We start from the raw sequence: 92,682 nt of genomic DNA on the forward strand, positions 1-92,682 counted from the left end.
GGCAGGTTACGCTATGGGAGGCCGGGTGGGGGTGCGGGCCGGTGCCGTTCTTCCCAATCAAAAACACCCGGTGCCGCTATCGCCCAATGAAGCGCGCATACAGCGACGCGCCTGAACCCGGGCTCAGAACGGCAGCTTGAAGCCCGGAGGCAGCGGCAGGCCGCTGGTCATCTTGCTCATTTCCGCGCTCGATGCCTGATCGGCCTTGGCGCGGGCATCGTTGAACGCGGCGGCGACCAGATCCTCGAGCATCTGCTTTTCCGACGGGGCGAGCAGCGACGGGTCGATATCGACCGCGATGATCCGCCCCTTGGCAGTCGCGCGGACCTTGACCAGGCCGCCGCCGGCCGCGCCCTCGACCTCGATATTGTCGAGATTGGCCTGCGCATTGGTCAGTTCGTCCTGCACATTCTTGGCCATGTTCAGGATATCGTCGAGACTTTTCATCATCAGCTCCCTTGCGCGCTGCCGCGCGCCTGCATGGCCGGGCTGTAGTCGATCAGCTCGGCGTCTGGAAAGGCGGCAAAGGCGGCGCTGACCACCGGCATGTCAAGGATCGCCTGACGCGCCGCCGCTTCGGCCGCCCGTTCCTGTTCGAGCAGCGACGGCGCGGCCGCGCCATCGACCAGCTCGACCGTCCAGTTGAGCCCGGTGCGCTGGCGCAGCAGCGCCACCAGATCGCGCAGAAACTCGCCGGGCAACGGCCTGAGCGGGCGCAGCCGCAGCTGTGGCGGCGCATAATCGATCAGCCCGACATCGTCGTGCAGGTGCAGCGCCAGCCGGGGCCGGTCGGCATAGACCAGATCGTGAAAGGCGCGAAAATCAGCCGGCACATCGGGGGAAGCGGCCGGGGCGGCCGCTGGCGGCGGTGCCGATCCCGCATCCGCCGGAATAGACTCCGCCGACGTCACATGGCCGGACGGGGCGGGGCCGGAACCGGAAGGCCCGGAACCGGAAGCGGACGAGCCACCGGAGGGCGGCGGCAGGTCGCCGCGCGCCAGCCGGCGGGCCAGTTCGGCCGGATCGGGCAGTTCGGCGGCATGGATCACGCGCAGCAGCGCCATTTCCGCCGCCTCGATCGGCATCGGCGCGCGCACCACCTCGTCATGGCCCTTGAGCAGCAGCTGCCACAGCCGGTGGGTCTGGACGAAGGACAGCCGCGCCGCCCACCCTGCCAGCGCCTCGCGCTCCTCGGCCGACTGGGCGGGGTCGGCCCCCGCGCCCATCCGCTCCAGCGTCACGCCGTGCACGGTCTCCAGCAGCCCGCGCAGCACGGTCGCCGGATCGACGCCATGATCATATTGCGCGCGCAGCCCGGCCAGCGCGGCGGCGGCATCGCCCGCCAGCACCGCGCCGAACAGCCGCCTGATCGCCCCCCGGTCGGACAGGCCGAGCATGTCGCGCACCTGCGCCGCCGTCACCTGCCCCTCGCCCTCCAGATCGGCATGGGCGATCGCCTGATCGAGGATCGACAGCCCGTCGCGCGCCGACCCCTCGGCCGCGCGCGCGACCAGCGCCAGCGCCTCCGGCTCCGCCGCCACGCCTTCGGCCGCGCAGACATTGGCGAAATGCCCGGCGAGCAGCTCGGCCGGGATGCGCCGCAGGTCGAAACGCTGGCACCGCGACAGGATCGTCACCGGCACCTTGTGGACCTCGGTGGTCGCAAAGATGAACTTCACATGCGGCGGCGGCTCTTCGAGCGTTTTCAGCAGCGCGTTGAACGACGCGTTCGACAGCATGTGAACTTCGTCGATGATATAGACTTTGAACCGCGCCGACACCGGGGCGTAGGGAATGGTGTCGAGCAGGTCGCGCATCTGCTCGACCTTGGTGTTCGACGCCGCATCCTGTTCGAGCACGTCGATGAACCGCCCCTCGGCAATCGCGCGGCACGGATCGCACTGGCCGCACGGATCGATGGTCGGCCCGCCCTGCCCGTCCGGGCCGATGCAGTTGAGCGCCTTGGCGATCAGCCGCGCGGTCGAGGTCTTGCCGACCCCGCGCACCCCGGTCATCAGAAAGGCATGCGCCAGCCGCCCGCGCCGGATCGCATTGCCCAGCGTCGTCACCATCGCATCCTGGCCGATCAGCTCGGAAAAGCGCTGCGGCCGGTATTTGCGCGCCAGAACGCGGTAAGCTTGGGGAGACTCGGACATCGCCCGGTTTCTAGTGCGGTTTCAGGCCAAGGGGAAACACTTCGCCCGCCATCGGGGCGCGTGAGGGAGAACCGACGATAGGGGCAAGGTGGGAGCCGGAACGACCCGGCACGAATATCGTTACGGCTGCTTCCTTCCGGACCTGACCGGGTTGGCGACGGCACCGTCCGCCCGACTCCCGCGCTGCATATGGGCGATGATGCGCGCGGTTGCAAGCATGGGGGCGCGGTGCTCCCGCGCGCGCCCGTCAGCGCCCTATTCAGCGGCCCTGCATGTTGCGCGCCTCGGCGGGGATCCGCACGGTCAGGCCGTCCAGCGCCTCGGTCAGCACGATCTGGCAGGCCAGCCGGCTGGTGCGCGTCGCCCCGGCGGCAAGGTCGAGCATGTCCTCCTCGGCCTCGGCGGCGGGGGGCAGCCGGTCGAAATCCGCCGCCGCCACGATCACATGGCAGGTCGAACAGGCCATCTGCCCCTCGCACGTACCCTCGAGCGGCTGGCCATCGGCCTGGGCGACGGTCAGCAGCCGGTCCCCCGGCTGCGCCTCGACCTCGCGCACCGCCCCGCCATCGGCGCGTTCGAACCGGATCCTGATCATGCCGCCTTCAGCCCCTGCTTGTCCGCCGCGTCGAGGATCATGTCGAGTGCGCGGTCCAGTTCTTCAACCTGTGTGTAGCGGCCAAAGCCCAGCCGGATGCTCGCCCGCGCCTCGGCATCGCTGAGGCCGATGGCGCGCAGCACATGGCTCGGCCGCCCCGATCCGCTCGCACAGGCGCTGCCCGCCGAAAAGGCGACGCCGCGCACATCCGCGATCAGCCGCGCCGCATCCAGCCCCGCGCGCCGGACATTGAGGTTGCCCGGCCAGCGCTGCCCGGTGCCGCCATTGATCTGCCAGCCGGTCAGCCGGGCGCGCGCCCGCGCCGCCAGCGCCTCGGCATGGGCACGGTCCTCGGCCATCCGCCCCGCAGCCAGTTCGGCCGCCACGCCAAAGCCCGCGCACAGCCCCGGAGCCTGGGTGCCGGAGCGCAGGCCGCCTTCCTGCCCGCCGCCATGCAGCAGCGGCTCAAGCGCCACGCCGTCGCGCACCCACAGCGCGCCGATGCCCTTGGGGCCATGGATCTTGTGCGCCGACACCGCGACCAGATCGGCATCGGGGATCGTCACCCGGCCCAGCCCCTGCACGGCATCGCACAGGAACAGCGCCCCCGCCGCCCGCGCCAGTTCGGCGATGCGCAGGGCGGGCTGGATCGTCCCGATCTCGTTGTTGACCAGCATGGCCGCGACCAGCAGCGTGTCCTCGTCAATCGCCGCCGCCAGCCGGTCGGGATCGACCAGCCCGTCAGCCCCCACCGGCACGATCACCGGCGCAAACCCGCGCTGCCCAAGCCAGCCAAGCGTGTCGAGCACACAGCTATGCTCGGTCGCCAGCGCGACGATGCGGCGGCGGCGCGGGCTGGCCCAGGCGGCGCCCTTGATCGCCAGATTGATCGCCTCGGTCGCGCCGGAGGTGAACACGATCTGCCCGCCCGGCCGGCCAATCGCGGTTGCCACCCGCTCACGGGCAACGCCGACCGCAGCCGCCGCCTCGCGCCCCGGCCGGTGCGGCGAATGCGGGTTGGCAAAGCGCGTCTCCAGCCAGGGGCGCATCGCTGCCAGCGCCTCGGGCGCGAGCGGGGTCGTCGCCTGATAATCGAGATAGATGGGCGTCATGCCGCCCGCGCCCGCGCGTCGCGGGCGATGCGCGTCCATACATCGATGAAGCGGTAAATGTCGGCGCGGCTGGTTTCCGGGCCGAAGCTGACGCGCACCACCTCGCGCGCGGCATCATCGTCCCAGCCCATCGCGGCCAGCACATGGCTGGTCTTGAGCGTGCCCGACGAACAGGCGCTGCCCGCCGACACCGCGATGCCGGCCAGATCGAACTGGATCAGCTGTGCAGAGGCCGCGACGCCGGGCATCCGGTAGCTGGCGATGGTCGCCAGCCGGGGGGCACGCCGGGCGATGCTCTCGCCGCCCGCCGCCTCGATCGCGCCATCGAGATGCGCGCGCAGATCGCCCGCCCGCTCCACCCAGCCGCGCTGGCCTTCAAGCGCGGTGGCCATCGCCAGCGCGCCGGGCAGGTTCTCGGTGCCGGGGCGATAGCCTTTTTCCTGTCCGCCGGTGGCGGCGATCAGCCCCAGATCGCGCACCAGCAGCGCGCCAATGCCCGGCGGCCCGCCGAATTTGTGCGCCGAGATCGCGATCAGGTCCGCCTCGGGCAGCGGCAGCTTGCCGGCCGACTGGGCGCAATCGGCAAACAATATGCCGCCCGCCGCGCGCACCAGCGGGGCCAGCGCGTCGAGCGGCTGGATCACCCCGGTTTCGTTGTTGACCTGCTGGATCGCGACCAGCGGCCGCCGCGCGCCGAGCGCGCCCAGCCGCCCTTCAAGCGCATGGGCGGCGACCAGCCCGTCCGCCCCGACGGGCAGCAGATAGGCATCGCCCGCCATGCGGTGGACCGCGTCATGCTCGACCGCCGACACCAGCCGCGCATCGGCGGCGCTGCGGCCAAGCGCGATGGCGATGGCCTCGCTCGCGCCCGAGGTGAAGACCAGCTCGCCCTGCCAGCCGAGCGCGGCGAGGATGCGGCGGCGCGCATCCTCAAGCGCGGCGCGCGCCGCGCGGCCTTCCTGATGCGGCGAGGACGGGTTGGCCCAGCGCGCAAAGCCCGCCTTCATCGCCTCGCGCGCCTCAAGCGTCACTGGCGTCGTCGCCGCATGATCGAGATAGAGCCGCTGCATCACCCTAGTCCGTCCGCCTTCCGCACCATCCCGATCCGGGTCAAATCCCGCCGGTGCCCGTTGTGATCGCGGCATCTGACCGCCGATCCGCCGCGCCTATTTGCGCGCAGGCCCTGCAATCCTATATAGCGTCGCGTCCAAGCGCCACCCGCGCGCCTGTCCCGATGGCCCATTTTTCGATCAAGGTGCTATGCCCGAAGTGATTTTTCCCGGCCCCGAGGGTCGTCTCGAAGGTCGTTTCTCGCCCCCGCCCCGCCCGCGCGCGCCGGTGGCGATGATCCTTCACCCGCACCCCCAGGCCGGCGGCACGATGAACAACCGCATCGTCCAGTCGCTCTACCAGACCTTTGCCCGGCGCGGCTTTGCCGTGCTGCGGTTCAACTTTCGCGGCGTCGGCAAGAGCCAGGGGACGTTCGACAATGGCGTCGGCGAACTGTCGGATGCCGCCTCGGCGCTCGACTGGGTGCAGAGCTTCCACCCCGAAGCGCAGCAGACCTGGGTCGCCGGCGTCAGCTTCGGCGCGTGGATCGGCATGCAGCTGCTGATGCGCCGCCCGGAAGTGCGCGGCTTCATCTCGATCGCGCCGCCCGCCAACATGTATGATTTCAGCTTCCTCGCGCCCTGCCCGGCATCGGGCATCATCATCCAGGGCGATGCCGATGAGGTCGTCACGCCCTCGGCCGTGCAGAAGCTGGTCGACAAGCTGCGCACGCAAAAGCACATCACCATCCACCATGACACGGTGCCGGGTGCCAATCATTTCTTCGAGCATGAAATGCCGCAGCTGATGGGCAGCGTCGACCGCTATCTCGACTTCCGGCTCGATTCCGGCTGTCCGATCCGCTGACCGGACAAAAAGGCATGAGCGGTGTCGTGAACTGGGGCGGACCGAAAGCGGAACGGGGGGAAAATGCCATGGCCGACCGCGAGAAACTGCTGCTGGACCTGTTCGTCGAAATCGCCCGGGTCGAGCATCTGGTGCGCAACTATCTCGACCCGATCGAGCCGCTGGGGCTGACCGCCAACCAGTTCGGCCTGCTCAACTATTTCATCCGCAACAACCGCCAGACCGAGCGGCGCTCGATCCTCGCCTGGGTGTTCCAGACCGACGAGGCCGAGACGGCGGCGCATCTGGACGTGCTGGCCGCGCGCGGGCTGGTCGACCGGCGCCCCGACGGCACGGACGAAATCGTCGCGCTGACCCCGGCGGGGCAGGCCGCGCATGAAGCAGCGATCGAAATGGTCGCCCCCGATGTGCTGCCGCTGATGTCGGAGTTTGCCGATGACGATCTTGGTCAGGCGCTGACCACCCTGCAGGAGATCCGGCGGGTGTTCGACAATCTGCCCGACCGGCCGGCCGCAGGCTGATCCCCGGCCGGCTGGCCGGTCACACGGTCAGGATGGCGACATTGCCCGCCAGCACCAGCGCGGCGACGATCATCAGCCAGCCGCGCCTGCGGTCCTGCCCCAGACCGCGCCGGAGCGTGGCGATGCCGCCGAGCAGCAGCCCGGCGGAGGCGATCATCAGGACGGAAAGGACAAGGGCGGCGGTGGCGTTCATCGCGCGCCCCTAGAGCATTTTCGCGCCGGGTGGAATCACCCGGCGGCTCGGCAAATGCGGCAAATCACAGGCCTAGAGCGGTTTCGCGCCGGGCTGTGACGCTGCTGGGTCCGCCGCATCGAGCCGGGCCATCCGCGCGAACAGCGCCGGATCGACATTGCCGCCCGACAGCATCACCAGCGTCCCCGGCTGCGGCGCGACCCGGCCTGTCAGCATCGCCGCCAGCGCGACCGCGCCCCCCGGCTCCAGCACCAGCCGCAGCCGTTCGAACGCCCAGCGCATCGCCGCGCCGGTTTCAGCCTCGCTGACCGCGACGCCGCGCGCACCGCGCGCATGCAGGATGCCGAAGGTCAGCGGCGCGACGCGAAAGGTCTGGAGCGCGTCGCAGGCGGTGGCCGGCGGGGTCGACCCGACGCCGACAATCTCCCCGGCGGCGAGCGAGCGGGCCATATCATCCCACCCCTCCGGCTCGACGGTCACGATCTCCGCCTCGGGCAAGGCGAGCGCCAGCCCCGCGGCCAGCCCGCCGCCCCCGCAACAGGTGACGACCCGGCGGATCGGCGCGCCGCCCAGCGCGGCGACCTGCGCCGCCGCCTCCAGCCCGGCGCTGCCCTGCCCTTCGACCACAAAGGGATCATCGAAGCTTGGCACCAGCACCGCGCCGCGCGCTGCGGCCAGTTCGGCGGCGATTGCCTCGCGCGACTGGGTCAGCCGGTCATAGAGGATTATCTCCGCCCCCAGCGCGGCGGTGTTGGCGCGCTTGGCCGCGGGCGCGTCGGCGGGCATCACGATGGCCGCCGGCATCCCCAGCCGGGCGGCGGCCCAGGCGACGCCCTGGGCATGGTTGCCCGATGAAAAGGCGACGACGCCCGGCGCGCGCTGCGACTCCGGAATCGCGGTCAGCCGGTGCCACGCCCCGCGCAGCTTGAACGCGCCCATCGGCTGGAGCGATTCGGCCTTCAGCCAGCAATCCGCCCCCCCGATCGACGCGCTGAGCAGCGGCGTCGGCGGCACGATTTTCGCCATCTTTTCCAGTGCGTTGATGACGCCTTCACGATTTGGATGACGCAACGCCCACCCCCTTTGTCTTGCAATTGAAACAGATCAGGATTCGGCTCTTTACAGGGGGGACCCCCGCCCATATATCGCGCCTCCGCTGCCCCATGGGACTTCCACCGCAAGGCAGCTTTTGTCGCCACGTACGCCGCAAGGCAATTGGAGGTCCCTTGAGTTGCACGAGCATCATAGCGCGCTGGGGCTAGCAAGCGTCCCCAACAATGCCGAAACCGGCATTGACGTCGCCCGTTCCTGCCCGGCAGAGCCGGTCACGCTCGTCCGCCCCCATGCGGCACGGCGCGCGGCCCGTTTCTTCGTCGAGAAGTTTCCCGGCCGGACCCTTTACGCAGTCAAGGCGAACCCCTCGCCCGAACTGATCCGCATCCTGTGGGACGCGGGCGTCACCCATTATGACGTCGCCTCGATTGCCGAGGTGCGGATGGTCCGCGCCACGCTGCCCGGGGCGGTGCTGTGCTTCATGCACCCGGTGAAGGCGGAAGAAGCGATTGCCGAGGCCTATTTCGGGCACGGCGTGCGCACCTTCTCGCTCGATTCGATGGAAGAGCTGGACAAGATCGTCCGCGCCACCCGCGCGGCCGATGGCACCCCGGCGGCCGATCTCACCCTGTGCGTGCGGCTGCGCGTGTCGTCCGACTATTCCAAGCTCAGCCTTGCGTCCAAGTTCGGCGTGTCGCCGGTCGAGGCCAAGGAGCTGCTGATCGCCGCGCGGCAGGTCGCCGATGCGCTCGGCATCTGCTTCCATGTCGGCAGCCAGGCGATGACGCCCGACGCCTATGCCCAGGCGATGGAGCGGGTGCGCCAGGCGATTGTCGAGGCCGCGGTCACCGTCGACGTGATCGATGTCGGCGGGGGCTTTCCGTCCTCCTATCCCGGCATGGAGCCGCCGCCGCTCGAGCTTTATTTCGAGACCATCCACCGTGCGTTCGAAAAGCTGCCGGTCAGCTATTCGTCGGAGCTGTGGGCGGAACCGGGTCGGGCGCTGTGCGCGGAATATTCGTCGCTGATCGTGCGCGTCGAAAAGCGCCGGGGCGAGGAACTGTACATCAATGACGGCGCCTATGGCGCGCTGTTCGATGCCGCCCATGTCGGCTGGCGCTTTCCGGTCACGCTGCTGCGCGACACCGAAAGCCGCACCAAGCCGATGGGGTTCAGCTTTTACGGCCCGACCTGCGACGATATGGACCGGATGGCCGGGCCGTTCATGCTGCCCGCCGACATCGCCGCCGGCGACTATATCGAAGTCGGCATGCTCGGTGCCTATGGCTGTGCGATGCGCACCGGCTTTAACGGCTTCGGCACCGCGCAGGTGGTGACAGTGGCCGATGAGCCGATGACGACGCTCTATGCCGGGCGCACCGCCGAACCGGCGAGCAACGTCGTCAAGCTGTAACGCCCGCCGGGCAGTTTTCGGGTTTGGCGTCCGGCCCCTGATGGGGCCGGACGCCCGTTCGGGTTTCCGCGTCCCCTTCCCCAACGACTGCGGCCGATGACCATGTGGAAAGATCAGGCATGACCGATATCGTGAACGACACCCGCAAGGCGGAGCTTCTGTCGAAGACCGTCGAGCATATCGACATTCGCAGCTTCGACGCGCGCCCGATCGTCGATGCGATGGGCAAGATGAGCTTCACCAGCCGCGATCTCGCGCGCGCGACCGGCATCTACAACCAGATGCTGGCCGATCCCGACTGCTCGATCTTCCTGGTCATCGCCGGCTCGACCTCGGCCGGCGGCTGCATGGACCTTTATGCCGAGCTGGTGCGCTCGAACATGGTCGACGGCGTCGTCGCCACCGGCGCGTCGATCGTCGACATGGATTTCTTCGAAGGGCTTGGCCACAAGCATTATCAGGCGCTCGAAGTGCCGGACGACAATACGCTGCGTTCGCTCTATATCGACCGCATCTACGACACCTATATCGATGAAGAAGCGCTGCAGGACTGCGATCACACGATCGGCCGCATCGCCGACAGCCTTGAGCCGCGCGCCTATTCGTCGCGCGCCTTCATTCGCGAGATGGGCAAGTATCTGGCCGAACATGGCAAGAAGGAAAACAGCCTCGTCAAGCTCGCCTATGAGCATGACGTGCCGATCTTCTGCCCGGCCTTTGTCGACAGCTCGGCGGGCTTTGGCCTCGTCAAGCATCAGGTCGACCGGATGAAGCAGGGCCAGCCCTATATGGTGCTCGACGCCATTGCCGATTTCCGCGAGCTGACCGACATCAAGATCAAGGCCGGCACCACCGGCCTGCTGATGATCGGCGGCGGCGTGCCCAAGAACTTCATCCAGGACACCGTCGTCTGCGCCGAAATCCTCGGCCATGACGATGTCGAGATGCACAAATATGCGGTGCAGATCACCGTCGCCGATGTGCGCGACGGCGCCTGCTCGTCCTCGACGCTCAAGGAAGCGGCGAGCTGGGGCAAGGTCGACACCGCGCTGGAACAGATGGTGTTCGCCGAAGCCGGCTCGGTGATGCCGCTGCTCGCCTCCGACGCCTATCATCGCGGCCATTGGCGCACCCGCGCCAAGCGCGCCTGGGGCAAATTGTTCGACTGACCGGCTGTGAAGGGTTCGGGCAATATCGCCCGGACCCATTCGGTCGGATCGACAGACCGCATATGAAAAACCCCGCCGGACGCTGTGTCCGGCGGGGTTTTTCATGTGTCTGTGGCGGCAAGCTCAGGCTGCGAGCGGCACCGCGCGGCGGCGGCGCATCGCCGTGCCGACCAGACCGAAACCGCCGATCATCATCGCCCAGGTCGCCGGTTCGGGAATGGCGTTGATCGTGCCATTGAAGTTGCCGAGATGGATCTCGCCATTCATGGTCAGCGACTTCACGGCCACCGAACCCTGCAGGAAGTTGCGGTTCTCGACATTGCTGCCGAGCGCGACGACCGAGCCGATGAACGAGTTGTTGAAGGTGATGTTGCGGATCGCCGAGTCGAAGTTCCAGATCACCCGCTGCGAATAAAGATCGCCATTGCCGAGGAAGTTCTGGCCGATCACCAGCTGATCGAGCGGCGTCGCGCTGCCGACATTGATGATGATCGCATCAGCCGCGCCCGCATTGAAGCTGAACGCGCGCGACGCTGCCGAGCTGAAGAACGCCGCGGCATCGGCGATGCGGAAGACGACCGTCCCGGTCTGGCTGCCGACGTCGAAGCGGACATTGTTCGCATCGGCCATGTTGATCGACGCGGTCGGCGCGAAGGTGCGCAGCTCGTTCGAAAACGCGGTCAGATCAGCGGCCAGCGCATCGCGCTTGGTGGCGAGCGACGCCTGGAAGCTGCTGCCAAGGGCCGCGTTCTGGCCGGTGGTCGAGCCATTGCCGTTGACATTGCTGTTGCTGCGGCTGCCCCAGCTGATCGACCCGCCGCTCGAACCGTTGACATTGGCGTTGGAGAGCGTGCCGATGCGCACGGTCGCCCCCGTCGCGTTGACGTTCAGCCCGCCGGTGAAGGTGCCGCCAATGTCGATGCCGCGCGGGCCGACAAGGCCGCCGCCGGGAATGGTGCCGCCATTCAGCTGGAGCCCGCTGACACTGGCATTGCCGACGATGGTCGCGGTCGGCAGCGCGCCGGTCGCGGGATTGATGAAGCCCTGTTCGCCGCTGCCGATGCCGAACTGGCCGCCATTGCCCGACAGGTTGCCGCCGATGAAGCTCTTGCCCTCGACCTCCTGGCCCATCACGACATTGCCGGTGGTGAACAGGTTGAGTTCGCGCAGGATGGTCGTCCCGCGGCCGATCACCTCCGACGCCATGGCCGGAGCCGGAATAACGGTCAAAGCGGCAACCGCCGCCAGCAGCGCACCACGCATTTGCGGGTTTCTCCTCACATCCCTTGTAGGTGACGTCATGTCACATCCGGGCCAATCGGGAAAGCGGTGTCTTGGCGCGGACCGGCAGCGATTCGTGCCATTCCGGTCCGATCTGTCCCGATGATGGACTCGCCCCCGCCGATCGGGCAGCCTTGCGGGAACAGGAACGGGGGAGACAGGGTTTGAACAGTCCCATTCTCGGGCCGGTGGTGGCGCTGGCGTCATGGTCGCTCATCATGTGGCTGTGGATGTATGCGACGCGGCTGCCGGCGATCGGGCGGGCGAAAATCACGCTCGATCCGCGCGTGCCGCCCAAGACGCTGATGGAACAGCTGCCGGCGGAGACGCGCTGGAAGGCGGACAATTACAATCATCTGATGGAACAGCCGACGCTGTTCTACGCGCTCGCCCTCACCCTTGCACTGGCCGGTGCCGGATCGGGGACGAACCTGATCTTGGCCTGGGGCTATGTCGCCCTCAGGGTTATCCACAGTGTTTTCCAGGCGACGGTCAACATCATCCCGGTGCGATTCGCGCTGCATGTGCTCGGCACCTTGTGCCTGTTCGGGCTGGCGGCAGGCGCGGGGATGCGGGTGTTCGGGCTGTAACCGGGCGGCTTCAAGGGGCTGGAATGCGCGCGAAAATCCCGCACAGCTCGACATGGGTCGACCAGCTAAACTGGCCGACCGGCACGACGCGGATGAGCCTGAGCCCGCCGCCCGCCAGAATGCGGGCGTCGCGCGCAAAGGTCGCCGGATTGCACGACACATAGGCGATGCGCGGCGTGCGCGCGGCGGCGATCAGCGCCGCCTGCGCCTCCGCCCCGGCACGCGGCGGATCGAGGACCACGGCCTCGAACCGGTTGAGCTCATCGGGCTGAAGCGGGCGGCGATACAGGTCACGGTGATCGGCGAAAATGCCGGGCCGCGCCGCCTTGAGCGCCAGCACCGCATCGCGCGCCGCCTCTGCCGCATAGACGCGCCCGGACAGCGCCAGCGCAAACGTCCCCAGCCCCGAAAACAGGTCGGCGACCACACGCGCCTCGCCCACCCCGGCGCGCACGGCGGCGACCAGCGCCGCTTCCCCGTCCGCCGTCGCCTGCAGAAACGCCGCATGCGGCAGGCCGACCGGCACGCCGCCAAGCGTGACCGTGACCGGCACCGGCTCCCACAAAGTCTGCGAACCGCCGCCATCGTCGAGCGCCAGCCGGGCGAGCGCGTGGCTGCGGGCGAAATCGCCCAGCGCCTCGAGCTCTGCCAGCCCGTCGGCCGCCGCGCCCTCGATCAGCAGATCGACCCCCTGATCGGCCAGCGTCAGGCGCAGCGTCGCCCCGGCGGCGCGGGCGGGCAGCAGCCGGTCCATCAGCCCGCGCAGCGGCGCGACCAGCGCGAACAGCGCCGGGTGCAGCACATGGCATTCGGCCAGATCCTCGATCACATGGCTGCGTTCGCGGTTGAAGCCGATCAGCATCCGCCGCCCGGCGCGCCGCACCGACAGGCTGGCGCGGCGGCGCGTGCGCGGCGGCGACAGATGCACGGGATCGAAATCGGGCGCGGCCACGCCCTGGGCGGCAAGGGCCGAGGCGATACGGTCGCGCACGAACGCGCCCAGGCTGTCCGTGTCCAGATGCTGGAGCTGGCAGCCGCCACAGGCGGGGAAATGGCGGCAGACCGGATCGGCATGGTGCGGGCCGGGCAGCACAATGCCGTCATCGCTGACATGGTCGCCGGGCGCGGCCAGCGGGACATAGCGGCCATCGGCGGTCACGCCTTCGCCGCGCGCGGCCACCCGGACGATCTCGGCCCCGCTCATCGCCCGGCCTCCCCGGCGACGCCGCCGATCGCCGCTGCCAGATCATCGGCGATGAATGCCGGGCCAAGCCGCGCGGCCGCGCTCGCATGCAGCCAGACGCCCGCCCCGGCCGCCTCGAACGGTGCCAGCCCGCGTGCCAGCAGCGCGCCGATCACCCCGGCCAGCACATCGCCGGTGCCGGCGGTCGACAACCAGGCCGAGGCCGGGGGCGCAATCGCCGCCCGGCCATCGGGCGCGGCGATCACCGTGTCCGCGCCCTTGAAGACGATGACCGCCCCGGCGCGCATCGCGGCGGCGCGCGCGCGGTCCAGCTTGCTGCCCGGCAGGTCGCCGAACCGGGCGGCGAACTCGCCCTCATGCGGGGTCAGCACGGTCAGCGGCGGCGCAGGCCGGGTGCGCGGCAGCAGGTGCAGCGCATCGCCGTCGATCACCAGCGGCCGCCCGGCGGCACAGGCCGCGTCCAGCCGCCGCCGCGCGATGCCGTCACGGCCCAGCCCCGGCCCGGCGACGATGGCGGCAATGCGCGGATCGGCAAGCGCGGCCTCGTCCCAGCCCTGCTGGACGATGGCGTTGGGCAGGGACGCGGGCGTGTCGGCGATCAGCCGGACATAGCCCGCGCCGGCGCGGGCGGCGGCAATCGCCGCCAGCCGCGCCGCCCCCGGCATCGCCCCGCCAATGACGGCGACCAGCCCGCGCGAATATTTATGATCCCCCGCCCCCGGCGGCGACAGGCGGGGCGCGGCCAGTTCCTGCGTCCGGTCCCCCGCCGCCAGCCCGATGTCGGCCACCACCAGCCGCCCGCACAGCCCCGCTGCCGGTTGCAGCAGGTGCGCCGGCTTGAGCGCGCCCATCGCCACCGTCATGTCGAACGGCAGCTCTGCCCCCAGCAGCGCGCCGCTGTCCGTCTCGACCCCGCTCGGCAGATCGGCGGCAGCCGTCGCCTGCGCGCCCGCCATCAGCCGGGCGAGTGTCGCCGCCAGGGGCGCGGCAAGCGGCCGCGACAGGCCGGTGCCGAACAGCGCGTCGATCAGCAATGGCCGGGGCGCGGCCTGATCGAGCGGAACGACCGGCCCGTCCCAGCCGGCCCGCGCCGCCGCGGCAGCCCCGGACGATGGCGCGCCCAGCGCGGCGACCATAACATCCAGCCCGGCATCGCGCAGCCACCGCGCGGCGACATAGCCGTCGCCGCCATTATTGCCCGGCCCGCAACAGACAAGCGCCGGCAGCGGCCCGGCAAGCGCCAGCGCCGCCCGCGCCAGCCCGGCCCCGGCCCACGCCATCAGCTGATCGGCCCCGGTGCCGGCAGCGATCAGCCGGTCTTCGGCGGCACGGGTTTCGGCGGCGGTGAGGACGGGGCGCGACATGCCCCGTCCCTAACGGTTTTAAATGTCCGCGAACATATGGGTTTCGGCGCTGCCGCCGGGATGGGTGACGGCCCCGCCCACCGCCGGGCCGACCGTCTGGGCATAGCGCCACAGCGTGCCCGACTGATAATCATGCGCGCGCGGCTGCCAGCGGGCGCGGCGCGCGGCCAGCACATCCTCAGGCACATCGAGGTCGATGGTGCCGGCGACCGCATCGATACGGATCATGTCGCCATCCTCGACCAGCGCAATCGGCCCGCCCACCGCCGCCTCCGGCCCGACATGGCCGATGCAGAAGCCGCGCGTGGCGCCCGAAAACCGCCCGTCGGTGATCAGCGCCACCTTCTCGCCCATGCCCTGACCGTAGAGCGCGGCGGTGGTCGACAGCATCTCGCGCATGCCGGGGCCGCCGCGCGGCCCTTCATAGCGGATGATGATCACCGACCCCTCGGCAATCGCGCGCGCCTCGACGGCGGCAAAGGCGTCTTCCTCGCAATCGAACACCCGCGCCGGGCCGGCAAAGCTCAGCCGCGCCATGCCGGCGACCTTCACGATCGCCCCTTCGGGCGCAAGGCTGCCCTTCAGCCCCACCACCCCGCCGGTCGGGGTGATCGGGTTGGTCACCTCGCGGATCACCTTCTGGTCGGGGTTCCAGGTCACGCGGTCGATATTCTCGGCCAGCGTCCGGCCGCTCACCGTCATGCAGTCGCCGTGCAGCAGCCCGCCCGCCAGCATCGTCTTCATCAGCATATAGACGCCGCCCGCCTCATACATGTCCTTGGCGACATAGCGTCCGCCCGGCTTCAGATCGGCCAGATAGGGGGTCGAACGGAAAATCTCGGCGACGTCGAACAGGTCGAACGCGATCCCCGCCTCATGCGCCATCGCCGGCAGGTGCAGCGCGGCATTGGTTGACCCGCCGGTCGCCGCGACCACGCGGGCGGCGTTTTCAAACGCCTCGCGCGTGCAGATGTCGCGCGGGCGCAGCCCGGCGGCCAGACAGTCCATCACCGCCACCCCCGCCGCATGGGCAAGCGCCGCGCGCCCGGCATAGGGAGCCGGCATCATGTTGGAGTTGGGCAGCGACAGGCCGATGGCTTCGGCGACACAGGCCATGGTGTTGGCGGTGAACTGCCCGCCACAGGCACCGTGGCCGGGACAGGCGACCTTTTCGAGCGCGATCAGCTCTTCAAGCGGGCAGTGCCCGGCGGCATGCTGGCCCACCGCCTCGAACACATCGACCACGGTCACATCCTGACCATGATGGCTGCCCGGCAGGATCGACCCGCCATAGACGAACACGCTCGGCACGTTGAGGCGCAGCATCGCCATCATCATCCCCGGCAGCGACTTGTCGCACCCGGCAAAGCCGACCAGCGCGTCATAGCAATGGCCGCGCACCGACAGCTCGATCGAATCCGCAATCACCTCGCGGCTGACCAGCGAGGATTTCATCCCCTGATGGCCCATGGCGATGCCGTCGGTGACGGTGATGGTGTTGAACCGGCGCGGCAGCCCGCCGCCCGCCTCCACCCCGCCGCGCGCGGCATCGGCCTGCGCGTCGAGCGCGGTGTTGCACGGCGCGCTGTCATTGCCGGCGGAAACGACGCCGACAAAGGGGCGGGCAATCTGTTCCTCGGTCAGCCCCATCGCATAATAATAGCTGCGGTGCGGGGCACGTTCCGGTCCGACCGAGACGTGGCGGGACGGCAGGCGGCTCTTGTCGAAAATGCGGGTCATGGCCCGGGCTATGTCCGATTGCCCGCCACGGACGCAAGAGCCTTTCTAATTCAAGGCCCAGATTGTCATTTTATTGCGCGGCACTGGCGAATGACCGGCAGCAGCCGCTCCGCCCAGTCGCGCGCGCCCTCGGCATCGTCAATCAGATCCTGACGGATTTCGATCGCCAGATAGGGGATGCCGCGCGCCTCGGCATGGCGGTTCATCGTCGCGTTGAGCAGCCGCCCCGAATAAGGCTCATTGTCCCCGGTCACGATCCCGGCCGCGCGCAGCGCGTCGATCGCGATCCGCGCCGCGCGGTCGTCCTGATTGTAAAGGATGCCGACCTGCCAGGGCCGCGCGGCATCCGCCGCGGTTTCGAGCCGGGGGGTAAAGCTGTGCACCGCCACGATCAGGTCGGGCCGCGCCTCGTCGATCATCGCCGCCAGCCGGGCATGATAGGGGCGATGATAATCGGCGATGCGCTTGGCGCGCCCGGCGGCATCGAGCGCGGCATTGCCGGGAATGGCATGGCCGTCGCTTGCAACCGGGATCAGCGCGGGATGATCCTCCTCGCGGTGCAGGTCGATCACCAGCCGCGACACCGTGCCGAACAGCGCCCGGCAGCCCAGCCGGTCGGCAAGCAGTTCGGCCACCGCCGCCGCGCCAATGTCCCAGCCGATATGGCGCTGAACCAGCGCCGGATCGATGCCGAGATCGATGCCCGGCGGCACATGGGCGGCGGCATGATCGACGACAATCAGCGCGCCGGGCCCGCCGACGCGTTCGCGATAGGCGCTGGTCATCAGCCGTGCATCATCAGCTGAAATCGGGCCGGCGGCGTTCGCGCGCGGCGGCATAGCTTTCGGCGAGTTCGGCCCCGCCCAGCGCCGCATCGCAGGCGCGGTCATGCCCCTCGTCGCTGCGGCGGCCGGCAGCGGCAAGCGCGAGCCCCTGTTTCAGCAGCGCAAGCGCCCCCGGCGCATGGCCGGCCATGTCCTGCGCAAGATCGGCGGCGCGCCGCGCGACATCGCTGCCCTGCTGTTCGACAAGGCCGATGCGCGCCGCCTCAGCGGCATCGATCCGCACCGCGCCCAGCAACAGCCGCGCCGCCTGTCCACCGCCGACCAGATCGCGTAATCCGGCAATATCTTCAATTAGATAGCCGACACCCTGGCGGGCGGCGGGAATGGCAAAGCTGGCATCCGGCCCCGCCAGCCTGACATCGCAGGCCGCCGCCAGCGCGACGCCTGCACCGACACAGGCCCCGTCGATTTCGGCAATCACCGGCAGCGGCGATTGCCGGATGCCGTCAAGCGCCTGGCGCATCGCGTTGCGATAGGGCAGCCGCGCCGCCGGATCGGCGTGCAGCGTCGCCAGCTCCCCGGTGTCGATCCCGGCGCAGAACCAGCCCGGCACCAGCGAGCGGACGAGGATCGCCCGCGCCTTCAGCCGGCCCGCCTGTTCGATCAGCGCGGCAAGCGCGCGCCAGTCCTCGGTGCGCAGGCCGTTGCGCGCCTGCGGACGATCCATCGTCAGCCGGGCGACCGGCCCGTCGAGCGAGAGTTCGAACATCGCCGCGCGCGCGCCCCGCGCCCCGCGCAGCGTCATCAGCGTATCCGACAGCGAACGATATTCCATGCCCGACCCAGCGTCCGAAAAAGAAGGGCGGGGCGCACGATCAACAGGATCGCGTCCCCGCCCGGACATGATGCATGCGCTGAAACGCCGCGCATGGACCATGGGCGAATGAGCGTGCCGGCGGGCGCGCCGATTCGTTCCCGGCTCGTTCAGCAAAAGCCATGCCATTCCGGCCACCCCTCGAATCCGGGCGATGCGGGGAAATGTGACTGTCCCGCGACAGGACGAACGGGTCAGCCGGCGTCCCGGATCAGGCCAAGGCCATGTTTGGCCCGGATCAGGCCAAGCTGCTCGCCATCCGCCAGGCATCGGGCCAGTCGCGGGCGATGGCGTCGGCCGCCGCATCGCGGGCATCGTCCTGATCGAACAGCGCAAAACAGGTCGCCCCCGATCCCGACATGCGCGCCAGCAGCACGCCGGGGCGCGCGGCCAGCCAGTCGACCAGCCGGGCAATCACCGGCGCCAGCGCCACGGCCGGCGGGGCCAGATCGTTGCGCCCGGCGCGCGCCGCCGCCAGCGGATCATCGCCGATGATGAGCGGACCGCGATCCTGCCCGTCCCAGCCCCTGAACACCGGGCCGGTCGGCATCGCGACGCCCGGATTGACCAGCAGCAGCGGCATGCCCGCCAGACGTTCGGCCCCGGGCAGCGGCACCAGCGCCTCGCCCCGCTCCACCCCCATCACCGCGCGGCCGTGCAGACAGGCGGGAACATCGGCCCCCAGGGTGCGCGCGATCGCATCGAGATCGGCCTCGACGCCCCATAGCCGGGCGAGCAGGCGCAGCGCCGCCGCCGCATCGCTGGAGCCGCCACCGATGCCGGCGGCAATCGGCAGATTCTTGGTCAGGCGCAGCGCGGCCCCGGCGCGGATGCCGGTCGCCGCGCGCAGCGCCTCGGCCGCGCGCAGCACCAGATTGTCCGCCCCGGCGTCCAGCCCGGCGGCAAACGGCCCGTCAATGACAAGTTGAAGCGCGGGATCTGCCCGCGCGGCCAGCACATCGCCGTCGCGGGCAAAGGCAAAGATCGTTTCGATCCGGTGATAGCCACCCGCTATCCGCGCGCGGACGTGCAGCGCCAGATTGATCTTGGCCGGGGCCGGCTCGACCAGCCAGGCGGGGGCATGGTCAGCGGGGGCAGCGGGGGCAGCGTCGGACGTCATCCCCCGGCCATGCCGGTTTTGCCCCGCGTCGCCAAGAGCAGGCGCGGGACGGTATCGCCGCGTCAGGCGGCGACCGGCATCCGCATCGGCGCGGCTGCCGGCATCGACGGCGTCAACCCGCCCATGCCGCTGCCATGCCCGCCGGCCCCCGCAGAGCCGCCGGCCTGCGCCGCCAGCCGGTCGACCTCGGTCGTCAGGTTGCGGGCCGCGGCCGATGTCTCCTCGACCATCGCCGCATTCTGCTGGGTCGTGCGGTCCATCACGCCGATCGCGGCCGACACCTCGGTAATCGCCGTTGCCTGCGCCTGATTGTCATTGGCCATCACCGCCAGCAGTTCGTGCACGCGGCCGACATCTTCCGAAATCGCCGCCAGCGCGCCATCGACCTTCTGGACGGCCGCGACTGCCGTGCTGACATCGCCCTGGGTCGCGGTCAGCTGTTCGCGCGCCCGCTTGGCCTCTTCCTCCGACCGCATGGCAAGCGCGCCGACCAGATCGGCGACGACGGCAAAGCCACGCCCCGCCTCGCCCGCGCGCCCCGCCTCGACCGCGGCGTTCATCGCCAGAACCCGGGTCTGGAACGCGATCTTGTCGAGGCCCTCGATCACGCTGTCGATGCCCTTGGCGCTTTCCGACACCCGCTCCATCGCCGCCACCGCTTCTTCGGCGACCGAGCGGCCGGTGTCGACGGTGGCGATGGCGCCGTCGGCGCGCTCGACGGTGCGGCCGGCGGCCTCCGCCGTCGCCTTCAGCCGCTGGTCCATCTGCGCGATGGCGGCCGATGTTTCCTCAAGGCTGGCGGCATTGCTTTCGGTCCGCCGCGCCAGATCCTCGGATGCCTGGGCGATTTCGTCGGCCCCGGTCTTGATCGCGCCGACGCTGCCGTTGATCGCCGCCAGCAGTTCGGACAGCGCATGTTCACGCTCGGTCAGCGCCGTCATCGCCTCGGCGCGGCTCGCCTGTTCCTGCTCGAAATAGATCGACACCGACATTTCAAGGTCGATCAGCGCCGCCATCACGATGGCGCGAATCTGGTCGAAGCGCGGATCGGCGCGCCCCCGGCCGAACAGGCCGCCCGCGCCCTTTTCCGACGCGCCGATCGTCTCGATCAGCGAATCGAGGATCACGCTGTAAGACCCGATATACCATTGCGGCGTCAGCCCGATCTGCGCGTGGCGCGCGCCGATGCGCTTCACGCGCGCAACATAATCGGCATCGAATGCCCCGCCCGACAAATGCCCCCAATGATCGGACTGAAGCCGCTTGGCGGCCTCCATATGCGACGCCCCGTTGAACATCCGCGCGGTTTCGGGATGGGCGGCGATCTTCTGGTACAACCGGTCGAGCGCAGGGCCCATCGCGCGGGCGATCATCTCGCGCGATTTTGCCAGCAGATCACGCCTTGCGTCTGAAAAACCGACAAAATCCAGCCGGGTCGCCGTTTCGGGATGGGCCATGTCTTCCGTCCTCGTCCAGCCGGCAGGCCCGCACCTGTTCACGGGCCAACCGCGCTAATCTTGGTCATTGATTTGCATTATAGAGCGGGCTGGGACGATCAGGCGCGCACGCGAAACGTAAAAAGCGGTTAACGGCATTTCGGGGCGTGCGGTTTTCTTAACCCGTCATCGCCTATCGTCCCGCCGGTGAAGGATCCGGTGCTTCTTGCGCTCTGGGCGAGCCTGCCGCTGCTGCTGCTGGCGCTGTGCGCCGTGCGGCGACGGCGGCTGCGCACCGCGCCGCTGCGCCCCGATTGCGGCCATGACGACAGCGGCGTCGGCAGCATGCGCGAAACGCTCGCCCGCCGCATCCAGCGCGGCGACGATTTCGGGCTGTAACGCTTAACCGGCCGCACCGGGTGCGGCGCCCCGGCCTGAACAGGCGTCAGCGCGCGGCGAGCGCGTCCGAAAATCCCCGGTCGACCTTGGCGGTGGCGCGTTCGGCGACGGCCGGACTGTCGGCGAACAGCGCCGCCGCGCGCCACGCATGGCGCGCCTCGAAACGGCGGCCGGCCGCCCAATAGGCATCGCCCAGATGCTCGTTGATCGTCGGATCGGCCGGCTCCCCCTCGACCGCGCGTTCGAGCGCCGGGATCGCCTGTGCCAGATCGCCGATCAGGAAATAGGCCCAGCCGAGCGAATCGGTGATCGCCGGATCGTCGGGGCGCAGGCTCGCCGCCCGTTCGATCAGCGTCATGGCCGCCTTGACGTTTTCGCGCCGCTCAAGCTGCGCATAGCCGAGATAATTGAGCGCCGCCGGTTCGAGCGGGGCAAGCTGCACCGCCTTTTCGAGCGCCGCCCGCCCCTCGCCCCATTGGCCCGACCGCTCGAGCGCGCTGCCCAGCACCAGCCACAGGCTCCAGCGCCGCTCGCCCGCCGCCGCCTCGGCCAGCGTGACCGCGCGGCGATAGGCGGGCACCGCCTCCGCCTCGCGGCCCAGTTCGATCAGCAGATCGCCCAGCCGGGCATGATCGCCGATCCCCGCGCGCGGATCGCGGCTGCGCTCGGCTGCCAGCGCCAGCGCCTCCTCGCGGCGGCCCGACTGGGCGAGGATCGCGATCTTGAGATCGATGCCCGGCGCAAACAGCGGCGCGGCCGCGCCGGCGGCCACCACCGGCGCGAGCATCGCCAGCGCCGCATCGCGCTGGCCGTTGACCGCCAGCAGCCGGGCAAGCGTCAGCGCCGCAGCCGGGCTGGCCGGATCGAGGAAATGGGCGAGCCGCGCGAGCGTGAGCGCCAGCGGCGAGCGCGGATCGGCCTGCACCGTTTCCCCGACACGCAGCAGCAGCTGGGCAATGCCCCCCGCCGGGCCGGGCGATCCGATGGCGAGCGGGCCGATGGCGAGCGAGCGACCGGCGGCAATCGCTGCGCGCGCCGCGACCATCACCGGATCCTCGCCGGGCAGCAGCGCCAGCGCCGCCTGCGCGCGCCCCGCCGCCTGCAACCGTGCTGCCGCGACCAGCCGGAACGCGCCCGAACCGTCGCCGCTCAGCGCCTGGGTGCGGGCAATCCCCTCCCCCTCGTCAACGCGTCCGGCGTCGATCAGCAGCAGCGCCCGGTGTTCGGCGGCCAGCGCCGCGGTGAGCGCACTGCCGGTCGGCGCGTCGAGAATGGGGAACGGATCGCGCCCGGCCCCGCGCGCGATCCATGCGCTCAGCACCGGAGCAAGGAAATCGAAGCTGCCGTCATCGGCGGCGGCCTCGACCGCCGCCTGCGCCGCCGCCCAGTCGCGCGCCCTGATCGCCTGCGCCATCATCAGCAGCCGCCCATCGGCGGGCAGCGCCCCGCCCTTGTCGAGCAGCGCGGCGGATTTGAGCGCGAGCGTCATGTCGCCGGCAACCAGCGCCTGACGATAGGCGCGCGCCGCCACCGCCGCATCGTCGGGCCGCGCCGCGAGCACGGCGGCAAGGCTGCGCGATGCCGCCGCGACATCGCCGTCGACGCCCGCCAGCCGCGCCCGCGCATAGGCCTTGAGCGGCGAGGCCGCGACCGGCGCAGGCCGGGCATCGGCAGCGCCGGCCCCGAACGCCGCCAGCGCCACCACAAGCAAAGCCGCCAGCGACGGGGCACGCCCCGCCGCCGGCTGCGCGTTCGGCTTACATATTGGGGTAATTGGGACCACCACCGCCCTCCGGCACCACCCAGTTGATGTTCTGGGTCGGGTCCTTGATGTCACAGGTTTTGCAGTGGACGCAATTCTGCGCGTTGATGACAAAGCGCGGATTGCCCTCTTCCTGCCCGACGACCTCATAGACGCCGGCCGGGCAATAACGCTGTGCCGGTTCGTCATACAGCGGCAGATTGTGCCGGATCGGCACGTCCGCATCCTTGAGCGTCAGGTGGATCGGCTGATCTTCCTCATGGTTGGTGTTCGACAGGAACACCGATGACAGCCGGTCGAAGCTGACGATCCCGTCGGGCTTGGGATAATCGATCTTGGGCATCACATTGGCCGGCCACAGCTGCTCATGGTCGGGCTTGTGCTTGAAGGTGAAGGGCAGGCCGATGCCCAGCTGGCGCATCCACATGTCGACCCCGGCCACCAAAGTGCCGACCGTGCCGCCGAACTTAGCCACCGCCGGCTCGACATTGCGGACCATCTTCAGCTCGCGGTCGATCCAGCTGGCGCGCAGCGCAGTCTCATAGTCGTTGAGCGCGTCATGCTGGCGATCGGCGACAATGGCGGCAAACGCGGCTTCGGCGGCGAGCATGCCGGACTTCATCGCCGTGTGGCTGCCCTTGATGCGCGGCACGTTCACGAACCCGGCCGAGCAGCCGATCAGCGCGCCGCCCGGAAATGCCAGCTTCGGGATCGACTGCCAGCCGCCCTCGTTGATCGCGCGCGCGCCATAGGACACGCGCTTGCCGCCTTCCAGCATCTCGCGGATCGCCGGATGCGTCTTCCAGCGCTGAAACTCCTGGAAGGGCGACAGATGCGGGTTGCGATAGTTGAGCGCGACGACGAAGCCGAGCGCGACCTGGCCATTGGCCTGATGATAGATGAACCCGCCGCCCCAGGCATCGTCGAGCGGCCAGCCCTGGGTGTGGATGACCTTGCCCGGCACATGCTTGGCCGGATCAATGTCCCACAGTTCCTTGAGGCCGATGCCATAGACCTGCGGCTCGCAATCGCGCTCCAGGTCGAACAGCCGCTTGAGTTCCTTGGACAGATGGCCGCGCACCCCTTCGGCAAAGAAGGTGTAGCGGGCATGGAGTTCCAGCCCCGGCTGGTAATCGGGCTTGTGGGTGCCATCGCGCGCCACGCCCATGTCGCCGGTGGCGACGCCGCGCACCGACCCGTCCTCGTTGAACAGCACCTCGGCAGCGGCGAAGCCGGGGAAGATTTCCACCCCCAGCCCCTCGGCCTGTTCGGCCAGCCAGCGGCAGACATTGCCCAGCGAGCCGGTATAGCAGCCCTTGTTGTGCATGAACGGCGGCAGCAGCCCATGCGGAAACTCGGTCTTCTTGCCCGCCGTCAGCACCCAGTGATGGTTTTCAACGACCGGCGTCTGCGCCAGCGGGCAGGTGTCGCGCCAGTCGGGCAGCAACTCGTCGAGCGCGATCGGATCGACCACCGCCCCCGACAGGATGTGCGCGCCGACTTCCGACCCCTTTTCGATCACGCAGACCGACAGATCGCGGCCGGCTTCGGCCGCCAGCTGTTTGAGCCGGATCGCCGCCCCCAGCCCCGCCGGCCCGGCGCCGACGATTACAACGTCATAGGGCATCGATTCCCGCTGGCTCATTCCCGCTCTTCCTCTCTCCACGCCATTTCGCCGCAGCGGTGCCACGGCCTGTCAGGCGAAGCGATGCTGTGTGTTGACGATATGGTCAACCTGTCCGTCTAAACAAAACATGCTTTCTTTGGATCAGCTGGACGGCCGCGACTGGGCGGCGAGCCTGATCGGCTGGTGGCAGGACGCCGGGCTGGACTGTCTGGTCGACGACGCGCCGCGCAACTGGCTGGCGGCGGGCGATGCCCCCGGCCGGCGCGCGGACGACGCCTCGGCCGATGCGCGCGCGCCCTCCCCGCCAGCCCCCTCTCAGCCCGTTTTGCCCCCCGCGGCGCGCCCTGCACCGGCGGTGCTGCCGGCGACGCTCGACGCCTTTGCCGCCTGGCGGGTGGCGGGCGACGATATCCCTGAGGCGACATGGGCCGAGGCCGCCGGCATGGCGAGCGCGGGCGGCGGGCCGCGGCGCGTGGGCAGCGGCGGCGATGCCGGGGCGGCGCTTGCGATCGTCACCGACATGCCCGACCCGGAGGATCTCGATCAGGCGATGCTGCTGTCCGGCCCGGCCGGGCTGCTGTTCGACCGGATGCTGGCCGCCATCGGGCTTGCGCGCCCGGCAATCTGGCTCGCGCCGCTGGCGGTGGCGCGCCCGGTGGCCGGGCAGGTGCCCGCCGCCGACCAGCCGGCGCTGGGCGCGATCCTGCGCCATCAGCTCGGCCTGACCGGCGCGACGCAGCTGCTGGTGATGGGCGATGCGGCCAGCCGTGCGCTGACCGGGACGGAAACGGCGCGCGCGCGCGGACGCTTCCACAGCGTTAACCTTGGCGACCGCACGGTCGCGGTGGCCGCGACCTTCCATCCCCGGCTGCTGCTGCGCCGCCCGGCGCTGAAGGCGGAAGCATGGACGGATTTGCAGATGGTCGCGGCGCGGATGACCGGCGGAGGGTCGCAATGCGGATGATCCGGGGGCTGATGCTGGCGGCGGCGTGCGCCGTGCCTGTGGCGGCGGGGGCGGAGACCGGCCCTGCCCCAACGCGGCCCGGCGCGACGGGCGACGCCCCGCCCGCCCCGTCCGCCCCGTCCGCCCCGCCTGCGGCGCTGACGCCGGCCGCGCGCGAGGCATGGACGGCGATCTTCCTCGCGCTGCGTGCCGGGGCATGGGCAGATGCCGCCGCGCGGATCGACGCGCAGCCCGACGGGCCGCTCAAATCCTATGCACGGGCCGAGCTGTTCACGGCCAAGGGGTCGCCGCGCGTCGAGGCCGAGGCGCTGGCCGCGCTGCTCGCCGCCGCGCCCGATCTGCCGCAGGGTCCGCAACTGGCCGCGATGGCGCAGAAGCGCGGGGTGGCCGATCTGCCGCCCTTGCCGGCTTTCCAGAAATTCACCTGGCTCGGCAGTGCGCCGGTGCGCGGGCGCGCCCAGCCGACGCGCACCGACCCGGTGGCGGCAGAGCTTGCCCCGCGCATCCAGCCGCTGATCAAGAGCGATGATCCCGCCGGGTGCGAAGCATTGCTCACCGCCGAGGAAGCGCGGCTGTCGGGCGCGGCGCTGACCGAATGGCGGCAGCGTGTCGCCTGGGTCTATTATCTGAACGGCGACGATGCCAATGCCCGCCGGCTCGCCACGCTCGCCGCCACGGGCGAAGGCGAATGGCGCGTGCAGGCCGACTGGACGCTGGGCCTGGCCGCCTGGCGGCAGCGCGATCTGGGGGCGGCGGCAGAGGCGTTTGCGCGGGTGGCAGCGGCAGGCGGCGATGCCGAAACCCGCGCCGCCGGCCATTACTGGACCTCGCGGGCCGATATGGCGCGCGGGCGGCCCGATCTGGTGCAGGCGCGGCTGCGCGCGGCGGCGCAGGATCAGGAAACATTTTACGGCCTGCTCGCCGCGCAGGCGCTGGGCATCGCCACCCAGCCCATCCATGATTTCGCCCGCCTCGACCGTGACTGGCCCCGGCTGGCGCGGATCGGCAATGTCGCGCTGGCGCAGGCGCTGGTGGCGCTGGGCGAGGCCGAACATGCCGACCGGGTGCTGCGTTATCAGGCGCGGATCGGCGCGCCCGCCGATCATCAGGCGCTGGCGGCGCTGGCGGCGCGGCTGAACCTGCCCGACACCCAGCTGTATCTGGCCCATAATGGCCCGGCCGGCGCGCGGGCGAGCATCGTCGCCCGCTATCCGACGCCCGAATGGACGCCCGATGGCGGCTGGCGCGTCGAGCGCGAGCTGGTCTTTGCCCATGCGCTGCAGGAATCGCGGTTCGAGGCGCGCGCCGTCAGCCCGGCCGGGGCATATGGCATCATGCAGGTCATGCCCGGCACCGCCGATCTGATCGCCCGCCGGCGCGGTCAAGGCCCGGTTGACCGGGCGCTGCTGATGCGGCCCTCGACCAATCTGGAGTTCGGCCAGGCGCGGCTGGAGCAGGTGCGCGACTATCGCCCGACCGGCGGGCTGCTGCCCAAGGTGATTGCCGGCTATAATGCCGGGCCGGGCGTGCTCGACCAGTGGAACGTCAAGGTGCGCGATCAGGGCGATCCGCTGCTGTTCATCGAAAGCATCCCTTATTGGGAAACGCGCGGCTATGTCGCGACGGTGATGCGCAATTACTGGATGTATCAGCGCAATGGCGGCAAGCCTTCGGCCAGCCTGAAGGCGATGGCGCAGGGCATGTGGCCGCGCTTTCCCGGCCTGCCCGGTGCCTATGCGGTGCGGCTGGCGCCCGAGGCCGTCGGCCCGGTGCGCACGGCGGCGCTCGATGCCCCAATGGCGGGCGATGGCGAGGCGGCGCGTGCCGATTGACGCCACGCGGCCGTTCGTGCCGGTTGCCATTGCCGTCCTCACCATTTCCGACACGCGCGGGCCGGCGGACGACCGCTCGGGCGATCTGCTGGTCGAACGGCTGACCGGGGCCGGCCACAGTCTCGCCGCGCGCGCGATCGCGCGCGACGATGTCGATGCGATCGCCGCCCGGCTGCGCGGCTGGGTGGCCGATCCGGCGATCGACTGCATCATCACCACCGGCGGCACCGGCCTGACCGGCCGCGACGTCACGCCCGAAGCGCTCGCGATGCTTGGCGGCAAGGAGATTCCGGGCTTTGGCGAGCTGTTCCGCTGGCTGAGCTTTGCCAGCATCGGCACCTCGACCATGCAGTCGCGGGCGATGGCGGTGCTGGCGGGCGGCACCTATGTGTTCGCCCTGCCCGGATCGACCGGGGCGGTGCGCGACGGCTGGGACCAGATCCTCGTCCACCAGCTCGACAGCCGCCACCGCCCCTGCAACCTCGTCGATCTGATGCCGCGCCTCAACGAACGCTGATCGCGGGGGCGGCTGGGTGCATCCACCCGGCTCGAACATGCTCCGGCCGGCGGTTCGGCCGCCCGATCAACGCGCATCGCGGCTGCGGGCGTGGAGTGGTGCTCGTATATTGCCAACCCACATGTCGACTTTCAGGCGTAGCGTGACGAAGCCCGAATGACTGGAAGTGGGTGGGAAGCTGTCTCTTGGTCTATTTGCCGATGATCCTAAAAGCAGCCGCTCCGGTTCATTGAACCTTAGGCGTGAGCAACAATTCAGTGAATTTGAATTGGCCGGTCGAGCAGAAAATCATGGCTTTGCTTTGTGATATCGGCACGAAATCCGAAGAGAAATGCTGGCCTCCGATTTGAAGCGACACGCTTCCGGTCGGCGTCAATGACAAGCTGAAGGGTATTTGAATTGAAGCGTCAATTTGACCCACGATAGCGCGTTGTGGACTGTTGCCGCGATTTAGGGTCAAAACGATGTCGAGTTTGGATGATTTCTGAGACTGCGCTATTAATTGAAACCCCAGGCTGGCATTTCCATCGACACTGACAAGTCGACCGCCTGCAACCGGAAGGTACTTTCCCGATCGCATCTCGACCGCCCGGACTGTACCCGATATCATCGGCGCACCATCTATATTCGCAGAAATCGAGGAAAAGCGATTTGCCGGAACGTCGCAGTCAAAATCTATATTTTGTGCAAATGCTGGATAGCAAAAAGACGTTGCAATAAGGGTCGCGCCCAGAATTTTCTCATTGATGAACCGCATTATACCCTCGACTACATCACGGAAATGGCCGCTTTCGTTTATGGTACGGCGGTGTAGATTTTTCCACAATGGGGTCGACAGCCGAACGGCAGGTTTTTTCCGGGCAGATCAAAAAGCGGATACTCGCTTTTCAGGCTCTCCCCTTCCCGCAACCCGCCGAAAAATCCCGCTCCTAACGCTTGGGGCCTGGGAACATGGCTGCATCTCCTGCTTTTGCACTCCCCAGCCATGGCTGGCACGATCTGTCGCCGAGGCTGGATTTCGAGACGCGGCTGTTCGCCAAGTCCGATGCCCCAGCGCGGCTGCGGGAGTGGAGTGGCGCTCGTATATTGCCAACTCACATGTCCACTTTCAGGCGTAGCGTCACGAAGCGCGAACGACTGGAAGTGGGTGGATTTCGGAATGGCTGCTCCTTTTGTCGCGTGCAGGTCTTGCCGCGACGCGGTTAGAGCAAAAAGTGAACAAACCGCTCTTATTCCGCCACGATTGGTGATGCGATAAGCCGTGGTCCAAAACGGAACGAGCGAACTCATGGCAAAGAAAAAGACTGCGCTGGAACACCTGAACAGCGGGCGCGAGCCGCACATCGTTCACATGATCCCGCCCGGCGCGCCCGGTTACCTTGAGGCTGATGGCGGCGCGATGGTTGTCTCCTCCCCATCGGAGGTGAACGCCATCGTGCGCACGCTGAGGCCGGGGGAGCTGGTCACGCTCGATGACCTTCGCTCAGCGATCGCCCGCCGCCATCAGGTCGCTGTGGCCTGTCCCGTTTCGACCGCGATCTTCCTCAACATGTGCGCCCGCGCAGCCGAGGAGCAGCGCGCGATGGGTTTGCCTGAAGGTGAGCTTACCCCCTGGTGGCGCGTGCTGAAGAAGGGCGGCTTTCTCAATCCAAAATACCCCGGCGGCACCGAGGCGCAGCAGGCGCTGCTGGAAGCCGAGGGCGTGCGCGTTTCGCCGCTCCGCAAGAAGCCTGCCGTCTTCGACTTCGCCGAGCGGGCGCCGGCCGACCCGCTGGAGAAGCGCACATGATTCGCAAGGTCTTGCTGTCGCTTGTTGCGGTTGTATTGCTTGTCCTCGGCGGACTTTATGCTTGGGGGCTTTCGATCCCCGCAACCACGAGAGCCGAGCGTGAAGCGCAATTCGCAGCATCGCCCGAGCAGGTCTACGCTCGCATCAGCGACATTCGCGGTCAGCAAACGTGGCGCAGCGATATCGGCAAGGTTGAGGCCAGTAGCGACGGCAAGCAATGGACCGAATACCCGGACGACGGGAGCGCCCTTGCCTTTCGGTTGGTTGAGAGCCGTCCCGCAAGCACCTTCGTCATTGCTTACAAGTCATCGCTTGGTTTCGAGGGCCTTTGGCGTGCCGGGCTTGAACCCGATGGCAATGGCACACGCGGCGCGTTTGCCGAAGAGGTCACAGTTCCCAATCCCTTCTTTCGGGCGATCGGTCGCCTTGCCCGTCCGCCGGGCCAGCACCTTGACCTTTACCTGAAGGACCTCCGACGCGTGACTGGATCGCAAACATGAAGCACGGTTGATCGCGGCAGGAACGGGGTCGACAGCCGAACGGCAGGTTTTTTCCGGGCAGATCAAAAAGCGGATACTCGCTTTTCAGGCGCCCCCCTTCCCACAACACGCTGAAAAATCCCGCTCCCAACGCTTGGGGCCTGGAAGCATGGCTGCATCTCCTGCTTTTGCACTCCCCAGCCATGGCTGGCACGATCTGTCGGCGGAGCTGGATTTCGGGACGCGGCTGTCCTTCAAGCCGGGATACCCCGGCGGGGCCACCGCCCGACCCGCTTGCTGACGGATGGGCGAAAACATGCCGCCCGTCAGGACACAGTTGACGGCAATGCGCCCGCCCGAAGCGGCCGGTCCGGTTGCTGCGGATCGGCCGCCTCAAAACTTCAGAATCCCCTCAGGCCGCGACCGTTGCCAGCCGGTAATCGCGATACTGGTCGCGCAGCGCGGTTTTCAGCAGCTTGCCGGTCGCGGTGTGCGGCAGGCTGTCCACGAACAGGATTTCATCGGGCAGCCACCATTTGGCGACATGGCCGGCCAGATGGGCGAGGATCTGGTCCGCCGTCACCTCCGCCCCCGGCTTGCGCACGACGAGCAGCAGCGGGCGTTCGTCCCATTTGGGATGGTGGACGCCCACCGCCGCCGCCTCGGCCACGCCGGGGCAGCCGACCGCGGCATTTTCCAGCTCGACCGAGCTGATCCATTCGCCGCCGGATTTGATGACGTCCTTGGCCCGGTCGGTGATCTGCATCGTGCCATCGGGGTGCAGCACCGACACATCGCCGGTGTCGAACCACTGATCGCCATCGACGCTGTCGGCATCGGCCTTGAAATAGCGCTTGATCACCCAGGGGCCGCGCACCTGCAGCCGCCCGCTCGACTTGCCGTCGCGCGGCTGCACCCGGCCCTCGTCGTCGACGATGCGCAGCTCGACCCCGAACGGCACCCGCCCCTGACGGACGACCAGATCGACCTGCTGGTCAAAGCTGAGCGCGTTCCAGTCGGCCGGGGGCGCGCCCATGGTGCCGATGGGCGACGTTTCCGTCATCCCCCAGGCATGGCCGACGCGGATGCCCATCTTCATCAGCCGTTCGATCATCGCGCGCGGCGCGGCCGATCCGCCGATCGTCACCAGTTCCAGATGGCGCGGCGCTTCGCCCGTGGCGTCCATATGCTGGAACAGCGCCAGCCACACGGTCGGCACGCCGGCCGAATGCGTGACCTTTTCCGCGTTCATCAGATCGGTCAGCACCTTGGGATCGTTGATCGCGGAAAACACGAACTTGATCCCCGCCAGCGCCCCGGCAAAGGGCAGGCCCCAGGCGGCGGCATGGAACATCGGCACCACCGGCAGCGCGACGGCCAGCGGCGACAGGTTGAACACCGCCGGGGCCACCTCGGTCATCGCGTGCAGCATCGTTGAGCGATGTTCATACAGCACGCCCTTGGGATTGCCGGTCGTGCCGCTGGTGTAGCAGAGCATGCAGGGATCGCGCTCATCCCCCTCCACCCAGGCATAATCGCCGTCATGCGGGGCAAGCAGCGCGTCGAACCCGCCATCGTCGAACACCACATAATGTTCGATGCTGGTCAGCTGCGGTTTCAGCCGCTCGACAATCGGGGCGAAGGCGCGGTCGTAGAACAGCACCCGGTCTTCGGCATGGTTGGCGATATAGACGATCTGTTCGTCGAACAGGCGCGGATTGATCGTGTGGATCACCCCGCCCATGCCGATCGCGCCATACCAGGCGATCAGGTGATTGACATGGTTCATGGCAAGCGTGGCGATCCGGTCCCCCGGCTTCGTCCCCAGCGCCTCCAGCGCCTGCGCCAGCCGCCGCGCATCACGCGCCACCCCGGCCCAATCGGTGCGCGTCTGCCGCCCATCGGCCCAGTGGGTGACCAGCTCCTGCCCGCCATGCTCGCGCGCGGCGTGATCGATCAGCCGCGGCACCCGCAACACGTAATCCTGCATCCCGCCCAGCATATGACCCTCTCTCTCATGGATGGTTATGCAGCGATGATGCGCGAACAGGGCATCGGGTGACAAGGTGCAGCGGACAGGCGGCGGCCGGGGCCGGGTGAGCGGGGAAGCGGGGAAGCGGGCCGCCCCACCCCCAGATGATGCGAAAAAGCGCAAATTCCCCGCTTGACGCGGCGGCGCGAATCCGACACATGCGCCGCCTGCCAAGCGTGGACGCATAGCTCAGTTGGTAGAGCAGCTGACTCTTAATCAGCGGGTCCTAGGTTCGAGCCCTAGTGCGTCCACCACTTTCTGCCATAAAAGCATCGACTTACGCCGCAAGGCGGCACTGCAGTTTGCTGCTATGATTTCCGTGCTAGCGTTATGGTAGCCCCCTGCGAACCTTCGCTTACAACTTAAACTTTACCGTGACGGTGGGCGGCTTCGATAGCTCGGCCACCATCGGCGCGATGAATGCGTGAACCCTGTGATCTTCCGGGCTGTCCATTTGGATAAGCCAGAGGTCTTGCGTGCCCACGAAACGGACGAGATGATGGTCCAACAACGCTCCAATGCGGACCACCCATTCAGCGATAGGGCGCTGGAAGTTTATAACGCGCTCTGCCTCCTTGAACGGGTTCCATGTGTGAATACCGTCGCTCGCTGTATCGTATAGAAAGACGAACTCGTCTTTCGTGAGGAAGCCGTCCGTCACCGGCTCGAAGTGATGCTGCACGCCGAGGTGTTGGCTCACGCCGCGTTGCACCGGCGCAGGATAAAAGTCAGGGTGCAGCTTTTCCAATCGCTCAAGCAGTCGTTTCGCTCGCCATATGCTGCCAACGTCATTATGGGCGGCTTCATAGGTCTCTCGGTGTGCAACGAGCGAACTGAAGGCGATTTGCTCAAGCACCTTCCGTAACAGCAGACAAACGACCTCGCCGTCCAAAACCTCGGCACCAAGCGGCGAATGCCCCTCCGTAATTTCGCGTATCAGCTTCAATCGAGACTTAACGTCTTCCATACAGTTGCAGTAGGTGACAGCGGCGTCCGTCATCTGACGATAGTACGCAATTCCTCAATAAGCCTCAACCGTGATGACGGTTTTTCCATCCGCCCGACTCACCTTGCGCGTAGCGGTACTCATCCTCATGATACCCCGCGCCGCCCCCCGAATATCGGTGTTCAGTGCTCAATAGACGAAGTGACAAACTATAAACAGCGCACCCGGGACACCCGGATGGCAACGCCGCGAAGCCAGCCTTCGCCCTTGGCAAAGCGCTGACTTTTGTTACCGGCGACGGTCGACGCCCCGGCCCCTTCCCGATTCTCCACCACCCCAACAGGAACCCCACCGCATGACCGACACCCCCGATCACGACGCGCAGGCGCACAAGGCGCGGATGCAGGCGGTGCAGCAGGCGCAGCGGGCGAAGACGCGGGAGGCGCGTGATCCGGAGCGGGGGCTGGTGCTCGTCCATACCGGCGACGGCAAGGGCAAGTCGTCCTCTGCCTTCGGGGTGATTGCGCGCGCGCTAGGCTGGGGGCAGCGGGTGGGCGTTGTCCAGTTCATCAAAGGGAGCTGGAAAACCGGCGAGCGGGAATTCTTTGCCCGCTTTCCCGACGAACTGGTGTGGCACACCATGGGCGAGGGCTTTACCTGGGACACGCAGGACCGGGACCGCGATGTCGCGGCGGCGACGCAGGCGCTGGGCCGGGCCGAGGCGATGATCACCGGCGGCGAATTCGACCTGGTCGTGCTCGACGAGATCAACATCGCGCTGCGTTACGACTATCTGGATATCGCGCAGGTGCTGGCGGTGCTCGACCGGCGCGCGGCGCGCACCGGCGTGATCCTGACCGGGCGGGACGCGAAGCCCGAACTGATCGACTATGCCGATCTGGTGAGCGAAATGCGCGAGGTGAAGCATCCCTTCGCCGCCGGCATCCGGGCGCAGCGCGGCATCGATTTCTAATCGGCGCGCGATCCGGTTGACAGCAAGCCGACAGATGCGCGATTGAACCGCGCAGATGGTTCCCCGTGAGAGCGGGGCGAAGAGGGAACCCGGTGCAAATCCGGGACTGTGCCCGCAACTGTTAGCCGGGAGCTGACGGCCACCAAAGTCACTGGGACATCACGTCCTGGGAAGACGGCCCGAAGCGATGATCGGCGAGTCAGGAGACCTGCCATCGCGTCGTTCGCGGCTCTGGCCGGGTCCAGCCCGGGGCGCGGGAGGATATGTCTTCCCCAGAAACGACATCCGTAAGGGGCTGTCCAGGCCGGCGTGCATGCGCCGGTCGGCCCTTGTCGTCGTTTCAGGACCGCCGGGTGCAGGACACCCCGGGGCAGGAAGACTTATGACCAGAGCTCAATCCTCGCGCGCCGCCCTTGCCGTCGCGCTTGCCAGCCTTGCCCTCGCCGCCCCGGCCGGCGCGTTTGCCGCCGCCATCGATGCGGCGGCCGAAGCCGATCCCGACAAATCGCCCGATCTTGCCGTCAGCACTGCCGACCGCGACATCATCGTCACCGCCAATCGCGCCCCGCGCGCGGCGGGCGAAGTGGCGGAATCGGTGACGGTGATCGCCACCGAGGAAATCGAGACGCGGCAGAGCAATGCCGTTGTCGATCTGCTGCGCACCGTGCCGGGCGTCACCTTTGTGCGCAATGGCGGCATCGGCACCGCCACCGGGGTCAGCATCCGCGGCGCAGAGGCCGACCAGACGGTCGCGCTGATCGACGGCATCCGGCTGAACGATCCGTCCGCGCCGGGCGGCGGCTTCAACTTCGGCAATCTGCTCACCGGCAACATCGCCCGCATCGAAGTGGTGCGCGGGTCGCAATCGGTGATCTGGGGCAGCCAGGCGATTGGCGGCGTCGTCAACCTCATCACCCGCGCGCCGACCGACGACTGGGAAGTCAATGCCCGCGCCGAGGGCGGCTGGCGCGACACCTATCAGGCGGTGGCCAATGTCTCGGGCCGCGCCGGCCCGGTCGCGGCCAGCATCGGCGGCGGCTATTTCACCACCGACGGCCTGTCGGCGTTCAGCGAGGCGCGCGGCGGCACCGAGCGTGACGGCTATGAAAATGTCGGCGCCAACGCCAAGCTGCTGATCGACCTGACGCAGAACGTCGCCATCGATCTGCGCGGCTTTTATTCGCGCGGCGAGACCGGGATTGACGGTTTTCCGGCACCGCTGTTCGCCTTTGCCGACACGCGCGAAGTGGCGAAGACCGAGGAGCTGGTCGGCTATGCCGGCATCAACGCCACCTTCCTTGACGGCCGCTTCCGCAACCGGCTGGCCTTCACCTATACCGACACCGACCGCGACAATATCGACCGCACGGCCGCAACGCCGGTCAACACCTTTGCCGGCCAGGGCCGCAACGAGCGCATCGAATATCAGGGCATCTTCACCGCCAGCGACCGGCTGGAGGCGGTGTTCGGGGCGGAGCGCGAACGCTCGCGCTTTTCCACCTCCAGCTTCGGGGCTGTGCCATCGACCGCGCGGGTCGGCATCGACAGCCTTTATGCCCAGCTGAGCGGCGCGCCCATCAGGGGGCTGAGGCTGACCGGCGGGGTGCGCCATGACGATCACCAGACGTTCGGCGGCGCGACGACCTTTGCCGGCAGCGGGGTGTTCACCCCCAATGGCGGCGCGACCACGATCCGCGCCAGCTATGGCGAAGGCTTCAAGGCGCCGACGCTGTTCCAGCTGCGCAGCGATTTCGGCAATGCCGCGCTGCGCCCCGAACGGTCGAAAAGCTATGATGTGGGCGTCGTCCAGCGGCTGATCGACGGGCGGATGGAACTGGGCGCGACCTATTTCCGCCGCGACACCCGCGACCAGATCGATTTCGTGTCCTGTTTCCAGAACCCGTCACCGATCTGCACCGGCCGGCCGTCGGGCACCTATGACAATATCCGCCGCACCCGCGCGACCGGCATCGAGGCGGTGGTCAGGATGACCCCGGTCGATGCGCTGACGCTGAGCGCGCAATACAGCCTGATCGACACCGAAAACCGCGACACCGGGCTGCGCCTTGCCCGCCGCCCCGAACAGACGGTGAGCGCGCTCATCGACTATCGCTGGTCGTTCGGGCTGGAGACCGGGGCGACCATCGCCCATGTCGGCGACAGTTTCGACAATGCGGCGAACACCCGGCGGATCGACGGCCATGTGCTCGTTGATCTGCGCGCCAGCTATCCGGTGACGGAAACGGTCGAGCTGTACGGGCGGGTCGAAAATCTGTTCGGCGAGGTCTATGAAACGATCTTCCGATACGGGACGGCCGGGCGTGCGGCCTATGCCGGGGTGAGGCTCAGGCTTTGATCAGACGCTTCCTGCTTGCCTGTCTCCTGGCACCCGGCCTGGCTGGCTGCGGGGCCGGGCAGCAGGGCGCGGACAGCGGGGCGCAGCGGCCGGTCCGGCCGCTGCGTGTCGTCAGCCTCGATTATTGCGCCGATCAATATGTGCTGGCGCTGGTGCCGCGCCAGCACATCGCCGCCCTGTCGCCCGATGCCGGCAAATCCTTTTCCTATCACCGCGCCCGCGCCGCCGGGATTGCGAAAGTGCCGTCGCGGGCCGAGGATGTGCTGGTGCTGCGGCCCGATCTGGTCGTGCGCTCCTATGGCGGCGGGCCGGATGCGGCGCGTTTCTTCGCCCGGTCGGGCGTGCCGGTGGTCCAGATCGGCTATGCCGAGGATCTGGCCGGCGTCCGCCGCACGCTCATCGAGGTGGCGGACGGGCTGGGTGCGGCGGCGCGCGGGGCCGCGCTGGCACGGGCGATGGATGCCCGGCTCGCCCGGCTGCGCGGCGACCGGCCGGCGGCACAGGCGCTCTACATGACCCCGGCCGGGGTGACGACCGGGTCGGGCACGCTCATTCACGCGATGATGACGGCGGCGGGGCTGACCAACTTCATGGACAAGCCGGGCTGGCGGCCGCTGCCGCTCGAACGGCTTGCCTATCAGCGTCCCGATCTGGTGGCGGCGGCGTTTTTCGGCACCGAGACCGATCACCGCGATGGCTGGAGCGCGGCGCGCCACCCGGTCGCGCGCGCGCAGCTGAAACAGCGCCCGGTGGTCAGCCTTGACGGCGCATCGACCGCCTGTGGCGGCTGGTTCGTGCTCGACGCGGTCGAGGCGCTGGCACGCGGGGCGGATGGAGCAAAAGACGCACAATGACCGATTTGCGGCTCAACCTTGGCTTGCTGGCCGCCGTCATCGCGGCGCTGGTCGCGGCCTGTTTCCTCGGCTCGACCCCCCTGCCCGCCGCGCGGCTGGCGACGGCGCTGGCCGGCCTTGGCAGCCCCGGCGACATGACGGTGGTGTGGGCGATCCGCCTGCCCCGTGCGCTTGCCGCACTCGCGGTGGGCGGCGCGCTCGGCATCAGCGGGGCGGCGTTGCAGGGGCTGCTGCGCAATCCGCTCGCCGAACCCGGCGTGCTCGGCGTGTCGGCAAGCGCTGCGCTCGCGGCGACCGTGATGCTCTATTACGGGCTGGCGGGTATTGCCGGATTCCTGCTGCCGGTGGCGGCGATCGGCGGCGCGCTGGCGGCGACCGCGCTGCTCGCGCTGGTGGCCGCGCGCACCGGATCGGTGGTGACGCTGATTCTGGTCGGGGTCGGCCTGTCGAGCTTTGCCGGCGCGGCGATGGCGCTGCTGCTCAACCTTGCGCCCAACCCGTTTTCGCTGGCCGATATGGTGACATGGATGATGGGATCGGTCGCCAATCGCAGCTTTGCCGATCTGGCGCTGAGCGCGCCGTTCCTGATCGCGGGCATGGCCGTGCTGCTGGCGACCGGCCGGGGGCTGTCTGCTCTGACGCTGGGCGAGGAAGCGGCGGCGGGCATCGGGCTGAATGTCGCGCGCCAGCGGGTGCTGGTGGTCGCCGGGTCCGGGCTGGCGACCGGGGCGGCGGTCGCCATTGCCGGGTCGGTCGGCTTTGTCGGCATCGTCGCGCCGCATCTGATCCGCCCGCTCACCGGCCATGATCCGGCGCGGTCGCTGCTGCCCTCGGCGCTGCTCGGCGGCATCCTGCTGGTGCTGGCCGACATATTGATCCGGCTGCTGCCGACCGATGCCGAGCTGAAGTTGGGCGTGGTCGCGGCACTGATCGGCGCGCCGGTCTTTATCTGGATCGCCGCCCGGCGGGGGCGCGGCCGATGACGGGGTTCGCAGAGATCGGGCTTCAGGCGACCGGCCTGTGCCATGCCGCCGGGGGCCGCCAGCTGGTCGACAATGCCGATCTGCGGCTGGGTCCGGGCGAGTTGGTGGTGCTGCTGGGGCCGAATGGCGCGGGCAAGACGACGCTGCTGCGCCTCGCCCTCGGGCTGATCGCGGCCGATGCCGGCAGCGCGCGGATCGATGGCGACGATGCCCGGCAGCTGCCCGCCGCCACGCGCGCGCGGCGCATCGCCTATCTGCCGCAGGCGCGCGCGCTCGCCTGGCCGGCGCGGGTGCGCGACGTCGCCGCGCTTGGCCGCTTCGCCTTTGGCGGCCCGCTCGGCCGGCTCGGCCCGGCGGATGCAGAGGCGGTGGCGCGCGCGCTCGCCGCCTGCGATCTGGCCGATCTGGCCGACCGGCGGGCCGACACGCTGTCGGGCGGGGAGCAGGCGCGCGTCCATATCGCCCGCGCGCTGGCGGCGGAGTCGCCGCTGATCGTCGCCGACGAACCCGCCGCCGCGCTCGATCCGCTGCACCAGCATCAGGTGATGGCGGTGCTGCGCCAGCAGGCCGACCGGGGTGGCGGTGTGCTGGTGGTGCTGCACGATCTGGCGCTTGCCGCCCGCTATGCCGACCGGCTGGTGTGGATGAAGGAAGGCCGGATCCTGGCCGACGGCCCGGTGGCGGAAACGCTGACCGAAGCGCGGGTGGCCGCGATCTACGGCGTGCGCGCACGCATCGGCTCCGGCCCGCGCCCCGATATCAGCATCGACGGCCCGTTGTGACGGCGCGCGCGCTGATGATTCAGGGCACCGGCTCCGATGTCGGCAAGTCGCTGCTGGTCGCCGGGCTGTGCCGGATCGCGCGGCGGCGGGGGCTGCGCGTCGCGCCGTTCAAGCCGCAGAACATGTCCAACAACGCCGCCGCCTGTGCCGATGGCGGCGAGATCGGCCGTGCACAGGCGGTGCAGGCGCGGGCGGCGGGCCTTGCCCCGCACACCGATTTCAACCCGGTGCTGCTCAAACCCGCGAGCGACCGGCGCGCGCAGATCATCGTCCATGGCCGGGTGCAGGACGCGCAGGATGCCGCCCGCTACATGGCCGGGCGCGGCGCGCTGATGCCGGCGGTGGCGGAAAGCTTCACCCGGCTGGCCGCCGCGTTCGATCTGGTGATCGTCGAGGGCGCGGGCAGCCCGGCCGAGATCAATCTGCGCGCTGGCGACATCGCCAATATGGGCTTTGCGCGCCATTTCGACGTGCCGGTGATCCTGGCCGGGGATATCGACCGGGGCGGCGTGATCGCGGCGCTGGTCGGCACGCAGGCGGTGCTCGATCCCGCCGATGCGGCGATGATCCGGGGGTTCCTGGTCAACAAATTCCGCGGCGATCCGGCGCTGTTCGACGACGGGCTGGCCGAAATCGTCCGCCGCACCGGCTGGCCTTCGCTGGGCGTCATTCCGTGGATCGGCGCGGCATCGCGCCTGCCGGCCGAGGATGCGGTGGTGCTCGACCGGCCCCGGCGGGGGCGTGCCGCGCCGCTGGTGATCGCCGCGCCGATGCTGTCGCGGATCGCCAATTTCGACGATGTCGATCCGCTCAGGCTCGAACCGGGGGTCGATGTCCGCTTCGTGCCGCCGGGCCAGCCGCTGCCGCGCGACGCCGATGTCGTGCTGCTGCTCGGCACCAAATCGACGATTGCCGATCTCGCCTTTGTGCGCGCACAGGGCTGGGACATTGATCTGGCCGCGCATGTCCGCGCCGGGGGCCATGTGCTCGGCCTGTGCGGGGGGTTCCAGATGCTCGGCCGCCAGATCCGCGACCCTGACGGCATTGATGGCCCGGCCGGCGCGGCGACGGGGCTGAACCTGCTTGCCATCGACACGGTGATGACGCCCGAAAAACAGGTTCGCCCCGTGACCGGCCAGTGCGCGCTGACCGGCGCGGCCGTCCAGGGCTATGAAATCCATGCCGGGCGGACCGACGGGCCGGGGCTGTCGCGGCCGATGCTGCGGCTCGGCCATGGCCCGGACGGCGCGATCAGCGCCGATGGCCGGATCGCGGGCTGCTATCTGCACGGCCTGTTCGGCAGCGACGCCTTCCGCCGCGCCTGGCTCGACCGGCTGCGCCCCGGCACTGCCAGCACGCTCGCCTATGACGCGGAGGTCGAGGCCGCGCTCGACGATCTGGCCGATGCGCTGACCGCCGCGATCGATCTCGACGCGCTGTTCGCGACCGCGCGCCCGCCCCGGATCGCGGCCTGACCGGCATGCCGCAGGAACCGGCGACCGGGCTGATGCTGGCGGCACTCGCGCTCGAGGCGGTGTTCGGCTGGCCCGACTGGCTCTACCGCCGCATCGGCCATCCGGTCGGCTGGCTGGGCGCGCTGATCGCATTCTGCGACGCCCGGCTGAACCGGCCCTGGCAAAGCCAGCGCAGCCGCTTTCTGTGCGGCGCGACGGCCAGCATCGCCGTCATCGCCAGTGCAGCGGGCACAGCCGCGCTGATCGTGGCGGCGGTGCCGCCCGGCTGGCCGGGGCTGATCGTCACGGCGCTGTGCGCGGCCAGCCTGATCGCCGGGCGCAGCCTTTACGATCATGTCGCGGCGGTGGCGGCCCCGCTTGCCACCGGCGAGCTTGCCGGCGCGCGCACTGCCGTCGCGCGGATCGTCGGCCGCGATCCGGCGCAGCTCGATGACGCCGGCGTGGCGCGCGCGGCGATCGAAAGCCTGGCTGAAAACATGTCCGACGGGGTGATCGCGCCGCTGTTCTGGGGGCTGGTGTTCGGGCTGCCGGGGCTTGCCGCTTACAAGGCGGTCAACACGCTCGATTCGATGATCGGCCACCGCACCGCGCGGCATCTGGCCTTTGGCGGGTTCGCCGCGCGGCTGGACGATGTCGCCAATCTCGTCCCGGCGCGGCTGACCGGGCTGTTGCTCGCTTTGGCCGCGCTCAGCCCGGCGGCGCTGGGCACGATGCTGCGCGATGCGCGCCGGCACCGGTCGCCCAATGCCGGCTGGCCCGAAGCGGCGATGGCCGGGGCAATCGGCGTGCGCCTGTCCGGCCCGCGCGCCTATCAGGGGCGGATCGCGGCCGAACCCTGGCTGAATGGCGGCGCGCCCGACCCCGATGCCGGGGCGATCCGCCGCGCACTTGCCCTGTATGTCCGCGCGCTGCTGATCGTCGCGGCGGCGCTGCTTGCGCTGCTGCTTGGGCAAGGCTGGCGATGATCGACGCGCTCACCCGCCATGGCGGTGCGCTCGACCGGATGCGCGCGGCCTTCCCCGCCGCGCCCGCGCCATGGATCGACCTATCCACGGGCATCAATCCCTGGCCATATCCGGCGGACGGCGTGCCGGCGGAGACCTTCGCCCATCTGCCGACCGAGGCTGCGCGCATGGCCTGTCACACGGCGATGGCGGACGCATTCGGCGCGCCCGCCGAGGCGCTGGTGGTGACGCCGGGGACCGAGCTGGTCATCCGCCTGCTGCCGCAGCTGCTGCCCCGGATCGGGCGCATCGCCGTGCTCGCCCCCGGCTATGGCGATCATGCCGCCGCCTGGCGCGCGGCCGGCCGCGAGGTCGTCGAAACCGCCGATCCGCTGAGCGCCGCCAAGGGGTGCGATGCGGTCATGCTGTCATGCCCCAACAATCCGGACGGACGGTGCTTTGCCGCAGCGGATCTGGCGGCATGCGCCGATGATCTGGCGCGGCGCGGCGGCATGCTGATCGTCGATGAAGCCTATGCCGATTGCGCGCCCGGCCAGTCGCTGGCGGGCCTGGCCGGGCGCGACGGGCTGGTGGTGCTGCGCTCGTTCGGGAAATTCTACGGGCTGGCCGGGGTGCGGCTGGGTGCGCTGCTCGGCCCGCCCGATCTGATCGCGCGCTGCGGCGACCTGTTCGGCTGCTGGCCGGTCAGCGGCCCGGCGCTGTGGCTGGGGGCGAAGGCCTATGCCGACCGCGACTGGGCGGCGGCAACGCGCACAAGGCTGGCAGAGGCCGCCGCCGATCTCGATCACCTGCTGGCAGCCGCCGGGCTGGCGGTTGCGGGCGGGACGTCGCTGTTCCGCCATGTCGGGGTCGCGGATGCCGAGCGCTGCTGGCAGCGGCTGGCCGGGGCCGGCATTTATGTGCGCCGCTTCGGCTGGAGCGACAGCCATTTGCGGTTCGGGCTGCCCGCGACTGCCGCCGCACGCGCGCGGCTGGCCGAGGCGCTGCTGCGCTGATCGCGGGCGGAGGCCGGCTCCGGACGGCCCTCGATCAGCCATACGGGCGACGCGGCCCGCCCGCATCCATCATTTTGCTTTGTCATGGCAGAAAGCCGTTTCGCATATGTTATGTTCGCGGGGCAGCGGTTCGGTACGAACGGCAAGGGCCGGTTGACGATAGCGCTGCACCGGGGCGGGAGGCCCTTTTGCCATGTCCAACAAGGTGAAGCGGATTGCGATGATGCTGGTCGGCACGGTCGGCCTGGCCGGGCCGGCGTATGCCCATGAGGCGGCGCATGCCGTGGTTGCGGGCAAGCATGACCATGTTCACGCCGCTGCCTGCGGTCACGCCGCCATCCAGCATGACGGCCACACCGATTACGTCCATGACGGGCATCTGCATCACATGCATGGCGACCATGCCGACGAGCATGGCAGCGCCCCGGCCAAGTGACGCGCGCGCACGCCGCACGCCGGCGCACGCCAGATACATGACGATGGGAGCGACCGATCCGGTTCAGCCGGATCGGCGACCCCCTGCACCAGCGTGGCTCAGCCGAACAGCAGCACGATCAGCGTCGCCCCGCCAATGGGTGCGACCAGCAACAGGACGAGATTGAGCGCAACCAGCGCCATCAGCCGCCGCTCACGCCCGCGGGTAAGGCGCGGGCCGGGCAGCGCGGGGCGTGGCGGCGGCCATGAGGCGGGCGGCGGATCGCCCCGGAAATCGACGAACATCGCCGCTCACACCTCCTGCTGCTGGCCAAGTTCGCGGTTCAGCCACAGCGCGGCGAGCGTGGCGACCGCCCCCGACAGCAGATAGGCCCCCGACGCCATCAGCCCGTAATTGGCCGAAATCCACAGCGCGGCGAGCGGGGCAAACCCCGCCCCGAACAGCCAGGCGAGATCGGAGGTCAGCGCCGATCCGGTGTAGCGCCGCGCCAGGGTGAAACGTGCGGACAGCGCCCCCGACGACTGGCCGAAAGCAAGGCCGAGCAGCACGAAGCCGACCAGCATGAACGCCGCCTCACCCGCCTCCCCGGCACCGAGCAGCTGGGGCGCGAAGCCGCTGAACGCGGCAATCGCCACCGCCGTCCCGGCAAGCACGTTGCGGCGGCCATAAAGATCGGCGAGCCGCCCCGACAGCATGATTGCGCCGACGCCGAGCGCGGCGGCTGCCGCCTCGATCAGCAGGAAGCGCACCGGCGACTCGCTGGTGAACAGAAACACCCAGCTGAGCGGATAGACGGTCACCATATGGAACATCGCAAAGCTGGCGAGCGGCGCGAAGGCACCGAGCACGATGACGCGCCATTCGTGCCGCACCGTTTCGGCCACCGGCGCGGGATGGAGCGTGCGGCGTTCGAACAGCCGCGCATAATCGGGCGTCACCACGATCCGCAGCCGCGCGAACAGCGCGACGACATTGATCGCAAAGGCGACGAAGAACGGATAGCGCCAGCCCCAGCCGAGAAAATCCTCCGCGGGCAGCGCCCAGATCAGGAACGCGAACAACAGGCTGGCGACGATCAGGCCAAGCGGCGCGCCCAGCTGCGGGATCATCGCATACCAGCCGCGCCGGTCGCGCGGGGCGTTGAGCGCCAGCAGCGAGGCCAGCCCGTCCCATGACCCGCCAAGCGCCACCCCCTGCCCCATGCGGAACAGCGCCAGCAGCAGCGCCGAGCCTGCGCCGATCGCCGCATGGCCGGGCAGAAAGGCGATGGCGGCGGTCGATCCGCCGAGCAGGAACAGGGCGACGGTCAGCTTGGCCCCGCGCCCATAAGCGCGGTCGATGGCGGTGAAGATCGCCGTGCCGACCGGCCGGGCGAGAAAGGCGAGCGCGAACACCGCGAACGAAGCGAGCGTGCCGGCAAGCGGGTCGAGAAAGGGAAAAACCAGCTTTGGAAACACCAGCACCGAGGCGATGGCATAGACGAAAAAGTCGAAAAACTCCGACGTGCGGCCAATAATCACCCCGATGGCGATTTCGCCGGGGGCGACGCCATGACCGTCGCTGTTGACCAGCCGCGCATCGCGCTCTGCATCGGTGGTGGAAATGGTGCTGCCGGTCATGATGTTGCTGGCCCTGTTGTCGCGGATAATGCTTATGCCCGTTTGACCCCCGTCAATGCATTGGACAAAATGTCCTATGTTCGCCGCGCCCCGACAGGCGTAGCTGGATGGCCATGAGCCTGCTTCACCGCCGCCGCTGGCCTCTGGCCTTCACGCCGGTTCTGCTGCCATTGCTTGGCGGCTGCAACATGGTCGTCCTCGATCCGGCGGGCGATGTCGCGCGCCAGCAGGGCAATCTGGTGCTGATCTCGACCGCGCTGATGCTGGTCATCATCGTGCCGGTGATGGCGGCGACGATCTGGTTCGCCTGGCGCTACCGTGCCTCGAACAGCACCGCGACCTACCGTCCCGACTGGGACCATTCGACCCAGCTTGAGCTGCTGATCTGGGCCGCGCCGCTGCTGATCATCATCTGCCTTGGCGCGCTGACCTGGGTCGGCACGCATCTGCTCGACCCCTATCGCCCGCTTGCCCGCACCGCGCCGGGCCGCCCGGTCACGGCCTCCGCCCGCCCGCTGGAGGTGCAGGTCGTCGCGCTCAACTGGAAATGGCTGTTCATCTATCCCGAACAGGGGATTGCCACCGTCAACGAACTGGCGGTGCCGACGGACCGGCCGATCCGCTTCCGCATCTCGTCGTCCTCGGTGATGAACAGCTTCTACATCCCAGCGCTCGCCGGGCAGATCTATGCGATGCCGGGCATGGAAACCAAGCTCAACGGCGTGTTCAACCAGACCGGGCGGTTCACCGGCTTTTCGGCCAATTATTCGGGCGCGGGATTTTCGAACATGCGCTTTGCCGTGCACAGCCTTGATCCGCGCGGGTTTGACCGCTGGGTCGCGCGCACCCGCGCCGGCGGGGCGTCGCTCGACCGCGCCGCCTATCTGAAGCTTGAGCGGCCGAGCGAGAAGGAGCCGGTGCGCCGCTATGCCGCGGTCGAGGCCGAGCTGTTCGACCGCATCGTCAATCTGTGCGCCGAGCCGGGCAAGATGTGCATGCACGACATGATGGCGCTAGACGCGCGCGGCGGCATGGGGCTGGCCGGGCTCTACAATGTCCGCGCGCTTGCCTACGACAAATTCGCCGCGCGCGGCACCGGCGACAGCGCGAGCGACCGCTATGTCGCCGAAGCCTGCGCCAACCCCGCGATGCTGGGCGCGAGCCTGGCGCGCGCCGAAGCTGCGCCGGTCAGCATGGCGCCGCTCACCGGTGCGGGACTGAGCCGGCCCGGCGCCGCGCCGATGACGCCGATCACCCTTTCCCGCCTCGCTTCCCCGGCTGACCGCGCCGTTCCGGCTGCGGACCGCCCGCTGTGACAGGATCTGCCGCCATGAGCGCCCTCTCCGTCCCCGAAACCTCGCCGCTGCTCGGCAAGCTGTCGCTGGCCGCGCTGCCGCACGATCCCATCGTGCTCGCCACCATGGTGGTCGTGGTGCTGGGCGGGCTGGGGCTGGTCGCCGGGATCACCCGCTACCGGCTCTGGGGCTATTTGTGGTCCGAATGGTTCACCACCGTCGATCACAAGAAGATCGGGATCATGTACATGATCCTCGGGCTGGTGATGTTCCTGCGCGGCTTTGCCGATGCGGTGATGATGCGGTTGCAGCAGGTGATGGCGTTCGGCGGCTCCGAAGGCTATCTGAACGCCCATCATTACGATCAGATCTTCACCGCGCACGGCGTGATCATGATCTTCTTCGTCGCGATGCCGTTCATCACCGGGCTGATGAACTATATCGTGCCGCTGCAGATCGGCGCGCGCGACGTGTCATTCCCGTTCCTCAACAATTTCAGCTTCTGGATGACGACGGCGGGGGCGGTGCTGGTGATGGCGTCGCTGTTCATCGGCGAGTTCGCGGCGACCGGCTGGCTCGCCTATCCGCCGCTGTCGGGCATCGCCTACAGCCCCAGCGTCGGCGTCGATTACTATATCTGGGCATTGCAGATCGCCGGGGTGGGCACGACGCTGTCGGGCATCAACCTGATCGTCACCATCCTGAAGCTGCGCGCGCCGGGCATGGGCCTGATGAAGATGCCGGTGTTCACCTGGACGTCACTGTGCGCCAACATCCTGATCGTCGCCAGCTTCCCGGTGCTGACCGCGGTGCTGACCCTGCTCGGCCTCGACCGTTATGCCGGCACCAACTTCTTCACCAACGACTTTGGCGGGTCGTCGATGATGTATGTGAACCTGATCTGGATCTGGGGCCATCCGGAGGTTTACATTCTGATCCTGCCGCTGTTCGGCGTGTTCAGCGAAGTCACCTCGACCTTTTCGGGCAAGAAGCTGTTCGGCTATACCTCGATGGTCTATGCCACGGTCGTCATCACGATCCTGAGCTATATCGTCTGGCTGCACCATTTCTTCACCATGGGATCGGGCGCGAGCGTCAACAGCTTTTTCGGCATCACCACGATGGTGATCTCGATCCCGACCGGGGCCAAGCTGTTCAACTGGCTGTTCACAATGTATCGCGGCCGCATCCGCTTCGAACTGCCGATGATGTGGACGGTCGCGTTCATGCTCACCTTTACCGTGGGCGGCATGACCGGGGTGCTGCTTGCCGTGCCGCCGGCCGATTTCGTGCTGCACAACTCGCTGTTCCTGATCGCGCATTTCCACAATGTCATCATCGGCGGGGTGCTGTTCGGCATCTTTGCGGCGATCAATTACTGGTGGCCCAAGGCGTTCGGCTTCCGGCTGGAAAAGCGCTGGGGCATTGTCAGCTTCTGGTGCTGGGTCACCGGCTTCTGGCTGGCCTTTGCGCCGCTCTATGTCCTCGGGCTGATGGGCGTCACGCGGCGGATGCGGGTGTTCGACGATCCCGATCTGCAGATCTGGTTCGCAATCGCCGCCATCGGCGCGGCGCTGATCGCGGTCGGCATCGCCGCGATGCTCGTCCAGTTCGCGGTCAGCATCTGGAAGCGCGACGAGCTGCGCGAGGCAAGCGGCGACAGCTGGGACGGGCGCACGCTCGAATGGGCGACGACCTCGCCGCCGCCCGCCTATAACTTCGCCTTCACCCCGCGCATCCATGCGCTCGATGCCTGGTACGACATGAAGGCGGCGGGCGCGCAGCATCCGGTCACCGGGTTCAAGGACATCCATATGCCGGCCAATACCGGCGCGGGCGTCATTCTGGCGGCGATCAGCACCGTCTGCGGTTTTGCGCTGGTCTGGCACATCTGGTGGCTTGCCGGTTTGAGCTTCGTGGCGCTGATCGGCACCGCGATCGCGCACAGCTTCAACTACAAGCGCGATTATCATATCCCGGCGGCCGAGGTCGCGGCGACCGAGGCATGGCGCACCGGCCAGCCGCATGTGGCAGGAGCCTGATCCGATGCACGCCGCCCCCATGACCGCCCCCGGCCAGCCGCGCGTCCATTACGAGCTGGACGAGCATCCCCATGCCGAGGGGCACAGCACGATGCTCGGCTTCTGGATCTATCTGATGAGCGACTGTCTCATCTTCGCGATCCTGTTCGCCTGCTATGCGGTGCTGGGCGGCAATCTGGCCGCCGGGCCGGGGCCGAAGGACCTGTTCGACCTGAAGCTGGTCGCGCTCAACACCGCGATGCTGCTGATGTCGTCGCTCACCTACGGCATGGCGATGATCGCGATGCAGCAGCGGCGGCTGGGCCAGACCCGGCTGTGGCTGGCGGTCACCGGCCTGTTCGGGGCGGCGTTCCTTGCCATCGAACTCTATGAGTTTGCGCATCTGATCCATCTGGGCGCGACGCCGCAGCGCAGCGCCTTTCTGTCGGCGTTTTTCACGCTGGTCGGCACGCACGGGCTGCACGTCACCTTCGGGCTGGTGTGGCTGGTGACGCTGTTCGTCCAGCTGGGCCGGCACGGGCTGATCGCCGCCAATCAGCGGCGCGTCGCCTGTCTCAGCCTGTTCTGGCATTTCCTTGACGTCATCTGGATCGGCGTCTTCACGTTTGTCTATCTGCTGGGGATGGTGCGATGAGCGCTGAACTGCACGGCGATCCGCATGGCGGCCATGGCGGGGCCGAAATTCCCCATGCCTCGATGCGCGATTACACGATCGGCTTTGCCCTGTCGGTGGCGCTGACCGCGATCCCGTTCGCACTGGTGATGACGGGGGCGCTGTCGGCCACCCTCACCGCCGTGCTGGTGATGGCGCTGGCGGTTGCCCAGATCATCGTCCACATGGTGTTCTTCCTGCACATGACCCCCAGGGCCGAAGGCGGCTGGACGATGACCTCGCTCATCTTCACGATCATCGTCGTGATGATCATGCTGGCGGGATCGCTGTGGGTGATGAGCCATCTGAACAGCAACATGATGCCGATGGCGCACGACACGGCCGCGATGCCGTGAGCGCGCGCCCGTCGGCCGCGCGCATCGTGCTGACCGGCGGGCTGCTGATCCTGATGCTCGCCGGCATTGCGCTTGGCGTCTGGCAGTTCAGACGCATGGCGTGGAAACAGGCGTTGATCGCGCAGGTCGAGGCACGGCTGCGCGCCCCGCCCGTCCCCGCCCCCGGCCCGGCGGACTGGGCCGCGATCAGCGCCGCGCGCGACGCCTATCGCCGTATCACCGTCACCGGCACGTTCCGGCATGACCGCGAGACGCTGGTGCAGGCGGTGACGCAGCGCGGCAGCGGCTATTGGGTGCTGACCCCGCTGGTCGGGCACGGCTTTACCGTGCTCGTCAATCGCGGCTTCGTGCCCGCCGCCGCGCGCGATCCGGCACAACGGCGCGCGGGCAATGGCGCGGGGCCGGTCAGCATCACCGGGCTGTTGCGGCTGAGCGAGCCGGGCGGCGGTTTTCTGCGCGCCAATGATCCGGCGCGCGACCGCTGGCATTCGCGCGACGTGGCCGCCATCGCCGCCGCACGGCGGCTGGGCCGGGCCGCGCCCTATTTCATCGATGCCGATGCGACGCCCAATCGCGGCGGGCTCCCGGTTGGCGGGCTGACGGTCGTGCGCTTTGCCGACAATCATCTCGTCTATGCGCTCACCTGGCTGGCGCTGGCGGCGGGGTGCGGGCTGGGCGCGGCTCTGCTATGGCGGCGCGGGTGAGCATCGCCGCCCCGGACCCCGCCGCTCCTCCAGAAGCCGCACCCCCGGATGCCGCGCCTGACGCGGGCCTCCGCAACATGGCGCTGCTCGTCCAGCTGCGCTGGCTGGCGGTGGGCGGGCAGCTGGCGACGATCCTGGTCGTGCACGGGCCGATGGGGATCAGGCTGCCGCTCGCGCCGCTGATCGGCACATTGCTGCTGCTGGTCGCGATCAATCTGATCAGCCTGCCGGCGCTGCGCCGCCGCCAGTCGGTGTCCGAGCCTGCGCTGCTTGCCGCTTTGCTGTTCGATGTCGGCGCGCTGACCTGGCAGCTGCATTTCACCGGCGGGCTCGCCAATCCGTTCGTCTGGCTGTTTCTGCTTCAGGTGGTGATCGGCGCGGTGCTGCTGCCCTCTGGCGCGTCCTGGGCGGTGGTGGGGGCAAGCCTGTTCGCGCTGTTCGTGCTGGCGGTCGATCCGGTGCCGCTCGAGCTGCCGCCGCCCTATGACGCGCAGCCGCTTGGCCTTTATCTTCAGGGCAGCATCGTCAGCTTCATCCTGATCGTGATCCTGCTGGTCGCGTTCGTCACCCGCATCGCCCGCAACCTCAAGGAACGCGACGCCGCGCTGGCCGCGATCCGCCAGCGCGCGGCGGAGGAGGATCACATCATCCGCATGGGGCTGCTCGCCTCGGGCGCGGCGCATGAGCTGGGGACGCCGCTCGCGACGCTGTCGGTGCTGGTCAATGACTGGCGGACATTGCCCGAGGTGCAGGACCAGCCGGCGCTTGCCGATGATATCGAGGACATGGAGGCCGCGATCCGGCGCTGCAAGACCATCGTCAGCGGCATCCTGATGTCGGCCGGCGAGGCGCGCGGCGAGGCGACCGAACGCACGACGCTGCGCGCCTTTCTGGCCGGCATCGTCGCTGAATGGCAGGGGGTGCGCGGGCTGCGCCGGCTGGAGCTGACCGACGATCTTGCCACCGACCTGCCGATCCTGTCGGACCCCGCGTTGCGCCAGGTGATCGGCACCGCGATCGACAATGCCGCCGAGGTGTCGCCCGACTGGGTCGGCCTGCACGCGACGCTCGCCGGCAGGGCGCTGGTGCTGAGCGTGACCGACCGGGGACCGGGCTTTCCCGCCGATCTGCTCGACGGGTTCGGCCGCCCCTATCGCTCGACCAAGGACCGGCCGGGGGCGGGGCTGGGGCTGTTCCTGCTGGTCAATGTGGTCAGGAAGCTGGGCGGCACCGCCGCGGGCACCAACCTGCCCGAAGGCGGCGCGCGGGTGACGATCCGGCTGCCGCTGGCGGCGCTGACCGTGCCCGACCGGGCGGGCGCATGAGCGCGCCGCCCCTTCTGCTGATCGTCGAGGACGATCCCGCCTTTGCCCGCACCCTTGCCCGCTCGTTCGAACGGCGCGGCTATCAGGTGGCGACCGCGACCGGGCATGACCAGCTGGCGGCCCTGCTCGCGACCGGGGCGCGCCCCAGCCATGCGGTCGTCGATCTGAAACTGGCCGGCGGCGCATCGGGGCTCGCCTGTGTCCAGACGCTGCGCCAGGCGCTGCCCGACGCGCGGATCGTCGTGCTCACCGGTTTCGCGAGCATCGCCACGGCGGTCGAGGCGATCAAGCTCGGCGCCGATCACTATCTCGCCAAGCCGTCCAACACCGACGATATCGAGGCGGCGTTCGCGCGCATCGGCGGCGATGTCGACGCCCCGGTCGATGGCCGCCAATCCTCGATCAAGACGGTCGAATGGGAACATATCCATCAGGTGCTGGTGGAAACCGAGTTCAACATCTCCGAGGCCGCCCGGCGGCTGGGGATGCACCGCCGCACGCTTGCCCGGAAGCTGGAGAAGCGCCAGCTGCGCTGAGCGCCCTCGCCGGCTCAGCGGCCCGGCGCGACCGCCCCGTCGGTCAGCGGCACCTCCGGCCGTTCACAAGCGGGCGCAAGCAGGCGCAGCAGCGGGCCGGTCAGCACCGTGCAGGCCAGCGCCATCAGGATCAGCGGCGCGAACAGCGCCTCGCCGATCACGCCGCGTTCGACCAGGATGGTCGCGACCAGCACCTCCATCAGCCCCTTGGTCTGGAGCGCGACGCCCAGCGCCAGCCCCTCGCGCCGGGGCAGGCCGGCGATCCGCGCGGCCAGCGCGACCCCGGCCACCTTGGCAATCACCGCCGCAAGCGTGAGCGTCAGCACCAGCGCGATCAGCGCGGGCGACAGCAGATCGGCGGTGATGCGCAGCCCCGTCGCCATGAAGAAAAACGGCATCAGCAGATACAGCGACGGCCATTCGATCCGCGCGCGCATGTCCGCGCGCAGCCGGGCGGGCATCATCATGCCGGCGGCAAACGCGCCGATCACCGCGCCCAGCCCGATCATGTCGGCAAGCGCCGCCGACAGCGCGGCAAAACCGGCCCCGACGATCAGCGGCGCGCTGCCATCGCCCCGCCCCGCCAGCCAGCCAAGGCCGCGCCCCGCCGCCCATAGCAGCAGGGCGTAAGCGGGCAGCCACAGCAATGCCGCCGCCTGCCCCCCGCCGCCCGTCCCGCCAACGCCCGCACCGCCGGCCAGCATCAGGATCGCGGCGACGCAGAGCCACATGCCGGCATCGGTGACCGCCGCAAGGCCGAGCGCACGCTGGCCAAAGCCGGTGCCGATCAGCCCCAGCTCATCAAGCAGCGCCGCCAGCACCGGCAGCGCGGTGACCGCCAGCAACAGCGCGATGGCCGCCGCATAAAGGCCGAATGGCGTTCCCGCCGGCAATGTATCGGGCCAGACCCGCGCCAGCGGCACGGCCAGCGCGAACCCGGCGGCCAGCGGCACAAGGAAGGATCCGGCCGCCATCAGCGCCAGACCCCGGCTGCGTCGCAGCATCAGGCTGTCGAGATGCATCGCGGTCGCAAAGGCATAGAATACCACGCCAAGCTGCGCGACCGTGCCGATCGCCGCCGTCGCGCCGGGCGGGAAGATCGCCCCCTGCACCGCGGGCGCGATCCGGCCGAGGATCGCCGGGCCGAGCAGCACGCCGGTCACGATCTGCAGCACCGCGAGCGGCACGATCCGCGCCAGACCGAACAGCCGCCACAACAGCCATGGCCCGGCGATCAGCAACGCCGCCTGGACAAGCAGCTGGGCAGCGGCGCTCATTGGGCGGCGGTCCGCCGCGCGAACAGGCCGAACCCCGCAATCGCGCCATAGCACAGCGCCGGCACCAGCAGCGCCGCCCTGAGCCCGGCCAGATCGGCGACATGGCCGGTGAGCGGCGGGATCAGCGCCCCGCCGACGATCATCACGCAGATCAGGCCCGATCCGTCCGCCGCCCGCGGCCCCAGCCCGGCGCAGGCAAGGCTGAAAATGGTCGGGAACATGATCGCGTTGCACAGGCCGATGGCAAGCAGCGCATAGCCGGACAGCGCACCCTGCGCCGCTGCCGCGACGGCCAGCAAGGCGATCGCCCCCGCCGCGACCCCCGCCAGCATCGCTCCCGGAGCAATGCGGCGCATCAGCGCGGCTCCGGCGAACCGGCCGATCAGCGCGCCGCCCCAGTAAAGCGGCACATGCTGCCCCGCCGCGCGCTCGCCAAGGCCCAGCACATCGGCCTGCATCAGGTAGTTGACGATCACCGATCCGATCGCGACCTCCGCCCCCACATAGAGAAAGATCGCCATCGCCCCGAGGCCGAAGCGCGGCCGGGCGAGCAGATCGATCCCCGCCGGCAGCCGGTTCTTCCGTGCGGCAGCCCCGGCATCGGCGATGGCCGCGCCGTCCGCGCCATTGCCCGCCAGCCGGTCGCGCCGCCGCCAGACGAGGAGCGCGACGAGCAGGATCACCGCCGCCAGCCCCAGATAGGTGCGCACGATCATCTGCGTTTCCGCCGCGCGATAGGCGATCAGCGCATGGCCGGCGAGCCGCGCCGGATCGACCGTCGCCAGCGATCCCAGGATCAGCGATGCGCCGAGCAGCGGGAAGACGGTGGTGCCAAGCGCGTTGAACGCCTGCGCAAAGGTCAGCCGGCTGGGCGTCGAACGCGCCGGGCCGAGCAGCGAGATCAGCGGATTGGCGACCACCTGCACGGTCGTGATGCCGCTTGCGAGCACGAACAGCGCTGCGAGGAACAGCGCGAACCGGCCCGACAGCGATGCGGGGATGAACAACAGGCACCCGGCCATCATCGTCACCAGCCCAAGCGCTGCGGCACGCAGATAGCCGATGCGCCGGACGAGCGCGGCAGCAGGCAGCGAGACGACGAAATAGGCGGCGAAAAACGCCGACTGGACGAGCATCGCCTCGGCATAGCTGAGCGTGAACAGCTCTTTGAGCTTGGGGATCAGTACGTCGTTGAGGCTGGTGATCCCGCCAAAGATGAAGAACAGCGCGAACACGAACAGCCTCAGGTCCGGCGCATCGACGCCGCGCGCGCCGGCCCCGGTGTCGGGCACCTCCATCCGTGCCGTCATCGCTGCGCCCGCCATTCCCCGTCCTTCCCGGCCGCCCCGGCCATCTGCGCCAGACATGCATTCTGGTCGCCAAAGTTGCGCGCCGCGCGGCGCAGAAAATCATCCACCGCATCCAACCGCGCGGCAAGGGCGGGCGGCGGCGCGGCCCGCGCCGGCCCGGCAAAGGCGCCATAGCCGGCAAGCAGGCAATACCAGGACATGGGCGCATAGATGCCGCCAATGCCCAGCCGCTCGATCACCGCGCCCAGATCGGCCCCTGCCGACCAGGCCGCCAGCAGCGCATCGAGTTCGGCCGACAGGCCGGTCAGCGCCGCCGCCTCGCGCCAATAGGGCGTGTCGCGGCGGCCGTTCATCCGGTAATGGCAGACGATGTAATCGCGGATGCCATCGATGCGCGCGGCGATGCGGCGGTTGAACGCGGCCCGGTGCTGCGCGGTGAAGCCGCCGGCCTCGAACGCCTGGATAAACCCTTCGACCGTCGCCTGCACGATATGCAGCGCCGTCGCCTCCAGCGGCTCGACAAAGCCCTGCGCAAGGCCGATGACAAGGCAGTTTGCCGTCCAGCTGTCGGCCAGCCGCCCGACCCGCATCGTCAGCTGGCGCGCGGGCGGCGCATCGGCCCCGTCCAGCCCGAGATGGGCGCGCAGCTCCGCCTCGGCGGCATCGGCGTCGAGATGGCGCGACGAATAGACATAACCATGGCCGGTGCGGTGCTGGAGCGGGATCGCCCAGGCCCAGCCGGCGGACAGGGCGGTGGCGCGGGTCTGCGTCTCCGGGCCATCGGGCGCGACCGGGCCGGGCAGCACCACCGCGCGGTCGTTAAACAGCAGATCGGCAAAGGATCGGAACGGCACCTTGAGCGCATCGCCGGCGAGCAGCGCGCGAAAGCCGCTGGCGTCGATGAACAGATCGGCGGCAAGCGGCGCATCATCGGCCAGCACCAGCCGGGCGATCCGCCCGTCCTCCACCTCCGCGCCGCGGACATTGCGCGCAACATGGCGCACGCCGAGCCTGTCGACCGCATGTTCGGCCAGCACCCGGCCGATCAGCGCGGAGTCGAAATGATAGCCATAGCCCGGCTGAAACGGGAAATTCTCGTGCGGATGCGGTGCCTTGCGCTCGGCGGCGAGCCGGGCCGACAGGAAGAACCGGTCCGGATGGGCGGGCACGTCAAGCCCCTGTTGACGGGCCTGGCACAGGTCGAAGAACAGGGGCGCGCTGTGCAGGTCGAGCGGCCCGGCAAAGGGGTGGAAATAGCTGGCATGCCCCGGCCGGTCGGACCAGCCGTCGAACCGGATGCCATGCTTGAACGTGGCCCGGCAGCGCGGCATCCAGTCCGCCTCGGCAATGCCGAGCGTGTCGAACAGCGCCTTGAGCTGCGGGGTCGATCCCTCCCCCACCCCGATGATGCCGATCGCCGGATCCTCGATCACCGTCACCGCCGCGCCGGGCCAGCGCCGGGCGATCAGGCAGGCCGCCATCCACCCGGCCGTGCCGCCGCCCAGCACGGCGATGTGCAGCCCGGGCGGCACTTCGCCGATCTGGGCAGCGGGGCCGGTCATCGCCGGGCCGCGACCGGGCGGATCAGCACCGCATAGCCGCCGCCCGGGGCCATCGGGATCGACAGCGTGTCGCCGCGCCTGACGGTGCGGGTTTCGACGATCATCCGGTGGCGGCTGTCCATATCGGCAGCGGGGCCGGCGGCTGCGTCGCGGTGGATCACCGCCTGATAGCCGCGCCCGGCATCGAGGAAGTCGAGCGTCACCGGCACCGTCCGCGCGCTGCCGTCGGTCACCGCGCCCAGCGCCCAGTCATCGCCGCCGCGCGCCTTGCGGGCGATGGTCACATGCTCGCCGATCGCGCCCGACAGCACGCGCGTCTCCTCCCAGTCGGTCGGCACGGCGCGGATGAACGCCAGCGCCGCGGGCGCGCGGGCATAGGCCTCGGGCGTGTCGGCGGCCATCTGCAGCGGCGAATAGAGCACGACATACAGCGCCAGCTGCTTGGCAAGGGTCGACAGGATCGCGCTGCCATCCTGCCCGGTCAGGCTGACGATGCCCGGCGTAAAGTCCATCGGCCCTTCGAGCATGCGGGTGAACACCAGCGCCGCTTCATGCCCCGGCGGGTTCTTGCCGCCCCAGGCGTTATATTCCATCCCGCGCGATCCCTCGCGCGCCAGCCAGTTGGGATAGGTGCGGTGCAGGCCCGTGCCCTTTACCGGTTCATGCGCGTCGATCGCCACAAGGTGGCGGGCCGCCGCCTCCAGAACGCGCAGATGATGGCCGACCATCCACTGGCCCTCATGCCATTCGCGCAGCACCCGGCCATCGGCCAGCCGGCGTTCGATCTGCCCGGCATCGGTGACATAGCCGGTCTTGACCACCGCCTCGCCATGACGGGCGGCAAAGGCGAAGGCGCGGTCGAGCTGGTCCTCATAATGGCTGACCGCGCCACCGGTCTCGTGATGGCCGATCAGCCGCACCCCGCGCCGCCGCGCATGGGCGGCCATCGCCGCCAGATCGAAATCCTCGGTCGGGCGGGTGAAATCCATCGCATTGCCATTGCCGAACCAGTCGCCGTCCCAGCCGATGTTCCAGCCTTCGACAAGGACGCCGTCAAAGCCGTTCGCGGCGGCGAAATCGATATAGCGGCGGACATTGGCGGTGGTGGCACCGTGGCGCGGGCCGCGCGCCCAGCTCCATTCGCCCTTGATCATGTTCCACCACACGCCGACGAACTTGCCCGGCCGGATCCAGCCGGTGTCGGCGATGCGCGACGGCGCGTTCAGGTTGAGCATCAAATGGCTCATATACAGGCCGGGCGCATCGTCGGCGATGATCAGCGTCCGCCACGGCGTCGCCCAGGGGCCGGTGCGGACGACCTTCGCCCCTTCGGCCGCCGGGGTCAGCACCGCGCGAAAGCCGGTGCCGCCGGTGCGCATCACCGCCATGCCGGCATAATCGACCAGCGCCGCCTCGTGCAGCGCGACATGGGTGCCATCGGCCAGCCGCACCGACAGCGGCGTCGCCGCGGTGCCGACCGCATCGAGCGGCGTGCGCTCGTACAGATATTCCTCGCGGTTCCACAGAAAGGCGGGCTTCCACCAGGCGGTGCCGGGCTGGGCGAAGTTGAACTCGGTCAGTTCCTCGGCGATCCGTGTGTCGCCAAGGCCCCGCTGGGCAGGCATTTCATAACGCAGGCCCAGCCCGTCATCCTGCACGCGGATCACCAGATCAATCACCCGGCCCGGCGCGCCCGCCTCGCGCATCCGCACGCGCAACTCGTTGTGATGGCTGCGGATCCGCCGCCATTCGCCCCAGGGCTGTTCCCAGCTTTCGTCGCGGGTGGTGCGCCCGGCATCGGTCAGCACCAGCCCGCGCTCGAACTTGCGCTGATCGGAAAACAGGAACCCCAGCCGCGACGGGGCGATGATCGCCGCCCCGCCCCGGCGGACGGCATAGCTTGCCCGCCCCTCATTGTCGGTATCGACCACGACCTCGATCCGCCCGTCGGGCGAGGTGACGCTGAGCGGCGCGGCCAGCAGCGCGGACGGCGCGGCGGCCAGCAGCATCGCCGCCAGCAGCCGGCGCAGCATTGGGCGCGCGCTCATCCGCCGATCACCATCGCCGCATGCGGGCCAAGCCGCCCCGGCGCGGCATCACCGACGCCGATCAGCACCGGGCCGGGCGGCGTGTCGACCAGCACCGGATCGTCGCTCAGGTTGAACAGGCAGGTCAGCCGCGCCGTTTCGTGCCGCCGCGCGATGACCAGCACCCGCTCATCGGCGCGCAGCACCTCCAGATCGCCCCAGCGCAGCGCCGGCTGCGCGGCACGGAAGCGGATCAGCCGCCGGGCGAGGTTGAGCAATGATCCGGGATCGGCATCCTGCCGGTCGACCGCCAGCGGGGCGTGATCCGGCCCCAGCGGCAGCCAGGGCCGCGCGGTCGAAAAGCCCAGCCCCGGCGCCTCCGCCGCCCAGGGCATCGGCGTGCGCGCCCCGTCGCGCGACAGGGTCAGCGGCCAGTTGGCGATCGCTTCGGGGTCGCGCAGATCGGCAAAGCCGATCTCGACCTGGGTCAGGCCCAGTTCCTCGCCCTGATACAGGATCGGGTTGCCGCGCAGGCACATCAGCAGCAGCAGCGCCAGCCGCGCAAACCCCTCCCGCCCCTCGGGCGCGACCCAGCGCGAGATGCAGCGCGGCGCATCATGGTTGGAAAACGCCCAGCTCGGCCAGCCCAGCCCCGGCCTATCGGGCCAGCGGGAAACGGCGTCGGCCACCAGCGTCGGGGTCAGCCGGTCGGCATAGAGGAAATCGAAGCTGTAGGCGGAGTTCAGCCGCCGGTCGCCGGCGGTGAACGCCTTCATCTCGGGATCGGGATCGGGGCCGCCGACCTCGGCGACGGTGAACCGGTCCGGATAATCGTCGATCACCGCGCGCAGCCGCTCGATAAAGGCGGGGATGTCGGCATGGCTCTGATTGTGCAGATGCTGCTGGAAATCGAACGGCCGGGTGCGCGGCCGGCCGTGATCGGGCGCGGGCGGATTGTCGGTCAGCGCCGGGTCATGCATCGTGAAGTTGAGCGCATCGAGCCGGAAGCCGTCGACACCCCGGTCGAGCCAGAAGCGCGCGACCCCCAGCAGCGCCGCCTGCACTTCGGGATTGTGGCAGTTGAGATCGGGCTGCGACGACAGGAAATTGTGCAGATAATATTGGCCGCGCCGCGCATCCCAGGTCCATGCCGGGCCGCCGAACACCGACTGCCAGTTCGACGGCGGCGTGCCATCGGGCCGGGGATCGGCCCAGACATACCAGTCCGCCTTGTCGGCATCGCGGCCGGAACGGCTGTCGGCGAACCAGCGATGCTGGTCGGAAGTGTGCGAATAGACCTGGTCGATAATGACCTTCAGCCCCAGCCGGTGGGCGCGGGCGACCAGCGCGTCGAAATCGGCCAGCGTGCCGAAGATCGGATCGACATCGCAGTAATCGGCAACGTCATAGCCGAAATCGCGCATCGGCGAGCGGAAGAAGGGCGACAGCCAGATCGCATCCACCCCCAGCCGCGCGACATGATCGAGCCGCGCGGTGATGCCGGGCAGATCGCCGATCCCGTCGCCGTTCGAATCCGCAAAGCTGCGCGGATAGATCTGGTAGATGGTCGCGCCGCGCCACCAGGGCTGGCCGGTCGCAGGCAGGATGATGGGGGATGTCGACATCAGGGGCCCTCAGCCGCGCAGATCACGGATCCGAGCGGCGCGATGGTGAGCAGGATGCTGCCCGGCCGCGCGGCGGCCGCCGGACAGTCGCCGAGCAGCGGGGTGAAACGGGCGGACCGGGTCTCGACCGCGACCGCTGCGGTCAGCGGGCGGGTGGCGGTGTTGAACGCGATCACATATTCGCGCCCGGTGTCGGGATCGAAGCGGGAGACGGCGAACAGACCGGGGCCATTGTCTTCGGCATGGCGCAGCTGCTGCGCGCCGCGGCGAAGCGCCGGATGCGCCGCGCGCAGCCGGGCGAGCGCGGCAATGTCGCGGTAGAGCGGATGGCCGGGGTCGAAGCCGCCATCGCCGACCAGCCGGTCGGTGCCCAGCCGCGCCTCGCGCGCCTGGGCGGCCACCCGGGTCGGGAACATGGCGGCGCGCGCATCCTGATCGCCGCCGGTGCCGACATAGCCCTGTTCGTCGCCGGCATAGATGGTCGGCACGCCGCGCAGGGTGAGCAGCATCCGGTGGCCGAGCAGCGTGCGCCGGTACAGCTCGTCCGCCGCAGCACCCGGATTGGCGCGGGCGACGAACCAGCCGAACCGGCCGATATCGTGATTGCCCAGAAAGGTCGGCAGCGCGCGCGCCGCCGCCGCCCCGCCTTCATAGAGCGGATCGCCGAAGAACAGCCGCGCCAGCCGCGCGGTCGGCCGGCCTTCGGCCACGGTTTCGGCAATCGCGGTCTGGAACGCGAAATCGAGCACCGACGGCAGGCCATCGACGCGGGTGTGGCGCGCGCTGCGCCCCGGATCGACCTCGCCAAACGCGATCTCGCCGAAAATGTGGAAGTTCGGAATGCCGCGCGCTGCCGCGCGTGCGCGCATCGCCGGCACGAACGCGGCCCAGAATTCGGGGTTCACATGCTGGGCGGTGTCGATGCGGAAGCCGTCGATGCCGAACCGGTCGATCCAGCTGCCGTAAATCTCGATCATCCCGGCGACGACGCGCGGATGCTCGGTCATCAGATCGTCGAGACCGGCAAAATCGCCCATGGTCGAGCTTTCGCCCTGAAAGGTCGAGTTGCCGCGATTGTGATAGAGGCGCGGATCGTTGAGCCAGCCGGGCTGCTTCACCCGCTCCTCGCCCGCCGGCACATAGGGGGTATAGGCGTAGCCGGGATCGGTCAGCCGGGCGAAGTTTTCGGCGGTGCGGACATGATCGCCGGCAAAGCCCGGATTGATCGCCGGGCCGGCCAGCCCGCCTTTTGCCTGATAGGGATAATCGGCGCGCGACCGATAGGCGCAGGGCGCGCATTCGCGGTACAGGATCACATCGGCCGTGTGATTGGCGATGATGTCCATATAGACCTTCATGCCGCGCCGGTGCGCGGCGTCGATCAGCGCGCGAAACTCCGCCTCGGTGCCGAAATGCGGATCGACGGTGGTGAAATCGGTCACCCAATAGCCGTGATAGCCGGCGCTCTCGGCTCCCTTCGGCCCTTGCACCGGCTTGTTGCGGAACACCGGTCCCAGCCAGATCGCCGTCGCGCCCAGCCCCTGAATATAATCGAGCCGCGCCGTCAGCCCGCGCAGATCGCCGCCCTGGAAAAAGCCCTTGTGCGCGGGATCGAAGCCCGTGACCTCGCGCGGGCCGGACAGGCCACCCCTGTCATTGGCGGGATCGCCATTTTCGAACCGGTCGGGGAGCAGGAAATAGATCAGCTCGTCCTCGGGCGGGCGGGCGCGCAGCCGGGCGAGCGGATCGGCGTCCGCCGCCCCCGCGCCGGAACCGAGCAGCGCCAGCGCCGCGCGCACCGGCAGCCGCTCGCCGGGCGCATCGATCAGCCGGGCAAGCCCCGGCGACAGGATCACGCCGTCCGCGCCGCCGCTCCATGCCAGCGGCTGGATCTGGCGCGGCTGCACGCGCACGCCCAGCCGCTCGGCATGGCGGGCGGCAAACAGCAGCGCCTGCGCCAGCTCCGCCTCGCCGAACGGGCTGGCCAGATAATGGGTCGCCCCGGCGGCATGGATTTCGCCCAGCCGCTCGACATCGGTGCGCGACACCAGCACGAGCAGGGCGGCGGCATTGGCCTGCACCGGATCGGCGAGCGCGCGCACCGAAGCCAGCCCGTCGTCGAACGCGCCGCGCGCATCGACAATGGCGATCTGCGCGCCCGACTGGAGAAAACGGCGTTCGGCGTCGAGCGCGCGGCGCGCCGCAATCGCCCGCCATCCCGCGCGATCGGCGGCGGCGGCCAGTTCGTCGCGGTGGCGAAAGGACAGCAGGAACAGCGCCGTTCCCGAGGCGGACGGCAGCTCCGCTTCGCCCAAGCCTGTCATCGCGCCCCCTTTCGTGAGCGCGGATAGTAACAGGTTGTGCGCGTTCGCCAATGGGTTGCCGCAGCGCAATGCGCTGCTCGGGCGCCAATGGGTTGCCGCAGCGCAATGCGCTGCTCGGGCGCCAATGGGTTGCCGCAGCGCAATGCGCTGCCCAGCCCCCAACGGCTTGCCGCAACGCGATGCGCTGCCTAGGTTGCGCGCGCGATGGCGACGTCCCCGTTATGAACGCCCCGGCGGCTCCGGGGGCGCTGAGCGACCGGCATGATCCGGCGCTGGTCGACGGCTTTGGCCGGCGGATCGACTATGTCCGCCTGTCGGTCACCGACCGCTGCGATTTCCGCTGCCGTTACTGCATGGGCGAGGATATGCGCTTCATGCCGCGCAGCCGGCTGATGCCGCCCGAGATGATCGAGGCGATGGCCGCGCACATGGTCCGGCGCGGCATCCGGCGCATCCGCCTGACCGGGGGCGAGCCGCTGGTGCGCGGCGACCTGCCCGATCTGGCGGCACGGCTCGGCCGGCTGCTGGGTGCGGGGCTGGAGGAGCTGACGCTCACCACCAATGGCGCGCGGCTGGCGGGCCTTGCGGCACGGCTGGCCGATGCCGGCATCCGCCGGGTCAATGTCAGCCTCGACACGCTCGATCCCGGCCGGTTCGCGGCGATTGCCCGCCGCGATGCCTTTACCGACGTGCTGGCCGGCATCGCCGCCGCGCGCGAGGCTGGCATGCAGGTCAAGATCAACATGGTCGCGCTTGCCGGCATCAATGACGACGAATTTCCGGCCATGGCGCGCTGGTGCGGCGCGCACGGTCATGACCTGTCGATCATCGAGACGATGCCGCTGGGCGATGTCGCAGAGGATCGCAGCGGGCGCTTCCTTGCCGCCGGCGACGCGCGGGCGCAGATTGCGCGCACGGTCGATCTGGTGCCCAGCCGCCACCGCACCGCCGGGCCGTCGCGCTATTTCGACGCGCCGCAGCTGGGCATCCGCATCGGCTTCATCTCGCCGCTCACCGACAATTTCTGCGCGACCTGCAACCGGGTGCGGGTGACGGCGGAAGGCCGGCTCTATCTCTGCCTCGGGCGCGACGACAGCGTCGATCTGCGTGCCGCCTGGGAAGCGGGCGGCGCGGCGGGCATCGATGCCGCGCTCGACACCGCCATGCGGATCAAGCCGCGCGCGCATGATTTCGACATCGAACGCCCGGCCGTCGCCCGGCACATGAGTGTCACGGGGGGATGATGACGAAACGCGCCCTGCTCGCTGCCCCGGTCGACGTGGCGCAGGAGGCCGAGCGCGAGCTGCGCGCCCATTATGACTGGGTGCCGCTCGACGAGGCCGAAATGGTCGTCGCGCTGGGCGGCGACGGCTTCATGCTGCAAACGCTGCACGCGATGCTCGAGCGGCGGCGCATCCTGCCCGTCTATGGGATGAATCGCGGCACGGTCGGCTTTCTGATGAACAATTGGAGCGTGGAACGCCTCGACGAGCGGCTGGCCCGCGCCAAAAGGTTCGATGTCTCGCCGCTCAAGATGGAGGCGGAGACGATCGACGGGCTGCGGGTCGAGCTGCCGGCGATCAACGAGGTGTCGCTGCTGCGCGAAACGCGCCAGACTGCGAAGCTGGAAGTCAGGGTCAAGGGGCGGGTCGTGCTCGACGAGCTGGTGTGCGACGGCGTGCTGGTCGCCACCCCGGCCGGCTCCACCGCCTATAACCTGTCCGCCAACGGCCCGATCCTGCCGCTTGGCTGCGGGCTCAATGCGCTGACCCCGATCAGCCCGTTCCGCCCGCGGCGCTGGCGCGGGGCGATCCTGCCCGAATCGATGCCGGTCAGGTTCCGCGTGCTCGATGCGGTGAAGCGCCCTGTCTCCGCCGTGGCCGACCAGCGCGAGGTGCGCGACGTTGCCGTGGTCAATGTCACCATCGACCGCGCCTTCACGCTCAGCCTGATGTTCGACCCCGAACATGCGCTCGACGAGCGGATCGCGATGGAACAGTTCGTCGTCTGAGCGCCCGCGTGCAAATCATTGCAGCGCGGGGGTTGCAAAGCCCGAAAGCCTTGGTATAGGCGCGGCCTCGCTACGGCATTCCCCGGTAGCTCAGCGGTAGAGCATCCGACTGTTAATCGGACGGCCGCCTGTTCGAATCAGGCCCGGGGAGCCAGCGAGCCTTTGATCTGCCGGCATTTTTCTCCCCCGCTGGGGAGAGATGTCGGCGATCCCTCCCCGCTTCGCCAGTCCCGTTACCCCCCGGCATTGCATGTCGGCTGCGCCCGCGCGCGCGTCCACTCATCCGCGCGCGCATGAAAAAGGGCGGCGACACCTGCGTGCCGCCGCCCTTCATCGATTGCGCGCTGTCCGCCCGTCTCAGCGGGTGAGCTTCTTGTAGCTCATCCGGTGCGGCCGGTCGGCCTCGTCGCCGAGGCGGCGGCGCTTGTCTTCCTCATAGGCTTCGAAATTGCCCTCGAACCATTCGACATGGCTGTCGCCCTCGAACGCGAGGATGTGCGTCGCCAGCCGGTCGAGGAAGAAGCGGTCGTGGCTGATCACCACCGCGCAGCCGGCAAAGCTTTCGATCGCCTCTTCGAGCGCGCGCAGCGTCTCGACGTCGAGATCGTTGGTCGGTTCGTCGAGCAGCAGCACATTGCCGCCCTTTTTCAGCATCTTGGCCATGTGCACGCGGTTGCGCTCACCGCCCGACAGCTGGCCGACCTTTTTCTGCTGGTCCGGCCCTTTGAAGTTGAACGCCCCGACATAGGCGCGGGTCGACATTTCATGCTTCCCGATGGTCATCAGGTCATGGCCGCCCGACACCTCTTCCCAGACATTCTTGTTGGGATCGAGCGCATCGCGGCTCTGGTCGACATAGCCGAGCTGGACGGTCGGGCCGATGTCGATCTCGCCGGCATCGGGCTTTTCCTGCCCGGTGATCAGGCGGAACAGCGTCGATTTGCCGGCCCCGTTCGGGCCGATCACGCCCACGATGCCGCCCGGCGGCAGGGTGAAGCTCAGATCCTCGAACAGCAGCTTGTCGCCATAGGATTTAGTCAGGCCGCGCGCCTCGATCACCTTGCCGCCAAGGCGTTCGGGCGTCTGGATGACGATCTGCGCCTTGCCGGGCGCGCGCGCTTCCTGACGCTCGACCAGCTCGTCGAACGCGCGGATACGCGCCTTGGACTTGGCCTGACGCGCCTTGGGCGTCTGCCGGATCCAGTCCAGCTCTTCCTTGATCGCCTTTTGCCGCCCGGCCTCGTCGCGCTCTTCCTGTTCCATGCGCTTGGCCTTGGCTTCGAGCCAGCGGCTGTAATTGCCTTCGAACGGAATGCCCCGGCCACGGTCGATTTCGAGCACCCAGCCCACGACATTGTCGAGGAAATAACGGTCATGGGTGACGAGGATGACATTGCCCGGATAGTCGATCAGATGCCGTTCCAGCCAGGCGACGCTTTCGGCGTCGAGATGGTTGGTCGGTTCGTCGAGCAGCAGGATTTCGGGCTTTTCGAGCAGCAGCCGGCACAAGGCGACGCGACGGCGCTCACCGCCCGACAGGTTTTCGACCGACCAGTCGCCCGGCGGGCAGCGCAGCGCGTCCATCGCGATTTCAAGCTGGTTGTCGAGCGTCCAGCCATCGACCGCGTCGATCTTTTCCTGCAGCTCGCCCATTTCGGCCATCAGCGCGTCGAAATCCGCATCTTCGGGCGGATCGGCCATCAGGTTCGAAATCTCGTTGAACCGGTCGACCAGATCGGCGACCGGGCGGACGCCGTCCATGACGTTTTCCTTGACCGTCTTGTTCGGATCAAGCTGCGGTTCCTGCTGCAGATAACCGACGCGGATGCCCTCTGCGGCCCAGGCCTCGCCCTGATATTCGGTGTCCATGCCGGCCATGATCTTCATGAGCGTGGACTTGCCGGCGCCGTTGACACCGATGATCGCGATCTTGGTGCCCGGCAGGAACTGCAGGTGGATGTTGTTGAGCACGGGCTTGGGCTGGCCGGGGAAGGTTTTGGTCAGCCCCTTCATGACAAAGCTGTATTGGACGGCCATCGGCCATGTCTCCGGAGTTGAGGGTCTTCAGGTCTGGGGGTTTGCCACGCGCCCTAGCCGAGGCGGCATGGCTTGGCAAACCGCAGCCCGGCCGATACCCACAGGTGCATGAAAAACCGACATTCCAGCCCGGCCCGCCGGCTCGCCCCGATGCTGCTCCTGCTCGGCGCGGCGCTTCCCCTCCCCGCGCTTGCGGCCCCGCCCGCCGCCGACCTGCGCGAGGCGGCGCTGACGGACGAGCTGGCATGGTCGATCCTTGAAGGGCTGACGACCGAAATCGGGCCGCGCCCGGCGGGCAGCATGCGCGAGGCGGCGGCGCGGACCTGGATGGTCGCGCGACTGAAGGCGCTCGGTTTCCAGAATGTGCGCATCGAAACGTTCGAAATCCCCGGCTGGGAACGCGGCGAGGAACGCGGCGAAATCACCGGCCCCGCCCCCCAGAAACTGGCGCTGACCGCGCTGGGCAACAGCGGCGCGACGCCGGCCACGGGGCTTGAGGCGGAGGTGGTGATGTTGCCATCGCTCGCCGCGCTCGAAGCCGCGCCGCCGGCCTCGGTTGCCGGGCGGATCGTCTATATCGGCCATGCGATGCGCGCGACGCAGGACGGCTCGAGCTATGGCTATGTCGGCGGCGTCCGCCGGGCGGGGCCGAACATCGCCGCCAAAAAAGGCGCGGCGGCAATCCTGATCCGTTCGATCGGCACCGACAGCCACCGCATGCCCCATACCGGCAGCACGGTGTTCGAGCCCGGCGTCGCGCCGATCCCGGCGGCGGCCTTGTCCAACCCCGATGCCGACCAGATTGAACGGCTGATGCGGCGCGCCGGCTCGGGCAGCAACAGCCCGGTGCGGATCAGGCTGGTGCTGACCCCGCGCCATACCGGGCCGCAGCAATCGGGCAATGTCATCGCCGAAGTGCCCGGCACCGATCCCGACGCGGGCATCATCGCGATTGGCGGGCACCTCGACAGCTGGGATCTGGGCACCGGCGCGATCGACAATGCCGCCGGGGTTGCGATCACGACGGCGGCGGCCAAGCGGGTGATGGATGCCGGCCGCCCGCGCCGCACGATCCGCGTGATCCTGTTCGGGGCCGAGGAAATCGGCGGGCTGGGCGGCCAGGCCTATGCCCGCGCCCACCGCGCCGAACCGCATGCGCTGGTTGCCGAATCGGATTTCGGGGCCGACCGGGTGTGGCGCGTGCAGACCAAGCTGCCCGAAGCGGCAGCACCTTTTGCCGATCGGCTGGCGGCGCTGCTGGCACCGCTGGGCGTGACACGCGGGCGCGGCCCGGCCGGGGCCGGCGCCGATCTTGGCCCGCTGTCGCGCGCTGGCGTCAGCACGGTCGACCTCAATCAGGACGGCAGCCGCTATTTCGACCTGCACCACACGCCCGACGACACGCTCGACAAGATCGACCGCGTGCAGCTGCGCCAGAATGTCGCAGCATGGACGGCGATGCTGGCCGAAGCCGCCTCCGCGCCCGAGCCGCTTCTCAACCAAAACAGTTTGACTGGAACGCGCTAGGCGCTAAGAGGGCCGCTCGCGACGGCGCAGGCCGAGCGCGGATTTTCCTTTTGGGGAGCATATTGGAATGAAGAAGCTGACCTTTGTTCTCGCCGCTGCCGGCCTGATGACCCTGGCCGCCTGCGGTCAGCAGCAGTCGGAGAACGTCGAAAACGCTGCCGAGAACGTCGAAGCGGCCGTTGAGAACCTCACCGAGAACGTCGAAGTCGCCACCGACAACGCCGTCGACGCCGCCGCCAACACGCTGGACAACGCCGCTGCGGCCGTTGACAACGCGGCGGACGCGGCCGGCAACGCTGTCGAAGCCAAGTAAGCTTCGTCAGCCTCGGCTGAAAAACGAAAGGGCGGTGATCCTCGGATCGCCGCCTTTTTTGTGTGTCGCGGCATCGCGCCAATCCGGCCCGCTGCGGGACTCGACGCCGCTGATCGTCCGCGCCATGCTGCCGCCAAAAGGGAGGCGATGACGATGGGCGGACAGCGACACCCGGCAGGAGGCCGGACGGTCAGGGCATGGCTGGCGACCACGGCCGGCATGGCGCTGATCGCAGCCATCGCAGTGCCGGCATCGGCCCAGCCGGTGCAAAATGGGGCCGCCCGCCCCGCCAACGCCTCTGCCTCTGCCTCTGCCGAGGCCAATGTCCGCGCCGCGCTCGATCGGATCGCCCGCCGCAACGATGCGGTGCGTGCGGTGATCGCCACCGTCCCCGATGCCGTCGCCCGCGCGCGCAGCGCCGACCGGCAGCGCATGGCGCGCGGGCAGCTGTTCGGCGAACCGGTGCTGATCAAGGACAATATCGACCTTGCCGGCCTACCCAACACGGCAGGCAGCCTGGCGCTGGCCTCCAACCTGCCCGCGCGCGACGCGGCGCTCGTCACGCGGCTGAAGGCGGCGGGCGCGCAGGTGATCGGCAAGACCAATCTCAGCGAATGGGCGAACTTCCGCTCCTCCCATTCGATTTCGGGGTGGAGCGCGGTCGGCGGGCAGACGCGCAATCCGCATGCGCTTGACCGCAATTCCTGCGGCTCCAGCTCGGGCAGCGGTGCGGCGGTGGCGGCGGGCATGGTGCGCATGGCAATCGGCACCGAAACCGACGGGTCGATCACCTGCCCGGCGGCACTCAACGGCATTGTCGGGCTGAAGCCGACGGTCGGGCTGGTGTCGCGCACCGGCATCATCCCGATCAGCGCATCGCAGGACACTGCCGGCCCGATGGCGGCGAGCGTGGCCGATGCCGCACGGCTGCTGACCGCGATTGCGGGCAGCGACCCCGCCGACCCGGCAACCGCCGAGGCCGATGCCCGGCGCGCCGATTATGTCGCCGCACTCGATCCGCGCGCGCTGGCGGGCAAGCGGATCGGGGTGCTGCGCTTTGCCGCCGGCTATTCGCCCGCAACCGACATCGTGTTCGAACAGGCGCTGGCATCGCTGCGCGCCGCCGGTGCGGTGCTGGTCGACATTGCCGAGTTCAAGGGCCGTGGCGAAATCGGCGCGGCCGAATATCAGGTGCTGCTGACCGAGTTCAAAGCCGGGCTGAACGCCTATCTCGCCGCCACGCCCGACACCGTCAAAACCCGCAGCCTTGCCGATCTGATCGCGTTCAACACCGCCGAGGCCGACCGGGAGATGCCGCTGTTCGGGCAGGACATCTTCATCCAGGCCGAAGCGACCAAGGGGCTGGACGACCCCGAATATCAGAAAGCCCGTGCCAAGGCGCGGCGGATGGCGGGCGCGGAGGGCATCGACCGGATGCTCGCTGACAACAAGGTCGTGGCCCTGATCGCGCCGACCATGGGCCCGGCGTTCATGATCGACACCGTCAATGGCGACCAGATTGGCGGTGGCGGGCCGGGCGGGCTGGCCGCGGTTGCAGGCTATCCGCATCTGACCGTGCCGATGGGCATGGTGCGCGGGCTGCCCGTCGGCCTGTCGTTCATCGGCCCCGCCTGGTCGGAGGCGCTGCTGATCGGCCTTGGCCATGCGTTCGAAGTCGCCGCCGGGCCGCGCGCGCCGGCGCGGCTGCTGCCCTCGGTCGATCCCCGGCCGGCTGCGGTGCAATGATCGCACGCCTCGGCTGACCCCGCCCGGCCATGCGCGGCTTGACCGGGCGGGCCGGATCGCCTTTGCGTGGCCCGGCTGATTCTGGAGTGACCTGTGGCGAAACGCCTGACCTATTACATCCTCGCCGGGCTGCTGCTCGGCATCCTTGTCGGCTGGGTGCTCAACGCCTCGGTGGGTGATCAGGCGCGGCTGACCGAGATTGCCGGCTATTTCTCCATCGTCACCGGGCTGTTCCTGCGCCTGATCAAGATGATCATCGCGCCGCTCGTCTTCTCGACCCTCGTCGTCGGCATCGCGCATATGGGCGACACCGCCGCGCTTGGCCGCGTCGGCGTGCGCGCGGTCGGCTGGTTCCTGACCGCAAGTCTGGTCTCGCTCAGCCTCGGGCTGGTGCTGGTCAACCTGTTCCAGCCGGGGGTCGGGCTGGATTTCCCGCTGCCGCCGGTGTCGGCCGATGCCGGGGTCGCCAAGGCGGGCTTCAACCTCAAGGATTTCGTCACCCATCTCGTCCCCGCCTCGATGGTCGAGGCGATGGCCGCCAACGAGATCCTGCAGATCGTGGTGTTCTCGCTGTTCCTGGGCGTCGCCATCACGGCGGTGGGCGAGAAGGCCGCACCGCTGGTGCGCGGGCTGGAAGCGCTTGTGCAGGTGATGCTGCAGGTGACCAATTATGTGATGCGGGTCGCCCCCGTCGCGGTGTTCGCAGCGGTGGCCGGCACGCTTGCCGAACGCGGGCCGCAGGTGCTGGGCGATCTCGCCTATTTCATGGGCAGCTTTTATCTGGGGCTGCTGGTGCTGTGGCTGGTGCTGGGCGCGGCGGCGTTCCTCGTCATCGGGCGGCGCGCGGGCCTGCTCATCCGCTACATCCGCGAACCGATCCTGCTCGCCTTCTCGACCGCCTCGTCCGAGGCCGCCTATCCGCGCACGCTCGAGGCGCTTGACCGGTTCGGCGTGCCGCCGCGCATCGCCAGCTTCGTGCTGCCGCTCGGCTATTCGTTCAATCTCGACGGCTCGATGATGTACATGACCTTTGCGACCATGTTCATCGCCCAAGCCTATGGCATCGACCTGTCGCTCAGCCAGCAGATCACGATGCTGCTGGTGCTGATGGTGACGTCAAAGGGGGTGGCGGGCGTGCCGCGCGCCAGCCTGGTCGTCATCGCGGCCACCCTGTCCTTTTTCGACATTCCGGAAGCCGGGCTGCTGCTGATCCTCGCCGTCGATCATTTCCTCGACATGGGCCGGTCGGCGACCAACGTGGTCGGCAATGCCGTGGCAAGCGCGGTCGTCGCCCGCTGGGAAGGCACGCTCGACCCGGTCGATCCGGCCGAGATCGAAGCCCCGCGCGCGCCGAGCAATCGCGCCGGGCCGCTGCCGCCCGAAAGCTGGGATCCCAAGGCCGGGGATTGACCCCCGGCCGCCGGGGCCATCCGCCGCGCGGGCGGACTGGCCCGGTCAGCGGACCCGATCAGGCAAAGGCATAGGGGCCGCCCCGCTCCAGCGCCCGCCGATAGGCTGGCCGGGCATGGATGCGGGCCAGCCAGCCCATCAGATTGGGCCGCCGCGCATCGAGGCCACCGCGCATCCGCGCCGCCTCGACCGGGAAGCTCATCATGATGTCGGCGGCGGTCAGCCCGTCGCCGACCAGCCAATCTTGCCCGGCCAGCTCGCCTTCCAGATAATCGAGATGGGTGTCGATCATCGCCTGAATGCGCGGCCGTGCCGGCCGGCCGAGCAGGCCCATCTTGCCGATCACCAGCATGACCAGCAGCGGCGGCATCAGCGAGCCTTCGGCATAATGGAGGAAGAAACGGTGGCGCAGCACCGCTTCGCGGTGCGCGGGCGGCGCGAGCTGGCCATCGCCCTTTTCCAGCAGATATTCGATGATCCCGCCGGTTTCGGCGATCACATGGCCGCCATCCTCGATCACCGGCGACTTGCCGAGCGGATGCACGCGCTTGAGTTCGGGCGGGGCCAGCATCGTGCGCGGATTGCGCGCATAGCGCCTGACCTCATAAGTCAGATCAAGCTCTTCGAGCATCCACAGCACACGCTGCGAGCGGCTGTTTTCCAAATGATGGACGATGATTGTCATGCGCCGCGTCTCCCATGCCGGGGCGCGTCGCCCCCGATGGCGAGCATAGAGGATTTCCAGGCCGGGTCGACTGGCGCACGTCCCGGAAGACGCCCGAGATCAACGGCCTGGCGCAGTTCCCGCACGGCGTGGGCTTCAGCCACCGCGCCGGACACGGCACCGCGCGCCCCGCCATCGCCGCGTGCCGGCACCGACATACCGGCGGCGGGAGCCATCGCCCCCGCCGCCAAACGAATTACATGTCGTCCAGATCATCCTCGGCGGACGGACCGACCATCAGCGCCTCGGCCACATCCTCGGTCTTGCCGCGAATGGCCTTTTCCAGCCGGCCCATCACATCGGCATGGTCGCGCAGATATTGTTTGGCGTTTTCGCGCCCCTGCCCGATGCGGATCGAATCATAGCTGAACCATGCGCCCGATTTCTCGACCAGCCCGGCCTTGACGCCCAAATCGAGAATCTCGCCGACCTTCGAAATGCCTTCGCCATACATGATGTCGAACTCGACCTGCTTGAATGGCGGCGCGACCTTGTTCTTGACCACCTTCACCCGCGTGGTGTTGCCGACAATCTCGTCGCGGTCCTTGATCTGGCCGGTGCGGCGGATGTCGAGACGCACCGAGGCGTAGAATTTGAGCGCATTGCCGCCGGTCGTCGTCTCCGGATTGCCGTACATCACGCCGATCTTCATGCGCACCTGATTGATGAAGATCACCAGACAGCGCGAACGGCTGATCGAACCGGTCAGCTTGCGCAGTGCCTGGCTCATCAGCCGGGCCTGCAGGCCGACATGGCTGTCGCCCATCTCGCCCTCGATTTCCGCGCGCGGCACCAGGGCCGCGACCGAATCGACCACCAGCACGTCGATGGCGTTCGACCGCACCAGCGTGTCGGCAATCTCGAGCGCCTGTTCGCCGGTATCGGGCTGCGAGACGATCAGCTCGTCAATGTCGACGCCCAGCTTCTTGGCGTAAACGGGGTCGAGCGCATGTTCGGCGTCGACAAAGGCGGCGGTGCCGCCATTTTTCTGCGCCTCGGCGATCGCGTGCAGCGCAAGCGTCGTCTTGCCCGAGGATTCGGGACCGTAAATCTCGACGATCCGGCCGCGCGGCAGGCCGCCAATGCCGAGCGCGATGTCGAGCCCGAGAGATCCGGTCGAGATCGCCTCGATCTGCATCGCCTCGCGGCTGCCCAGCTTCATCGCCGAGCCCTTGCCGAACGCGCGGTCGATCTGCGCGAGTGCCGCTTCGAGTGCTTTCTGCCTGTCCATCGTTCCTGCCTGCTTATCCGACCCGACCACCTTGAGCTGTGCCGTCATGGTGAAAAGCCTCCGTAAAGCGAACGCGACCGGCGTTCAACGCGGCTTATGTATGCCATTTGTTCTTTAGGAACAAGTAGGGAACGATGGTGCTGGCTCCAGCATGGCCAGAATATCGGCCAGCGCTGCCAGCGTGAACGGCTTGGCAAGCAGCGGGCGACCCTGATGCGCGGCAGGCAGCGCGAGGTCCAGCCCGCCCGACATGAACGCAAACGGGATGCCGCGCGCCGCCAGCAGGTCGGCCACTGGCCAGCTGGGCACCCCGCCTTCAAGATTGACGTCGAGCAGCACGGCATCGAACCCGCCCTGCCCGACCGCCGCCAGCGCCTCGTCCAGCCCGGCCGCGACCCCGGCGGGCCGACAGCCAAGCTCATCGAGAAAATCCTCGACCATCAGGCTGATCAGCGCCTCATCCTCGACGATCAGGATCGCCGGGCATGGCAGGGGGGCGGTCATGGTCATCGGCCCGAGTCTAGCCGATTGTCCGGGCCGGCCAAAGTGCTGCGATCACGCGGCGGGCGGCGGCCCGCCGTCCGCCCCCTGTTTGGGAGCGAGCGCGGCGCGCGCCGCCTCGGCCAGCTGCTGCACCGAAAACGGCTTGGGCAGAAAGGCGACACGGGCAATGTCAATCGATTTGCGCAGCTGTTCCTCGGCATAGCCCGACATGAACAGGATCGGCAGATCGGGATATTGCTCGCGCGCATGGCGGACCAGCGTCGGGCCATCCATCGTCGGCATGACGACGTCGGAAATCAGCAGGTCGAACGCCTCATGCGCTTCGAGCTGTTCCAGCGCCTCCTCGCCATTGGTTGCGGTGACGACCTTATAACCATGGCGGGTCAGCGCCCGTTCGGCGACCGCGCGGACCATCGCCTCGTCCTCGACCAGCAGGATCGTGCCGCTGCCCCACAGTTCGGACGGGCGCTCCTTGGGCATGGCCGGGGCGGCGCTTGCCTGCGCATCGGCCTTGTGGACGGGCAGATAGAGCACGAAGCTCGTGCCCTGATCCAGTTCGGATTCGGCAAAGATGAACCCGCCCGACTGCTTGACGATCCCGTAAACGGTCGACAGCCCCAGCCCCGTCCCCTTGCCGACTTCCTTGGTGGTGAAGAACGGCTCGAAAATCTTGGGCAGCACATCGGCGGGAATGCCGGTGCCGGTGTCGGTGACGCGCAGCGCCGTGTAATCGCCGACCGGCAGGATGTCGCTGTTCATCCGCCGCACCTCGGCGTTCGACACCGCATAGGTTTGCAGCGTCAGCGTGCCGCCGCCGGGCATGGCATCGCGCGCATTGACGGCGAGGTTGACGATCACCTGTTCGAGCTGGCCGGGGTCGGCGCGCACCGATCCCAGATTGCGGCCATGCTTGACGGTCAGGGTGATCGTCTCGCCCAGCAGCCGCTTGAGCAGGTTGAACACTTCCGACACGACATCGGGCAGCTGCAACACCTGCGGGCGCAGCGTCTGCTGGCGCGAAAAGGCGAGCAGCTGGCGCGTCAGGCTGGCGGCGCGGTTGGAGTTGGCGCGGATCTGCTGGATATCGTCATAATCGCTGTCGCCGGGCGTGTGGCGCATCAGCATCAGATCGCAATGCCCGATGATCGCGGTCAGGATGTTGTTGAAATCATGCGCGACGCCGCCCGCCAGCTGGCCCACCGCCTGCATCTTGGTCGCCTGCGCGACCTGGCGCTTCAGCCGCGATTCCTCGGCATTGTCCTTGAGCGACAGCAGCACCGTCGCATCGCCAAGGCCGCGCGCCCCGGCAATCGACAGCGCAACCGGATCATCGGGCCGCGCGCGCAGCCGCACCGCAATGTCGCCCGACATAGGCGGGCCGGAGGCGAAGCGGCGGACGGTGTCGGCCACCACGCCCTTGTCCTCGCGCACCACAAGGTCGCTCGGGAACACCGGCGGGGCCTGTCCGTCCACCCCGGCGGCGCGGGCAAAGGCCTCGTTCATGAACAGGAAATGCCCGTCCCGGTCGGCCAGCGCGAAGCCGAGCGGCAACATGCCGAGCAGGGTTTCGAGATGGCTGGACGCACTGCCCTCGCCCAGCCTTGGCGTCGCATCGTCGTCGAGCAGGAAAACCAGCGTCGCCCCGGCCGGATCATTGGGATCAAACGGCACCTGCAACAGCCGCAGCGGCCCGCCGGTCGCACCCTCGCGCTCGAACCGGATCAGGCCGTTCTTGTCGGCCGACAGCAAGGTGACGAAATCGCGCCCCTCGATCGCCGCATCGGGCCGGCCGGCGGCGCGCAGCGCAAAGGCGCGGTTGCCGCCGCCGATCCGCCCGTCGCCGCCAACCAGCGCGGCCATGATCCCGGCCTCGCCCAGCCGTTCGCCGGCATCGCCGGCCAGCAGGCGGCGCGCCTCCTTGACCAGATCGAAGCTGGCGACCGGCCGGAAGCGCCAGACCAGATGGTCCTCGCCAATCCCGGCGCGCACGACATCGACGGTCAGCTGCATCGCCTCGCGGTTCAGCCGCTCGACCCGGCCGCGCCCGTCGCGCCAGGCATCGCGCCCCGCCGCCGTCAGCCGCGCCACGCCGATATCGCCGACGCCCAGCCCCGGCGGCGCGCGATAGCCGTCGAACCAGCTGCCGAACAGGTCGTTGGCACAGACGAGCGCGCCATGCCGGTCGGTCACCGCGACGGCGATGGTGTCGCTCTCGATCACCGCGTTCATCAGCGCCGGATCGCCGCCGCGCCCGGTGGCCACCGCGACCGGCTCGGGCACCGCCGGGCGCAGCGCCAGCGCGATGCCGGCCAGCGCCAGCGTCCCGGCGCCAAAGCCCGCCGCCAGCGCCACGCTGCCCACGGCCCACAGAATCACCCCGGCCGATGCCAGCGCGCCAAGCAGGATCAGCGCCAGCGCCCGGCCGCCCGCCGCCCGCACCGGGCGCGGCGCCGCGCCGGGCAGCGTGTCGGCGATCAGCGGGGTCGGGGAAATGGCGTTCATGTCAGGTCAAAGCCTTGCTGCGGGCCGGTTGCGGGCCGGTCCGCACGGGGGTGAGCCGCACGGCACCGGACTTAGGCGACGAAGCGCTCGGGGCGCGGCGCATCGCCAACGGCCGCGATCATTGCGGCTGCGGCTTGGCATCCTCGACCGCGCCGGGCAGCTTCGGGCTGGCCTCGGCCGACTGGATGGCGGGCGGCGGCCCCTTGTCGATCACCGCTGCCAGCGTCACCGCCTGCGGGCAGGGATCGGCGCACAGCCGCTTGATCCGCGCCAGATTCTCGCGCGCCTTGGTCACCGCGCCCTTCTGCACCAGCGCATCGCCCTGGCCGGCAAGCGCGGCGACATCATCCGGCTCCAGCTCCAGCGCCTCGCGGTAGAAGCGCACCGCCTTGCCCGGCAGGCCCTGCGCCCGCGCCGCATCGCCCAGCGCGACGAACGCGCCGCGATTGCGCGGATCGACCGCCAGCGCCGTCTCCAGCGCGTCGATCGCCGGCGACAGCTCGCCCTTGTCCAGCTTTGCGCGCGCTTCAGTGAGCAATTGCTGCGACCGGGGATCGATCTCGGTATCCGGTTTCTGCCCCTGCACCATGGTCGAAACCGCGGCGAGGCCGAGAGCGGCGACAATGGCAAAGGGCGCGTAACGCATGATCTTCTCCCAAATCGGTCGGGCCGATTTCTCTAGCACGCCCGTTCCAGCCTCGCGACGAAAAACCCGTCGGTGCGGTCCCGCCCCGGTGAGAGCAGCACGCCACCGCCACGATCTTCCCCCGCCAGCGTGAAGGGGCGCTTAACGGCAAAGTCCGGCCGGCGCGCGCCAAACGCCGCCAGCTGGTCCGCGCCCTCGGCATCAAGCACCGAACACACCGCATAGACGATGGCCCCGCCCGGCCGCACCAACGTCGCGCCCAGATCGAGCAGCCGGCCCTGAATCGCGGTCAGCCGCGCCAGCCGCTCGGGCGTCAGCCGCCAGCGCGCCTCGGGGTTGCGCCGCCAGGTGCCGACGCCCGAACAGGGCGCATCGATCAGCACCAGATCGGCCTGCCCCGCCAGATCGCCAAGCGCCTCGGCCTCGCGCCCGCCACCGAGCAGCCGGGTTTCGATCCCGCCGGCCCCGGCGCGCGCGGCACGCGGCGCAAGCCGGCCAAGCCGTGCCCGGTCGGTGTCGCAGGCGATCAGCCGCCCCGCCGCCGGCCCGCCCATATCGGCGGCCAAAGCGAGCGTCTTACCCCCCGCCCCGGCGCACAGATCGATCACCGTCTGGCCCGGCTGCGCGGAACAGGCGCGGGCGATCAGCTGGCTGCCCTCGTCCTGCACCTCGATCCAGCCGTCGCGGAATGCCGGCTGCGCCTCGACCGCGATCGGCGGATCGAGCCGCAGCCCGTCGGGCGAAAACGGCGTCGGCTCGCCCGCGCCCAGCGCCTGCATCGCCGCCGCCCGGTCGGTCTTGAGCCGGTTGACGCGGAGGTCGAGCGGCGCGCGGCCGAGCAAGGCGGCGATATCGACATGGGCCAGCAGCGGCGTCAGCCAGTCCGGGGCAAGGCCGGGCGCGGCCACCGCCTCCCCGGCCGCAACCGGCGCGGGGCCGTGCTGCGAACCGTCGAACAGATCGGCAAGGCCCGGCCGCACCGCCGCGAGGGCAAGCATCGCCGCGCGGCCGCTGGCGGGCCGTTCGCCGCACAGCCGCACCGCGTCATAGACCAGATCGCGGATCGCCCGCCGATCCTGCGACCCGGCATAGCGCCGCGCCTTCAGCCAGCCGGCGATGATCGTGTCCGCCGCCGGACCCTGATCGCGCGCGGCGGCGATGATCAGATCGAGCAGCTGGATCGCCGCCTCGACACGCGCGGCCGGGGTCATTGGCGGTTACCGGGTCGGGTAATTGGGGGCCTCACGCGTGATCGTCACGTCATGGACATGGCTTTCGCGCAGCCCCGCATTGGTGATGCGCACGAAGCGCGCGCGCTGCTGCAACTCGGCCATGGTGCGCGCGCCGGTATAGCCCATCGCTGCCTTCACCCCGCCGACCAGTTGGTGGATCACGTCCTTGGCCGGGCCCTTATAGGGCACCTGGCCCTCAATGCCTTCGGGCACCAGCTTCAGCTGATCCTTGATATCCTGCTGGAAATAGCGGTCGGCCGAGCCGCGCGCCATCGCGCCGACCGAGCCCATGCCGCGATAGCTCTTATAGGCGCGGCCCTGATAGAGGAACGTCTCTCCCGGCGCTTCCTCGGTCCCGGCGAGCAGCGATCCGACCATTACGGACGATGCCCCCGCCGCCAGCGCCTTGGCGATATCGCCAGAGGTGCGCAGCCCGCCATCGGCGATCACCGGCACGCCCGATTTCGCCGCCTCGCGCGCGGCATCCATGATCGCGGTCAGCTGCGGCACGCCGACGCCGGCGACAACGCGGGTCGTGCAGATCGACCCCGGACCGATGCCGACCTTCACCCCGTCCGCCCCGGCATCGATCAGCGCGCGCGTCGCCTCGGCGGTGGCGACATTGCCGGCCACGATCTGCACCCGGTTGGAAATCTTGCGCACCCGCTCGACCGCGGCGGCGACCATGCGCGAATGGCCATGGGCGGTGTCGATCACGATCAGGTCGCATTCGGCATCGAGCAGCGCCTCGGTGCGCTCATAGCCCTTGTCGCCAACGGTCGTCGCCGCCGCCACGCGCAGCCGCCCGGCCGCATCCTTGGTGGCGTTGGGGTGGAGCACCGCCTTTTCAATGTCCTTGACGGTGATCAGCCCGACGCAGCGATAGGCGTCGTCAACGACCAGCAGCTTTTCGATCCGCCGCTGGTGCAGGATGCGCCGCGCCTCGTCCTGGCTGACATCGGCCTTGACCGTCGCCAGATTGTCGCGGGTCATCAGTTCGGACACCGGCTGGCGCGGATTTTCGGCGAAGCGCACGTCGCGGTTCGTCAGGATGCCGACCAGCCGGCCCGACGGCTCGACCACGGGAATGCCCGAAATGCGCCGTTCGGTCATCATCGCCTGCGCATCGGCAAGCGTTGCATCGGGGGCGATGGTAATCGGATTGACGACCATGCCCGATTCAAACCGTTTCACCTGACGGACGGCGGCGGCCTGTTCCTCGACCGACAGGTTGCGGTGCAGCACGCCGATGCCGCCCAGCTGCGCCATGACGATCGCCATATCGGCCTCGGTCACCGTATCCATCGCCGATGACAGGATCGGGATGTTGAGCGCGATGTCGCGCGTCAGCTGTGTGCGGGTGTCGGCCTGGCTCGGCAGCACATCGGATTCGCCCGGCCGCAGCAGAACGTCGTCGAAAGTGAGACCGAGTTCGATGTCCATGGCCAGCGCGTATCCTTCCTGCGGGTGAATCTGGGGGCTGCGATCAGCGTGGCGCGCCATGTAACCACTCAAAGGGACAAGCGCCAGAGGAACGGCGCGACGGCGGCCAAAGCCATCTTTCGCGGCGGATTGTTGTCGCCCGCCGCATTCGCTAGTCAGGGGGCGGAGGAACCATGGCCGCCACCATCGCGCTCGTTGACGACGACCGCAACATCCTGACCTCGCTGTCGATCGCGCTCCAGTCCGAAGGGTTTGTGACCCGGCTCTATCCGGACGGCGAGACCGCGCTCAAGGCGCTGCTCGACAGCCCGCCCGACCTTGCGGTGTGCGACATCAAGATGCCGCGCATGGACGGGCTGGAGATGCTCAGGCGGCTGCGCGAGAAATCGGCGCTGCCGGTGATCTTCCTGACGTCGAAGACCGATGAGCTGGACGAGGCGCTGGGCCTTGCCATGGGTGCGGACGATTATATCGCCAAGCCGTTCTCGCAGCGGCTGCTGATCGCCCGCATCCGTGCGATCCTGCGCCGGGTGGAGCTGAGCCGGCCGCAGGCGGACAGCGACGAGCCGGCGGCAGAGCCTTTGGTGCGCGGCGCGCTGGAGATGGACCCGGCGCGCCACCGCGTGACCTGGAAGGGCCGCGACGTCACGCTGACCGTGACCGAGTTCCTGATCCTCGAATCGCTCGCCCAGCGCCCCGGCGTGGTCAAGTCGCGCAACCAGCTGATGGACGCCGCCTATCAGGACGACGTCTATGTCGACGACCGGACGATCGACAGCCATATCAAGCGCCTGCGCCGCAAATTCCGCCAGGTCGACGACCAGTTTGACGGGATCGAGACGCTCTATGGCGCGGGCTATCGCTTTGCCGAGGGCTGAGCCGCGCGGCGGGCGCGAGGCGGGCGATCTGGCGCTGCGCTGGTCGGGCCGGGTGTCGCTGACGACGCGGATCCTGGCCGTCAATGTGTTCGCGCTGGCGATGCTGGCGGGCGCGTTCTTCTATCTCGACAGCTATCGCACACGGCTGATCGACCAGCGGCTCGATCAGGCGGCGCGCGATGCGCAGGCGATTGCAATCGCGCTTGCCGCCAGCCCCGAGGCCGGCGACCGCGCGATCCTGGCCGATCATGCGTCGCTGACCGGCGCGCGCATCCGCATCTATGCCGGCGACGGCCGGCTGGTGCAGGACAGCTGGCAGCTCAGCCCGCCGACCTATCGGCTGCGCGACCCGCGCGAGGAGCCATGGCGTCGCCATGTCGCGCGCTTCCTCGACCGCGCGGCCGAACGCATCGTCGGCGCGCCAATGATCGAACGCTTTGCCGAGCCGGCCATCGACCGCGCCCGGGCCTGGCCGGAAATCGCCGCCCTTGCCGCCGGCGGCGGCGCGCGGGTCGACCGCGCCGATCATGAACTTTGCGCGCGCTGCGACCCGGCGACCACCCGCGTCCGCTACGCGCCCGACCGGACGCCGATGATCTCGGCGGCAACGCGGGTCGGCACCGGCTGGCTGCTGCTGACCAGCAATGCCCGCGACATCACCCGCATCGTGCGTGCCGAACGGCTGCGGCTGGGCTTCGTGCTGCTGGGCGCGGGGCTGATGTCGGTGCTGCTGTCGCTGTTCCTCGCGCGCACCATCGTGCGCCCGCTGCGGCGGCTGGCGGGGGCGGCGATCCGGGTGCGGCTGGGGCGCGCGCGCGAAGTGGTGGTGCCGCGGCTGCCCGACCGGGGCGACGAGATCGGCGCGCTCGCCCGCGCGATTTCCGACATGAGCCAGGCGCTCCGCCAGCGCATCGACGCGACCGACGCCTTTGCCGCCGATGTGACGCATGAGCTGAAAAACCCCCTCGCCTCGCTGCGCTCGGCCGTCGACGCGCTCGAACGGGTGCAGGATGAAGGGCAGCGCCAGCAGCTGCTCGCCATCATTGAGGACGATGTCCGCCGGCTCGACCGGCTGATCACCGACATTGCCGAGGCCTCGCGGCTCGATGCCGAACTGTCGCGGGCGCGGTTCGAGCCGATCGATCTGGGGCCGGTGATCGAGGCGATGCTCGCCACGCGCGAACGCCGGGGGGCCAATCCGCGCGGGGTGCAGCTGGCCTTTGCCCGGCCGCGCAAGGGCGTGGCGTGCGTGATGGGCGAGGAAAACCGGCTGGTCCGCGTGCTCGACAATCTGATCGACAATGCAGTGTCCTTTTCCCCCGATCACGGGCTGGTCGAGGTGGTCGCGACCCGCATCGGCGAAGAGGTGATCGTGCGCGTCGAGGATCAGGGCCCGGGCGTGCCGGCCGAGCTGCGCGACGACATCTTCCGCCGCTTTCACAGCGTGCGCCCGGCGGGCGAGCGATTCGGGGAGCATTCCGGGCTGGGCCTTGCCATCGCCAAGGCGATCGTCGACGGCCATCTTGGCCGCATCGAGGTCGAAACGCGCGACGAGCGGCCGGCCGGGGCGGCGTTCGTCATCCGCCTCCCCGCAGCCGCCGCCAAGGGCGACCCCGCAGGCACGCCGGCATGACCGCGGCCGCGCCCGCCCTGCCCCATATCCACGCCAGCTGCGTCGCGCTGGGCGGCCGCGCGGTGCTGCTCACCGGCCCGTCGGGCAGCGGCAAATCCGATCTGGCACTGCGGCTGATCGACCGGGGGGCGGTGCTGGTCAGCGACGATCAGGTGCTCGTTGACCGGCGCGGGGACCGGCTGTTCGCCGCCCCGCCGCCGCAGATTGCCGGAATGATCGAGGTGCGCGGCCTCGGCATCCGCCGGATCGCCTATATCACTGATATGCCTGTTGTCCTGCTGATCGACCTTGCCACCCCGCCCGTGCGGATGCCCCTTGCCCCGGTCTGGCGGACTGTGGCCGGGATCGACCTGCCGGTCGTCAACCTCGCCCCGTTCGAGGCGAGCGCACCGATCAAGGTCGAGCTGGCGCTGGCCGACATGCCGGCCGGAGACGGCGCATGAGCGGCCGGATCAATCCGGCGCGGCTGCTGCTCGTCACCGGCCTGTCGGGCGCGGGCCGGTCGACCGCGCTCGACACGCTCGAAGATGCGGGCTGGGAGGTGGTCGACAATATGCCGCTGCCGCTCATTGACCGGCTGCTGACCATGGCCCCGTCCGATGCGGTGATGGACGAGCACCGGCCGCTCGCCATCGGCATCGACACCCGCACCCGCGGGTTCGACGCCGCGCGCATGGCGACACGCGCGGCGCGGCTGCGCGCCGAGGCCCCGTTCGAGGTCGAGACGCTGTTCCTCGATTGCGGCACCGATGAACTGGCGCGACGCTATGACGAGACGCGGCGGCGGCATCCGCTCGCCCCCGACCGGCCGGCGCGCGACGGCATCGCGCGCGAGACCGAACTGCTCCAGCCGCTGCGCGCCGCCGCCGATCAGCTGATCGACACCACCGCGCTCAGCCGTGCCGATCTGCAGGACCAGATTCGCCGCCGCTTCGCCCCGGCGGGCGGTGCGCGCACGGTGATTTCGGTGATGTCGTTCGGCTTTGCGCGCGGGCTGCCGCGCGACGCCGATCTGGTGTTCGACATGCGCTTTCTGCGCAACCCGCACTGGGACCGGGCGCTGAAACCGCTGACCGGGCTGGACCGGCCGGTGGCCGATTATGTCGCCGCCGATCCGGCGCATGACGTGGCGCTCGCCCAGATCGAATCGCTGCTGCTGACGATGGTTCCGCGCCATATCGCCAGCGGCAAGGCATATCTGGCGATCGCCTTTGGCTGCACCGGCGGGCGGCACCGCTCGGTCCATGTCGCCGAAGACATGGCGCGGCGGTTGCGCGATCAGGGATTTTGTCTCACGGTATCGCACCGGGATCTTGCGACACCCCCCCAGGATGCGCTTGAAGGACCGCCGGCACCGGCCTGATCGGCAGCCGGCCTGTAGGACGTGAAAGACTGAGATGATCGGACTGGTGCTGGTGACCCATGGACGGCTGGCGGCGGAATTCGTCGTGGCGATGGAGCATGTCGTCGGCCCGCAGGGCGCGGTGGAGGCGATTTGCATCGGCCCCGATGACGATATGGAGCTGCGCCGCGCCGACATTGCCAAGGCGATCAAGGCGGTCGATGCCGGGCGCGGCGTGATCGTTCTCACCGATCTGTTCGGCGGCACGCCGTCCAACCTCGCGATTTCGCTGATGGTGCCCGGCCGGGTCGAGGTGATTGCCGGCATCAACCTGCCGATGCTGATCCGGCTGGAAGGCGCGCGCCGCACCATGGGCGTGAAGGATGCCGTCGCCGCCGCGCGCGAGGCGGGGCGCAAATATATCTCGGTTGCCTCCGAAGTGCTGGGCGAGGCGGCGTGACGAGCGTTTCGCGCACCGTCACCATCACCAACCGGCGCGGCCTGCACGCCCGCGCCAGCGCCAAATTCGTGACCATGGCGAGCGCGCTCACCGCCCGGATCGAAGTTGCCAAGGATGGCGCGGCCGTCACCGGCACGTCGATCATGGGGCTAATGATGCTCGGGGCCGCGATGGGCGATCAGGTGACGATCAGCGCCGCCGGCGACGAGGCCGAGGCCGCCCTTGCCCAGCTGGTCGCGCTGGTCGAGGGCAAATTCGGCGAGGACTGAGCGGTCGACGTGCGCCAGATCACCGGCTTTTCCAATCCGCTGGTCAAGCGGGTCAAATCGCTGCGCGACAAGAAGCATCGCCGCCGCGAAGGGCTGTTCCTCGCCGAAGGGCTGCGCATCCTGACCGAGGCGCGCGACATGGGCGTGCTGCCCGAAATGCTGTTCTTCGCCCCCGAGGGCGCATCCCATCCGCTCGCCCGCGCGCTCATGGCCGCGACCGAGGCGGCGGGCGGCGACGTGATCGAGACCAGCGCGGACATCCTGTCCAAGCTGTCGGGCAAGGACAATCCGCAGACGCTGATCGGCGTCTATCGCGACCGGCTGACCCCGCTTGCGGCGCTCGACCGGACGGCGGCACCGATCTGGATCGTCGCGCAGGCGCTGCGCGATCCCGGCAATCTGGGCACCATCCTGCGCACCGGCGATGCGGTGGGCGCGGGCGGGCTGATCCTGATCGATGACTGTGTCGATCCGTTTTCGGTGGAGGCGGTGCGCGCGTCGATGGGGGCGTTGTTCACCCAGACGATCAGCATGGCGCGGTGGGAGCAGTTCATCGCCTGGCTGCGCGCCGGGCCGGGGACGCTCGCCGCGCTCAGCCTGCGCACCGACACCGATTATCAGGCGGCGCACTATCCGGCGCCGACCTTCATCCTCGTCGGCAACGAGGCGCAGGGCCTGCCCGCCGCTTATGAGGACGCCTGCGATCTGCGCGTCAAAATGCCGATGCGCGGCAAGGCCGACAGCCTGAACGCCGCCGTGGCGACCGCGGTGATGGCCTATGAGGTGCTGAACCAGCAGCGCCGGGCCTGATCACCGCGCGCGGCGATGGCGTCTGACAGCGCACGCCACAAGCTGGGCTTGGTAGATATGAAGAATATGGCTGTTTAGTCTATCTTTTGAGTTGAGAATAATCCCTGCACCAATCGGGGATATTTCTCATGCCTTATCAAGCCTTTCCGGCAGCGCTGCTGCTTGCCTCCGCCGCTCCCCTGCCCGCGCCCGCCGAGACCGATGAACAGAGCCAGGGCGATGTCGTCGTCGTCACCGCCCGCCGCCGCGCCGAGGGGGTGCAGGATGTGCCGCTTGCCCTGTCGGTGCTCGATTCAGCGACGCTCGACCAGACCGGCAACACCAATATCGGCCGGCTGCAACAGCTGCTGCCCAGCTTCCAGTTCTTCTCGACCAACCCGCGCAACTCGGCCGCCAATATCCGCGGGCTGGGCGCGCCGTTCGGCCTCACCAATGACGGCATCGAACAGGGCGTCGGCATCTATGTCGATCAGGTCTATTTCAGCCGCATCGCGGCGGCGACGTTCGATTTCGTCGATGTCGAGCGGATCGAGGTGCTGCGCGGGCCGCAGGGAACGCTCTATGGCAAGAACACGACCGCCGGGGCGATCGCCATCACCACCCGCGCGCCGTCCTTCACCCTGGAAGGGCGCGGCGACATCACGGTCGGCAATCTCGGCTTCGTCCAGGCCCGCGCCGCAATCTCCGGGCCGCTGATCGCCGACCGGCTGGCCGCCAGCCTGGCCGTGTCGTCGACCAGCCGGCGCGGCACCATCTTCAACGTCCGCACCCGGCAATATGTGAACGAGCTCGACAATCTCGGCCTGCGCGCCCAGTTCCGGCTGAAGGCGAGCGAGACGCTGGAGATCAATCTGACCGGCGACTACAGCCGCCAGGATCCCGATTGCTGCGCCCAGATCTATGCGCGGGTCGGCCGCACCCAGCGGCCGCTCAACCGCCAATATGACGCGCTGGCCGCCGCCTTTGGCTATCGCCCGCCCAGCACCGATCCGTTCGACCGGCTGACCGATCTCGATACGCCGCTGCGCGCCTTTCAGGAACTGGGCGGGCTGTCGCTGCGCGCGACCTGGGATGTCGGGCCGGGCGAGCTGACCTCGGTGACGGCATGGCGTTACTGGAACTGGGGACCGTCGAACGACCGCGACTTTACCGGCCTGCCGATCACCACCGTCTCGGCCAATCCGTCGCGCCAGCGGCAATGGACGCAGGAAATCCGCTATGCATCGACCGGCGACAACCGCATCGATTATGTGATCGGGCTGTTCGGCTTTCACCAGACCATCCATACCGACGGCCTGCAGGTGCAGGGCAGCGCCGCCTCGCGCTGGCTGCTCAACCCGGCCAGCGCCAATGCCGCCAACCCGGCGGTGCTCGCCGGGCTGACGTCGCGCAACGACATTGATTTTTCCAACACCAGCGCCGCCGCCTTCGGCCAGCTGACCTGGCGGGTGGCGGACGGCCTGCGCATCCAGCCGGGCCTCAGGCTCAACCATGACCGCAAGACCGGATCCTATTTCGCCGCGGTGACGACGGGCAGCGGATCGACGGTGCTGAATGCCGATCAGCGCTCGGTCCTCGCCCCGCAAAGCTACCGGGCGCGGTTTTCCGACTGGAACCTGTCGGGCGATCTGACCGTCAGCCTCGATCTGGCGCGCGACATTCTGGGCTACGCCACCTATGCGCGCAGCTTCAAATCGGGCGGCATCAACCTGTCGGGCCTCCCGCTCGATGCCGCGAATGCCCCGATCCAGTCGGCGGCGACGGTCAAGCCCGAACAGGTCGACCATGTCGAGATCGGCCTGAAAAGCCAGTTTTTCGGCCAGAGGCTGACGCTCAACCTCGCCGCGTTCCAGACCGGGATCCGCGATTATCAGGCAACCGTCACCAACGGCCATCTGGGTGTGCTGCGCGGCTATCTGGCCAATGCGGCCAAGGTGCGGGTGCGCGGGGTCGAGGCCGATCTGTCCGCCCGCCCGACGGCGCGGCTCAGCCTTTATGCCAATCTCGCGTTCACCGATGCGCGCTATGTCCGCTTCACCGACGCCCCCTGCCCGCCCGAACTGGCCGGCGGCAGTGCCGCCACCGCCGCCAATCCCGCCGCGCCTGCCGGCACGCCGGGCGGGCCGAGCCCGGCCAATTGCGACGTTTCGGGCCAGTGGCTGCCCGGCGTGTCGCGCTGGGCCGCATCCTATGGCGGCGAATACCAGCTGCCGGCCCGGCTGTTCGGCCGCGGCGGCGAGGCCTATCTGGGCCTGGACGGCAATGCCCGGTCGCGGTTTTCGTCCAACCCCTCGCGCTCGGTGCTCACCGATGTCGCCGGCTATGCGCTCACCAATCTGCGCGCCGGCTTCCGCACCGACGACGCGCAGTGGAATCTGTTCATCTGGGTCAGGAACGCGTTCGACACCGACTATTTCGAATTGCTGGCGACCCAGCCGGGCAATACCGGGCTGGTGGTCGGCCAGCCGGGCGATCCGCGCACCTATGGCCTGACCCTGTCGAGCCGCTTCTGAACCGGCGGCCGGGCTGGACAGCGGCCGGGGAAAGCCCGACAGTCGCGGCATGAACCGCCTGTCGCTGCCGCCCACCCGCATCGCCCTGTTCGCCGCAGCCGGGCTTGCGCTTGTCGCCGTGGCGGTGGGCGCACGGCGGGGGACCGGCGATCAGCCACCGGCCGCCCCGGCTGCTGTCGCCGCTCCCTCCGCACCCCCGGCGACCGCCGCGCCGGATCAGCCCTCTGCCCCCGATCTCCCCAGCCTGATCACCAAGCTGGAAGCGCGGCTGCGCGAAGACCCGGAACGGGTCGAAGGCTGGACGATGCTCGGCTGGGCGTTTTTCGAAACCGGCCGTCCGGCGGAGGCCGCGACCGCCTATCGCCGCGCCGTGCGGCTGGCGCCGGAGCGTGCCGATCTCTGGTCGGCGCTGGGCGAGGCGCTGGTGATCGCCGGCGGCGCGAATGCGCGGGTGCCGGCCGATGCCGCCGCCGCGTTCCGCGCCGCGCTCGCCCGCGATCCGGGCGATGCCCGCGCGCGCTATTTCGCCGCCGTGGTCAAGGATCAGGCGGGAGACACCCGCGCGGCCGTCAATGACTGGCTGGCGCTGCTCGCCGAAGCGCCTGCCGATGCGCCCTGGGCCGGTGAGCTGGAGGCAACGATCCGGCGGCGCGCGGCCGCAGCCGGCATCGATGTCGCCGCACAGCTCGCCGCCCTGCCGCGCCGCGCCGCCCCGCTCCGGCGGCAACCGCGCCATCCCCACCCCCGCCAGCCACTGCGGCGGCCGCGATCGCCGCCGATCCGGCGCAGCAGACGATGATCCGCGGGATGGTCGACGGTTTGGCCGCAAAGCTCGCCGCCGATCCGCGCCAGCCCGACCGCTGGGTGATGCTGATGCGCAGCCGGATGCAGCTGGGCGAGGCGAAAGAGGCTTCAGCGGCGCTCACCCGCGCGGTCGCCGCCAATCCGGGCGCGGCTGATGATCTGCGCCGCGCCGCCCGCGAGATCGGCGTGCCGGGCGCGTAACCGCCAATCGTCGCGGCGGCGTTCATCCCGGCCGGCACAGCCGCGCTTTAGCCGGGCCAAGCCCGCTTTCGGTTGCAATCGGGCGACGCATCCCGCATCTCCCAAGGCGTTATGGCACAGACATGGAGTCCCGACAGCTGGCGCGCATATGAGGCCCGCCAGCTCCCCGCTTATCCCGATCCGGCGGCGCTGAGCGCGGCCGAGGCAGAGTTGCGCAACTTTCCGCCGCTGGTGTTTGCCGGCGAGGCGCGCGACCTGAAGCGCGATCTGGCCGATGTCGGCGCGGGCAAGGCGTTTCTGCTGCAGGGCGGCGACTGTGCCGAAAGCTTTGCCGAGTTTCACCCCAACAACATCCGCGACACCTTCCGGGTGATCCTGCAGATGGCGGTGGTGCTGACCTTCGCGTCCAAGCTGCCGGTGGTGAAGCTGGGGCGCATGGCCGGGCAGTTCGCCAAGCCGCGCTCGACCGACATGGAAGAACAGAACGGCGTCGTCCTGCCCTCCTATCGCGGCGACAATGTCAACGACATCGCCTTCACCCCCGAAGCGCGCATGCCCGATCCGCAGCGCATGGTGCGCGCCTACAGCCAGTCGGCGGCGACGCTCAACCTGCTGCGCGCCTTTGCGCAGGGCGGCTATGCCAATCTGCACCAGGTCAATCGCTGGACCCATGATTTCATGGGCCGCAGCCCCTGGACCAAGAAATATACCGATCTGGCCGACCGCATCGGCGAGGCGCTGGACTTCATGGCCGCGTGCGGGATCAACCCGGAAACGGTGCCGCAGCTCAAGGGCACGTCGTTCTTCACCAGCCATGAGGCGCTGCTGCTGCCTTATGAGCAGGCGATGACGCGGCAGGATTCGCTGACCGGCGACTGGTACAACACCTCGGCCCATTTCCTGTGGATCGGCGACCGGACGCGCTTTGAAGGCTCGGCGCATGTCGAGTTCCTGCGCGGGATCGGCAACCCGATCGGCATGAAATGCGGACCGAGCCTTGAGCCGGATGCGCTGCTGCGCCTGCTCGACACGCTCAACCCGGCGCGCGAGCCGGGGCGGATCACGCTCATCACCCGCTATGGCTATGACAAGATCGAGGCCGGGCTGCCGCGCCTGATCCGCGCGGTAATGCGCGAAGGCCATCCGGTGGTCTGGAGCTGCGATCCGATGCACGGCAATGTCGTCAAGGCCGCCAATGGCTATAAGACGCGGCCGTTCGACCGCATTCTGGCCGAAGTGCGCGGCTTTTTCGCCGTCCACCGTGCCGAAGGCAGCTTTGGCGGCGGCATCCACTGCGAAATGACCGGGCAGAACGTCACCGAATGCACGGGCGGCGCAGTCGACGTCACCGAACAGTCGCTGGCCGACCGCTATCACACGCATTGCGACCCGCGGCTCAATGCCGCGCAGAGCCTGGAACTGGCATTCCTGCTTGCCGAAATGCTCAACCAGGAACTGTCGGAGCGGCGCAAGGCCGCGGCCTGAGCCGCGCGGCGACAGTCACTGATTTCAGGCGCATGTGCCGCCGCCCGGGCAGTCGGGCGGCGGCTTTTTCTTGTTGGCGCATTCCCCTCCGGCGACGCTCGGCCGGCCAGTCCATCTGAGCGCAAACGGAGCCGCTAATCGATTGATATCGTTTGCAATCGCCCTGCCCTACATCCTCGCAGTCGTTGCATGACATGCGTCATTTCGGGGCAATACTTTGGTCGCCAAATAATATTTATAACTCATCTTTAGATTACCCCCGTTGACGCGCCAGAAATGCTCTTTAAATGCAGCATATCCGAAACGGAGGTAATAATGGCCGATATCGACCTGTCGCCAAACATGATCGAACTGGCGACCGAGCTGACGATCGCCTGGCTGAACAACCCCAACAACCGCGCCGGTGCCGAAGACGTGCCCGCATTCCTGAACAAGATGCACGCGACGCTGAACAGCCTGTCGGCGCGTGACGAACAGCCGGGCGACACCGCAGTCGAAGGCGGCGTGGAACCGGCGGTGTCGGTGCGCAAGTCGCTGGCGTCGAAGGATGTCATCATCTCGCTGATCGACGGCAAGCCGTACAAGTCGCTGAAGCGTCATCTGGCGCGCCACGGCCTGACGCCGGAACAGTATCGCGAACGCTACAAGCTGAAGCCCGATTATCCGATGGTCGCGGAAAACTATGCCAAGCAGCGCCGCGACCTCGCGCTCAAGATCGGCCTGGGTTCCAAAGGCCGCGCGGCGCGCACCGGCCAGAAGGCCCCGGGCCGGCCGGGACGCAAGCCGGCGGCGAAGAGCGAATAACCCCGCCAGTTGAATGGTGCCGGGCCAGCCAGCCCGGCACCGTCATGTTCGGCCCGGTCAGCTGGCAGCGGTTCGGCTTGGCACAGCCCGGGCCAGCGCACCACCGGCCCCCACCGCGATCAGCGCCTGCCCGGCAAAGTAAAGCGGCCAGATCAGCCAGCTGGCGAACGCGGAACCGGCAAGCGGCCCCAGTCCGGCAAAGATCAGCAGGTCGGAAATCACGAACAGCAGCGCCCCCAGCGCCGCCAGCGGGAACCGGCTGAGCGCGGCAGCCCCCGCCATCGCCGCCAGCCCGCTGCTGTAAAGCGCGATGCCCGGCGCCGCCGCGCGGTCGGCGGGCAAGGATGCCGCCAGCGCGACAATCCCAGCCGCCAGCATGCCCACCGCCAGAGCGCCGACCGCCACGATCCGCCCGCGCCCCGCACCTGCGGCGCGGTGGCGCAGATAGAAAGGCACGGCGAGCAGATGCCCGGCCAGAAACGCGATCGCCCCCACGGTCAGCGACACGGCATCGAGGAGCACATCGCCCAGCGCCCCCAGCGCGAGCACCGCCGCCAGCCAGCGCCCGTCGCGCCCCGGCACCGCCGCCAGCGCCCAGAGCGCGAGCAGCGCCACGCCCAGCCCTTTCCACGCGACGATCACCGACAGCGGCACCGCCGCCAGCAGCTGCCCGGCCGGCCAATAGCTCGCCCCGCCAAGCAGCGCCGCGACCAGCAGCCAGTCCGCCCGTCCGCGCCCGATCCCCGCCATCCCGTTCTGCCCCATATTGCACCCCCTTCAGGTCATGCTATCCGCCCGGGGCATGACGGCCAATCACGACATTCACATCATCGGCGGCGGGCTCGCCGGATCGGAAGCCGCATGGCAGCTGGCCGAGGCGGGCTGGCATGTGCGTCTGTCGGAAATGCGCGGCGTGGAGGCGACCCCCGCCCACCACACCGATGCGCTGGCCGAGCTGGTCTGTTCCAACAGCTTCCGGTCCGACGATGCCGACAGCAATGCGGTCGGCCTGCTGCACGAGGAAATGCGGCGGCTCGGTTCGCTGATCATGGCGCAGGCGGATCGCCACCGCGTTCCCGCCGGATCGGCGCTGGCGGTCGACCGCGACGGTTTTGCAAATGGCGTCACCGCCGCGCTTGCCGCCCATCCCCGCGTCACGCTGGTGCGCGAGCGGGTCGATGCGCTGCCCGGCGACGGCCCGGCGATCATCGCCACCGGCCCGCTGACCGCGGCCGCGCTGGCGGGATCGATCGGCGCGGCGACCGGCATGGACCAGCTGGCGTTTTTCGATGCCATCGCCCCCATCGTCCACCGCGACAGCATCGATTTCGACATTGCCTGGTTCCAGTCGCGCTGGGACAAGGGCGATGGCCGCGATTACATCAACTGCCCGCTCGACCGCGACCAGTATCAGGCCTTTGTCCAGGGACTGCTCGACGGCGAGAAGACCGAGTTCCGCGAATGGGAAAAGGACACGCCCTATTTCGACGGCTGCATGCCGATCGAGGTGATGGCGTCGCGCGGGCCGGAAACGCTGCGCCACGGGCCGATGAAGCCCTTTGGCCTGCGCGATCCGCGCACCGGCCAGCGCCCCTATGCCGTCGTCCAGCTGCGGCAGGACAATGCGCTGGGCACGCTGTGGAACATTGTCGGGTTCCAGACCAAGCTCAAATATGCCGAGCAGGTCAGGCTGTTCCGCACCATTCCGGGGCTTGAGCAGGCCGAGTTTGCGCGGCTGGGCGGGCTGCACCGCAATACCTTCATCAACGCCCCGCGCCTTCTGGACGGGCAGCTGCGGCTGAAATCCGACCCCAATATCCGCTTTGCCGGGCAGATCACCGGCTGCGAAGGCTATGTCGAATCCGCCGCCATCGGCCTGCTCGCCGGGCGGTTTGCGGCGGCGGAGCTGGGCGGCGGCACGCTTGCCGCGCCGCCGCGCACGACCGCGCTGGGTGCGCTGCTCGGCCATATCACCGGCGATGCCGAGGCTGCGACCTATCAGCCGATGAACGTCAATTTCGGGTTGTTCCCGCCGGTCGACGGCGATGTCCGCAAGGCCGAGCGCAAGGCGCGGCTGACCGGCCGGGCGCGCGCCGATCTGGGCGGCTGGATGGACGCGGCCTGAGCGCGCGGACCGCGCGCCTCAGCTGCCCTCTCCGTCAGGCGGCGGCGGACAGGGCGTCCGCGCCGGGGCGCGGCGCGGCGGCCGGGTGGTCGCGAACTCCGGCCGGGTGAGTTTCCGGTCGCCGTCCGCATCGGCAGTCGCAAACCGGTCGATCGTCTTCGCCGCCCATTCGTCGAACGACAGCCGGCCATCGCCATCGGTATCGAGCCGCTGGAACGCCTTGACCCGGCTGGCGAGATATTCGGCGCGCACGACCACCCCGTCGCGGTCGCGGTCATAGCGATCGAACCGCCGCTGCTCGCGCGTCCGCTCGCTCGCCTCGGGCGGCGGCGGTTCGGCCAGCCCGGCCTCGGCCGCGGTCGGCGGCGCAGGCGTTGCGGCGAGCGCAGCGGCGGCTCGCTCCCCGCGTCCCGACCACCAGACAAAGCCCGCGCCCAGCGCCAGCGCCAAAGCGGCCACCCCGGCCAATATCCGCATCATGCCGCCCCCCTGCGTTCAGGGGCAAAGGCTAGGCCGGCAGCCCCGATTGCTGCCAGCCAATGATCCGGAACCGATGTTTTTGGCTGGGAGCCGCCAGTTGATTCAGCGTCGCAGCAGGCGGAACAGCAGCGCGCGGGCAATGCGGCCGGGCGCGCCCTGCCGCCCCGGCCCGGTGGGCGCGCGCGCATCGGCGCGGGCGAGCACGGCC

Annotated in this window: 84 protein-coding genes, 2 tRNA genes, 1 other RNA gene, 1 pseudogene and 1 riboswitch; of the genes and pseudogenes, 49 read left to right on the forward strand and 39 right to left on the reverse strand. The window is 69.1% G+C overall.

Annotated features, from left to right (window positions below):
* Positions 1-123: 123 nt before the first annotated feature.
* The 6 genes from OPU66_RS04190 to OPU66_RS04215 form a co-directional block, all read right to left on the reverse strand.
* Entirely contained in the window at positions 124-447 is a 324-nt protein-coding gene (locus OPU66_RS04190) for a YbaB/EbfC family nucleoid-associated protein (RefSeq protein WP_498552429.1), read from the reverse strand.
* Positions 448-449: 2 nt separating this feature from the next.
* Complete coding sequence (locus OPU66_RS04195; RefSeq protein ID WP_498552353.1) at positions 450-2,156, reverse strand: DNA polymerase III subunit gamma/tau; 1,707 nt, start codon at positions 2,154-2,156, stop codon at positions 450-452.
* An 84-nt stretch (positions 2,157-2,240) separates the two neighbouring features.
* Positions 2,241-2,339, reverse strand: an RNA gene (ffs, locus tag OPU66_RS04200) — signal recognition particle sRNA small type.
* Positions 2,340-2,415: 76 nt separating this feature from the next.
* Complete coding sequence (locus tag OPU66_RS04205) at positions 2,416-2,751, reverse strand: 2Fe-2S iron-sulfur cluster-binding protein (protein ID WP_498552354.1); 336 nt, start codon at positions 2,749-2,751, stop codon at positions 2,416-2,418.
* Positions 2,748-3,863, reverse strand: coding sequence for a cysteine desulfurase family protein (locus tag OPU66_RS04210; RefSeq protein WP_498552355.1), 1,116 nt, complete (start codon positions 3,861-3,863; stop codon positions 2,748-2,750). The genes OPU66_RS04205 and OPU66_RS04210 overlap by 4 nt, the downstream gene beginning before the upstream one ends.
* A complete protein-coding gene (locus tag OPU66_RS04215; protein WP_498552356.1) occupies positions 3,860-4,933 on the reverse strand; it encodes a cysteine desulfurase family protein in 1,074 nt (357 codons plus the stop codon). Before OPU66_RS04215 ends, OPU66_RS04210 begins: the two co-directional genes overlap by 4 nt.
* Positions 4,934-5,123: 190 nt before the next feature.
* Here OPU66_RS04215 and OPU66_RS04220 point away from each other — a divergent pair, with 190 nt between their 5' ends.
* Positions 5,124-5,780, forward strand: a complete 657-nt coding sequence (locus tag OPU66_RS04220; protein WP_498552357.1) for an alpha/beta hydrolase — start codon at positions 5,124-5,126, stop codon at positions 5,778-5,780.
* A 14-nt stretch (positions 5,781-5,794) separates the two neighbouring features.
* Positions 5,795-6,301: a MarR family winged helix-turn-helix transcriptional regulator gene (locus tag OPU66_RS04225; RefSeq protein ID WP_498552358.1), complete on the forward strand. Its 507-nt coding sequence runs from the start codon at positions 5,795-5,797 to the stop codon at positions 6,299-6,301.
* Between the two features lie 19 nt (positions 6,302-6,320).
* Here the strand turns inward: OPU66_RS04225 and OPU66_RS04230 are convergent, their stop codons facing one another.
* Together OPU66_RS04230 and OPU66_RS04235 are read right to left on the reverse strand one after the other, a co-directional pair.
* Positions 6,321-6,494 (reverse strand): hypothetical protein, encoded by a 174-nt coding sequence (locus OPU66_RS04230; RefSeq protein ID WP_201752607.1) that lies wholly within the window; start codon positions 6,492-6,494, stop codon positions 6,321-6,323.
* A 72-nt stretch (positions 6,495-6,566) separates the two neighbouring features.
* Positions 6,567-7,520, reverse strand: a complete 954-nt coding sequence (locus tag OPU66_RS04235; protein WP_498552430.1) for a threonine ammonia-lyase — start codon at positions 7,518-7,520, stop codon at positions 6,567-6,569.
* 205 nt (positions 7,521-7,725) lie between these two features.
* On the opposite strand from OPU66_RS04235, the gene OPU66_RS04240 reads away from it, so the two are divergent.
* Entirely contained in the window at positions 7,726-8,961 is a 1,236-nt protein-coding gene (locus OPU66_RS04240) for a type III PLP-dependent enzyme (protein WP_498552359.1), read from the forward strand.
* A gap of 119 nt (positions 8,962-9,080) precedes the next feature.
* Positions 9,081-10,130 (forward strand): 1,9-bis(guanidino)-5-aza-nonane synthase, encoded by a 1,050-nt coding sequence (locus OPU66_RS04245; RefSeq protein WP_160592741.1) that lies wholly within the window; start codon positions 9,081-9,083, stop codon positions 10,128-10,130.
* Between the two features lie 123 nt (positions 10,131-10,253).
* On the opposite strand, the gene OPU66_RS04250 is transcribed toward OPU66_RS04245, so the two are convergent.
* A complete protein-coding gene (locus OPU66_RS04250) occupies positions 10,254-11,393 on the reverse strand; it encodes a collagen-binding domain-containing protein (protein ID WP_498552360.1) in 1,140 nt (379 codons plus the stop codon).
* 182 nt (positions 11,394-11,575) lie between these two features.
* Here OPU66_RS04250 and OPU66_RS04255 point away from each other — a divergent pair, with 182 nt between their 5' ends.
* Positions 11,576-12,001, forward strand: a complete 426-nt coding sequence (locus OPU66_RS04255; protein WP_498552361.1) for an MAPEG family protein — start codon at positions 11,576-11,578, stop codon at positions 11,999-12,001.
* 10 nt (positions 12,002-12,011) lie between these two features.
* Here OPU66_RS04255 and OPU66_RS04260 read toward each other — a convergent pair whose 3' ends face one another.
* From OPU66_RS04260 to OPU66_RS04290, 7 genes are all read right to left on the reverse strand, one after another.
* Positions 12,012-13,205, reverse strand: a complete 1,194-nt coding sequence (locus OPU66_RS04260; protein WP_498552362.1) for a class I SAM-dependent RNA methyltransferase — start codon at positions 13,203-13,205, stop codon at positions 12,012-12,014.
* Entirely contained in the window at positions 13,202-14,569 is a 1,368-nt protein-coding gene (locus OPU66_RS04265) for an NAD(P)H-hydrate dehydratase (RefSeq protein WP_498552363.1), read from the reverse strand. Before OPU66_RS04265 ends, OPU66_RS04260 begins: the two co-directional genes overlap by 4 nt.
* Positions 14,570-14,587: 18 nt before the next feature.
* Positions 14,588-16,309, reverse strand: a complete 1,722-nt coding sequence (gene ilvD, locus OPU66_RS04270) for a dihydroxy-acid dehydratase (protein ID WP_498552364.1) — start codon at positions 16,307-16,309, stop codon at positions 14,588-14,590.
* Between the two features lie 65 nt (positions 16,310-16,374).
* On the reverse strand, positions 16,375-17,094 hold the full coding sequence (locus OPU66_RS04275; RefSeq protein WP_498552365.1) for an N-formylglutamate amidohydrolase: 720 nt from the start codon (positions 17,092-17,094) through the stop codon (positions 16,375-16,377).
* Positions 17,095-17,107: 13 nt separating this feature from the next.
* Entirely contained in the window at positions 17,108-17,929 is an 822-nt protein-coding gene (locus OPU66_RS04280) for an enoyl-CoA hydratase/isomerase family protein (protein WP_498552366.1), read from the reverse strand.
* A gap of 277 nt (positions 17,930-18,206) precedes the next feature.
* Entirely contained in the window at positions 18,207-19,088 is an 882-nt protein-coding gene (locus OPU66_RS04285; RefSeq protein ID WP_498552367.1) for a 4-(cytidine 5'-diphospho)-2-C-methyl-D-erythritol kinase, read from the reverse strand.
* 62 nt (positions 19,089-19,150) lie between these two features.
* Positions 19,151-20,545 (reverse strand): protoglobin domain-containing protein, encoded by a 1,395-nt coding sequence (locus OPU66_RS04290; protein ID WP_498552368.1) that lies wholly within the window; start codon positions 20,543-20,545, stop codon positions 19,151-19,153.
* Positions 20,546-20,731: 186 nt separating this feature from the next.
* Here OPU66_RS04290 and OPU66_RS04295 point away from each other — a divergent pair, with 186 nt between their 5' ends.
* A complete protein-coding gene (locus OPU66_RS04295) occupies positions 20,732-20,923 on the forward strand; it encodes a hypothetical protein (protein WP_498552369.1) in 192 nt (63 codons plus the stop codon).
* Positions 20,924-20,969: 46 nt separating this feature from the next.
* On the opposite strand, the gene OPU66_RS04300 is transcribed toward OPU66_RS04295, so the two are convergent.
* Both OPU66_RS04300 and OPU66_RS04305 read right to left on the reverse strand, forming a co-directional pair.
* Positions 20,970-22,628 carry a tetratricopeptide repeat protein gene (locus tag OPU66_RS04300; RefSeq protein WP_498552370.1) on the reverse strand — a complete coding sequence of 553 codons (1,659 nt, stop codon included), beginning with the start codon at positions 22,626-22,628 and terminating at the stop codon, positions 20,970-20,972.
* 52 nt (positions 22,629-22,680) lie between these two features.
* Complete coding sequence (locus OPU66_RS04305) at positions 22,681-24,330, reverse strand: electron transfer flavoprotein-ubiquinone oxidoreductase (RefSeq protein ID WP_498552371.1); 1,650 nt, start codon at positions 24,328-24,330, stop codon at positions 22,681-22,683.
* Positions 24,331-24,439: 109 nt separating this feature from the next.
* Here OPU66_RS04305 and OPU66_RS04310 point away from each other — a divergent pair, with 109 nt between their 5' ends.
* The 3 genes from OPU66_RS04310 to moaB are packed head-to-tail and all read left to right on the forward strand — an operon-like array spanning position 24,440 to position 27,625.
* Positions 24,440-25,276, forward strand: a complete 837-nt coding sequence (locus tag OPU66_RS04310) for a uracil-DNA glycosylase family protein (RefSeq protein ID WP_498552372.1) — start codon at positions 24,440-24,442, stop codon at positions 25,274-25,276.
* Complete coding sequence (locus OPU66_RS04315) at positions 25,267-27,108, forward strand: lytic transglycosylase domain-containing protein (protein WP_498552373.1); 1,842 nt, start codon at positions 25,267-25,269, stop codon at positions 27,106-27,108. Before OPU66_RS04310 ends, OPU66_RS04315 begins: the two co-directional genes overlap by 10 nt.
* Complete coding sequence (gene moaB, locus OPU66_RS04320) at positions 27,098-27,625, forward strand: molybdenum cofactor biosynthesis protein B (RefSeq protein ID WP_498552374.1); 528 nt, start codon at positions 27,098-27,100, stop codon at positions 27,623-27,625. Before OPU66_RS04315 ends, moaB begins: the two co-directional genes overlap by 11 nt.
* Positions 27,626-27,851: 226 nt before the next feature.
* On the opposite strand, the gene OPU66_RS04325 is transcribed toward moaB, so the two are convergent.
* The gene (locus tag OPU66_RS04325; protein WP_498552375.1) at positions 27,852-28,382 is read right to left on the reverse strand and encodes a hypothetical protein; all 531 of its coding nucleotides are present in this window, start codon (positions 28,380-28,382) and stop codon (positions 27,852-27,854) included.
* Positions 28,383-28,572: 190 nt separating this feature from the next.
* Between OPU66_RS04325 and OPU66_RS04330 the strand changes: the two are divergent.
* The 3 genes and pseudogenes from OPU66_RS04330 to OPU66_RS04340 form a co-directional block, all read left to right on the forward strand.
* A pseudogene (locus OPU66_RS04330) lies at positions 28,573-28,693 on the forward strand (PA0069 family radical SAM protein); the annotation flags it as partial.
* Positions 28,694-28,913: 220 nt separating this feature from the next.
* Positions 28,914-29,414, forward strand: coding sequence for an MGMT family protein (locus OPU66_RS04335; protein ID WP_498552376.1), 501 nt, complete (start codon positions 28,914-28,916; stop codon positions 29,412-29,414).
* On the forward strand, positions 29,411-29,914 hold the full coding sequence (locus tag OPU66_RS04340) for an SRPBCC family protein (protein WP_498552377.1): 504 nt from the start codon (positions 29,411-29,413) through the stop codon (positions 29,912-29,914). Before OPU66_RS04335 ends, OPU66_RS04340 begins: the two co-directional genes overlap by 4 nt.
* Before the next feature lie 391 nt (positions 29,915-30,305).
* Here OPU66_RS04340 and OPU66_RS04345 read toward each other — a convergent pair whose 3' ends face one another.
* Positions 30,306-31,895 carry a long-chain fatty acid--CoA ligase gene (locus OPU66_RS04345; protein ID WP_498552378.1) on the reverse strand — a complete coding sequence of 530 codons (1,590 nt, stop codon included), beginning with the start codon at positions 31,893-31,895 and terminating at the stop codon, positions 30,306-30,308.
* 208 nt (positions 31,896-32,103) lie between these two features.
* Between OPU66_RS04345 and OPU66_RS04350 the strand changes: the two genes are divergently transcribed.
* Positions 32,104-32,179 (forward strand) — tRNA-Lys (locus tag OPU66_RS04350).
* A 101-nt stretch (positions 32,180-32,280) separates the two neighbouring features.
* Here OPU66_RS04350 and OPU66_RS04355 read toward each other — a convergent pair.
* On the reverse strand, positions 32,281-32,925 hold the full coding sequence (locus tag OPU66_RS04355; RefSeq protein ID WP_498552379.1) for a hypothetical protein: 645 nt from the start codon (positions 32,923-32,925) through the stop codon (positions 32,281-32,283).
* Between the two features lie 301 nt (positions 32,926-33,226).
* Between OPU66_RS04355 and cobO the strand changes: the two genes are divergently transcribed.
* From cobO to OPU66_RS04400, 9 genes are all read left to right on the forward strand, one after another.
* Positions 33,227-33,844 carry a cob(I)yrinic acid a,c-diamide adenosyltransferase gene (cobO, locus tag OPU66_RS04360; RefSeq protein ID WP_498552380.1) on the forward strand — a complete coding sequence of 206 codons (618 nt, stop codon included), beginning with the start codon at positions 33,227-33,229 and terminating at the stop codon, positions 33,842-33,844.
* A gap of 39 nt (positions 33,845-33,883) precedes the next feature.
* Positions 33,884-34,074, forward strand: a riboswitch (cobalamin riboswitch).
* 152 nt (positions 34,075-34,226) lie between these two features.
* On the forward strand, positions 34,227-36,200 hold the full coding sequence (locus OPU66_RS04365) for a TonB-dependent receptor plug domain-containing protein (protein ID WP_498552381.1): 1,974 nt from the start codon (positions 34,227-34,229) through the stop codon (positions 36,198-36,200).
* Positions 36,197-37,054, forward strand: coding sequence for an ABC transporter substrate-binding protein (locus OPU66_RS04370; protein WP_498552382.1), 858 nt, complete (start codon positions 36,197-36,199; stop codon positions 37,052-37,054). The genes OPU66_RS04365 and OPU66_RS04370 overlap by 4 nt, the downstream gene beginning before the upstream one ends.
* Positions 37,051-38,037 (forward strand): FecCD family ABC transporter permease, encoded by a 987-nt coding sequence (locus tag OPU66_RS04375; RefSeq protein WP_498552383.1) that lies wholly within the window; start codon positions 37,051-37,053, stop codon positions 38,035-38,037. The genes OPU66_RS04370 and OPU66_RS04375 overlap by 4 nt, the downstream gene beginning before the upstream one ends.
* The gene (locus tag OPU66_RS04380; protein WP_498552384.1) at positions 38,034-38,819 is read left to right on the forward strand and encodes an ABC transporter ATP-binding protein; all 786 of its coding nucleotides are present in this window, start codon (positions 38,034-38,036) and stop codon (positions 38,817-38,819) included. Before OPU66_RS04375 ends, OPU66_RS04380 begins: the two co-directional genes overlap by 4 nt.
* 14 nt (positions 38,820-38,833) lie before the next feature.
* Entirely contained in the window at positions 38,834-40,294 is a 1,461-nt protein-coding gene (locus OPU66_RS04385; RefSeq protein ID WP_498552385.1) for a cobyric acid synthase, read from the forward strand.
* Between the two features lie 5 nt (positions 40,295-40,299).
* Positions 40,300-41,259: an adenosylcobinamide-phosphate synthase CbiB gene (gene cbiB, locus OPU66_RS04390; RefSeq protein ID WP_498552386.1), complete on the forward strand. Its 960-nt coding sequence runs from the start codon at positions 40,300-40,302 to the stop codon at positions 41,257-41,259.
* Positions 41,256-42,254 (forward strand): threonine-phosphate decarboxylase CobD, encoded by a 999-nt coding sequence (gene cobD, locus OPU66_RS04395; protein ID WP_498552387.1) that lies wholly within the window; start codon positions 41,256-41,258, stop codon positions 42,252-42,254. Before cbiB ends, cobD begins: the two co-directional genes overlap by 4 nt.
* A gap of 193 nt (positions 42,255-42,447) precedes the next feature.
* On the forward strand, positions 42,448-42,690 hold the full coding sequence (locus OPU66_RS04400; protein ID WP_498552388.1) for a hypothetical protein: 243 nt from the start codon (positions 42,448-42,450) through the stop codon (positions 42,688-42,690).
* 98 nt (positions 42,691-42,788) lie between these two features.
* Here the strand turns inward: OPU66_RS04400 and OPU66_RS04405 are convergent, their stop codons facing one another.
* Together OPU66_RS04405 and OPU66_RS04410 are read right to left on the reverse strand one after the other, a co-directional pair.
* The gene (locus OPU66_RS04405; protein ID WP_498552389.1) at positions 42,789-42,974 is read right to left on the reverse strand and encodes a hypothetical protein; all 186 of its coding nucleotides are present in this window, start codon (positions 42,972-42,974) and stop codon (positions 42,789-42,791) included.
* Between the two features lie 6 nt (positions 42,975-42,980).
* The gene (locus tag OPU66_RS04410) at positions 42,981-44,309 is read right to left on the reverse strand and encodes an MFS transporter (protein WP_498552390.1); all 1,329 of its coding nucleotides are present in this window, start codon (positions 44,307-44,309) and stop codon (positions 42,981-42,983) included.
* Between the two features lie 113 nt (positions 44,310-44,422).
* Between OPU66_RS04410 and cyoA the strand changes: the two genes are divergently transcribed.
* The 7 genes from cyoA to OPU66_RS04445 are packed head-to-tail and all read left to right on the forward strand — an operon-like array spanning position 44,423 to position 51,219.
* The gene (cyoA, locus tag OPU66_RS04415) at positions 44,423-45,625 is read left to right on the forward strand and encodes a ubiquinol oxidase subunit II (RefSeq protein WP_498552391.1); all 1,203 of its coding nucleotides are present in this window, start codon (positions 44,423-44,425) and stop codon (positions 45,623-45,625) included.
* Between the two features lie 14 nt (positions 45,626-45,639).
* Positions 45,640-47,646, forward strand: coding sequence for a cytochrome o ubiquinol oxidase subunit I (gene cyoB, locus OPU66_RS04420; RefSeq protein WP_498552392.1), 2,007 nt, complete (start codon positions 45,640-45,642; stop codon positions 47,644-47,646).
* A 19-nt stretch (positions 47,647-47,665) separates the two neighbouring features.
* Positions 47,666-48,280, forward strand: coding sequence for a cytochrome o ubiquinol oxidase subunit III (cyoC, locus tag OPU66_RS04425; RefSeq protein ID WP_498552431.1), 615 nt, complete (start codon positions 47,666-47,668; stop codon positions 48,278-48,280).
* Positions 48,277-48,654 (forward strand): cytochrome o ubiquinol oxidase subunit IV, encoded by a 378-nt coding sequence (gene cyoD, locus OPU66_RS04430; RefSeq protein WP_498552393.1) that lies wholly within the window; start codon positions 48,277-48,279, stop codon positions 48,652-48,654. Before cyoC ends, cyoD begins: the two co-directional genes overlap by 4 nt.
* 53 nt (positions 48,655-48,707) lie before the next feature.
* A complete protein-coding gene (locus tag OPU66_RS04435; RefSeq protein WP_498552432.1) occupies positions 48,708-49,358 on the forward strand; it encodes an SURF1 family protein in 651 nt (216 codons plus the stop codon).
* Positions 49,355-50,683 (forward strand): ATP-binding protein, encoded by a 1,329-nt coding sequence (locus OPU66_RS04440; RefSeq protein WP_498552394.1) that lies wholly within the window; start codon positions 49,355-49,357, stop codon positions 50,681-50,683. Before OPU66_RS04435 ends, OPU66_RS04440 begins: the two co-directional genes overlap by 4 nt.
* Positions 50,680-51,219: a response regulator transcription factor gene (locus OPU66_RS04445; RefSeq protein ID WP_498552395.1), complete on the forward strand. Its 540-nt coding sequence runs from the start codon at positions 50,680-50,682 to the stop codon at positions 51,217-51,219. Before OPU66_RS04440 ends, OPU66_RS04445 begins: the two co-directional genes overlap by 4 nt.
* Before the next feature lie 14 nt (positions 51,220-51,233).
* Here the strand turns inward: OPU66_RS04445 and OPU66_RS04450 are convergent, their stop codons facing one another.
* From OPU66_RS04450 to OPU66_RS04475, 6 genes are read right to left on the reverse strand one after another with little or no spacing between them, the layout of a single operon-like run.
* Positions 51,234-52,496, reverse strand: coding sequence for a cation:proton antiporter (locus OPU66_RS04450; protein WP_498552396.1), 1,263 nt, complete (start codon positions 52,494-52,496; stop codon positions 51,234-51,236).
* Positions 52,493-53,821, reverse strand: a complete 1,329-nt coding sequence (locus tag OPU66_RS04455; protein ID WP_498552397.1) for a sugar MFS transporter — start codon at positions 53,819-53,821, stop codon at positions 52,493-52,495. The genes OPU66_RS04450 and OPU66_RS04455 overlap by 4 nt, the downstream gene beginning before the upstream one ends.
* A complete protein-coding gene (locus OPU66_RS04460; protein WP_498552398.1) occupies positions 53,803-55,368 on the reverse strand; it encodes a tryptophan halogenase family protein in 1,566 nt (521 codons plus the stop codon). The genes OPU66_RS04455 and OPU66_RS04460 overlap by 19 nt, the downstream gene beginning before the upstream one ends.
* Entirely contained in the window at positions 55,365-57,416 is a 2,052-nt protein-coding gene (locus OPU66_RS04465; RefSeq protein WP_498552399.1) for a glycoside hydrolase family 97 protein, read from the reverse strand. The genes OPU66_RS04460 and OPU66_RS04465 overlap by 4 nt, the downstream gene beginning before the upstream one ends.
* Positions 57,413-59,020, reverse strand: a complete 1,608-nt coding sequence (locus OPU66_RS04470; protein WP_498552400.1) for an alpha-amylase family glycosyl hydrolase — start codon at positions 59,018-59,020, stop codon at positions 57,413-57,415. Before OPU66_RS04470 ends, OPU66_RS04465 begins: the two co-directional genes overlap by 4 nt.
* Complete coding sequence (locus OPU66_RS04475; protein WP_498552433.1) at positions 59,020-60,819, reverse strand: alpha-amylase family glycosyl hydrolase; 1,800 nt, start codon at positions 60,817-60,819, stop codon at positions 59,020-59,022. Before OPU66_RS04475 ends, OPU66_RS04470 begins: the two co-directional genes overlap by 1 nt.
* A 746-nt stretch (positions 60,820-61,565) precedes the next feature.
* Here OPU66_RS04475 and moaA point away from each other — a divergent pair.
* The 3 genes from moaA to OPU66_RS04490 all read left to right on the forward strand — a co-directional run bounded on the left by moaA (position 61,566) and on the right by OPU66_RS04490 (position 63,509).
* The gene (gene moaA, locus OPU66_RS04480) at positions 61,566-62,588 is read left to right on the forward strand and encodes a GTP 3',8-cyclase MoaA (protein ID WP_498552401.1); all 1,023 of its coding nucleotides are present in this window, start codon (positions 61,566-61,568) and stop codon (positions 62,586-62,588) included.
* Positions 62,585-63,355: an NAD kinase gene (locus OPU66_RS04485; protein WP_498552402.1), complete on the forward strand. Its 771-nt coding sequence runs from the start codon at positions 62,585-62,587 to the stop codon at positions 63,353-63,355. Before moaA ends, OPU66_RS04485 begins: the two co-directional genes overlap by 4 nt.
* A gap of 79 nt (positions 63,356-63,434) precedes the next feature.
* Positions 63,435-63,509: transfer RNA gene (locus tag OPU66_RS04490), tRNA-Asn, on the forward strand.
* Between the two features lie 203 nt (positions 63,510-63,712).
* Here the strand turns inward: OPU66_RS04490 and ettA are convergent.
* Positions 63,713-65,392, reverse strand: a complete 1,680-nt coding sequence (ettA, locus tag OPU66_RS04495) for an energy-dependent translational throttle protein EttA (protein ID WP_498552403.1) — start codon at positions 65,390-65,392, stop codon at positions 63,713-63,715.
* A gap of 150 nt (positions 65,393-65,542) precedes the next feature.
* Between ettA and OPU66_RS04500 the strand changes: the two genes are divergently transcribed.
* The 4 genes from OPU66_RS04500 to OPU66_RS04515 all read left to right on the forward strand — a co-directional run bounded on the left by OPU66_RS04500 (position 65,543) and on the right by OPU66_RS04515 (position 70,388).
* Entirely contained in the window at positions 65,543-66,919 is a 1,377-nt protein-coding gene (locus OPU66_RS04500; protein WP_498552404.1) for a M20/M25/M40 family metallo-hydrolase, read from the forward strand.
* A 67-nt stretch (positions 66,920-66,986) separates the two neighbouring features.
* On the forward strand, positions 66,987-67,232 hold the full coding sequence (locus tag OPU66_RS04505) for a hypothetical protein (protein ID WP_498552405.1): 246 nt from the start codon (positions 66,987-66,989) through the stop codon (positions 67,230-67,232).
* A 153-nt stretch (positions 67,233-67,385) separates the two neighbouring features.
* Positions 67,386-68,978 (forward strand): amidase, encoded by a 1,593-nt coding sequence (locus OPU66_RS04510; protein WP_498552406.1) that lies wholly within the window; start codon positions 67,386-67,388, stop codon positions 68,976-68,978.
* A 93-nt stretch (positions 68,979-69,071) separates the two neighbouring features.
* A complete protein-coding gene (locus OPU66_RS04515; RefSeq protein ID WP_498552407.1) occupies positions 69,072-70,388 on the forward strand; it encodes a dicarboxylate/amino acid:cation symporter in 1,317 nt (438 codons plus the stop codon).
* Positions 70,389-70,446: 58 nt separating this feature from the next.
* On the opposite strand, the gene OPU66_RS04520 is transcribed toward OPU66_RS04515, so the two are convergent.
* The 7 genes from OPU66_RS04520 to guaB all read right to left on the reverse strand — a co-directional run bounded on the left by OPU66_RS04520 (position 70,447) and on the right by guaB (position 78,670).
* On the reverse strand, positions 70,447-71,073 hold the full coding sequence (locus OPU66_RS04520; RefSeq protein WP_498552408.1) for a glutathione S-transferase family protein: 627 nt from the start codon (positions 71,071-71,073) through the stop codon (positions 70,447-70,449).
* Positions 71,074-71,308: 235 nt separating this feature from the next.
* On the reverse strand, positions 71,309-72,391 hold the full coding sequence (gene recA / locus OPU66_RS04525) for a recombinase RecA (protein ID WP_498552409.1): 1,083 nt from the start codon (positions 72,389-72,391) through the stop codon (positions 71,309-71,311).
* Between the two features lie 66 nt (positions 72,392-72,457).
* The gene (locus tag OPU66_RS04530) at positions 72,458-72,853 is read right to left on the reverse strand and encodes a response regulator (RefSeq protein WP_498552410.1); all 396 of its coding nucleotides are present in this window, start codon (positions 72,851-72,853) and stop codon (positions 72,458-72,460) included.
* Positions 72,854-72,898: 45 nt separating this feature from the next.
* Complete coding sequence (locus OPU66_RS04535; protein WP_498552411.1) at positions 72,899-75,349, reverse strand: hybrid sensor histidine kinase/response regulator; 2,451 nt, start codon at positions 75,347-75,349, stop codon at positions 72,899-72,901.
* Between the two features lie 118 nt (positions 75,350-75,467).
* The gene (locus OPU66_RS04540; RefSeq protein ID WP_498552412.1) at positions 75,468-75,995 is read right to left on the reverse strand and encodes a tetratricopeptide repeat protein; all 528 of its coding nucleotides are present in this window, start codon (positions 75,993-75,995) and stop codon (positions 75,468-75,470) included.
* A 32-nt stretch (positions 75,996-76,027) separates the two neighbouring features.
* Positions 76,028-77,206: an RsmB/NOP family class I SAM-dependent RNA methyltransferase gene (locus OPU66_RS04545; RefSeq protein ID WP_498552413.1), complete on the reverse strand. Its 1,179-nt coding sequence runs from the start codon at positions 77,204-77,206 to the stop codon at positions 76,028-76,030.
* Between the two features lie 6 nt (positions 77,207-77,212).
* On the reverse strand, positions 77,213-78,670 hold the full coding sequence (gene guaB / locus OPU66_RS04550; protein WP_498552414.1) for an IMP dehydrogenase: 1,458 nt from the start codon (positions 78,668-78,670) through the stop codon (positions 77,213-77,215).
* A gap of 173 nt (positions 78,671-78,843) precedes the next feature.
* On the opposite strand from guaB, the gene OPU66_RS04555 reads away from it, so the two are divergent.
* The 12 genes from OPU66_RS04555 (at position 78,844) to OPU66_RS04610 (ending at position 89,869) form a co-directional block, all read left to right on the forward strand.
* A complete protein-coding gene (locus OPU66_RS04555; protein WP_498552415.1) occupies positions 78,844-79,548 on the forward strand; it encodes a response regulator in 705 nt (234 codons plus the stop codon).
* Positions 79,517-81,181: a sensor histidine kinase gene (locus OPU66_RS04560; protein WP_498552416.1), complete on the forward strand. Its 1,665-nt coding sequence runs from the start codon at positions 79,517-79,519 to the stop codon at positions 81,179-81,181. The genes OPU66_RS04555 and OPU66_RS04560 overlap by 32 nt, the downstream gene beginning before the upstream one ends.
* Positions 81,178-81,624 carry an HPr kinase/phosphorylase gene (locus tag OPU66_RS04565; protein ID WP_498552417.1) on the forward strand — a complete coding sequence of 149 codons (447 nt, stop codon included), beginning with the start codon at positions 81,178-81,180 and terminating at the stop codon, positions 81,622-81,624. Before OPU66_RS04560 ends, OPU66_RS04565 begins: the two co-directional genes overlap by 4 nt.
* Positions 81,621-82,544, forward strand: a complete 924-nt coding sequence (gene rapZ, locus OPU66_RS04570; RefSeq protein WP_498552418.1) for an RNase adapter RapZ — start codon at positions 81,621-81,623, stop codon at positions 82,542-82,544. The genes OPU66_RS04565 and rapZ overlap by 4 nt, the downstream gene beginning before the upstream one ends.
* A gap of 34 nt (positions 82,545-82,578) precedes the next feature.
* Positions 82,579-82,983, forward strand: coding sequence for a PTS sugar transporter subunit IIA (locus OPU66_RS04575; RefSeq protein WP_160592975.1), 405 nt, complete (start codon positions 82,579-82,581; stop codon positions 82,981-82,983).
* Positions 82,980-83,252 carry an HPr family phosphocarrier protein gene (locus OPU66_RS04580; RefSeq protein ID WP_498552419.1) on the forward strand — a complete coding sequence of 91 codons (273 nt, stop codon included), beginning with the start codon at positions 82,980-82,982 and terminating at the stop codon, positions 83,250-83,252. Before OPU66_RS04575 ends, OPU66_RS04580 begins: the two co-directional genes overlap by 4 nt.
* Positions 83,253-83,261: 9 nt before the next feature.
* The gene (locus OPU66_RS04585) at positions 83,262-84,062 is read left to right on the forward strand and encodes a TrmH family RNA methyltransferase (protein ID WP_498552420.1); all 801 of its coding nucleotides are present in this window, start codon (positions 83,262-83,264) and stop codon (positions 84,060-84,062) included.
* A gap of 128 nt (positions 84,063-84,190) precedes the next feature.
* On the forward strand, positions 84,191-86,575 hold the full coding sequence (locus tag OPU66_RS04590) for a TonB-dependent receptor (protein WP_498552421.1): 2,385 nt from the start codon (positions 84,191-84,193) through the stop codon (positions 86,573-86,575).
* Positions 86,576-86,624: 49 nt separating this feature from the next.
* A complete protein-coding gene (locus OPU66_RS04595) occupies positions 86,625-87,374 on the forward strand; it encodes a tetratricopeptide repeat protein (protein ID WP_498552422.1) in 750 nt (249 codons plus the stop codon).
* Between the two features lie 8 nt (positions 87,375-87,382).
* The gene (locus tag OPU66_RS04600; protein ID WP_498552423.1) at positions 87,383-87,580 is read left to right on the forward strand and encodes a tetratricopeptide repeat protein; all 198 of its coding nucleotides are present in this window, start codon (positions 87,383-87,385) and stop codon (positions 87,578-87,580) included.
* 111 nt (positions 87,581-87,691) lie between these two features.
* Positions 87,692-89,065, forward strand: coding sequence for a class II 3-deoxy-7-phosphoheptulonate synthase (locus OPU66_RS04605; RefSeq protein WP_498552424.1), 1,374 nt, complete (start codon positions 87,692-87,694; stop codon positions 89,063-89,065).
* A 315-nt stretch (positions 89,066-89,380) separates the two neighbouring features.
* Positions 89,381-89,869 carry a Ros/MucR family transcriptional regulator gene (locus OPU66_RS04610; RefSeq protein ID WP_498552425.1) on the forward strand — a complete coding sequence of 163 codons (489 nt, stop codon included), beginning with the start codon at positions 89,381-89,383 and terminating at the stop codon, positions 89,867-89,869.
* 57 nt (positions 89,870-89,926) lie between these two features.
* Here OPU66_RS04610 and OPU66_RS04615 read toward each other — a convergent pair whose 3' ends face one another.
* The gene (locus OPU66_RS04615; protein WP_498552426.1) at positions 89,927-90,619 is read right to left on the reverse strand and encodes a lysoplasmalogenase family protein; all 693 of its coding nucleotides are present in this window, start codon (positions 90,617-90,619) and stop codon (positions 89,927-89,929) included.
* A gap of 52 nt (positions 90,620-90,671) precedes the next feature.
* Between OPU66_RS04615 and trmFO the strand changes: the two genes are divergently transcribed.
* The gene (trmFO, locus tag OPU66_RS04620) at positions 90,672-91,994 is read left to right on the forward strand and encodes a methylenetetrahydrofolate--tRNA-(uracil(54)-C(5))-methyltransferase (FADH(2)-oxidizing) TrmFO (RefSeq protein WP_498552427.1); all 1,323 of its coding nucleotides are present in this window, start codon (positions 90,672-90,674) and stop codon (positions 91,992-91,994) included.
* Positions 91,995-92,012: 18 nt separating this feature from the next.
* Here the strand turns inward: trmFO and OPU66_RS04625 are convergent, their stop codons facing one another.
* On the reverse strand, positions 92,013-92,474 hold the full coding sequence (locus tag OPU66_RS04625) for an EF-hand domain-containing protein (RefSeq protein ID WP_498552428.1): 462 nt from the start codon (positions 92,472-92,474) through the stop codon (positions 92,013-92,015).
* Positions 92,475-92,682 lie beyond the last annotated feature (208 nt).

This window comes from Sphingomonas sp. URJC2, assembly GCF_059803575.1.

Coding starts and splice junctions, on each gene's coding strand:
- OPU66_RS04190 (WP_498552429.1), bottom strand. CDS start 447: ATGAAAAGTCTCGACGATATCCTGAACATGGCCAAGAATGTGCAGGAC.
- OPU66_RS04195 (WP_498552353.1), bottom strand. CDS start 2,156: ATGTCCGAGTCTCCCCAAGCTTACCGCGTTCTGGCGCGCAAATACCGG.
- OPU66_RS04205 (WP_498552354.1), bottom strand. CDS start 2,751: ATGATCAGGATCCGGTTCGAACGCGCCGATGGCGGGGCGGTGCGCGAG.
- OPU66_RS04210 (WP_498552355.1), bottom strand. CDS start 3,863: ATGACGCCCATCTATCTCGATTATCAGGCGACGACCCCGCTCGCGCCC.
- OPU66_RS04215 (WP_498552356.1), bottom strand. CDS start 4,933: ATGCAGCGGCTCTATCTCGATCATGCGGCGACGACGCCAGTGACGCTT.
- OPU66_RS04220 (WP_498552357.1), top strand. CDS start 5,124: ATGCCCGAAGTGATTTTTCCCGGCCCCGAGGGTCGTCTCGAAGGTCGT.
- OPU66_RS04225 (WP_498552358.1), top strand. CDS start 5,795: ATGAGCGGTGTCGTGAACTGGGGCGGACCGAAAGCGGAACGGGGGGAA.
- OPU66_RS04230 (WP_201752607.1), bottom strand. CDS start 6,494: ATGAACGCCACCGCCGCCCTTGTCCTTTCCGTCCTGATGATCGCCTCC.
- OPU66_RS04235 (WP_498552430.1), bottom strand. CDS start 7,520: ATGGCGAAAATCGTGCCGCCGACGCCGCTGCTCAGCGCGTCGATCGGG.
- OPU66_RS04245 (WP_160592741.1), top strand. CDS start 9,081: ATGACCGATATCGTGAACGACACCCGCAAGGCGGAGCTTCTGTCGAAG.
- OPU66_RS04250 (WP_498552360.1), bottom strand. CDS start 11,393: ATGCGTGGTGCGCTGCTGGCGGCGGTTGCCGCTTTGACCGTTATTCCG.
- OPU66_RS04260 (WP_498552362.1), bottom strand. CDS start 13,205: ATGAGCGGGGCCGAGATCGTCCGGGTGGCCGCGCGCGGCGAAGGCGTG.
- OPU66_RS04265 (WP_498552363.1), bottom strand. CDS start 14,569: ATGTCGCGCCCCGTCCTCACCGCCGCCGAAACCCGTGCCGCCGAAGAC.
- ilvD (WP_498552364.1), bottom strand. CDS start 16,309: ATGACCCGCATTTTCGACAAGAGCCGCCTGCCGTCCCGCCACGTCTCG.
- OPU66_RS04275 (WP_498552365.1), bottom strand. CDS start 17,094: ATGACCAGCGCCTATCGCGAACGCGTCGGCGGGCCCGGCGCGCTGATT.
- OPU66_RS04280 (WP_498552366.1), bottom strand. CDS start 17,929: ATGGAATATCGTTCGCTGTCGGATACGCTGATGACGCTGCGCGGGGCG.
- OPU66_RS04285 (WP_498552367.1), bottom strand. CDS start 19,088: ATGACGTCCGACGCTGCCCCCGCTGCCCCCGCTGACCATGCCCCCGCC.
- OPU66_RS04290 (WP_498552368.1), bottom strand. CDS start 20,545: ATGGCCCATCCCGAAACGGCGACCCGGCTGGATTTTGTCGGTTTTTCA.
- OPU66_RS04305 (WP_498552371.1), bottom strand. CDS start 24,330: ATGAGCCAGCGGGAATCGATGCCCTATGACGTTGTAATCGTCGGCGCC.
- OPU66_RS04310 (WP_498552372.1), top strand. CDS start 24,440: ATGCTTTCTTTGGATCAGCTGGACGGCCGCGACTGGGCGGCGAGCCTG.
- OPU66_RS04315 (WP_498552373.1), top strand. CDS start 25,267: ATGCGGATGATCCGGGGGCTGATGCTGGCGGCGGCGTGCGCCGTGCCT.
- OPU66_RS04325 (WP_498552375.1), bottom strand. CDS start 28,382: ATGCGGTTCATCAATGAGAAAATTCTGGGCGCGACCCTTATTGCAACG.
- OPU66_RS04335 (WP_498552376.1), top strand. CDS start 28,914: ATGGCAAAGAAAAAGACTGCGCTGGAACACCTGAACAGCGGGCGCGAG.
- OPU66_RS04340 (WP_498552377.1), top strand. CDS start 29,411: ATGATTCGCAAGGTCTTGCTGTCGCTTGTTGCGGTTGTATTGCTTGTC.
- OPU66_RS04345 (WP_498552378.1), bottom strand. CDS start 31,895: ATGCTGGGCGGGATGCAGGATTACGTGTTGCGGGTGCCGCGGCTGATC.
- OPU66_RS04355 (WP_498552379.1), bottom strand. CDS start 32,925: ATGACGGACGCCGCTGTCACCTACTGCAACTGTATGGAAGACGTTAAG.
- cobO (WP_498552380.1), top strand. CDS start 33,227: ATGACCGACACCCCCGATCACGACGCGCAGGCGCACAAGGCGCGGATG.
- OPU66_RS04365 (WP_498552381.1), top strand. CDS start 34,227: ATGACCAGAGCTCAATCCTCGCGCGCCGCCCTTGCCGTCGCGCTTGCC.
- OPU66_RS04375 (WP_498552383.1), top strand. CDS start 37,051: ATGACCGATTTGCGGCTCAACCTTGGCTTGCTGGCCGCCGTCATCGCG.
- OPU66_RS04380 (WP_498552384.1), top strand. CDS start 38,034: ATGACGGGGTTCGCAGAGATCGGGCTTCAGGCGACCGGCCTGTGCCAT.
- OPU66_RS04385 (WP_498552385.1), top strand. CDS start 38,834: ATGATTCAGGGCACCGGCTCCGATGTCGGCAAGTCGCTGCTGGTCGCC.
- cbiB (WP_498552386.1), top strand. CDS start 40,300: ATGCCGCAGGAACCGGCGACCGGGCTGATGCTGGCGGCACTCGCGCTC.
- cobD (WP_498552387.1), top strand. CDS start 41,256: ATGATCGACGCGCTCACCCGCCATGGCGGTGCGCTCGACCGGATGCGC.
- OPU66_RS04400 (WP_498552388.1), top strand. CDS start 42,448: ATGTCCAACAAGGTGAAGCGGATTGCGATGATGCTGGTCGGCACGGTC.
- OPU66_RS04405 (WP_498552389.1), bottom strand. CDS start 42,974: ATGTTCGTCGATTTCCGGGGCGATCCGCCGCCCGCCTCATGGCCGCCG.
- OPU66_RS04410 (WP_498552390.1), bottom strand. CDS start 44,309: ATGACCGGCAGCACCATTTCCACCACCGATGCAGAGCGCGATGCGCGG.
- cyoA (WP_498552391.1), top strand. CDS start 44,423: ATGAGCCTGCTTCACCGCCGCCGCTGGCCTCTGGCCTTCACGCCGGTT.
- cyoB (WP_498552392.1), top strand. CDS start 45,640: ATGAGCGCCCTCTCCGTCCCCGAAACCTCGCCGCTGCTCGGCAAGCTG.
- cyoC (WP_498552431.1), top strand. CDS start 47,666: ATGACCGCCCCCGGCCAGCCGCGCGTCCATTACGAGCTGGACGAGCAT.
- cyoD (WP_498552393.1), top strand. CDS start 48,277: ATGAGCGCTGAACTGCACGGCGATCCGCATGGCGGCCATGGCGGGGCC.
- OPU66_RS04435 (WP_498552432.1), top strand. CDS start 48,708: ATGCTCGCCGGCATTGCGCTTGGCGTCTGGCAGTTCAGACGCATGGCG.
- OPU66_RS04445 (WP_498552395.1), top strand. CDS start 50,680: ATGAGCGCGCCGCCCCTTCTGCTGATCGTCGAGGACGATCCCGCCTTT.
- OPU66_RS04450 (WP_498552396.1), bottom strand. CDS start 52,496: ATGAGCGCCGCTGCCCAGCTGCTTGTCCAGGCGGCGTTGCTGATCGCC.
- OPU66_RS04455 (WP_498552397.1), bottom strand. CDS start 53,821: ATGGCGGGCGCAGCGATGACGGCACGGATGGAGGTGCCCGACACCGGG.
- OPU66_RS04460 (WP_498552398.1), bottom strand. CDS start 55,368: ATGACCGGCCCCGCTGCCCAGATCGGCGAAGTGCCGCCCGGGCTGCAC.
- OPU66_RS04465 (WP_498552399.1), bottom strand. CDS start 57,416: ATGAGCGCGCGCCCAATGCTGCGCCGGCTGCTGGCGGCGATGCTGCTG.
- OPU66_RS04470 (WP_498552400.1), bottom strand. CDS start 59,020: ATGTCGACATCCCCCATCATCCTGCCTGCGACCGGCCAGCCCTGGTGG.
- moaA (WP_498552401.1), top strand. CDS start 61,566: ATGAACGCCCCGGCGGCTCCGGGGGCGCTGAGCGACCGGCATGATCCG.
- OPU66_RS04485 (WP_498552402.1), top strand. CDS start 62,585: ATGATGACGAAACGCGCCCTGCTCGCTGCCCCGGTCGACGTGGCGCAG.
- ettA (WP_498552403.1), bottom strand. CDS start 65,392: ATGGCCGTCCAATACAGCTTTGTCATGAAGGGGCTGACCAAAACCTTC.
- OPU66_RS04500 (WP_498552404.1), top strand. CDS start 65,543: ATGCTGCTCCTGCTCGGCGCGGCGCTTCCCCTCCCCGCGCTTGCGGCC.
- OPU66_RS04505 (WP_498552405.1), top strand. CDS start 66,987: ATGAAGAAGCTGACCTTTGTTCTCGCCGCTGCCGGCCTGATGACCCTG.
- OPU66_RS04510 (WP_498552406.1), top strand. CDS start 67,386: ATGGGCGGACAGCGACACCCGGCAGGAGGCCGGACGGTCAGGGCATGG.
- OPU66_RS04520 (WP_498552408.1), bottom strand. CDS start 71,073: ATGACAATCATCGTCCATCATTTGGAAAACAGCCGCTCGCAGCGTGTG.
- recA (WP_498552409.1), bottom strand. CDS start 72,391: ATGACGGCACAGCTCAAGGTGGTCGGGTCGGATAAGCAGGCAGGAACG.
- OPU66_RS04530 (WP_498552410.1), bottom strand. CDS start 72,853: ATGACCATGACCGCCCCCCTGCCATGCCCGGCGATCCTGATCGTCGAG.
- OPU66_RS04535 (WP_498552411.1), bottom strand. CDS start 75,349: ATGAACGCCATTTCCCCGACCCCGCTGATCGCCGACACGCTGCCCGGC.
- OPU66_RS04540 (WP_498552412.1), bottom strand. CDS start 75,995: ATGCGTTACGCGCCCTTTGCCATTGTCGCCGCTCTCGGCCTCGCCGCG.
- OPU66_RS04545 (WP_498552413.1), bottom strand. CDS start 77,206: ATGACCCCGGCCGCGCGTGTCGAGGCGGCGATCCAGCTGCTCGATCTG.
- guaB (WP_498552414.1), bottom strand. CDS start 78,670: ATGGACATCGAACTCGGTCTCACTTTCGACGACGTTCTGCTGCGGCCG.
- OPU66_RS04555 (WP_498552415.1), top strand. CDS start 78,844: ATGGCCGCCACCATCGCGCTCGTTGACGACGACCGCAACATCCTGACC.
- OPU66_RS04560 (WP_498552416.1), top strand. CDS start 79,517: ATGGCGCGGGCTATCGCTTTGCCGAGGGCTGAGCCGCGCGGCGGGCGC.
- OPU66_RS04565 (WP_498552417.1), top strand. CDS start 81,178: ATGACCGCGGCCGCGCCCGCCCTGCCCCATATCCACGCCAGCTGCGTC.
- rapZ (WP_498552418.1), top strand. CDS start 81,621: ATGAGCGGCCGGATCAATCCGGCGCGGCTGCTGCTCGTCACCGGCCTG.
- OPU66_RS04575 (WP_160592975.1), top strand. CDS start 82,579: ATGATCGGACTGGTGCTGGTGACCCATGGACGGCTGGCGGCGGAATTC.
- OPU66_RS04590 (WP_498552421.1), top strand. CDS start 84,191: ATGCCTTATCAAGCCTTTCCGGCAGCGCTGCTGCTTGCCTCCGCCGCT.
- OPU66_RS04595 (WP_498552422.1), top strand. CDS start 86,625: ATGAACCGCCTGTCGCTGCCGCCCACCCGCATCGCCCTGTTCGCCGCA.
- OPU66_RS04600 (WP_498552423.1), top strand. CDS start 87,383: ATGGTCGACGGTTTGGCCGCAAAGCTCGCCGCCGATCCGCGCCAGCCC.
- OPU66_RS04605 (WP_498552424.1), top strand. CDS start 87,692: ATGGCACAGACATGGAGTCCCGACAGCTGGCGCGCATATGAGGCCCGC.
- OPU66_RS04610 (WP_498552425.1), top strand. CDS start 89,381: ATGGCCGATATCGACCTGTCGCCAAACATGATCGAACTGGCGACCGAG.
- OPU66_RS04615 (WP_498552426.1), bottom strand. CDS start 90,619: ATGGCGGGGATCGGGCGCGGACGGGCGGACTGGCTGCTGGTCGCGGCG.
- trmFO (WP_498552427.1), top strand. CDS start 90,672: ATGACGGCCAATCACGACATTCACATCATCGGCGGCGGGCTCGCCGGA.
- OPU66_RS04625 (WP_498552428.1), bottom strand. CDS start 92,474: ATGATGCGGATATTGGCCGGGGTGGCCGCTTTGGCGCTGGCGCTGGGC.